The following is a 115,343-nucleotide window of genomic DNA, read 5'->3' as shown; positions in this document are numbered from 1 at the left end:
CAACTCTTATATTGAACAACTTGATGATGATAATGTTGTGTTACATATGCGCTCTTCGGTTAAACATCTCATTAACACATCAGTAAATACAGCGAAATTAGAAAAAGCTTTAAGTGATAAACGTCAACAAAATTTGAAAGTCAAAGTGATTATTGATGATAATCAAGTGATAAAAACGCCTTTAGAAATGCGTGAAGCGTTGTATCAACAAAAATTAGTGCAAGCGAAGCAAACTATCATCGAAGATCCAAAAGTTGCGATGATTTGTCAATGTTTTGAAGCAAAGATTGATGAAGCGAGTATTCGTCCTGTATAATCTAAGGCTAACTGTTATTAACGAGGAATAATTATGTTTTCAGGTGGAAAAGGTGGCTTGGGCAATTTAATGAAACAAGCCCAACAAATGCAAGCTAAAATGCAACAAGCTCAGGAAGAGATTGCCAAACTTGAAGTGACGGGTGAGTCCGGTGCTGGCATTGTTAAAGTGACTGTTAATGGTGCACATAACTGTAAACGTGTTGAAATCGATCCTTCACTTCTTACCGAAGATGATAAAGAGATGTTAGAAGATTTGATTGCGGCGGCCTTTAATGATGCGACCCGTCGCTTAGAAGAAGCGCAAAAAGAGAGAATGGCGCAAGTTACTGGTGGAATGCAATTACCGCCGGGCTTTAAAATGCCTTTTTAATTAATGCATTAACCTATTTATCCAATATTATTTTGCCGACTTATGTCGGCAAAATTGTTTTGGGTTTTCCTGTCTATTTATACAGTTTATCTTTATTAATTTTTTTCTATCAGGTAAACTAATCGATAATCATCAACGGTTAAAATTAAGTGATTAACATTTAAAAATATGCAGTGCAAATGCGTAAAACATTTAGCATATTTAGCAACGAATGTCACATCGCTTATATTATTCAACCCTAAATTATTAAGGATAAATTGTGATAGGTCGTTTACGTGGGATCATAATTGAAAAACAGCCACCCAAAGTGTTAATCGATGTTGGTGGTGTCGGTTACAATGTTTTTATGCCGATGACCTGTTTTTATGAGTTACCAGATAATGGGCAAGAAGTGATTGTTTTAACCCATTTTGTTGTGCGAGAAGATGCGCAATTGTTATATGGATTTAATCATGAACAAGAACGAGAGCTATTTCGTGAACTGATTAAAGTCAATGGTATTGGTCCCAAATTAGCTTTAGCAATTTTATCCGGCATGTCAGCAGCACAATTTATTGCAGCGGTCGAACAAGGTGAAATTAAAACCTTAGTCAAATTACCTGGCGTTGGGACGAAAACAGCAGAACGCTTAATTGTCGAAATGAAAGATCGGGTAAAAAATATTGGCGAAGGGTTATCATCATTAAAAACTGTGATTGAGCAAGGTGATGTTAAAAAATCGGCAAATCAAATTGAAAGCGAGGCTATTTCCGCGCTTATCGCTCTTGGTTATAAGCCGCAAGAAGCAAGCCGTATTATCAGCAAAGTCATCAAACCGGAAATGGATTGTGAAATGCTCATACGTGAAGCTTTAAAATCAGCATTATAGATAGGAAATAATTATGATCGAAGCAGATCGTTTAATTGCTCCACAAGCTCAAAAAGAAGAAGAATCGTTAGATCGTGCTATTCGTCCAAAATATTTAGACGAGTATATCGGGCAACCGCAAGTTCGTGAGCAAATGAAAATCTTTATACAAGCGGCTAAGCAGCGTTGTGATGCGCTTGATCATGTTCTGATCTTCGGCCCGCCGGGGCTGGGCAAAACAACGTTAGCCAATATTGTTGCCAATGAAATGAACGTTAATTTACGTACCACTTCCGGACCTGTATTAGAAAAAGCCGGTGATTTAGCGGCAATGCTGACCAATTTAGAGCCGAATGACGTGCTTTTTATTGATGAAATTCATCGCCTTTCGCCTGTTGTTGAAGAGATTTTATATCCGGCAATGGAAGATTACCAGCTAGATATCATGATAGGTGAGGGGCCGGCGGCTCGTTCGATTAAAATTGATCTGCCACCTTTCACGTTAATTGGTGCCACGACTCGAGCCGGATCGTTAACTTCGCCTTTACGTGATCGTTTTGGCATTGTTCAGCGCCTTGAATTTTATCGTGTTGAAGATTTAGAGTATATCGTTGGTCGCAGTGCTAAATTTTTAGGTATGGACTTATCGAGTGAAGGTGCCCACTTAATTGCTAAACGCTCTCGAGGTACGCCTCGTATTGCCAATCGTTTATTACGCCGTGTTCGTGATTACGCTGATGTTAAATCAAAAGGTATTATCGATGAAAAGATAGCAACCTTAGCATTGGATATGCTTGATGTTGATAATGAAGGATTTGACTATATGGATCGTAAACTTTTACTTGCCATTATTGAAAAATTTATGGGTGGCCCGGTTGGATTGGATAATATTGCTGCGGCAATTGGTGAAGAGCGGGAAACGATCGAAGATGTGCTTGAACCGTTTTTAATTCAACAAGGCTATATTCAAAGAACACCACGAGGGCGAATTGCCACACCACACGCTTATCGACATTTTGGCATTATTTATGAAAGCTAATTGATTATTTTTTAAATTAGGTTAGCAAACCATTATAAAGGCTAGTTAAACCGAAAAAGCGCAATAATTGATTTATTGCGCTTTTTTTGTGAATAATAATTAACCTAGCTCTTTTTCAGTGAAAATGCCACTAAATAAGTCAGTACTTAAATAGCGTTCACCGGAAGAAGGCAAAATCACAACAATGGTTTTATTGGCATTTTCAGGTAACTTCGCTAGTCTATCAGCGGCAAATACGGCTGCACCCGATGAGATGCCGGCTAAAATACCTTCTTTTTCCATTAAGATACGGGCTGTATCAATGGCTTCTTCATTAGATACTTTTTCGACTAAATCAACTAAGCTTAAATCGAGATTCGACGGAATAAATCCGGCACCAATACCTTGGATTTTATGTGGACCCGGTTTTATAGGCTCGCCCGCTAATGCCTGCGAAATAACCGGGGAGTTAGTCGGCTCGACAGCGACGGCTGTAATATTTTTTCCTTGAGTTTTTTTAATAAAACGGCTTACCCCGGTAAATGTACCGCCAGTGCCTACACCGGCAATAAAAATATCTATTTGGCCGTCAGTGTCTAACCAAATTTCAGGTCCGGTGGTTTTTTCGTGGATTTCAGGATTAGCTGGATTGCTAAATTGTTGTAGCATAATATTGCGTTGCGGATTGCTGGCAACGATCTCTTCGGCTTTTTCAATTGCCCCTTTCATGCCTTTCGCAGCTTCGGTTAATACCAGATTAGCACCTAACGCTTTTAACAATTTTCGGCGTTCAATGCTCATACTTTCTGGCATTGTTAAGGTTAATTTATAACCACGAGCAGCGGCTACTGCTGCAAGAGCGATACCGGTATTACCGCTGGTTGGTTCAACTAATTCAACATCGGGGGTTAATAAGCCACGTTTTTCAGCATCCCAAATCATGTTTGATGCAATTCGACATTTAACACTGAAACTCGGGTTACGTGATTCCACTTTGGCTAAAATGTTACCATGACCAAAATGCTTTAATCGCACCAAAGGCGTGTGGCCAATAGTTTGTGAATTATCATCAAATATTTTACTCATATCAGAATCCTTATTAAAAAACATTAAACGGAACAACACCAAAGTATTACCACAAATTATCGTTAGTATTATAAATATAACTCAAAAAGATGATACTAATTAATAATTATAACAATATGCATTTTGGTAATAAGCAGAATATAAACGCTAGCAATTCGATAAATAAATTGATTAGCATAAAGTGGTAATTACTTGGTATTACCCGCGCTTTCCATTTCTAACTCAATCGCCTCAATGGCTTTTTCGCAACGATAAATACGATTATCCAGTGTTGCGATTTTTACATGGTCAATAGGTTCGGCTGATAGTTCCAGTTCATACTTCATCTCTTGTAATCGGCGTAGGTAATCAAGATGCCTTGAGTGTTTTTCATAAAGTGTTTCGTGAAACACCGTATCGCTCTTGTTTTGGCGTAATTGGTGAGTGGCTAACTCTCGGGTTAGCGCTGTCATTTGATTGATCAGCTTGTCAGATAAAAAGGTCATCTGTTCAAGCTTATTGGAATGTACACTATCGCACAATGCCTGATAGGTTAGCTTTATTTTTTCTAAGTAATAATCACAGTTAGTGGCGATTTTAGGCTGATTAAACAGTTGTTCATCAAAATAGTGCTCTTGAAAAGGTTGTTGATCTGATAGTTTGATCTGTTGTTCAAGAGCCGTAATTTGTGCATCTAATTGGGCTAGAAATTTTTGCATTGTTTTTTAATCTTAAATATCAAGCTTATTGTCATCATCTTGACCAAAATAGCTGCCAAAATGGGTTTTTGATAGTTTAATTAGCTTCATGAAAGATTCAAATGTTAATTTTTCACGGTTGTTTTTATTTTCTTCGAGTACTTTTTTTTCAATAAGCTGAGCTTTGATGTGATTATAACAGTCCACCAAATTGAGCGGTAACGGGGATTGCGATCGTTTACCCAACCAACAGATACCTTGAATAGGTAAACTCAGTGCAAAAAGAATAGTTATCACTGTTACGGCTAATTGTACCGGCATAAAATATTGCCAAACAGCAATAAAAACAATGATAGGCGGTAAATATTTTTTTGCGGTTTTTATGTGGTTTATGATTTTTAATTCAGGAAAAGAATAAGAAAGCGCTTTATCCATTGGGCAAAGCGCCATATATCTTTGACCTGCCTTAAAATTTTTAATTAAATTCATCTGTTGGGGATTCCTCGACATTCGTATTTTATTGTCTTAAAATAGTGCCATTCAAATTGGGGACTCTCTTTATTCTATCTCAAAACACAAGATATCAGAAGTCACCTTATAAAATCGCATCGATTGTTAAATCATGTGTTGAGTTACCAATTTTGATTGGTATATATCTTTTTATTCAATATATAGGAATTACTATGTCATCAAGTAATAACGCTCTTGTTCTTAACTGTGGAAGTTCATCATTAAAATTTGCCATTATTAACCCTGAAAATGGTGATGAGTTTTTATCTGGGTTAGCTGAATGTTTTAATCTTCCTGATGCTCGTATTAAGTGGAAACTTGATGGTGTTAAGAACGAAGCTTCTTTAGGTGCAGGTGCTGCACACAGTGAAGCAATTAAGTTTATTGTTAATAGCATCTTCCCACAAAAACCAGAATTATTAGATAGTATTAAATCTATTGGTCACCGAATTGTACATGGTGGTGAAAAATACACTCAATCTGTTGTGATTGACGATTCTGTTTTAAAAGGTATTGAGGAAGCCTCTGCCTTTGCACCACTACATAACCCTGCGCACTTAATTGGTATCCGTGAAGCGTTTGCTGCTTTCCCTCATTTAAAAGATAAAAATGTTGCTGTGTTTGATACTGCATTCCACACAACCATGCCGAAAGAAGCATACTTATATGCGATTCCAAACGAGCTTTACACTAAACACGGTGTACGTCGTTACGGTGCACATGGTACTAGCCACTATTATGTTAGCCGTGAAGCTGCTAGATTATTAAATAAACCTGTTGATGAAACTAATGTGATTACTTGTCACTTAGGTAATGGTGCGTCTATTACTGCGGTTAAAAATGGTAAATGTGTTGAAACGTCTATGGGTCTAACGCCATTAGAGGGATTAGTTATGGGGACTCGTAGTGGTGATATCGATCCCGCTATCATGTTCTTCTTACATGACAATTTAAATATGTCTGTTGCAGATATTAATAATCTTTTAAACAAAAAATCAGGTTTATTAGGTTTAACTGGTGTGAGCAGTGATTGCCGCTACGTGACTGATAACTATGACACAGATGAAAATGCTAAAAATGCTTTAGATGTTTTCGTTCATCGCTTAGTGAAATACATTGGTGGATATGCCATGTTATTAGACGGTCGTTTAGATGCAATTATCTTTACCGGTGGTATCGGTGAGAATGCTGAAGAAGTTCGTCGTATGGCACTTCAAAAATTATCTATTCTTGGATTTGAATTAGATCAAGAGCGCAACTTAGCTGCACGTTTTGGTAAAGGTGGTACAATCACTAAAGATGGTTCAGCAATTGCAATGGTAATTCCAACTAATGAAGAATTAGTCATTGCGCAAGATGCTGCGCGTCTAACTGCTTAAAAGACAAATAAAACCGCCTTCATGGCGGTTTGTTTTTATATTTAATAAAGAATTAAGAGGAAATCGATTATGTCTCGTACTATTATGCTCATTCCGACCGGAACCAACGTTGGGTTGACAGGTGTGAGCCTGGGTGTTATTCGAGCTATGGAGCGTCAAGGAATTAACCTAAATGTATTTAAACCGGTTGCTCAACCACGAGCCGGTGGCGATGCGCCAGATAATACCACCACTTTAGTTAGCCACAATACATCAATTCCGGCATTAAAACCGCTTAAAATGAGCCATGTTGAAAACTTGTTAGGTTTAAATCAACAAGATGTGCTAATGGAAGAAATTGTCGCTTTATATGCTGAAAATACGAAAGGCGCTGATGTCGTTTTAGTTGAAGGTATTGTACCAACCAGCGATTATCCTTTCGCAAATGAACTCAATAATAATATTGCTAAAACCCTTGGTGCTGAAATTATTTTTGTTGTTAATATGGGTAAAGATACGCCTGAACAACTTAAAGAACGCATTGAAATTGCTCGTTCAAATTTTGGTGGCATTAAAAATGAAAAAATTGTGGGTGTTATTGTTAATAAAGTCAATGCACCGGTTGAAGAGCAAAGCCTTGCTCGTCCGGATGTAGCCGAAATCTATCATACCCCTAAATTTGATGATAAAAAAATTACCATTAAAGATTTAAGTGAACACAGCCCACTGCCAGTGTTAGGTTGTATTCCGTGGAATATCGATCTTAGCGCTTGCCGTGCTATTGATATTGCTAACCATTTTGATGCTAAAATCATTAATGAAGGAGGCATTAAAAGCCGCCGTATTAAACATGTTTCATTCTGTTCACGTAGCGTGCCTAACATCATCAGTCATTTACAACCAAATGCGCTGTTAGTTACCTCTGCTGACCGCTCAGATGTATTGGTGACTATTTGTTTAGCCGCAATGAATGGCGTTGCTATTGGTGGTGTATTATTAACGGGTGGCTATGAAATCGATGATACAATCTACAAGCTATGCCAACCAGCATTTGATACAGGATTGCCGGTATTTACTGTCCAAACCAATACTTTCCAAACATCAATCAATTTACAACAATTTAATTTAGAAATTCCGGTTGATGACAAAGAGCGTATGGAAAATACCCAAAACTTTGTTGCTGATCATATTGATACAAATTGGATTAAATCACTTAATGAAGTGGTAAATTCTGCACGTCGTTTATCGCCTCCGGCTTTCCGTTATCAATTAACTGAACTGGCACGTAATGCGAAAAAAGTGGTGGTTTTACCTGAAGGTGATGAGCCACGAACTGTTAAAGCAGCGGCAATTTGTGCAGAGCGTCATATTGCTAAATGTGTATTGCTTGGTAATCCTGATGAAGTTCGTAAGGTCGCCGCTCAACAGGGTGTGACTCTAGGTGAAGGTGTTGAAATTGTTGATCCGGAAACTATTCGTGAAAAATATGTTCCACGTTTAGTTGAACTACGCAAAAACAAAGGTATGACTGAAGTTATCGCACGTGAGCAACTGGCTGATAATGTGGTACTTGGTACTATGATGCTGGAAGCTAACGAAGTTGATGGTTTAGTCTCTGGTGCAGTGCATACTACTGCTAATACCATTCGTCCGCCATTACAATTAATCAAGACAGCGCCGGGTAGTTCATTGGTATCATCTGTGTTCTTTATGTTAATGCCTGATCAAGTCTATATTTATGGTGACTGTGCGATTAATCCTGATCCAAATGCGCAAGAACTTGCTGAAATTGCGATTCAATCAGCCGATACTGCAATTGCCTTTGGCATCGAACCACGTGTTGCGATGATCTCTTATTCTACAGGTAGTTCCGGACAAGGTGCTGATGTTGAAAAAGTGAAAGAAGCGACCAAAATTGCTCAAGAAAAACGTCCTGATTTAATGATCGACGGACCTTTACAATACGATGCAGCGGTAATGCCTGATGTGGCTAAATCTAAAGCGCCTAACTCTCAAGTTGCCGGTAAAGCGACAGTGTTTATTTTCCCTGATCTTAATACTGGTAATACCACTTATAAAGCGGTACAACGTTCTGCCGATCTTGTGTCTATTGGACCAATGTTACAAGGCATGCGTAAACCTGTGAATGATTTATCACGTGGTGCGTTAGTTGATGATATCGTCTATACAATTGCCTTAACTGCAATTCAATCAGCACAAGAACAAAACGTTAATAAATAATTTTAACGGGTCAAATGTTGATAACAATAAGAGGTGAATATTTTCACCTCTTTTTATATCAATCTAATGGAACTTATAACATTTATTTTTGATTCCTACATTTCGTATAAAGATTTTCTTCACCAATTAAATTGGCATTTTATAGCTCACTCATAATTTTAAACAAAGCGAGTTTTCCAGCGAATTGTGCCTAATGTTGCACAAAATGAATTTTTATTCATAAATGAAATATTTGAAAGAAGAGAAGCTGTTATGTTTGATCATAATACTGGCTTTTTAAATACTTTAACTACTTATAGCCAAAGTAATATGGAAAGAACCCACTTAACTTATTGATTATGATCATTATTATTTATTTAATGAAGTTTTGATCATTCTGTAATACAATTGTAAATAAAAGTTAACAATGGTAAAGCTATATGAATAGTGTTGCAAAAGACGTTATTAGAGTTATAGCACCTAGTTTATATCCAGATACCTTAAGTAATGAAGCCGAGGTGTTAGGGGCTATGATTTGGTTATGGAATCAAAATCCTAAATATAAAAATGTCGCTTTAGATTCGGCTTTAAGCGTATTATTACCTATCATCCAATCTAAGAATTATGTTTTAGTTATTAAAAATAATCAGCCATTAGGTTATATTAATTGGGCTTATTTTAATAGCGAAGAAGAACAACAATATCTTAATAAAGAAAAGCCTTACATCGATTTTGTAAAATATCATCATCCGGCGGCGACTAAACGCCTATGGATTTTATCCTTCTTTTGTCCATTTGGACTCAGGGATGTATTGTTAACGAAATCTATCTGTAAAAAAGTGTTGAAAAACAATCTTTGTTTCTTTGGTTATCACAAGTCAAAAGCTCAAACAGCCGTTAAAAAAGTTCAATGTTAGCATTTTACATTTTAGCTGCTGTCGATATCTATTTTTAATCTTGAATTTAAGATCTATCTAAAATAAATCATTGTCATTGTCGATTGTTACTAAGTGGTCGTACTTATTTTTATCATTAATTTGAAGGAAATTGATATGAACCAAATTTATCTAACAAAATTTAATGTTATCACCGGCACTACTGTAGTTTGTTCTGAATTAGCGCGACGTGCTAGTAAAGCGATGATAACTGTATGCGTTTTAGTTAGTTCTGCTTCAGCTTTTGCTCTAGATTGTACGGCGAGTGCCGATGGATCTTATTTAGTAGGGCAAAATAGCCCTAGCTGTAATAACATCAATGCCGCTACAGCCACCCAATCAGGCAATGCAGGTTTTTACATCCTTACCAGAAGTAAATTACATGAACCCCTTTATGTGGGAGATACAACCCTGACCGCCAATGTTTTAGGTGATTATACCGCGCTTGGAAATCAATATACTTATGGCGTATCTGGCGGACGAATTGAGGCCGGTAATTTGAATTTCACTCTCAGCAACAACGGTAATATCTTCGGTCTTGCTACTTATCACAATGTTGATATAACGGCCAAAAATGTCGAGATGAATATAAACGACAATTATACACGAGGCCGTAATTCAAGCGGAGGTGTTGCTGCATATGGTATATTAGTTGGTTCTGCTGCAAATTCCGGTGAAAATGGTAATTATAATGGAAAATACAGTACAATTACCGTTGATAATTTGAAAATCAATCAGACCACTCAAGGCGGTAAAACTCAACCAATTTTAAATAACGGTATTCGTGCTATTCAAGGCGCTTATAATAATTCTGGCGAAGGTTCAGCCGGTCAAGTTATCGTTAATAATAATTTGGATATGACACTAACCGGAAACCGCTCAATCGGTATCTATGTTTCAGGCAATCAAACCAACCATGATGCTGCTGATAGTGTCGGTAGCCAAGGTCAATTGACACCTAAAGTGATCTTAAAAGGCGAAAAAAACACAATCACTATTAATAAAGGTAGCGATAATTCAATGCTTAAATGGGATAGCATTGGTGTTAAATTGGGGAAGACACGTAATACTGGTGAAGGTCCAGGAATTATTGAATCTTATGGAGAATTAACCATAGATACGACTAATGCTACAGAGGGTAGTGGTATAAAAATGGTTCGTAATTCTCAATTTAAAGCCGATTATGATAAAAGTTCAACCATTGTTAAAACCAATGGCTATGCGTTAGAAATTGGTACGCATGATGATGCAACGCCAAGTGGGGTGCTTGAACAAGCGGCATCGCATGGATTAAATGCCAGTTTTAAAGATGCCATATTTACTACTACCGGAACAAGTAACGATCCGGTTATCAGCAACTCTCTTGGACGTAAAGATCTGATTTTTGTCGATCAGGGGCAAATTGATACGCTCTTAACTTTTACTGGTGATAAAACCAATCTGACTGCTAACGATAGTGGCTATATTATTAATGTCAGTGGTAATTATTCTGCACCTAATTATGTATTCTACTCTAATACTTATGATTCTAGTGGGGTTGAACAAGGGCTAGATGCTTATCAAGGATCTTCTGTAACTTTTAACGCTTCAGGAAAAGGGAGTATGACTGGGTTGATCTCTAAAGGTGCGGTGAAAGTTGAAGAGGGGGAAGTCATTAATAATAACCTTACCCAAACACTCAATGTTAATATAGCTGACGGTTTTAGCTGGAATTTGAAAAAGAAGGACAACGAGAACATCGCTAAATTTAATACTGTTATGCTAACAAATGGGGCAACAATTAATGGCGCTTTTGAAGATGTAGGTTCAAATGATTTTATTTTACAAGGTAATGTTATTAGTGATTCCGGTCTGATTGATTTAGATAACACATCACATCATCAATATAATGATGTATTAACTATTGACGGCAACTATAGTGCTTCAAATGATGCTAAATTAAAAGTAAATACACTTTGGAATGAAACCACAACAAGGTCTGCAAATGATTCGCAATCTGATGTTTTAAAAATCACCGGTAGCGCTAGTGGTTTGACAAAAGTTATACCGATAAATTCCCAAGGTGTGGAAAATATTATTGATGGTAATATAAAGGAGGTTGCTGAAGTAATTAGCAGTGCAGCCTTCATTTTTGTTGGAACAGCTGGTAGTGGAAATAACTTTATTGGTGAAGCGCATACAAAAGGCGCCACTGAAGTTCAGTTAGCTAAACGACAAACAGCTAATGGCGATGAATATTTCTGGACAATGCAAGCCGCTACACCGCCAACACCACCAACACCGCCAACACCACCGACACCGCCGACACCGCCGACACCGCCGACACCGCCAACGCCGCCAACGCCGCCAACGCCGCCAACGCCGCCGACACCGCCGACACCGCCGACACCGCCGACACCGCCGACACCGCCGACACCGCCGACACCGCCGACGCCGCCAACACCGCCAACGCCGCCGACACCACCAACGCCGCCGACGCCAGCTAAGCCTATACCTATTTATGCAAGTCCAATAGCAGGTTATGTTGCTATGGCGAGAGTAAATCAGGAACAAGGGCTTTTAAGTATCAGTTCTTTACATGAACGTCGGGGAGAATACACGAATTTTGACTTGTCGAATTGTAACACTTGTGACGGCATCTTAAGCGAAACATGGGGCAGGTTAATCGGTAAACATTTAAAACAAGATGGTAAAAATCGGTTAAATGTCGATTCTGATATTTATGGATTTCAATTTGGGCATGATTTATTAAATAATATCAGTGATGACGGTAGCCATAACTATACTGGTATATATGTAACTTACAGTAAAGGGCATACCGATTTTTCAGATAAATATCGAGCTGAGCATGGTTTAATTGCACACAATAAACGAACCGGTAAAGGGAAATCAGAGTCTGTAAGTTTGGGATTAACCAATACTTATTTCTCAATAAATAATAATTATTTGGATTTGGTCGGTCAGTTTTCATATTTGCGCAATAAATATGAAGCTCGTAATGGTAACAACCCGCATGCTCAAAATGGTTGGGGAGTTGCGCTTTCTGCTGAAACAGGGCATTTATTCAAATTTTCTCAAAACGATAATGATTTAAATTATTGGATCATTGAGCCTCAAGCGCAACTTGTTTATCAACATGTCGATTTAGATAGTTTTACTGATAAATATCGTCGGGTAGATCAAAATAATCAAGATTTACTACGTGGACGAATTGGCGTTCGAATGGGCGATAATAATCAAACCGCAGAACAACAAATTACATCAATATACGCTATTGGTAATATTTGGTACGATTTTGTTAAACCAAGCCATGTCACAATAGGTAAAGATAGTATTAAAGAGAAATATGCTCGTACATGGGGCGAATTGGGCTTAGGTGCTAAAACCCCAATTGCGCAAAACCTCCATGTATATGGTGATGCTCGTTATGAACACGATCTGGGTAACACAAAGCGTCAGGGGTATCGAGGAAATATAGGTATAGAGCATAAATGGTAAATTGGATAATTCAATTTAGATCGAATTGATCGTTGCCAATTTATTCAATCTGATTATTTCAATATACGCAATGGCTTGTTATGCATTGCGTATATTTTTTGATAAAAAGACAAATGAAATTTGAAAATCATCAATGCTTAATAAGATTTACCAATCAGGCTTGTTGGTCGCATAATGCTTAAATTGTATTAGACATAAAGCGCTTTAAAAACTGCAATTGTTACTATTTTAACCTTACCTTTTGAATATTTTTGTCATAAAGAACGACGTTGCGTTTTATATTTAATCTCACCATAAAATGGCAAATATCTGGATAAGCATATAATGATTAATTATGCAGTTTCTTCATCATGATTTTTTAATAATGTTGAAAGCATTTCCATAAATTTTTGTTTCTCATCTTTTAACGCAGCAAAAAATTCATTATCAATTTTTTCAACTAAAGGGACTGTTTCATTAGCCTTATCAAGGCCTTTTTGAGTTAATTGTATCGATTTTGCTCGACTATCTTTGATTGAGCAAGAGCGTTTTATATAATCCTTTTTTTCTAAATTCTCTAATATTTGAGAAATGGTCATCACATCGATATTTGTTTTATTAGACAAAATAACTTGCGTAATTTCATCAGGATATTGAGACAGATAAGCAAGAGTGGCAAGCACAATAAATTGAGGATGCGTAATAAGCTGTTTTTTTAAACATTTTTTTATATTCGTGTGCCAGGACGAATAAGTTTTCATAAAAATAAAACCAATTGATTCAGCGTCATTTTGGAATTGCGTTAAAAACTTATTGTCCTTCGTCATAATTTACCTTTCTACTAAACTGTTTAATTTGTAAGTTTTATCAATAATATCATCTGAAATCTGTTTAATAAAATCATACGAGGCCTTAGTATCCAATTGAGGATCGGGTTTTAGCGAAATTTCAGCTTTAAGTGCATATTGATTTTCAGCTATTTGAATGATCTGATGTGAGAAAAAAAGTAATCCGATATCCGGCATATCAAATTGCTCAGTAAATTCCTGTTCGTTAATCACTTTTGATAAAGTCACTTCCATTTCGGGCATGTTTTGTAATTTAAAAATACCTTTAGCCCCAGTTTTTAGTTCACCGATTATACGAAAGTCTTCAAGGTCGGTTTCCCATAATTTTCTTAAATTAAGTTCGATAAAGTACTGCCAAATTTGTGCTGGATTGGACTGAGTAGGTAAGATGAAAGAGATTGAGATAGCGTTCATTGTTTTGCTCCTTTTTAATAAGTGTTTTTATTATAAGCATACTTATTAATTAAGTAAAGCGATATAGATACCATTAAAAACGTAATCAATCAAACAGTTAAATTTAGTTGTGAATAAAGTTTAAGTGAATCATTACCAATAAAGTCAATCGTATTAACGCTGATATTGAATGATATATTCGATAGGTTTAAAATTTAACAAATTAAATTTTTTACAATTGTTTTTTCATTTAATCAATTCAATTGAATCAGTAAATGATACAATAGCATCCCAATTTTGTAATAGTTCATAGTTTAGGAATAAATTTGATGAAAAATGATATCCACCAGCAACGTATTTTAATCCTTGATTTTGGTTCTCAAGTTACCCAGTTAATTGCTCGTCGTGTCCGCGAAATTGGTGTTTATTGTGAACTTTGGCCATGGGACGTATCGGAAGAAAAAATCAAACAATTTAATCCTAAAGGTATCATTTTATCCGGCAGCCCTGAAAGTACGACAGAACAAAATAGCCCAAGAGCTCCTCAATACGTTTTTAATGCAGGCGTGCCTGTCTTAGGTATCTGCTATGGAATGCAAACAATGGCTGTTCAAATTGGTAATGGCGGACAAGTTACTGGTTCCAATCAGCGTGAATTTGGATACGCCAAAGTCGATATTGTTGGTCGCTCAAAATTAACTGACGGCATCTTCGATAGCAAAAACGAAGCAGGCTTAGAGCAGCTTGATGTCTGGATGAGCCATGGGGATAAAGTAACAGCTTTACCTGAAAGTTTTACCGTTATTGGTCGCACTGAAACATGTCCTTTTGCAATCATGGCAAATGATGAAAAACAATTTTATGGCGTTCAGTTTCATCCTGAAGTTACCCACACGGTTAAAGGTTATGAATTACTTCAACGATTTGTCATTGATATTTGCCATTGTCAAAAACTATGGACACCTTCTTCAATCATCACAGATGCCGTTGCCCGAATAAAAGAAAAGGTCGGAAATGATAAAGTTTTATTAGGTTTATCCGGTGGAGTGGATTCCTCGGTAACTGCACTATTGTTACATCAAGCTATTGGCGATCAGTTAACCTGTGTTTTTGTTGATCATGGACTATTACGCTTGAACGAAGCAAAACAAGTTATGGACATGTTTGGCAATAAATTTGGTTTAAATATTATAGCGGTTAATGCCGAAGATCGTTTTTTAGCCGCCTTAAAAGGCGAAACCGATCCCGAAGCGAAGCGCAAAATTATTGGTCGTGAATTTGTTGCCGTATTTGATGAAGAGGCTGCAAAACTCAAAGATGTTAAATGGTTAGCTCAAGGTACGATCTACCCCGATGTAATCGAATCGGCAGCAGCTGATACCGGCAAAGCGCATGTGATTAAATCGCATCATAATGTTGGTGGTTTACCCGAAGATATGAAAATGGGATTAGTAGAGCCACTTCGTGAACTATTTAAAGACGAAGTACGTAAAGTGGGCTTAGAACTTGGATTACCTTACGATATGTTATACCGCCACCCATTCCCGGGTCCCGGTTTAGGGGTAAGGATTCTTGGCGAAGTGAAAAAAGAGTATTGCGACTTACTGCGCAAAGCTGACGCCATTTTTATTGAAGAACTCTACAATGCCGACCTATACCACAAAGTCAGTCAGGCCTTTACCGTATTTTTACCGGTACGCTCTGTTGGGGTAATGGGTGACGGACGCAAATATGATTGGGTTGTCTCATTGCGTGCGGTAGAAACTATCGACTTTATGACTGCACACTGGGCGCATTTGCCTTACGACTTCTTAGGGCGAGTATCAAATCGTATTATCAACGAAGTCAATGGCATCTCACGAGTTGTCTACGATATCAGCGGCAAACCGCCAGCGACGATTGAGTGGGAGTAATAATACCCATTCCAAGATAGCGATTTAAAATCCGTTAAAGCCAGTGATACAATGGTGTCACTGGCTTTTTTGTTTATTGAAATCTTTAGATTTTCACCTTTTAGTGTTGGGGGTAAATTTAATTAGCTTTTAGGAGGAGAGATACTTGCTGACTGGAACCTAAATGGAGGCATTAAAAACAAAGGATAAAGTTTATAAGGCTTCAGATCGTAAGGGTGTGTATTGTTACAATTACTAAATCTGGTTTAGTCGCATTTAAATTCGATTCTTTGGTGATTATTTAAGCATCTAGAACAGCTCAAGAATCTTGTGTTGACTAATATACTGAACTAAAAAATTTATAACCTGACAAATGATCTTATTGTTTTGTGGGAGTGTGTACGTAACCTGACGTAGGAAAATGGGACTTGTAGCAAATCTATGATTCGTGATGGTATGCGATTAAAGGGGGGAATGTTGAAAAAGTTGATATAATTAATATCGTTAATTAGAACGTATTAAATAATTCGTGATAAAATAGAGCGATGTTTAATCAATCTTAGTGTTCAATACATGGATGAAAATACTATAAGTATTTTAAAACGAGAACTACAAAGCTGCTTTGGAGATAAAACGGTTCTTATTGTTGGTTCAGGATTATCTTGTGCTGAAGGCATACCTGGGATGTCGGATTTAAGTAGTTTTTTGTGTGCTAAAGTCCCTAATTTATTGATAGAGTCTGATGATTTAAAAACGTGGCAAGATATTGCTGTTAAACTAGAAGCCGGGCAAGACTTAGAAAGTGTTTTACTATCATGTCAGATATCAACATCTCTAGAAGACATTATAATTCAATTAACTTCAGAACTCATGCTTACCAATGAACTCCTCGTATTACGTGAATGTATTCTAAACCAGCGAAAATTAAAAATAGAAAAATTATTGCCTTATCTGTCTCTTACCCAACCTAAAGTTATTAATATTATTACTACTAATTATGATCGATTAATTGAATACGCAGGCGAAAGTTTAGGTTATGGTGTTGATACTATGATGGTCGGTAAATTTTTGGGGAAACACAATCCTAAAGAAAGTTTATTTTCTTTATGTATTGGTATTACAGAACGAGCCAAAATCCCTAAACTTGCCTATAAAAATAGAATTAACCTATATAAACCACACGGCAGTCTTGATTGGTATTCAACGCCTAATGGTACTTTATCTAGTCAGCTAAATTTTAATTGTCCTAAAATGATAATTACACCTGGCACTCAAAAATACTTAAAAGGCTATCAGTCACCATTTGATGCACATAGAGATCAGGGAAATCGAAAAATAGACGAAGCTAGCTCTATAATTTTTGTTGGTTATGGTTTTAATGATACGCATTTACAAACTCATATATCAAGTAAGCTACAAGAAGGGACCAAAGGAATTATTCTAACGAGAACTTTATCTGAAAATGCTCAAAACATTATCAAAACATCTCCTCAATTAATTGCGCTCTCTCATTTAGAGAGACAAGGGATATCAGGAACTTTGGTAACAACATGCAATTCATCAGACTTTATATCTGATACACAGTGGTGGGATTTAGAAAAATTTGTTGAAGGAGTATTAGTGAATGAATAAAAATAAAAGAAGCTTAAATTTTTCAGAGCGAGAGCAAATTGGTGTTGTTTCTGCTGTAGACACAGCTAAAGTCTTAATTACTGTTGAAAATAAAGCTTTAATGCCATCTATCTCTGTAGGTCATTTGATAGCAATACAAGGACGAATTATAACAGAATTTCTGATAGGTATTGTTGATAAAGTAACTCGAACTTTAGATGAGAGATTGCTAAGTGATGATATATCTGATGATGGTTCACTTCCTGTACAAGAAACTCAAAAAGATTTAATAAGAGTTATATTAATAGGGACTTATCGAAGTGTGGAAGGTAGTGAATCAAACACATTCAAACGTGGCGCTGATACTTTCCCTCAGGTCGAGAGAGCATGCTACCTATTTGAAAGTAATAATTTACAGTTATTTATGAATTTACTTTCATCTAAAGTTCCAGTAAATGAGAGATTAATATTAGGTAAGTTTATTGCAGATGAGGAAGCGATAGCTATTGCAAATGGTGATAAGTTTTTTCAAAGACATGCAGCTATTCTAGGAAGTACTGGTTCAGGAAAAAGTTGGACAGCGGCTTTAATTCTAGAAAAAGCAGCCAGATTAACATATTCCAATTTGATTGTTTTTGATATGCATGGTGAGTATAAGCCGCTGTGTGAAGGCGATAGTGCCTTTGCTAAACGTTTTAGAATAGCTGGAACGGCCGATTTAGATAGCCCTAGAGATGATTGTATCTTTTTGCCTTATTGGCTGCTTAATAGAGATGAAATGTTAGCAATGATATTGGATAGAAGTGATGATAATGCACCCAATCAAACGACTCGATTCACGGAACATGTAAAAAAATTAAAAAAAGATACTTTACAAAGGCTTAGTAAACAAGATGAGTTAAATACTTTCACTGTTGATTCACCTATTTATTATGATATTAACGAACTAATGAATTTACTTATCAGTGATGATGAAGGAAAAATTCCTGGTGCGAAAATGAATACAGAAAAAAAAGGTCCTTGGAATGGAAAACTAACTCGTTTCGTCGCTAGATTATTAGCAAAAAGAGAGGATCGTCGCTTAGGATTTATGTTTTCTCCTCCAGAAAAGACAAGTAATTTTGATTGGTTAGTAGATTTTGCTAAATCGTTATTTGAAACTGGTCAAGATAAAAAAGGAATTAAGATTATCGACTTTTCTGAAGTTCCCTCTGATGTTTTGCCAATAGTCACTGGAGTATTAGCAAGGTTAATATATAGTATTCAATTTTGGATGGATAATAATTATCGACACCCATTAACATTAGTATGTGATGAAGCACACCTATATTTACCTGTTCGGGATGCAGCAGAAGCAGCTGAAAAAAGAGCTCTAGAATCATTTGAAAGAATAGCTAAAGAAGGTCGTAAATATGGTGTTTCTTTGCTTGTTATTAGTCAACGTCCATCAGATGTTAGCCGAACTATATTAAGTCAATGTAATAACTTTATCATCTTAAGATTGACTAATGATCAAGATCAAAGTGTTGTAAAACGTTTAATTCCTGAATCAATGGGCGGAGTAGCTGATATATTATCTTTACTTGATACTGGAGAAGCTCTACTATTAGGTGATTCCATTTTGTTACCGACAAGAATAAAACTGGATAAACCTTCTATCGAACCAGCAAGTGCAACAAAACAATTCTGGACAGAATGGGCTAATAATGAAAATAATCTTGATTCAATTTCTGATGCTGTTAGCGCCTTAAGGAAACAAAGTCGTTGAGAATAAGGTTATTGTTTTATTAAGCTATTTCAACAATATAAATTTTAAATGAAAAATTAATACATTGATTTATATGGTGAAAATCAATCATTGAACAATTGAAGTGGAAGAAACCGCAATCAACATCATATAATCTCATATCATTCATTCTAATTTTAAGCCTTGTTTTTCAAGGCTTTTTAGTCTCACCTAATATCCTCAAAGTACATTTTTTTTAACGGTAGCTTTGGCGGTATTATGAATTTAATCTGGAACTTTTTACTAAAATTATCGATTCAAATAATATAGGATTTTTTTAATCCACTTGAAATTAACAAAACATCGCTTCAAGCAAAAAATTGCATTAAAGTAATTGAGATTAGCTATTAGTGATTAACGCCTGGAAAACTAGATACATATTGGATAGTAAAATCAGGGAATGAGTCGACGATTTGTATTTTGTAGTCAGGAAAACTATCGACTATTTGCCATTTACCCACGCTATTTGCAAACGCATCGACTTTCTGAACTTTTAAATCAGGAAAAGAATTCACGACTTTAACTTTATAATCAGGGAAGGAATTAACAATCTTAATTCTTCCATAAATTTTAGACACATCAACTTTGGCAAGCGATACAAATGAAAGACAAATCATAAACACAATAAGCATTATTTTTTTCATAGCATCACCTTTAAAAATATTAGATCACTATTTTATCACACATTACCCTAAGGAAGCTTTTTTTAATAATAGTAGACTGGGACAATAAATAGCCTGTTTGCTAAAACGTATCAAATGATATTAACGATGCATTTAAACGCATAGAAGTAAAAAGAATTTACGTAGTTAAAAGCAAAGGTGTGATGCTTTTATTTCATTGAATTAAAATAGAAAAAGAATCAGTATGACAACAGGGGTAAGAATGAATAGGGCGCTAAATGAAGTTGCTCAATGTTTAATTAAAGCTACAGAACACTAGTTTGGTGGTTAAGTAACATTAGGGAGTGTAGTGCCAAAAGTTGTAAGGCTAGCTGATTATATTGGTAATCATACGTTATCGACGGTATTTTGACCGTTTGTGAGACAAGTTTAGTAGAAAGCCAGTTGTCAATTTTTCTTTCATTTTCAAACCTTTTAGCAATGTTTGCATATTGTTTAAAACATAAAAACCTTTAAAAACTTATTATTAATTGATCTACAAAAATGACTGACTTAAGTATATACTTCTTTTTTAAGCAAAGGTTTCTTCGCTATTTAGTGATAGCGGATAAAGCTAATTTAAGTTATTGCCTCATTTAAGAAATTAAGGATCATTGAGTATGATTTTAGGTAACATTCATCATTTGGATTTAGTCCCTTATTTGCCCGCCAAAATAAAGCAATCGATTGAGTATATTAAAGACAATGTTAATCAAAATACACCTGTTGGGCGTTATGATATCGACGGAGATAATCTTTTTTTTATGCTGTCTGATAATACTTTACGCTTAATTAATGAGGCTAATCCTGAATATCATCATAAGTATATCGATGTTCAAATCGTGTTAGAAGGACAAGAGGGCATGGCGATTTGCACTTTGCCACCACATACCAAGATGCTGGAAGATAAATTAGCCGATAATGATATTGCGTTTATTCAAACCCCTAAAGAAGAAACCATGCTGGTTTTGCAACCCAACGATTTTATCGTATTTTTCCCAAACGAAGTGCATAAGCCGCTTTGTGCGATTGACAATAAAATTACGACAGTTCGCAAAATTGTGATAAAAATTGCTTTGGACTATTTATAATTAGAGTAAGGACAATAGGTAACACTATGACGACAAAAATTGCTGTTATTGGCGAATGTATGATTGAATTGTCGATTAAACAAGATTCGACGGCCCGCAGTTTTGGTGGAGACACTTTAAACACTTCAGTTTATTTATCCCGTCTTTTAAAAGATAAAGATTTTTCCATTCATTATGTTACAGGGCTCGGTACTGATCCCTTTAGCCAAGAAATGTTAGAAAGCTGGCAAAAAGAGCATATACAGACTGATTTAGTACAAAAAATGGCAGATAAAATGCCCGGGCTCTACTCTATAGTTACCGACGAGTATGGTGAACGTTCTTTCTATTATTGGCGTAATGATGCCGCTGCGAAGTTTTGGCTAAAAACTTCGCAAAGTGAAGAGATTATTAAAAAAATTGCCCAGTTTGATTATGTGTATTTAAGTGGGATTAGTATTGCAATTTTAGATGCTGAAAGTATTCTTAAATTGTTAGACCTGTTAAAACAGGTGAAAGCAAATGGTGGAAAAGTCATTTTTGATAATAACTTCCGCCCGCGCTTATGGAGCAGTTTAGATTTAGCCCGAAGCGTGTATGCAGATATCTTATCTTATACTGATATCGCATTTTTAACACTGGATGATGAAGATTTGTTATGGGGAGCGCTTCCTTATGAGAAAGTCATCGAAAGAACGCAAAACTTTGGCGTGAGTGAAATTGTCATCAAGCGGGGTAGTGATAGCTGCATTATTCAATCAGCCGAAGGACGTTTTGATGTCCCTGCTAACAAGATTGCCAAAGATAAAGTTATCGATACCACTGCTGCTGGCGATTCATTCAGTGCCGGGTATCTCGGTGCTCGTTTAACAGGAAGAAGTCCGGCACAATCTGCCGTACAAGGACATTTAGTTGCTGGTACGATCATTCAATACCGTGGAGCTATTATTCCTTTAGAGGTGACACCAAAATTAATTGAAGATTAATTAGCTTATAAAAACGGTCATTTATGACCGTTTTTTTATTGAATTTTGTAACAATGAGTACTTGTCTATTAGTGGTAAAACTTCATTATAATTGATATTTTTTGTCAAAATCTTTCAGATTTTATATGCGTTTTAGTATAAAATAGTAAATTGTGCTATATTCATGGGAAATTATCCGTGCATCATTGAAATTGTCCTAACCGACCATATTCAGTTATATAATAGTATATTTACTTCAAAAACACTGGTATAATATACAGTTAATTTTTTATCTAATCTGCTTAAAAAACACACAAAAGAAGAGATATATGTCAATTAAAGATATCGATATTCGTGGTGCGAGAACGCACAATCTAAAAAATATTAATGTTGTAATACCTCGAGATAAGCTTGTTGTCATTACTGGTCTATCCGGATCAGGGAAGTCTTCGCTAGCATTTGATACCCTTTATGCCGAAGGGCAACGACGTTATGTTGAGTCGTTATCGGCTTATGCTCGTCAATTCTTATCTTTAATGGAAAAACCGGATGTGGATCATATCGAAGGTCTGTCACCAGCTATTTCGATTGAACAAAAGTCGACTTCGCACAATCCGCGCTCAACGGTTGGAACAATTACTGAAATCTACGATTATTTACGTCTATTGTTTGCCCGTATTGGTGAGCCACGTTGTCCTAATCATAATTTACCTTTAGCTGCTCAAACTGTTTCGCAAATGGTTGATAGCATTATGGCGTTACCGGCTGAAAATCGCTATATGTTACTGGCACCGGTAGTCACTGAACGTAAAGGTGAGTTTGTTAAACTTTTTGAGCAACTGGCTGCAAGTGGATATATTCGGGTAAGGGTTGATGGTGACGTTTACGATCTTTCTGATCCACCTGAGCTTGAGCTTCAAAAGAAACATACCATTGAAGTAGTGGTTGATCGTTTTCGTATTCGTGATGATCTAAAATTGCGATTGGCCGAATCCATTGAAACCGTTCTGTCAATCACTAACGGGATTGTTAAAGTTGCCAACTTAGATGATCCCAAAGCGCCGGAGCAGTTGTTTTCGGCTAATTTTGCCTGCCCGATATGTGGCTATAGTATATCTGAACTTGAACCAAGACTATTTTCATTTAACAACCCTGCCGGGGCTTGCCCTGAGTGTGATGGTTTAGGTGTGCAACAGTATTTCGATCCAAAACGCATAGTACAAATGCCTGAAGTCTCTTTAGCTGCTGGTGCAATAAAGGGTTGGGATCGTCGCAATTTTTACTATTTTCAGATGCTCAAATCGTTAGCTGAACATTATAAATTCGATATTGATACGCCTTATGAAAAATTACCCGAAAAAGTAAAAGATATCTTATTAAATGGTTCTGGTAATACTGAAATTACTTTCGTTTATACAAATGATCGTGGTGATGTGGTTAAACGTAAACATAGCTTTGAGGGAATTATTAATAATTTAACTCGACGATATAAAGAAACCGATTCACCAACAATTCGTGAAGAGTTGGCTAAATATATAAGTCATCGTCCTTGTCCGTGCTGTGAAGGATCTCGTTTATGTAGAACGGCAAGACATGTCTTTATTAACGATACCAATTTACCAACGATCAGTAATTTAAGCACTCAACAAGCAAAAGCTTTCTTTGATAAGTTATCCCTAACCGGACAACGAGCGCAAATTGCTGAAAAAATTCTAAAAGAGATCAACGACCGTTTACAATTTTTGATTAATGTTGGATTAAATTATTTAACGCTTTCACGATCAGCGGAAACGCTATCGGGAGGGGAGGCACAGCGTATACGACTAGCCAGTCAAATCGGTGCCGGATTAGTTGGGGTGATGTATGTACTTGATGAGCCTTCAATTGGTTTACATCAACGTGATAATACTCGATTGATCGATACCTTAACGCATTTACGTGATTTGGGTAACACCGTTATTGTGGTAGAACATGATGAAGAGGCCATTATGGCTGCTGATTATGTGATTGATATTGGGCCGGGAGCAGGCGTGCATGGTGGTGAAGTGGTTGCTCAAGGAACGCCGAAACAGATCATGGCAAATCCTTCTTCGTTAACCGGAAAATATCTATCCGGTAAAGAAAAAATAGCGATACCGGCCACACGAACGAAAGTTGATAAGAAAAAGATGTTATCGCTAATTGGCGCCACCGGTAATAATTTAAAAGATGTGACTCTTAATATTCCGGTTGGACTATTTACCTGTATTACAGGGGTATCTGGATCAGGAAAATCAACGTTAATTAATGATACTTTATATCCTTTAGCGCAAAATGAGTTGAATGGTGCTGAAAAAAGTGATATTGCGCCTTATAAATCAATTAAAGGACTTAACTTTTTTGATAAAGTCATCGCGATAGATCAAAGTCCTATCGGGCGAACACCACGCTCAAACCCGGCAACCTATACCGGATTTTTCACCTCAATTCGTGAGCTATATGCTGGCGTGCCAGAGTCTCGTGCGCGAGGCTACACTCCGGGTCGATTTAGTTTTAATGTAAAAGGTGGACGCTGTGAAGCTTGTCAAGGTGATGGACTGATCAAAGTCGAGATGCACTTTTTACCAGATATTTATGTCCCATGCGACCAGTGTCATGGGGCACGTTATAATCGTGAAACGTTAGAAATTAAATATAAAGGCAAATCAATCAATGAAATCTTAAATATGACGGTTGAAGAGGGGCGTGAATTTTTTGATGCTGTCCCGATGATTGCTCGTAAATTACAAACATTGATCGATGTCGGGCTTTCTTATATTACAATTGGGCAGTCGGCAACGACCTTATCCGGTGGTGAAGCGCAACGAGTAAAACTTGCAAAAGAGTTATCAAAGCGTGATACTGGTAGCACATTGTATATTTTAGATGAGCCAACAACGGGTTTACACTTTGCTGATGTAAAACAGTTGCTTGCGCAGCTACACTCATTAAGAGACAAAGGCAATACCATTGTTGTTATTGAGCATAATTTAGATGTGGTTAAAACAGCAGATTGGATTGTCGATTTAGGACCGGAAGGGGGGAATGGTGGTGGTGAAATCATTGCCGAAGGAACACCTGAAGATGTAGCTAAATCAAAAATTTCTTACACCGGACAATATTTAAAACCGTTACTTGAAAAAGACAAGGCGAAGTAATATAAGTTAGTACGGAAAATTTAAGTTAACCAAAGGAGAAGCAATTTGGCATTTGAAATTATATTGATGATCATTATTGCTTATCTTTGTGGTTCGCTTTCCGGAGCAATCATTATTTGCCAGCTAATGAAATTACAAGACCCGGTACAACATGGCTCTCACAATCCCGGAGCCACAAATGTACTACGCATTAGCGGCAAATTACCTGCTTTACTGGTATTACTTTTCGATATGTTAAAAGGTGCAATACCGGTCTATATTGCTTATCGACTGGGTATTTCACCTTTCTTTTTAGGCATTATTGGCATATCAGCGTGCCTTGGTCACATCTTTCCCTGCTTTTTTCATTTTCGAGGCGGAAAAGGTGTCGCCACTGCATTAGGTATGATGATGCCAATCGGTCTAGACTTTACTGGCTGTTTTGTCCTAACTTGGTTAACCACGCTACTGCTTACCGGTTACTCTTCGGTGGCGGCTATTGTGGGTTTTTTATTAGCGCCATTTTATGTATGGCTATTTAAACCTGAGTTGACCTTGCCGGTAACCATGCTTTCGTGCCTTATCATTATTCGTCATAATAGTAATATTATGCGTCTATTTAAGGGGGAAGAGCCTAAGAGTTTTATACGAAAACGGCATAAATTATACTGAAACGTATGTATTTTCTGAAAGTTCTTGTCAAAAATTAATCGTAATTCGTTATAATAGTAATATTATGCGTTTATTTAAGGGGGGAAGAGCCTAAGAGTTTTATACGAAAGCGACATAAATTATACTGAAACGTATATATTTTCTGAAAGTTCTTGTCAAAAATTAATCGTATTGACTTAATCGTGTAATTCTTGTTTTATCGATTTTTGAAACAAGGTATTATAAATAACATAATCTTTAATATGTGGTAACAAAATTAATTCATGCAAATAAGCCCATTACTTGAAACTCTTATGGAAGCATTGCGATGTCTTCCCGGTGTTGGTCCCAAATCTGCACAACGTATGGCTTTTCACCTATTACAGCGCAATCGACAAGGTGGCATTAAGCTAGCTCATGTTTTACATGAAGCGATGATCAATATCGATCATTGCAAAGAGTGCCGAACCTTTACTGAACAAGAAATCTGCACTATCTGTGCCAATAGGCATCGTCAACAAAGTGGACAATTATGTGTTGTTGAAACACCCGCTGATATTGTTGCTATCGAACAAACCGGCCAGTATAGTGGTCGTTACTTTGTGTTGCTTGGACATTTGTCACCGCTTGACGGAATAGGGCCGAGTGATATTGGTCTGGATTTATTGAAATCAAGATTGGCAACCGAATCGATTAACGAAGTGATTTTAGCCACCAATCCAACCGTTGAGGGCGATGCAACCGCTAATTATATTGCTCAAATGTGTGCTGAGTTTGATGTTATCGCAACTCGCATAGCGCATGGTGTGCCTGTCGGTGGAGAGCTTGAAATGGTTGACGGCACAACATTGTCGCATTCATTTGTTGGGCGGCAAAAAATAGATTTTTAGAGATTTTAATGTTGGCAACGCTAAAAATTAAGTCTGTTAACTTTTATGTTGCTAGCAAAATTTATGAAAGTAAAAGGAAGAGGATTGGTATGAAATATAAAGCAGTTGCCTTTGATATGGATGGTACTTTACTTAATAGTAATCGTTTAATTTTGCCCGAAACCGTGAATATTCTTGAAAAGATCAGCGCCAAAGGCGTAAAAGTTATTTTGGTATCCGGTCGACATCATTCCGTAATTTACCCTTATTATTATCAACTTAAACTCTCAACTCCCGCTATTTGTTGTAACGGATCTTATTTATACGATTTTGAAAAACAACAAGCATTTGCCGCTAAACCGATGAGCAAACAGCAGGCCAAAACGCTATTAGACTTAGTTAATCAGTTTGGTATTCATACTTTAATTTATACTGATAAAATGATGACTTACGAAGTGTTAGACGACCATTTAGCCGGCTTTTTTAAATGGGTTGATTCACTACCGGAATTTTTACAACCCGAAATTAAAAAAGTGGATAGTTTTGAGAAAGTTATTGAGCAAGCCGGCGCGATCTATAAATTTGCTACCAGTAGCCATAACATTCCGGCTTTACAGCAATTTTCAGATGCAGTTGATGCGTTGGGTGAATTTTCATGTGAATGGTCTTGGTCGAATCGTGCTGATATCGCAATTAAAGGTAATACTAAAGGTAATGGTTTAACCCATTGGGCTGAACATGAAAACATTGACCTAAGTGAAATTGTTGCTTTTGGTGACAGTTATAATGATATTAGTATGTTAACCATTGCCGGTTTGGGTATTGCTATGGGCAATGCTGATGATGAGGTGAAAGCGAAAGCGAGTTATGCTATTGGTGATAATAATAGCACTAGCATTGCCACTGAACTTGAAAAACTTTTTTTATAATGGATTTAAAAAATAGCTGTGTTTGAAATCCTTTATCAAGATAATGAATTAATTGCGATAAACAAGCCATCTGGTTGGCTTGTTCATCGTAGCTGGTTAGATAAAAATGAAACTGTCGTTGTGATGCAAACACTGCGTGATCAGATCGGGCAGCATGTGTATCCGGTGCATCGACTCGATCGCCCAACATCTGGCGTATTATTGTTTGCGCTTTCAAGTGAAATTGCCCGTTTGATGTCACAGCAATTTACCACAAAACAGATTGAAAAAACTTATCATGCTATTGTTCGTGGCTATCTATTTGATGAAGCGATAATTGATTATCCGCTAATTGAACAACTTGATAAAATAGCTGACAAATTTGCCGATAAAAATAAACCAGCGCAAGAGGCAGTCACTTTTTATCGCGGTTTAAGTCATATCGAAGTGCCGATCAAAGTAGGCAAGCATGACACAGCCAGATATAGTTTGGTTGAATTAAAGCCTCAGACAGGACGCAAACATCAACTACGTAGGCATATGAAGCATATTTTTCATCCCATTTTAGGTGACAGCAAACATGGGGATCTTCATCAAAATCGTGCTTTTAGTCAGTATTTTGGTATTAAACGACTAATGTTACATGCCTCTACCTTAAATATTGTTCATCCAACCAGTTTGAAACCAATTAAAATTGAAGCAAAATTAGATCAGCATTGGCTAGAAATCTTATCTCATTTTCAGTCCAATGATTAGGGTTGCTATTTTCAATAATAGTTAACTCATTAAGCGTACATGACCGCCGTATGTAAAAATTTTGTTATTACCATTCACTGTTTCAATTCCAAGCTCTACATGCCCTAAATATAACTGCTTATGATAATTAAATGAATAACAAGGAAAAATATAAAGATAAAAATCAATGTTGCTTTGCAATTTAGCAATTGCATAGTATTATTTTTGTACCTTTCCTCGTTGCGGAGTTTTTTTGAGGAAAGTGTTTAAATAATGTATATATAAATTAATCGAAATGGAAATGAAAATGAAATTAATAATGAAATTTTGTAGTATTTTTCTAATTGCTGTTTTCCTCAGTGCTTGTTCATCAGACGACTCCCCTGAAAAAGTAGCCGAAACCTTCATGAAAGCTGGTTACAATAAAGATATCGATACAGTCATCGATCTTATGTATATTCCAAAAGAAGATGTTCCTGAAGGAATCGACATGAAGGCCATGCTTAAGTCTAAATTGGGTGCAGCACTCGAAGCCTCATTAGAATCAGCAGAACGCAATGGTGGGCTTGATAAAATTGAAACCGCGCCTATTCAATATACCAATGATGACAAAACTAAGGGCACCGTAGATGTTACCGTTGTTTTCAAAGATAAAACTAAGCTTAATAAAAAGTTAATATTAATCAAAGATAATGGCAAATGGTTTATCGAAATGAAATAATATTAGATTAATTAAATTTAATATTGAATTTATTAATGAGTAAAAGGGTAAATTATATTTACCCTCTTTTATGTAACATTTCACCTTTTGAAAATACTATTATGAGATCTTTTCGCTATTTTTTGATTATATGGCTACTGTTTGTCAATGTTTCGGCGGTCAATGCCCAAGAATCTAGAAATGACTCTATTTCTCAAATTAGCAGTACTTTAAAAATTGGGGATTGGATTTTTAGACAAGGGACAGCCATCGATAGTTTATTAGTTAAACAATTAGGTGGTGGTGATTTTTCACATATTGGCATGATAATATCAGTAGCGCCTGAAGTTAAAATTATCCATGCTACAACCGATGATTTTGAAAATCGGCCTAGCCAAGTGTTGATATCAACATTAGATGAATTTATATCGCCAGATCTCGCCCAAACCTATGCTATTGCAAGACCTATTTTTTTGACGGATGAACAAAAGCAACAAGTAGCTGATATATTACAGACAAAATTAGGTGAAAAATTTGTATTAGCATCCCGTGAAAAGCCTCATCTATATTGTACAACGTTGCTTTATGATGCCATTATTCAAGTCATGCCTGATTTTAATGTTGAGTGGCAACACTCTGATTTTGCGCTTTTTTATGGGAATTACCTTTATCCCAACGCATTTGCTAAATATAAAGATTTGATCTGGATCTATAAATATCCGAATTAGTAGAGGTATTAATAATCCTGATTCATCAAGGTAAATTTGATCATTATTTTTGTGATAAAGATTGGTTTTGGATTATCTGAACAAAATGAATTAACTTAGTCTTTACTAAGTGGTAATAAAATTCAATCATACTAATAAACCATTGCTTGAAACGCTTATAGAAGCATTGTGATCGACTCCTTGCATTGCTCTTAAACCTGCACAAGGTAGGGCATTTCACTTGGCACAGTGCAATCAATAAGGTAAAAAAAACAAAGTTGCTTTGCAATTTAGCGATTGCATAGTATTATTTTTATACCTTTCCTCATTTGACCTTTTGCGGTTGTTTTGAGGAATGTGTTTAAATAACGTTTATATAAATTAACTGGAAATGGAAATAAAAATGAAATTAATAATGAAATTTTGCAGTATCTTTCTACTTGCGTTTTTCCTCAATGCTTGTTCATCAGGCGATTCCCCTGAAAAAGTAGCCGAAACCTTCATAACAGCTGGTTACAATAAGGATGTCGATACGGTGGTTGATCTTATTTATCTTCCGAAAGAAGATGCACCTGAAGGAGTCGACGTGAAAGCTATGATTAAGAGTAAATTAGCAAAATCAATGGAAACTTCTTATGAAGAGACTCAAAGTCATGGTGGACTGGATAAAGTGGAATGTGCACCTATCCAATATACCAATGATGACAAAACTAAGGGCATCGTAGATATTACCGTTGTTTTCAAAGATAATACTAAGCTTGATCAAAAGCTAACGTTAATCAAAGATAATGGTAAATGGCTTATCTCAATGAAATAGTAGAGTCGATTGGTTAAGTTTAAAATTGATTCTATCAATGAGTAAAAGGGCAAATTATATTTGCCCTTTTTTATATGACATTTTACCTTTTAAACTGCCAGTATCAGCGCTTTTCACTGCCTATTATTATATGACTACTACTTATCACTGTTTTGGCGGTCAAGTCTCAGAATATCGAAATAACGCTATTTAGCAAATTAATAGTACTTTAAAAATCGAGGATTGGTTTTTTAGATAAAAAAAAGCAATCGCCAGTTTGAATGTTTTAAGACAGAATAAAAATCTAAATCAAATATAACGAAAATTTAAAGCGCAATATCATTGCGCTTTAATATAATGGTAGGTTAATCAGATTCTAAATAGATAGATTGCATTAATCGGAAATCTTCATCAGTAAATCCTAAAGCCTGTTTAATATAATTACTTGGTGTACCGGAAACTTCCTTCATGGTATTGAGGATTTCAACAACAAAACTTTCACGGGTATCGATTAAGCTGAGTAAATAGCCTAATACATCTTCGTTATCCGTAATCTTACGATAAGCGGCCATTTTGATTTTATTGCGCTCTAAGCGATTATCGTGAGTTAGCATGTAATCGGCAATAATATCTTTTTCAGATACACCGAGCATAATCATAATTAATAATACGCCATAACCCGTTCTGTCTTTTCCGCCTCGACAGTGTTGTAAACTCGGGCTATTGTTGGCATCTAATAAGACTTTAAGCATTTGTCGATAAGCATTTTTCGATTTTTCGCTTAAGACAAAATTACGATATTGCTCAAGCACTTGAATGCCATCACCATTAACTAACTCTTTCGGTATATCACGTAGCACACTTTCAATCAAAGCACGATCTTCATCACTAGGATCAGCGGCAAATTGTGCTGCTAACTCTGCGGTTTGGGCTGATGCATCTAAATGAAAAGTTTGCTTTTCGCCGACAAACGTATTGGGACTGGTTTTGATTTCATTAGTACTGCGGTAATCGATAATTGTTTTTATTCCTAACGCTTTGATATACTCTTGTGCATCCGGTTTTAAACCATACAGATGATTAGAACGATACAACTGTCCCCATTTGACCCGTTTACCTTCATGTCCCAGATAGCCGCCGAAATCACGAAAATTATTTAATCCAGTGATCGGTAAAGTACGTTCGGCAAATAAAAAATTGGGTTGTCCTTCAATCTCTAAAATAAGATAAATTCGTTGTTTACCATTTAAAGGATCATCAAAAATAAAAGGGCTTTGAATTTGCTTACCTATAAGTGTTTTGTCATTGGTATTGGCATTAGCATAGCTTGTCCAGTATAAGCTAGCTGCTTTGCCTTCAATGTTATCAAAAGTGACCTCTAATTGGCCGGCTTTATTACGCATTACTGAAGCTGTTTGAATTGTCGTTGTCATGTTTCATTCCTACTTTAAAATACCTAACATTGAAAAGATCACACCGATTACCATTACCGCCAGTATTAACGCAACGGTATATTTACCTTGAAACTTCTTAACCAAAAAGAATGTGCCTAGAGCAAAAATTAAGGTCAGAAAATTTGGCATGACTTTATCAAACATCTCTTGAACTTGAATCGATTGATCGCCAACATTTATCTGTAGCGGGGTGGCCACTTTTACCGTAGTGGCAATGAGTGATCCAAGTACCATTACCCCAACAACATTAGCCAGATTACTAATTCTTTGAATGATGTTGGAATTTTTTGACTGTTCAATCAGATCGACACCTTTGTTATAGCCATAATGAATAAAAAAGTATTTAGATAGCACATTAACCAGATTGTAGATCAAAAACATTAAAATCGGACCTATGATATTTCCTTGTAGCGCAAAGGCAGCGCCAATACTGCCGCAGATCGGCATCCAGGTAAATTTGAGCAAGCTATCGCCAAGTCCGGCAAATGGTCCCATTAATCCCGCTTTTACTGAGACTACGGCTTCTTTTTCAGCTTCGGTCGTTTTCTCTTCCATGGCGGCAGTGACGCCTAAAATCAGTGCACCTGCATTTACTTGCGTATTAAAAAATTCTAAATGGCGTTGCATGGCAGTAACACGGGTTTGCTTGTCTGCATCTTTATAAAGACGATCTAAGACAGGCGTCATACAATGCGCAAAGCCAATCATCTGCATTTTTTCATAGTTGTAAGAAAAAGACATAGTTTGTAAATTCCAAAAGATGCGATTAAGATCTTTTTTGGTGATTTTGTTTTGATTGGTCATAGATCATATTCCTCTTCGGTATTATTTGATTTTTGATTATTATCTGATTGTTCTTGATGATTTTTACTACCACTTGATGCCATGTCATAAAGCACGGCAAACGCCAAAGCGATAAAGGTAATTGGAATAATTGGCAGTTTTAGATAAGTGGTTAGCATAAAACCGAGCAGGAAGAAAAACCACATACGTCCTTTTAATAACATTAACAGTAAAATACAAATACCTACCGCAGGAATTAATTTCGAGGCTACCCCCATGCCATCAATGATGCTTTGTGGGATAGCATCAAGAATGGTTTTAACCAGATCGCTACCGAAATAGATAGCAATAAAACAAGGTACTGCTCGAATTAAAAACCAAAGAGGTGTTGAAAAGAAGTGAACTCGCGCTAATCCTTTATAGTCACCGTTTAAAATAGAGCGTTCAGCCCAAGGATTAAGAAAGCAAGCGAAAGAACGCCATATAATTAACAATTGTTGACATAATAAAGATACAGGAACACCAAGCGCAATACCGGTTGCAATGCCTCCACCGGTGGTGATACCGAGTGACACGCCAATGATCGCACCAGCAACAATATCGGGTGCTGAGTAGGCGCCTACGTTTCCGATACCCATCCACATCAATTCCAACGTTGCACTAATTGCCAAGCCTTGAACCATATCACCCATTATGATGCCTGCTATGGTACCGGTTAACAATGGCCTACGTAACATTTGTGGTCCGACGTCATCCATCGAACAGATTCCCGCCCAAATGGCGACAAGAATAGCCTGTGTTAACATAAGTTAACCTCCAAATTTTTAGATAAAACTTTAAATAATTAGATTAGTTAAGTAGGGTTTTCAGATCGACAACTGGATCTTTGGGTACCATCTGAACTTCAACTTCGACATTATTGGCTATAATATTTTTAAATGCTTGTTCTTCCTCAGCTGTCACCGATACCGCCCTTGATAATTGATGTCGACCATCTTGCATTCGCATCCCACCGACATTGAGCTTGTCAATTTTCAGACCACCTTCGATCAATTTGTTGACATCAATACTATTTGTAAAAAGTAACATCGTACGTTTTTTAATTTCGGTTTTTTTCAATATGTCGATAAATTGTGAAACGCCAAAGACCAATACTTTTAAATCTGGTGGGGCAGACATGGTAAGTACCGATTGCTGAACTTTATCAGCGGCAACTTTATCATTAATAATCAATACTTGTTCAATATCAAAATTTTTTACCCAAGTTGTGATAACTTGTCCATGAATCAAACGATCATCAATTCTTGCTACATTAATTGGCATGGTGTTCTCCTTACAAATCTATAGATGTTTCACGCTGAGAATCTAGTACTTGTCGTACGTCAATACAGCTTTGTGGAAAGACTTCTTCAATGGCTGATTTAACATCATTAAGCGTACCTTCTCGATTATTTAAAACTTCAAGCAAAACCGGAATATTAAAACCACAAAATAACAGGACATCATCATGATTTAACAACAGTTCGCCAGCCAAATTACACGGCGTTCCCCCTAAGATGTCGACCAAGATAATTACACCTTTACCGCTATTAAGCTGCTGATAACTGTCATGCATTTGTTGCCTTAAATTGTCAACATTACTATCGATCAAAACCGATATAACGTCGATATTTTGCTGTTCCCCCATTAGCATCTGCGCACATTCAAGCGCTCCTTGAGCAAATGGTCCATGGCTAGCTAAAATAATGGGAATTTGTGTTTGCATTTTTATTTCCTTTTTTTAACTACATTTGAAATCTTTGTAACAATATTACTTTAAATATAATTTTATTTAGTAATAAAATTACATCTAAGCAAAATATAAGTCATCTCTTTTTTTGAGATTTTTAGAAATTTGTGAAGTTGATCATGTTTATTGAAATTTTTTAATCGATTTTATCAGCGCTAAAAATTAGCTAATTTGATGAGCATGCAGGAGATGAGTTAATGTGATTTCTATAGCAAAGACAGAAGGGCACTTATCACGTTTAAATTTAGCGATGAGGATATTTACGCTCTTCACGATTTTGGGTTTGTAACAACAAGCGTTCATCATATTTTCGGATAAATAGATTGGTAACCAGCATATTGATGACTGAAAGTTGAGAAATTTTTGAACGAATCGGAATTAAACGGGAAGCATGTTCCGTTGATGTAGTATGTAAAATCACTTCCGCTAATAAAGAGACCTGACTTTGTCCCATTTTGGTAATTGCAATCGAAGGAACACTATTTTTTCTGGCCAATTTCAATAAATCGATACATTCCGGTGTTTCGCCCGAATGTGAAATAATGATAACCAGATCATTTTTGTCTAATGTATTCGCGATACTTTTTTGAATATGCGAATCGAAATGACAGCTAACATCTTTTTTAATTTTAATTAATTGATATTCCAGTTCTTTTCCAACCAATCCACTGCTACTGGTGCCATAAATAATAATCTTATTACTTTTAATAATAAGATCGATTGCTTTATTTAGCGATTCGATATTCACCATAGAGTAGGTTTCATCAATTGAGGATTTTTCCATAGCTTGTACTTTGCTATTAACGTCTTGTAAGGAGTCATTAAGATTGATGTCGTCTTGAAGTATTTCAGCATTGATTTTTCGAGGAATTGAAGAGATCAGATCAACTTTAAAATCACTAAATCCGTTATAACCCAATTTATTGCAAAGGCGTAGAATTGTTGTGGTGCTGACATGATTTAATTTGGCTAATGACTGTATGCTCATATTTTTAAGCGCTTGTGTATTCGCTTGAATATATTGAGCGACGGCAAGCTCTTTTTCTGAAAGATCTTTTTTCACCTCTCTAAGTTTTAAATCAATCATGGCTTACCTCAAATTTAAATATGGCTATGTGGAGTATACAAAATTAGCGAGTAAATTGTAAAAAATTATAAGATAAAAAAGTTGTCTATAATATCTAAATTTAAATTAAGTCCCTTTTGCTCAATATGGCAATGCTTAAAGTTAACAGTCGTGTTGGGGTAAAATAACACTTAAAACAATCAGGGCAAATTATTTATTTAGATGAATTTAAATGATATGCATGCCATGCGATGTGTGTTTTTATACTAAAACGTATATGAAATCTGAAATTTCTTGACAAAAAAGCCTAGATTGTAAAATTTATTGCGAAAAACGATGACTGCTGTAATTATAAGCTATTTAAACTTGACGTCTAAACAAGGCGATGCTAATATTTGCCACCTATTCAGATAGACCTTAACGGCGCGTTGGCAGAGTGGCCATGCTGCGGATTGCAAATCCGTCTACCTCGGTTCGACTCCGGGACGCGCCTCCATTAAAATATCAAATAAATCAATAAATTAAAAAAGTAACCGACCAGAAAATTAAAACACTTGGAAAATACTTAGAATATGAAGTTAGAAAAAATCTTCTTTTTGGGGTGAGTTTAGCGTCGGTGTAACTTCAACGATTTGTTTTCTCAAGTGCTCCCGTCCAACATCAGAAGTTAAAGATTGATGTCATCTATATTTCCAGTTCCCATTTTCTGTTTTTCCAATATTCTCTTTTACTTTTTCAATTACACCTCTAGCCATTTGGTCATATATGTATTTAATGGTCAATTTGCCGATAAATGAAGGTTTATTTTTAATATATTTAGGTATAAATGGTAAATCCCACAATCTAAAAATTTCTTTATAGAAATCATCCCTAAATGTCAGTTGCCATTTCAATATTTCTTCTGAGACATAAGCAGTTAGAATTTTTTGTAATTCAAATCTTTCTCTTTCATATTGATAGCCGGTAGCCTCGTCTATTAAGGCTACAATCCCAACTCTAGCAAAACCCCTAATCAATATTTCACATTGATCAGCAATGATTTTCTGTCTCGTGGATAAATTGATATTATTTCTAGCCTCGAGAAATGCCTCACAAATATCAGCGAGTATTGTTGCCTCATAACCATTAATTTTTTGATTCCCTTTATAACACTCAATTGGGTTGTAGTGGTCAAGGCTTTTGTCCTTATAAATAAAGGTTTCGAGCGTTTTTTGATTCAAATATCTGGCCAACCTTGTCCCTGATTTTGTTTCATGCTCTTCTTGCAACTTCAATGCATTTTGCATCGCGTTACCAGATAAAACCTAGTTCCATCCGTTAAAACATAACATGGTATTATTGTTTCACCCAAAACAATTTCACCTTCATGGATTATATTTCTTTTTTCCTTTAAACTATTCCTTCTGCTCTTTTTATTTAAAAAAACCGCCGAAGCGGTTGTTACGGATAATCTTTGCCGCCATTTGGTGGTTTACATCTCATTAATCTACCTAATGTCATTTTCCACCCTTTTAATACGCCATATTTTTCAATTGCTAATAAGGCATATTCTGAGCAAGACGGTTCGAATCTACATGCTGAGCGAATGCGATTGGGGGCTATCGCTCTATATAGATATATTAATTTAAAACTAAGCCACTTCACGTCTAAAGATAATCACATAATAAATAGAATATTCTTCTTTCTTTCCTAAAAGAGCAGCAAGACACCCTGGAGATGTTCTTACTCCAACGCTCTCAACGCTTACAAATTCCCAATTATCGTTGGCTTTGTTATTTATTATTTCACGCAAATAAGCTCCAGCTTCATTGCCTTTATCCTTTTTTCCTACATTAATATTTGGTGGGATTTGAACTGTTTCATAAATATAACTCACTGTTTTCTCCTTAAATTATTATTTAATATATATCTAATCATGATTATAGTTTTGTTAAACAAAAACAATCGAAGTGGTTAGCCGTGTTTTCTCAATAATATTGATTGACTTAGCATTACTTTACCATTTATATAAAGTTGGTCAATTCATCTTCGCTTATATCCCATTCTTTGTATTTTTTATTATTTGTAATCGTTTAACATACAAAATTTTACAAAATGTAAATACATATATTCCATCTTCGTTAAATTCTTTTTTTGGAACATCTATATAGATCGAGTCGCCACTTAAAACGTGCCTTGCATTGAATCGCCCGATATAATTATAACTTTTAAATTTTCAGTATTCACTCCATTAAATAGGTCTTTTGCTTGCTCTGAATCATATTCTATTAATTTAATCACTTCCTTTACATCCGAATTTAGGTAGGCCGCTCCTACGCTAGCTTTAATATCTAAACCCTCAATTTGAAAATTATTTTTATTGAGTTTGTTTTGCATATTATTTATGATGCTGAGCCATCAGCATTTATGATTAATTCACTGATTCCAACTGCATTAAGCATTGAGGCGATAATATCAGTGTCCAGCTTTCTTCCTCCGGATCCGGATAGCCAATGCGCAATACTTCCTTAAGATACACTCAATTTTTCGGCAAGGCTTTCTTGTGTTTCGCCAATATCTTGCATTCTTTTTTTAATTATATTTTTACAAGTATTCATAAGCTCCTCCAGCTTTAATTATTATGGAATGTATTAAATTAACAACCAACAAAATGTAATTATCACTGAAATAATAAATTACATAATGTAATACTTATGCTCATAACAATAATTAAGGTATCTGTTATGGACAAAACTTGAAATATTAAGATTAAACATATCTTATTCAAAAGATATTTATGAAGTTTTAATTTTATTTTATTTCGGTGAAAAACAAATTATCACAGACTATGTTGTAACTGATAGAAGCATGCGCAAGGAAATGGCGCGGTTTGCACAATGTGCTCACGGAGCGCCAATAAAAAGAGTATCAAGAGGGATTAGAGTTGATAATATTTATATTGTAAAACCTTTATCTCTAACAGCGATTGCAAAAAAGTTAGAAATAACTTGGGATTTTGCAAATCAGTGCATAAAAAGCGGTGAAGACTTTTTAAGAGGCTATTTTGCGTCACTAAAAATAAATTCTGGGACTGAGCTAGAAATAGTTAAAGATAGAATTATTTTATAGCGGAAAATGAGAAAATAATAGTTGACGCGGTCGCATTTACGACCTATGGTGTATACCTAGATTAGGACTGGTTCGAATCAATCTCTGGAAAGATGACTACATTAAACAAAATTATTTAGTCGAAGATTACAGAGGGATGGATGCCGATTCTCTAAGTAATGAAATGGAGAGAGTTTATGACTAATACCGAGTTAAAGGCGCTTCGGCGTCTTTTTTTCCTAGATGTATCAGAAGCAGCTCGATTTATTGGTGACTGCCATGTGCGAACTTGGCAAAGATGGGAGCAGGGAACAATAAAAATCCCGGAAGATGTAATTGAAATGATAAATCTTCTTAAAGAAGATCGTCAAGAGATATTGGCTATGATGCAAAACAAAGGAACATATGAAAGCGCAAAAAATAATAATTTACTCTATTCTCGATTAATTGAATCTGTTCAAGCTGAACTTTTAGCTAAAAACAGGAAACCTTTTGATAAAAATTAGGTTCTACCAAAAGAATACAATCAGTCAGGAGACGCCGTATTAAATATTAACACCTAAAATCCCCCACTTTTTGATAACAATAATAAAAAATTATCAAAAGAATAAAAAACACTTAATTTCTGCTGAATGAAGTGGTATAAAGTTTTCAGAATGGTATTTTAGTATGTGAAGCTCGCTAGCGCGGGCTTTACTTTTTTCTTTGCTTTAAATGGATTTATGAAAAAGTTTCTTGTTGCTCTGCTATTTATCCCTCTATTTTCTCACTCTGCGTAAAATGTCAATACAGCAAAAACAAAACTAATTCAGTTATATAAATCAAACCCAGAACAACCAACTTTTTTTGCGGCTGTGAGCTTTCATGGACAGGCAAGAAAGGTATCGTCGATTTCACTAAATGCGAATATGAGCCAAGGAAGAATTTCAATAGAGCATCTCGTATCGAGGGGAAGTACATAATACCGGCCGAAAATTCTGGTTGGCATCTACGATGCTGGCAAAACGACTGTAAAAAAGATGTGACCTTCAATGAAATGGAAGGCGACTTGCACAACTTACAACCGTCAATCGGTAAAGTGAATGGCGTCCGTTCTAATTTCAGATATTCACAGTTTACTAGTGAGTTCACGCAGTGCGGACAATGCAAAAGCGCCGTAGATTTTCAAACCCGAAAATTTCAGCCTCATGACGAAATTTGTGGTGTTATAGCTCGCACATATTTCTACATGTCAGATAAAATACAATATCAATTTCTTTGTTTCAGAACACAAACTGATGACCGCATGGAATAAAAAGTATCCGCCGAGTAATTGGGAATGTGAGCGCAACAAACTGATAGAAAAAATTCAGGATAATAATAAATTCGTTACTATGCAGTCTGAAAAATAGATTAAGCTAATTTAGTTTATTGCGCTTTGTTTACTAAAAGGTAAACAAATTGTTGTATTGATGCTTTAAGTTGAATATAATTTTGTTAGGTTAATAACTTGAGTTATTAATCATATTCTGAGGTGAAATTATATGATTACTGATAGATTTAATTATTCTAAAGCGTTAGAAGTATTGTTGTATGTGTCTTCTAAGGTTGAGTATATGTATCATACAGGTAAAATTATTTATTTTGCGAACAGATATCATCTCGAAAAGTATGGTCGCTTTGTTATTGATGATCGTGTTATTGCCATGAAAAACGGTCCAGTTTTATCTAATATATATGACATGATTAAGAGTGCTAGAGGTGATAACCGTAATTATCCTGAAGTTAAGAAACATCTGACTTATTTTTCAAATAAAAAGAGCTTGCATAAGCTAGTCCCAAAAAGAGCAGCTAATATGGACTACCTCAGTGAGAGTGATATTGAGTGCTTAAATGAGGCAATAGAAAAAATCAAAGGGATGAGCTTTAATGAATTAGAAAGCTTTAGTCATGATGATTTATATTATACTGCTGATCAAAATAATGAGATTTCAATTGATGAGATAATTAATCATTCTACTCATTCTGATACATTACGAGAGTATTTGGCTGGATAAGAATGGTTTTATTAGGTAGCAATTTCCCCAAAGAGTTTAGGAAAAAACAATTTAAAGCAGGAGCTGTGATTTTTACTCATTGCCATTTTACCACGCCACCTAAAAACAAATATCATGTTATCTGTTGCTGTGAACCTCTTTTAGTTTTATTGATTAATTCAAATATCCCTGATTTCATACGTTCGAAAGAAGAGTTAAATAAATGCCAAGTAGAATTAGATAAGAAAAGTCATCCATTTTTAAATTGGGATTCATATTTAAATTGTATAGATGCGCATAATGCATATGACATATCTTTTTTTAATTGTGAATTTGATAACAACTTTGATCAGTTTTATAGAGGTGATTTGTCAATAAATTGTATCAGAGATGTTCTGCGAGCGGTAAATGATTCTCCAGTTATGATCCCATTATATAAAAAATTAATCACAAGAGAATTAAATAAATTATTAATTGACAATTAACTGTAAATAATAAAAACAAACCGCTTAAAAATGGCGCTTGTTCAAGAGTTTGAAAATCAGAAGTTGTTGACTGAAGAAAATGCTATTGCATTACGTGAAGCAGCTAATCATCAGTTCGAGCAAAATCGTATTGACGCCCAATGGGAAATATAACGCAATCAAAGTGACGCTAACGAGTTTCTTGCTTTTTCACTCGAAGGACAGGCAAGCAGTGTAACAAGTACGATATCTGGTCTTATGTCTGGCACGATGAACGCTACACAGGCAATGCAAAAATTTGCTAACGTGGTTTTAAACGAAGCTATCGGGTCACTTGTTCAAATGGGTATGCAATACGTTAAAAACGCTATTGTAGCTAAAACAACATCAGCAGCAACTACAGCTACACAAACAGCAGAGGCAATTGCATTAGTAGCAGCGTACAAATCTGCAGTCATGCTTGCGTCAATTGCATCATATGGCTCGGCAGCAACGACAGGCGCAACAGTATACGGTACAGCATTAGGTATAATGTCTGTGCAATGTCCATTGCTGGAGCGCGTAAAAACGGCGGTCCAGTAGATGTAAATTCAATGTACCGAGTCGGTGAAGGTGGCAAACAGTATTTAATACCAGGCGAAAACGGACGAGTATTAAGCAATCGACAAATCACTTCCAATCAAGGTCAAAACATACAATGGAATTTTATTGTAGAAAACTATGCAAGTGGTGTTGAAGTTAGTAAGCCATCAATTGATTATGAAAATTAAATTATCAGAACCGCAGTAACACAAGCAAAACGAGAGATCGTTAATGATATTAAAGAGCATACAGGCGAAGTTTGGCAAGCCATATCGAGCACAACAAATGTCCAATCTAAATTATAATTGATATTAAATAATAAATTTCATACCATTACCTAAAATTTAAGGAGATGATATGAAAAAAATTTCATTGCTTGGATTAATCGGGTTTGTTTTAACTGGCTGTGGAGATGATAAGGTTACTAAAGAGTATCTTGTTGGTAAATGGAAGTGTGATCTTACAAGTTATAGGATAAAATTTCAGAATGAAAAATTTGTCGACTATGTAAAAGACGGCCTTAATGTTTCACTTACTGAAGAATATAAAATTGAAAATGAGAAATTATATATATTTGATGAGGAAAATAATAACTGGATAGAAAGTGATGTAATTGATGAATATTCAGGGAAACTTAAATCACATGAACAAGAAGATGTTAATCACAGCTTTACACACACAATCAAAAAAGAATCACAAAATAAATTTACTAAAACAGAAGAACATATAGCAACCCATAAAGATAATGAATTGAACCAAGATAATAAAAAAAATTACAAGATAAATGCAGTAGCAACTTGCAATAGAATAGAATAATTGACTGCCCAAAAAAAGTTTACCGCCGAGTAGGTGGGTTAGAAAAGTTATTAGAAATAATTAGTTAATTACAATTTATATCAACCCGCTTCGGCGGGTTTTTTATTATCTAAAAAACAGGAGTGATAATGAATGATTATCCATTAGAGCAAAAAACAGTGCAGCTAAGCACTTATTCAAGACAACAAAAGGCTCAGTTTTCAACAATAGAAGCACGAAGCGGTAAACTCTATTTTAAACGTCTAGCGCAAGAACAGACTATTTTAAGAGATAATAGTTTTGTTTTATTAGATTATGGAGCACAAATTTTTTTAAACTGGTTTAATAACGTTTTAAAAAAGGTTTTTTACCATTTGATATAAAATTAGCGACCGAGTGGGATACATCACAAACAATGAATTGTCGTTTTTTACGCGATTCACTATTGAACACAACAAGAAATAATCATCTTCAATGGAGCTACAGCGCAAAGATATTAATTAATAATTACGCACCACCAGATTATATACCTCTCGATATTATCAATCATGAAGCTTATTACTCAAATAAAGCACGTAGTCAGTTTGATCAGATTATTAATGTCAATATGAAAAATATAGGTTAGACATGACTATATCACAAGAACAACGTGAATTTTTCACACAGAAGAACCCCGCTGAAGAATACGACACTATAACTTTTCATCACCCGGAGTTTAAAGCACCATTGAGATTGATCTTGAATCAATTTAAGCCTTTAACGTTTGCCGGTAATGAATTTATACTTGTCGCAGCAAAAATCAATTTGCCAGATCAGGGTTCTGAGTTAACTCCAAAATTAAATTTACAGTTTTCACGCATTCATATTGGTGATGAAATCAAAAAAATTGTGAATTCGATATCCCCCTTTGGCTGGCAAGAGCCTATATCTATGATTTATGAACAATATAAAGAGCTATCAATGAATAAACCAATACAACGCTACTCACTTTATATATCAGAAGAGGACATAAGATTTAACCGCACTACCGTTGAAATTAAAGCAACGGATGATAATCCAATGGTTCTGGCAAAACCTAGGCATACAGAGAGCAACCCAATTTATACGCTTGAAGAATACAGAGGACTGGGTTAAGCATAAAAAAATGACAGTTAATGAATTTTTTAACAAGGTGATTGATATAAAATGGGTAGATAGAGCATGTACTTTCTATCGAATTAAAAACAATAATCGGTTATCAATCAAAGAAAACGACAATTCAAAATGAAGCCATCCCAGAATCACTTAGAAACTGGAAACCATGCGAAAAGAGTAACAATGCAGTGTTTCTTGCTTATGTTGGTGATCTTCCGTCTCATGTGGGTGTTGTGATAGATACCCATATGTTGCACGCTAAAGGAAATGAAATTCAAGGCGGACAAGTTCAATATAACAAGCTGGAAGCAATAGAAAAAGCCTATACAAAAGTGGAGTACTACCAATATGCTGATATATCATAAAGACCCTAACGGACTGACCGAAAAAAAATATATCAACTCGACACCTCTCTTTCACTTCTCCAAAATATTCGTAATAAATTTCCAAAAGGCTTTGTTAACAACATTACAGATGTCTATTTAAACAATGAAAAAAAAACCGCTTGATTATGATTCATCCAGAAAAGCGAGTATTTTTGATAAAGTTGTCATTGTTAATCGTCAGCAAGCGTCGGTCGTTGTTAGCATAATTGTTGCTGTAGTCGCCGCTGTTGTTGCATATGTATTAACACCAACACCAAAAACCCCAAATGCTATTGGGGAGCAGAAAGACAGTATTAATTTTTAACACAATTAATACAGAGAATTAATTTAGAATATATCGTTAGAATAAATTTCCTAGATGTCATTGATCAACAAATTCAGGCGTGGTACAAATATTAATCTATTATTCTAATGCTAACTTAAACTAATTATATAACCCGCATATGAGCTATTTTAACTATCATGCAAAAGCAAAAAAATTAATCAATGAAGGCTTTTTGGTGCGCTATGAATTTGTTGATAATTGGAATGGTATTAAACCAGCTTTAGTGTTGTATTTCGAAAATGCTAAACCTATGCCAATTCGAGAATACCGTTGGAATGAATATCTACCATTAATTTATAAGGATGATTCGTTTTAGCGTTTAATATTCAAACGTGTTTTAATTGATTATTGCTTTTTTGCTTAATCTATCATTTGTCATCAATAAATAATGTTTTTAGTTTTATTAATTATTTAAAAAATAAAAAAATCTTTCGTTTTTCCTAATCGACTGGGTAATAGTACGATGTTGCGTATTATTACCCATGAAGACTAATCGCTTTAGTTTTATGTTTGGCTAATTTTGATTAAACGAGCAATATTTTCACTTGTTTGCTCAATATTTTTAAAGCCGTTTAATAAGAGTTCTTCAATTGGTGATGCGGAAGGAATAATACCGAAAATTGCATCAATTCCATTTGGATAGAGCTCTTCAATATTTTTCCCGATAGTCCCCGCTAGTGCAATTACCGGCACATTTTGCGCTTTAGCAACTTGCGCAACACCATAAGGTGTTTTACCAAATTTAGTTTGATAATCAATGCCGCCTTCTCCTGTAAAACAAAAATCAGCACCTTTTAATTTTTGGCGTAGTTCACTGTAATGGATAACAATGTCGATTCCTTTTTGCATTTTACTGTTTGTAAATGCCATTAAACCTGCACCAAGCCCGCCGGCAGCACCTGCACCGGGAATCGTTGCTACATCTTTACCTAGCTGTGATTTAATGATTGAAGCATAATGTTGTAAATTATGATCTAATTGTTTAACCATTTCAGCCGTCGCCCCTTTTTGTGGACCAAATACGCAAGATGCGCCTTTTTCGCCACATAATGGGTTGCTTACATCACTGGCAACAATGATTTCGATATTGCGTAAAAGTGGGTTAACTTCCATTATGTCTATTTTGGCTAATTTACCCAATGCACCACCACCTTTAGGCAGTTCTTTACCTTCATTATCATAAAATTTTATACCCAATGCTTGAGCCATTCCTGCTCCACCGTCATTAGTCGCACTTCCACCGATACCCAGTATAATTTTTTTAACGCCATGTTTTAGGCATTCAATGATTAATTCTCCGGTGCCGAAGGTTGTAGTAATGAGTGGATTGCGCTTAGTTTTTGGCACAAGATGAATCCCACTAGCGCTAGCCATTTCAATGACGGCGGTAGTTTTATCTCCTACAATTCCATAATGAGCTGTGATTTTATCACCTAGGGGACTGGTGACTTGGCAAGCGTGTAATGTTCCATTTGTGGCATCAACTAAAGATTGAGTAGTTCCTTCACCACCATCAGCCATGGGAACATGGATAAATTTTGCATCAGGGAACACTTTTTTTAATCCGGACTCCATTGCCTGGCAAACCGCTTTAGCGGTCAAACACTCTTTAAAAGAATCGGGTGCAAGTACAAAAGTTTTGTGTTTCATAATATTATTCCTGATATTAATAAATAAATGCATAGAAAATTGTTGCAACTAATGTCATTGTGCCACCAACAAGCGCCTCATAGGGAATCAGCTTCATTCGTTGTTTTATTGACATGTTCATGCTATTGGCTGTGACATGGAAATAGTTGCCCTGTGGTAAGGAGTCAATAACTGTAGCGCCTGTGTGCATCATCACGGCAGCACTAATTGTTGGAACGCCCATATCCATAATGGTTGTGCCAAAAGCGCCGGTTGCAATAATGACGCCTGTTGATGTCGAAGCTGTTGCGGCTGCCATTAAAATTCCCGAAATGGGGGATAAATAGTAACCTGAAATACCCATTGATTCGATCATTGCTATAACTTGACTGGCTAAATTTGATGATGCGATTAATCCAGCGATTGCACCTGCACCAATTAAAATTAGTACGGTTGGTGTCATTTTTTCAATTCCAGATTTGGTAAATAAAATAATTTTGCTCTGTTGTCCCATTGCTAGCATGCCAATCATTCCAGCGAGTGGCAATATAAATAATGCGTCTATTTTTAAATTGGCAAGAAATTGAATATGTAAAATATTACCGATAGGGTTAAGCATTAATAATAAAATTGCCGTGGCCGGTGCCACAATCGCTTTCGCTAATGATGGGGTGTCTAATTTATCTTGCTCTTGATTTTTTAATGCCATGACTTCTTGATTTGTAATTGTGTCACTTTTATTTTTAATTAAAGAAGCGATCAGTACTGTTGCTAATAGTCCAAATAGTGCCGGTAAAAAGCCTGCAATCATAACATCGCTTAAGCTTAAATTAAATCCATTAGCAACAGCAATGGTATTGGGATTGGGTGAAATAATGTTTCCTGCTTTTCCGCCACCGGATAAGGCTAATAACAGCGCTAAACGAGATATCTTCATTTTATTGCCAACAGATAGCGCAATTGGTGCAACAATTAAAACGGCAACCGGTATAAACACCCCTGAAGCTGTAATAATGCCAGTGGCTAAGGCTAAAGCTAGCAGAGCTTTTTTTTCACCTAATTTTTTTACAACAGCTTGTGCTATTGTTTCAGCAGCACCGGATTCCATCATCACACCAGCAAGGATGCCGGCAGCTAGTACCCGTATCACTGTGCCCATGATGCTTTGTGTTCCGTTAGTTAAAATTGCAATAGTTTGAATTAAATTCGCCCCGCCAATAAATGCTCCAATGATAGCGCCAAAGAATAATGAGTAGACCGGATTTATGCCCCTTAAAATTAACAATATAGCCAGGAATAATCCAATCAGCGCACCATACCAGTTAATCAGTTCTGACATTTGTTTTCTCCTCAACAATATAATTACAATAAATTTTGTGTATAAAATAATTAATGCTTGGATTTGTTATTAACTTTATGCGTTTAGTTAAAATACATAAAAAATTTTTGATACAACTGAATATTGTGAATTGATGTGAGTATTGTCATACTTTAATGTAAAAATCATTTTCTTTACATCGAACATTTGTGATGTTTTTGGCATTTTTAAATATATTTGCCAAGCACAATGCTAAAGCGTAAAATGCCCAACTTATTTTGCTTAACCTATTACTAATAAGTAATACTGACTTGAAATCAGAGGCATTTTTTAATGACAAACTTGTATACAAAACCAGAGTTACTTTCTCCTGCTGGTTCTCTTAAAAATATGCGTTATGCTTTTGCATATGGCGCTGATGCTGTTTATGCAGGGCAACCACGTTATAGTCTACGTGTTCGCAATAACGAATTTAATCATGAAAATCTCGCTATCGGGATTAATGAGGCGCATGCTCAAGGTAAAAAGTTTTATGTTGTAGTAAACATTGCACCGCATAATTCAAAGCTTAAAACGTTTATCCGTGATTTAGAACCGATTGTCAATATGAAACCGGACGCTTTTATTATGTCAGATCCTGGTTTAATTATGCTAGTTCGGGAACATTTTCCTGAAATGGAAATTCATTTATCGGTACAATCCAATGCAGTAAATTGGGCGACAGTTAAATTTTGGCACAAAATGGGTTTAACCCGAGTGGTGTTATCCCGTGAGTTATCGCTTGATGAGATTGCTGAGATACGAGAAAAAGTTCCGGAAATGGAATTAGAAGTGTTTATTCATGGTGCGCTTTGCATGGCTTATTCTGGCCGTTGTTTATTATCGGGTTATATTAACAAACGTGATTCAAACCAAGGTACATGTACTAACGCTTGTCGGTGGGAGTATAAAGTTGCTGAAGGTAAAGAAGATGAAGTAGGGCAGATTGTCCATAAATGTGAACCTATACCGGTACAACAAGTTGAACCCACTTTAGGCATTGGTCCAACAACTGATAAAGTATTTATGCTCGAAGAATCCGGTCGACCGGGTGAATATATGCAAGCTTTTGAAGATGAGCATGGTACTTATATCATGAATTCTAAAGATTTAAGAGCTGTTGAATTAGTGGAAGATTTAACAAAAATCGGTGTTCATTCTTTGAAAATTGAAGGTAGGACTAAATCTTACTATTATTGTGCCAGAACAGCACAAGTTTATCGACAAGCAATTGATGCGGCAAGCGAAGGCAAACCTTTTGATCCGCATTTATTGGCTGAACTTGATTCATTGGCTCATCGAGGATATACCGAAGGCTTTTTGCGTCGTCATAAGCATGAAGATATGCAAAATTATGTGCATAGCCATTCGGTTTCAGAACGACAACAGTTTGTTGGTGAGTTTAGCGGTGAGCGTTTAAATGGGTTAGCTGAAATTATTGTTAAAAATAAGTTTTCAGTGGGTGATAGTGTTGAAATGATGACGCCAAAAGGCAATATAACCTTTGTTATTGAACGAATGGAGAACAAAAAAGGTCAACCGGTGCCTGCCGGATTAGGTGACGGTCATATTGTTTACATCCCAATTCCTGAAGATATCGATTTAAATTATGCATTGTTGATGCGTAATTTTGACTAGATCAAGCCAAATAGCTGTTCGGCTTTGCCGAACAGTGTGCTAGATTCATTCTCGTATTAAATCATCACCAAAACCTATCCATTTATAGGTTGTTAATGCTTCAAGTCCCATTGGACCTCTGGCATGCAATTTTTGAGTACTGACCGCAACTTCGGCTCCTAACCCAAATTGTCCACCGTCAGTAAAACGTGTAGAGGCATTGACATAGACGGCAGCAGCATCAACTTGGTTAACAAATTGCTCAACTTTGGCTAAGTTACGGGTCAAAATAGATTCTGAATGGCCACTCCCATATTCTCTGATATGTTTTATTGCACAGTCAATTGAGTTTACCAACACCACATTGAGATCTTTTGAGAGCCATTCTTGGCGTAATTGTTCGTCACTGACCAGTTCGACTGTCGCTTCACCCGATTTTAATTGTTCATAAGCTTTTTTATCAGCATGTAAATTTACCTGATTATCAGCCATTGTTTGACTTAATTTAACTAAAAATTCCGGCGCAATGTTTTGATGAACTAACAGTGTTTCAACGGTATTACAAGTACTTGGCCGCTGAGTTTTAGCATTGACAATTATCGGTAGGGCTTTTTCTATATCGGCACTTTCATCAACAAAAATATGGCAGACACCAATCCCACCGGTGATCACCGGAATTGTAGATTGCTCTCGACATAATTGATGTAATGCTGCTCCACCTCTTGGAATAATCATATCGACATATTTATCTAGTTTGAGTAACTCAGAGATATATTTACGATCAGGATTATCGATTGATTGAATGGCAGATTCAGGTAAGCCTGCTTGATTTAATGCTTGTTGAATAATCGATATGATAGCCGCATTAGTATTAACCGTTTCTTTTCCACCACGAAGTATCGCTGCATTACCTGTTTTTAAACAAAGAGCAGCAATATCTATAGTAACATTAGGACGAGCTTCATAAATTACACCAATCACCCCTAGCGGCACTCTTTGGCGTTGTAACTTTAAACCACTTTCTAATATTGAGCCATCAATAATTTGCCCAATAGGATCGGTTAAGGCGACAACTTTGCGAACATCATTGGCAATAGAGGATAGTCGCTCTGGAGTTAATAATAAACGATCAAGTATTGCCTCACTTAATCCTTGATTTTTTGCTATAGCAATATCTTTTTGATTAGCCTCTAAAATACTTTGGGAGCTTTGCTCCAATAAATCAGCAATACTAATTAAAGCCTGATTTTTGATTTTAGTTGGGCATTGTGCTAATTGATATGAGGCTTGTTTTGCTAACTTTCCAATTTGGTTTATCATTGCTTAACCTTAATAGATTTTACTCTCAACTGTGTTTGACAGAATACAGATTCTCTAAAAAATAATTTATCTAATGATATTATACAGATTATCCCACTCTAATCCTTATTAATAAAACGTATATAATAATTAATAGATTTAAAGAGGTAAGCACTGTCACTTTAAACAAATTTTGCTAATAGGAATCAATTTATTCCAACAATAATGTATTTTTCAGGCGATTGTCAATTATGAAGCTTAAAGGCAAGCTGAGATAAGAAGGTATTTGATGTAAAAAAAGCCAATATAGCAAGTAAAAAAATCTATATGTTATAAAGGCTGTGATATATATGTTAACGAAGTACTCAAATTTGATCATCTATCGCTAATTTACACAATAGTTCTCAATACTCATTAGGTAACTTTTTAATTATGTTTTATTGATAAGCTGCAACCATTAGTTAAATATTTAAATTTATGATCTATATCATTCAATAATAATTAATTTCAATTACAGCATTGGCAATATATTATAAATTCATAAAATAAACTTTTAAATTAATATAAAAGGTATGGCAAAGATCCTTTTTTGCATAAAATTATAATTTTATAGTTTATTTTTCTTTATCTTTCAAGATGATATGTAAAGTGCTTAAAAGCTTCTCTTTTTCCGCGACTTCCATAACTGATAAAGGTATCTTTACAGTGTATTGCTTGTTACTAATTTTATTTATGTAATTGATTATCACTTTATTATTTTTATAACTAACTGATGTGATTTCCTTAAAAAGTATACTTATACTACTTCTTATTGGAGCAGCAGGTCGATAAGTAATAAAATCTTCCCCAATTGAAATATAAACCAATTTGTATTGCCAAAAAGCACGAATAACTAGGATTATGGGCAATCCTAAACTTATTTTTAGCTCATCAGGTAAAGACAAAGCAACAAACAAAGTAACAATACTTAATATAATTAACAGTATGACGTGTCGTCTGGCATGAAAACATTTTCTATTTTGAGAGTCCATTCATGTCCTTAAAATTAATATCCAGTTTTCTATAAATTACGTTTTTCTTCTCATATTTTTTCATCAGCTTTGTTAATTATTTTTCTTCCACCAAAAACCCCTATTAAACCTAAAGGGATAAAGGGTATACTGCCAATAATAATAAAAATACTTGCTATTTTTTGATGATATCTTGCAAATAAAATACCTAATGTACTAATTAACGCAGATATTATTACATACGGTAATATTATTCGATAACTTGAGTTGTATAGTGAATTCGAGTAAATAATTAATACACCAAACCAGTTGGCTATTACACCACCTATAGCCAGTTCCATTTTAACCTCCTTATTATTTGATAATCATATCATTCCAATGTATTGCTACAGAGCCATATTCATAGCTAATAATTTGACTAATTTCTTGCGAGTGATGTCCTGCTATTTGTTTAGAACATCACTATTATAAAAGCTTACACCTCGTTAGATTTGTTTTCCTGATCTGAACTTATAGTTAGGTTATTTGGTAAAGACAAAGAAACGAACAAAGGAATTATACTTAATAGAATAAACGGTATGACATGTCGTCAAGCATGAAAACATTTTATGTTTTGGAGTCCATTCATAACCTTAAAATTAATATCCTATTTATCTAAAAATCACGTCTTTCTTCTAATGATTTTTCATTAGCTTTGTTAATTATTTTTCTTCCACCAAAAATCCCTATTAAACCTAAAGGGACAAAGAGTATACTGCCAATAATAATTAAAATACCTGCTAATTTTTGATTGTTTCCTGCAAATAAAATACCTAGAGTACTTATTAATGCAGATATTATTGTGTACGGTAATAATATTTGATAACCTAATTCATTTAGTGAATTCAAGTAAGCAATTAATACACCAAACCAGTTGGCTATTACACCACCTATAGCTAGTCCCATTTTAACCTCCTTATTATTTGATAATCATATCATTCCGATGTACGGCTACAGAGCCATATTCATAGCCAATAATTTGACTAATTTCTTGTGAGTGATGTCCTGCTATTTGTTTTAGCGCATCACTATTATAACGGCTTACACCTCGTGCGATTTGTTTTCCTGATTTATCACAGATGTTTATTACTTCTCCCCGCGAAAAATCTTTTTCAACCGCTATAATTCCTTTTGGTAAGAGCGAACTACCATTATTTAAAATAGCATTTATAGCACCGTCATCAAGCAACACCTTCCCTACATTAGGTGCACCATATAGCCAATGTTTTCGATGCTCTAATGGGGTTTTCTGTGGTAAAAAACGCGTGCCCACCGATTGATTATTGACTGCATCAATAATCACATTTTCTTTATTCCCAGCTGCAATAATTACTTCTATTCCTGCACTACCTGCTACTTCAGCTGCTTGAATTTTTGTGCTCATACCGCCGGTTCCCAGCCCTGAAACACTATCACCAGCTATGTTTCGTAAACTCTCATCAATATGAGAAACTTCTTTAATTAATTGAGCATTGCTATTTGATCTTGGATCGGCAGTATATAATCCTTCAATATCTGTCAGTAATATGAGTTTATCGGCTTCAGCTAAAATTGCCGCTAGTGCTGATAGGTTATCATTATCACCCACTTTAATTTCGGCTGTAGCTACAGCGTCATTTTCATTGATAACAGGTACAATATGATTATCTAGCATCGCTTTTAGTACATCTTGTGCATTTAAAAAGCGTTCACGATCCTCTAAGTCAGCTCGTGTCAGTAACATTTGTCCAATAAAAATTTTATATATTGAAAACAACTGTTCCCAAAGCTGGATAAGTTTACTTTGACCAACAGAAGCAAGTAATTGTTTTGATGCTACAGTATTTGGAAGGCTAGGGAAGTTTAGATACTCTCGACCAGCAGCAATTGCTCCCGATGTAACTATAATAATTTTGTGACCAATTTGATGTAAATAAGAGCATTGCCGAATCAGTTCAACTATTCGAGCACGATCTAGCTGTTTAGTTCCACCAGTTAAAACACTGGTACCTAACTTAATAACGACAGTTTGCTTTTTTTTATTAGTCATAGCAATAATCTTATTTAAATCATCTATTACAAAATAGATTCCATCCATTTGACTGATTGAGTTAAAGCGTTTTGTAAGCCTTTTTGTAACGGTGTTTTAGGAATAGTCACAATTTTGCTTTGCTTTGAAGATTGGATTAATTTTGCTTCAGTTAAATTACTCAACTTGTCCTCTTCAAAGATGACATTCATGATTGGCACAGGACAAGAATGAGTTAATAATCCCTGATTTTTTAAAGAAAAGTAATTTAATTCAGCTGCTAACTGCTGATTTGATACTGATGTTAAACCTAAACGACAAGCTAACATATCTTTGTAACAATTTGGTAGATTTTGTTGTAAGGCTTTATCAACAAATATTTGATGCACAAAAGGTGTGAAGTTGAAAAGTCCCTTTATTTTATTTGGCATCAAATAAGCAAGACGTGTTGCAATGTGTGAACCAAAACGGAATCCTGCAACAATTACACGATTGCTATCGACCCAAGGTACTGTCGCTAGTTGTTCAATTATTGCTTGATGAATTTGGCTACTATTTTGAGTTAATACAAAATTTCGACTAAAGCCTACAGTTGGCAAATCTACTGTTAGCATTGCAAAACCTTGTGGAGCTAAGTATTCACTAAAGTAGCGATAATAGTCGATTTGTAAATTACCTAATGCATTACAGACTAACACGACAGGGCATACGCCATCACAGTTTTCGGGTAAATGTAAAAATGTTTTAACACTGCGATTTTCAACTTTAAATTCAATCTGTTTTGTTGTGTAAGGCGAAAACTCAAGTGCTTTTAGATAAGATTGATATGCACAAGTTTGGGCATACATGGCCAGTTCGTCATTTTTAAAATGCGGATAGCTCGCAATACTTGAATATTCACTGGCTATTAAAAAATAATCATGTAATTTTTTTCTATCTTCATCAGTCAGCGTTGCCAGATCGAAACCATCTGCTTTAGCTTGCCATTCGGCTGCTTGGTTTAAAAATTCATAAATCCAATTACCGGGTTGATACCCAATGACTGAATCAAGCCATTTATCATTGGTGTGACGTTTGGTTGAAGCAGCGATCTTTGATAACACGGCTTCAATTTCTAATTTGGGTAAACCACGCCAGAACCATAAAATAGGGTTGATGATTCGGTACCATCTGGAATCAACATCCCCATCAAGCGGACTTATGCTACTACCGTTACTACTATCTAACCGATTGATCAGTGATGATGTTTCAGGATAATCATACTGTGGTTTAAATATTTTTTCAGATAAGTTTTCGGTAGTAGCCATAATAATGATTGATTCCTTGTTGACTATTTATGATCGCTAATTGGTTTTACAAACATAACACCTGTGTCCCAAGGTTGTTCAATCCATGTATCTTGATCAATATCAACAATATAATCATCGACTAATGGTTTGCCGGCTGGTTTGGCAAAAATTGTAACAAAACGTGCTTTAGGGTACATATCACGAATTGTATGTGCGGTGCTACCTGTGTCGACTAAATCATCAACAACAATAAAGCCTTCACCGTCGCCATTAGCTTGTTTAAGAATTAATTTTTCACGTTGATGATCATGGTCATAACTTGAAATACACACAGTATCAACATAACGGATACTTAATTCACGAGCTAAAATTGCTGCTGGAACTAAACCACCGCGGCTAACGGCAATAATGCCTTTCCATTGATTAGCGGGTAATAGACGTTTAGAGAGTTGGCGCCCGTAGGCTTGTAGCATTTCCCAAGTGACAGTGAATTTTTCTTTTTCAGCAATAAGCTCTGCTTTGTGCTGTTTTTTTGCTTGAATTTCGTCTTCTGTTAATGTTTGTTCTATTGACATGAGTAACCTGCAATTTTAATCGAATTTACGATTTTAATAAATTAATATTAATGGACTAGAAATAGATGTAAAATTGCACCTTATTATAGAGTGATTAGACAAAAAAAACCACTCATTAATTTATTAGCTATCTAATATTGAGGATAAAATATGCTTTCACACTTAAATCCAAAATTTGTTTGGCAGATCTTTAACGATATTTGTAAAATTCCACACCCTTCTCATTATGAGCAAATGATAACTAAATATATTGTTGATTTTGCCATTTCTCATCATATTGAACATAAGATCGATAAAGCAGGTAATATTTTATTAACTAAATCTGCCACCAAAGGTATGGAAAATTGTCCTTCAATTGCCTTACAAGCTCATATGGATATGGTACCGCAAAAAAATGAAGGAACTAACCATGACTTTTTTACCGATCCTATTAATGCTTACGTTGACGGTGAATGGGTTAAAGCAAAAGGTACAACGTTAGGCGCAGATAATGGTGTCGGCCTAGCCTCTGCATTGGCTGTATTAATCGATCCTGCTGTTGAACATGGGCCAATTGAAGTGTTAGTCACCACATCAGAAGAGACAGGTATGCATGGTGCATTTGGTTTGCAACCTAATTGGTTAAAAAGTCAGTTTTTAATTAATACTGATTCTGAAGATGAAGGCGAAATATTTACCGGTTGTGCTGGTGGTGTTGATTTTACGACCACTCTTGCTGTGACTTATGCCGTAATGCCGGAAAAACATGATTGTTACATGCGCATTTCTCTTAAAGGCCTTAAAGGTGGTCACTCAGGCTGTGATATTCATCTAGGACGCGGAAATGCGATTAAATTAATGGCAAGATTTTTAGCTGAATATGCTCAAGATATTTCGTTTAGGTTAGCTGATATTCAAGGTGGCTCATTACGCAATGCGATTCCAAGAGAAGCATTTGTCGAAATCACACTAAGTAAAGAAGATTTACCTAAACTTAAGTCAATCATTGAACAGTATCAGCAAGTGTTACAAAATGAGTTTGGGCAGGTAGAACCATCATTATCAATTACGTTATCTGATGTTGAATCGGACAAAATTAAACGTGTTTTAACTACTGAACATCAAAATAAAATCATTAATTGGTTGAATGCAGCGCCTAATGGCGTGATTCGCATGAGTAATCAAATTCATGGTGTTGTTGAAACTTCATTGAATTTAGGTATTTTAAATATTTTTGATAATCAACTTAATGTTCATTTCTTGATTCGATCTCAGGTTGATAGTAGTAAAGATGCCGTTGTTTCTACATTGGTTTCGCTTAGTCAATTGGTCAATGCTAATTATGAAATTAGTGGTGGTTATTCCGGTTGGGAACCAAATTTGAATTCGAGCCTTTTACAATTAGCTAAAGATAAATATCAAGAAATTTTCTCTCAAAAAGCGAAAATAATGGTTATTCATGCAGGTTTAGAGTGTGGTTTATTTAAAAAATCTTATCCGGATATGGATATGATTTCGATTGGACCAACAATTGTATCGCCTCATTCTCCTGATGAGAAAGTGAATATTCAAAGTGTTTATCGTTATTGGGAGCTACTTATTGCGATATTAAAATCAGCCAGTCTTTTGAAAAAATAACCTTGTACTTCCAACCTGCTGAATTTTCAGCAGGTTGATATCTTTTTAAACTCATAAAAAGATTCCCATAATTAATATCAACGTTATCTGAGTTGCTCATAATAATGTTGCTTATGATAAAAACCGTTTATCATCCATAACACACCAAAGTGAAAAAAAATTCATTAAAAGTGAATAAAAATTCAATTTGTGCTTGTATTTATTTTCTAAATGACCTACTATATCTTAATAATTATTAAAGAAAGATAAGGAATAGTATGTTAAAAGCAATAATTGTTGGAGCGAGTGGTTATGCAGGTGCTAAATTAGCTTATTATTTAAATAAGCACCCAAATGTTGAACTGGTCGCATTGACGGTATCAGAAAATAGTCAAGATGGCGGTAAGCTACTTTCTAATTATGACTTATACCCACAATTAAAAGGTGTCGTTGATTTACCTTTAATTGCCACTAAAGACTACACTTCGCTCATTAAAGATATCGATATTGTTTTTTTAGCAACTGAACATTCAGTTAGTCATGATATCGCGCCTTTTTTCTTATCGCAGGGTTGCACTGTTTTTGACTTGTCGGGCGCTTTTCGGGTCAATTCTTCCTCTTTTTATACTGAATTTTATGGCTTTACACATAAGCATCAAGAGTGGTTAGAAAAAGCAGTATATGGATTAGCGGAGTGGAATTTCGAAGCAATTAAACAAGCGCAATTGATAGCCGTTCCGGGCTGTTATCCTACCGCCTCACAATTACCTTTAAAGCCTTTACTTGAAGAAGATTTACTCGATAAAACGCAATGGCCAATCATTAATGCCATAAGTGGGGTAAGTGGTGCCGGGCGCAAACCTTCACATAATAATTTGTTTTGCGAAGTGAGTTTGCATGCTTATGGATTATTTACTCATCGTCATCAACCTGAAATTGCTACCCATTTAGGGCAAGACGTTATCTTTACCCCGCATCTTGGTAGTTTTAAACAAGGTATCCATGCAACAATCAATTGTAAAGTAAAAGAAGGGGTGACATCTGACGATGTTCTTGGGGCATTAAATAAATATTATGATAATAAACCCCTTATTCGGGTTTATCAAAAAGATTGGCCAGCTTTAAAAGCCGTTGTCGATTTGCCATATTGCGATATTGGATTTGTTTTAAAAGGGCGCCATTTAATTTTAATTTCTGTTGAGGATAATTTGTTAAAAGGGGCTGCTGCACAGGCAGTGCAATGTATGAATATTCGATTCGGGTTTGATGAAACAACATCGCTGTTATAAAGGTAGCTGATAGTAAATGTTAAATTCAAACAAAATGTGATTAACGATAACCCAAACTATTAGGAAATTGAAATGAAACCATTAATTATCAAACTTGGTGGCGTGTTGCTCGATAATCAAGATGCTTTAAGTAAGTTATTTGTTGTTATTGGTGAATATAAAAAGAGTTTTGCACGCCCACTGATTATTGTTCATGGTGGTGGGAGTCTGGTTGATTCTTTAATGGATCGTTTATCAATGCCAGTTGTTCGGCGAAATGGGTTGCGAGTGACCCCAGCAGATCAAATCGATGTGATAGTTGGTAGCCTTGCAGGAAGTGCCAATACAAAGCTTCTTTCAGAAGCTAAAAAACAACAAATTCCAAGTGTTGGGCTCTGTTTAGCTGACGGTAATAGCGTGAAAGTTAAACAGATTTCAGAAGAGTTAGGTTATGTGGGTCAAGCTGATGCCGGGGATGCGACTTTAGTCAATCTGCTTATTGATCATAGCTATTTACCAATTATGAGTTCTATCGGCATTACCGAAGAAGGAAAAATGATGAATGTTAATGCCGACCATGCAGCTGTTGCTTTAGCAAAAACATTAGATGCAGATTTGATTCTTCTGTCAGATGTTGTGGGTGTATTAGATCAGAATAAAAAACTTATTGAATCATTAACCCAGTCACAAGCGGATCAGTTAATCGCTAGCGGCGTGATTACAGACGGCATGATAGTTAAGGTAAATTCTGCATTTGAAGCCGCTAAATCATTAGGAAGATCAATTGATATAGCAAGTTGGAAAGAAGCTGATAAGCTTGAAGAATTATTTAATGGTAAATCAGGAATAACCGGTACAAGAATTATTGCTTAAATATAAATCAACCAGTATATTAAACTGATAATTTATATTTATAAATTGACACAAAAAATCTTTAACGCATTTAACTATCGAAAGTTAATTAAGAAAGGGTATATCATGAAAAAAAGTGGAACTAAAAAGGTTGTATTAGCCTATTCAGGTGGTTTGGATACATCAGCAATCATTCCTTGGTTGAAAGAAAATTACGGTGGTTGTGAAGTGTATGCTTTAGTGGCAAATGTTGGGCAAGATCCCAAAGAGCTCAAAGATGTAGAAAAGAAAGCCAAAGCATCGGGCGCGGTTGCTTGTAAAGTTGTTGATCTACGAGAAGAGTTTGTTAAAGATTATGTTTACCCTGTATTAAAAACCGGCGCTTTATACGAAGGAACTTATTATCTCGGAACATCAATGGCTCGCCCAATTATTGCTAAGGCTCAAGTTGAATATGCTTTAGAGGTTGGGGCTGACACACTTTGCCATGGCGCAACCGGAAAAGGTAATGATCAAGTTCGTTTTGAAACAACTTATACGGCACTTGCTCCACAACTTAAAGTTATTGCTCCTTGGCGTGAATGGGATTTGCGTTCGCGAGAGGCTTTAATTGATTATCTAAAAGTCCGTAAAATTCCAACTACTGCAACCGTTGAAAAAATCTATAGTCGTGATGAAAATGCATGGCATATCTCAACTGAAGGTGGAGTGCTTGAAAGTACATGGAATCAAGCTAATGCTGATTGCTGGGCGTGGACTGTATCGCCGGAAGATGCACCAAATAAACCGGAGTTTGTCACTATTGGAATCGAAAAAGGGGAAGTTGTTTCAGTTAATGGTAAAAAACTTTCGCCATATAACTGTGTTGCAACACTCAACAAAATTGGTGCAAAACATGGTGTAGGTCGGGTTGATATCATTGAAAATCGTTTAGTCGGTATTAAATCTCGTGGTTGTTATGAAACTCCGGGTGGTACTATTATGATGACCGCATTACGTGGTTTAGAGCAGTTAATTTTAGATCGTGACAGCTTTAAATGGCGTGAACAATTAGGTATTGAAATGGCTTATGTGGTTTATGATGGTCGTTGGTTTGCGCCATATCGCCGTTCAATTCAAGCTGCAGCCGACGTTCTTGCAGAAGATATGACCGGTGAAGTCGTCATCAAACTTTATAAAGGTAATGCAACTGCTGTTCAGAAAAAATCGCCAAATAGTTTATATAATGAAGAATTTGCGACTTTTGGTGAAGATGAGGTTTATGATCATAGTCACGCAGGTGGTTTTATTCGTCTATTCTCTTTATCATCACGAATTCGTGCCTTAAATGAAGAAAAGAAAAAACAACCGGCAAAAAAAGCGGTAAGCAAAAGCGTGAAAACCGATTCTAAAACGAAGACAACGACAAAAACGGCTGCTAAATCTAAGTCTGTAAGTAAAACTAAAAAGTAATATTAGAACTTTTTAGTATGCAACTTTAAATGATATATACAGGAATAGTCCTGTATATATTTCTTTTAACGTATCGAAACAATTTAGCATCAAAATCAAAATGAATAAAAGTCGATAATTACAATCGTTTTGCATTATTTTAAAGATTATATTTGAGGTATTTATGGCATTATGGGGTGGGCGTTTTAGCCAAGCAGCAGATCAAAGATTTAAACATTTTAATGATTCGTTGCGCTTTGACTATCGTCTTGCAGAGCAAGATATTATAGGATCCATAGCTTGGTCTAAAGCATTGGTTACCGTTAACGTTCTATCTTATGATGAACAAAAGAAATTGGAAAAAGCTTTAAACGAATTACGCATATCGGTTAATCAAGACCCTGAACAGATTTTACGAAGTGATGCTGAAGATATTCATAGTTGGGTCGAACAACAATTAATTGAGAAAGTCGGTGATTTAGGTAAAAAATTACATACTGGTCGTAGCCGAAATGATCAATCAACAACTGATCTAAAACTATGGTGTAAAAAAGAGATTTATCATTTGATTGAATCTGTAGATCATTTAAGAAAGTCTTTAGTCATTACAGCTGAACAACATCAGCAAGCTATTATGCCGGGTTACACTCATTTACAACGAGCTCAGCCCATTACTTTTGCACATTGGTGTTTAGCTTACTATGAAATGCTGACTCGTGATAAAGATCGTCTGCAAGATACACTTAAACGCTTAGATATAAGCCCGTTAGGTTCAGGTGCTTTAGCCGGAACAGCATATCCTATGGATCGTGAAGAGCTAGCGCAATGGTTAGGGTTTGCTAAAGCAACGAATAATAGTTTGGACTCGGTTTCAGATCGTGACCATGTGCTTGAATTATTAAACACGGCTTCAATTAGCATGATCCACTTATCTCGTTTTGCCGAAGATTTAATTATTTTCAATAGTGGCGAAGCCAATTTTGTTGAACTATCAGATCGCGTTACATCCGGCTCTTCATTAATGCCACAAAAAAAGAATCCCGATGCATTAGAATTAATTCGTGGAAAAGTAGGTCGAGTAGTTGGTGCGTTAACCGGTTTAATGGTCACTTTAAAGGGATTGCCACTTGCTTATAATAAAGATATGCAAGAAGACAAAGAACACCTCTTTGATGCAATTGATACCTGGCATGAATGCTTAGATATGGCTTGTTTAGTTCTTGAAGATATCAAAATAAACTATGAAGTTTGTTTAGAAGCTGCAAAACAGGGCTACTCGAATGCAACTGAATTAGCTGATTATCTTGTGGCTAAAGGGATTCCATTTAGAGAAGCACACCACATTGTTGGCGAGGCTGTTGTTGGTGCAATAGCTAAGCAAAAAGCATTGGAGGAACTCTCTTTAGACGAACTTAAATCATTCAGTCATGTTATTGAAGATGATGTTTATACTATATTATCGTTGGATTCTTGCTTAGCAAAACGGTGTGCTAAAGGCGGTGTTTCACCACAACAAGTAAGAATCGCTATTGCAGCAGCCAAACAACAACTCTCCTTATAGTTTAAATTTTATTTCTTGTTTGCCGGTTTATGCCGGCTTTTTTATGCCAAAACGTATAGTAAATCTGAAAGATCTTGTCAAAAATTTGATTGTATATACTTTAAGACAGTGTAAAAATATAACTTTATTTTTATAAATGGATTAAAGTGAATTGCTATGAATAAAAGTTACAACTTTAGTGCCGGTCCTGCTAAATTACCTGCTGATGTTTTAAAACAGGTACAAGCTGAGTTATTAGATTGGCAAAATACTGGCGCATCTGTTATGGAGTTAAGTCACCGTGGTAAGGATTTTGATGCATGTGCAATTGAAGCTACTAATAATTTACGAGACATACTAAATGTCCCCGATAATTATAAAATTTTATTTTGCCAGGGTGGAGCAAGAGCACAATTTGCCGCTGTGCCACTAAATATTTTAGGCGATAAAACGCAGGCTGATTATATCAATAGTGGCTATTGGAGCCAATGTGCTGCTAAAGAAGCAGGAAAGTATTGTAACGTTATCGAGCAAAACATCGTTGTTAAGACCGATGGAGTTACTTCGCTAAAACCTATGTCGGCATGGCAACTAAATGATAATGCCGCTTATATACACTATTGTCCAAATGAAACTATTGATGGGGTTGAAATATTCGAACAGCCTAATTTTGGCGATAAAATTGTTGTAGCTGATTTATCATCGTGCATTTTATCTCAACCAATTGACGTCAGCCGTTATGGAATTATCTATGCTGGCGCTCAGAAAAATATTGGTCCTTCAGGTATTACTATTGTCATAGTTCGGGAAGATTTGCTAGGGCACGCAAAAAAGGTGTTACCGTCGGTATTAGATTATAAAACTCTTTTCGATAACGATTCGATGTTTAATACACCGCCAACTTTTGCATGGTACTTATCTGGTTTGGTATTTAAGTGGATTAAAAATTTGGGCGGATTAAATGCGATGCAACAACGAAATCAAGCTAAAGCTCAATTGCTTTACCAGTTTATCGATCAGTCTGATTTTTATCGTAATTGCGTGGCTACCCCTAATCGATCAATCATGAATGTAACCTTCTTATCCCCAAATGAGGAACTCGATAAAAGGTTTGTTAGCGAAGCAACACAAGCAAATATCATTGAAATCAAAGGTCACCGAATTGCTGGCGGAATGAGGGCTTCGATTTACAATGCGATGGATATTGAAGGAGTCAAGTATTTAATTGATTTCATGAAAGCTTTTGAAAAACAAAATGGCTAATTATATTGGTAAAGTTCAATAAAAAAGGGATAGCATAATATCCCTTTTTTCATTTTACGATTGTTTATTTACAACTAAACACTTCACCAGTCATCACTGCATCTGTTGGCGCTATATCTGAAACATATTGTAATGATGCATCTTGAGCGTTATAAATCACATTACCACCCATTGACGCAGCTTTATTCATAAGATCGGTTGCTGCATCACGAATAAGCTCACTATGTGTTTTTAAACCTGAAAAAAGTGTATTACGGCGGCCTTCAGCTTTACCCAAAAATTGGCAGCTAGCCGCAGGTTTAGTATCAATAAATTGAACGTGTTGGCCTGCTGATGTGAGTTGATAATTAGAATTGCTACAGGCGTTTAAAAATAAAGCACTTGAAAAAGCCGCACCGATAAATAGTAATTTTTTTATAGACATAATATTTCCTCAACCAGTAAAACGATAAATAATGATAAGCGTTGTTATTGTATCAGTTTAATAAAATAAAAAGTATCAGTTATTGTTAATGATTAGAATGCATTAAATTACAGTTTAATAATTAACCAAATCAACCCATTTAGTTAATTAATTGTAGCAAATTAAAATTTTCTCCATTATAATCGCAACCCTACCAAGTCAGTAGATCCTCAAAAAGGCCCCTTAGCTCAGTTGGTCAGAGCAGTCGACTCATAATCGATTGGTCACTGGTTCAAGTCCAGTAGGGGCCACCAACTCCAAAAATATATAGTCAACAAACTGTTAATGAGTAAACTTACCGAGCAGGTGAAAGACATCAAAGGTTTATTCAAAGTTTCTCCAGCAATTCAAAATCCCACGTTATCAAGATTTACCAGCTAGTAGATTGAGGAAACCTTTAAGTGGCTTGGCGGGTTACACCCAGAATTGGCTTATCAGATGAAGATTTATATGATTTAGCAAGTTATATAAAACTGCTGAAACAATGCGATATCAAATAGAATCGATAGAGCCTGTATTACGTGTGATTAATTCAAGTTTTAGCGGAACTTTTTACTCTATAGCTCGTGAATATAAGCGAACTTTAAATGATACTAGAAGAATAATCGAACGAAAAACAGAGCATATACAACCTAAAGGAATAGCCGATAATTGGAATAGAGTTTTACCGATCATTAGGTTAAAAATGTCTAAATTAGCATAATCAATTATTATAAAAATAAAACAACCTAAGGGTAGTTCTTATTGCTTTAACTCGTTAAATAACATACCATTAATGAAAAATTAAGGAGATGGTATGCAGAAAAAATTATTTATAATTCTGTTTTGTTTTCTAAGCATTGGTTGCAATAAAAAAGAAACTAAAATTGAACTACCAAACCAACTGAAATGGGGAATGAGTGTTGATGATGTAAAGCATATGGGGGTTGATATTTCTTACGGAGATGAAAGTGAGGATCATAATTTTCAGTATTATTCAATTAAATCCGATTCTTTTCCTGAGCTGGATTTTAAAACGGTTGTATTTAAAAATAATGGTGGATTAGTTAGTTATACTCATAATAATAATTACTATTCCTCACCGAGACTTGATAGTGATACTAACTATGATTCAACAGGTGAAAAAGCTATATCGTTATATAACTCGTATATTAGTCAATTTGATAAATTATATTATTCGAGTTCAGCTCACAAAAACGTTGAACCTTATAATAATTTTTGGATTAACCCCATTTGTGAAGAAGAGGAACTCTGTATAATTTCAGAAAAAACGTACAAAGATAATATCGATACTGAATTAAAAATCGCCATATCCGTAATCAAAGCGGAAAACAGCATAAATAACATAGGTATTGTTCGGATTTCTTTTATAAAAAATGATAACTTTAATTAAATATTAAACTCTTTTGTTAAAAGCCGTTCCGGCGGGCTTTTTTCATGTCTAGAGAAATCAAAATTATGGAAACATTTCACTGGAGACCGTGCGGTTTAGAAAACAAAGCACTTGAAAGTTTAAATTGATATATATGACTATAATGCGGTTTCAAACGCATAAAATATAAGCTCACTTAATAGATGGGCTTTGTATTATTCATATGTGAGTAATTTTATGAGAACAAGAGCATGTAGACGACATCAAGTTAAGTAACAGTTTCAAATGAGTGGCAACAAAATATAAGCTTTTACACCTAAACTTTAAAAAATTCACGAGCAGTTATAAAAAATAACTGCATATTTAATCAACAGTCGTCTTGTGTGGCTTTTTATTTTTAAAGGTAGCATATGACAAAGGGCGAAAAGAAAAAATAGGTCGCCCAAGTGAGCTACCGATTGTTTGACTAAGGTTAAGGAGTATTTACTTGGAGGCAATAAAAAATTTGGTGATGTAGTTCTAAGCTTTAGAGTTTTAGCTTGTTTTCTTGGTAAGTATAAGTCTTCAATGTACAGCAATACTGAGTAAAGTAAGGAATTTTCCGACACGTTTGAAGCAATTAAAACGTTAATAATTTATTGGTCACTGGTTCAAGTCCAGTAGGAACCATCAACTCAAAAAGTATGTAGTTAACAAATTATTTATAATCATATTTTATAATAATCTAATCCGATAAATTCAAAGTAATTTTATTCTTTTAATTTTATATAGTTACTGAAAATAGATTAATAAACTTTGTCATCTTTGTTAATCTTACAATTAAGGAGAGATATAAAAAGCATGGGTTAAATTGCCTTTTAATCAAGAAAAGTGAATTTATAAAACCGGTTAATTCGCGAAAAAAATAACTATTTAATACCAAAAAAATTTGCAACAATCGTAAATTCTTACTAATGCAATACAGTGAATATAATGGAGTATGCTTATATTTTTGTTAAAAGAGTAGGGTATATTAATTTAATTAAAAATTAATTTTATGTTTTCCAACCCCAAATAATAACTAGGGTCCCGAGTAGGATAATCATGGCACCAATTAAATCAAATGTTGATAATTTGACATGATCAACTAACTTAAGCCAGATAATAGATGTTACCACATAAATACCACCATATGTTGCATAAATTCGACCACTAGCTTCAGGGTGTAAAGTAAGTAGCCAAGCAAATAACATAAGACTTAATGCAGCCGGTATTAGAAACCAGGCAGAAACCACTTTTTTAGCCCAAATATAAACAAAATAACAGCCTGAAATTTCAGCTAAAGCGGTAAATATAAATAATATGATAATTTTTATCATAATTAAACTACTATTATCATTATTAATAAAATTGAGTTTAGTATAAACAAATTTAGATTGGTTTGAACATTATTTCTGTTTTATTTTATAAACTTTCAAAGTTTAAATTGGAAGTTAGTTATTAACTAATGTTAATATCAAATTAATAAATTAAAGGGAAGATTGATTTATGGCTGTAAAAAAAAATTGTGAATTAGGAATGATTCATTTTCTATTCAAAGATCGTAACTTATTTTATGCACACGGTTTTTTTTATGTACTTATGTTCATAATCTTTAGGATTTCCATGGAGTTCGGTAGAGGCGGTTTTCATAGTTATTCTGAAAATTTTGATCCTTTTATTATTATTTTTTTAGTTGCTACTCTAACCGTTCAAGTGATTTTATTTCTGTCGATGCTAATAAAACTCTTCACCAAACCAAATACTCAAAAACTAACTTCTTTTCTTGGATTATATATTGGTATTTTTGTATGTTTTATTTGGTTTGCTATATTGGTGGCTTATTTTGAGAATAATGACAATAGTTGGGGATTTAATGGGCTTGCTTTTATGTTATTATCAATTTTGCCAAGCGTTTCAAGCATTTGTGGCTATATTTTGTTAATTCTTATTAAAGCGATTAGAAGTGGTATTTGTTTGTTAATCAATAAGCAAAATAGCGAAGATATAAAATAGATATTAATGCTATAGATAGAAAATAGCTTGAATTAGATATATAGTTTCCAGTAAATTTTTTAATGTTTCGAGTGGTGTGTATGTTTGTACATGGTAACTTGCCTAAGTATGTCGCAGGTCAGGAAAATGAAATATATTAATTCCAGCTCTTTTTTATAAATTAGATTGACAAGAAAACCTATATTCAAGTTTTTTCACAGAAATATGTATAAGATAGTTTTGATGGATAAATAATATATGCTATTATGATTACACGCAGGAAGTGTATTTTGTAGGCGCATCATGGGACGATACCGTACTAATCCGATGAAATCTTTAGTGTTCAAGTTCATTAAAGAAGAGGATTTCCAAAATAAATTAAATATTATTTCAGAATTTAATTTTGTTCACTTTGAAAAATGGTTCCAAATCGAATTGGCATGTTATTTTAAGAAGAAAAAATTTTTCAACTATTGTCCTTTTACATGGACAGCAGAATATTCTCATACTAATAAAAAAGGAAAAATTATTCCTGATTTTACTATTTTTTATAACACAAGTGGTAATGAGTTTTATACTGAAATAAAGCAATATGATAGTTTTATAACATGCTTTAATAAAATGGTTGATGACTTTTATAAAGTAAAAAATGCCGTTGATAAAAAAAATAGTGAGAATATTAATTGTATTGGTGTTTTTAAAACAGAATATTTTAGCGAAGATAAGTTATCAAATTTAAAAGATGGTTTTAAAAAAGATAAACACCTCATTACCAAAATAGAAGAAATCAAAATTAAAGAAATACCTAATACAAAGTATTCTTTAATGTATTTTTAGATTCTAATATGAAAATCTGATTTAGATGTAAGTCAAAAAAGAATTACATCATCTATAAAATTTTTGGACTGAATTTGTGTATGTTAGATAATTGGTTTTGGCTATTGTGATTATTATTGGCTAGACATTACTAACAGAACCTCAAGTTAGTAATAAGGCACCAGTAGGATTAATAATAATTTCTGTAGTTTAGTGATCTTGCCGATACTTTATATACTTAAGAGCCGTCAAACGATGAGGTCTCGGCATTCTACCTAAAAGAAGTTGATTACGCAGATGAATATCTAGAATATCGCAATTTAATTCATATATTTTAAATTAATAAAGGCAATATTTACTCAATGGCGTGCAGGCATTGGTGTTGCCACAGGGCTTGATCACAATTGCCTCATGTGGTTAATAAAAATTAATTATATCTGTAAAATGGACGCATTTTTTGATCTACAAATCATGGAAGAATAGTCAGTGAAATTAATAAATAAAAGTAAATAACCACTTTCGAGTGGTTTTTTATTGCCCCAAACCTTTAAATAACATACCATTATCAAAAACTATGGAGAATGGTATGAAAAAGATTTTACTAGCTGGCTTAATTGGTTTCGCTTTAGTCGGATGTGTGAGCGATGTTAAATATAATTATGTGCCAGAAATTACTCAAAAAAGCTATCCTGATCTTAATGTAGTTACAACCACGTATGTAGGTGATGACATGGTTCGTCAAGGCAACGTTAAAACAATGGATGTGATATCTTTTCCAGTAACAACTCAAGTTAATAAATTTTGGTACTCTTATATCATTGATGCAGGCGATTATCCAAAGTTAGGTGAAGATAAAAAATATTTATTTTTTGCGATAAGAAGTGTAAACGGTAATTCTATTGTGAAAAGTTTCAATGTTGCTGTGGCTCCGGTAGGTATAAGAGTTAGTAAAGATTCATCTAAGAATCAAGTCTGTATATCTTTTCCAACAGGGACTGATTTTTGTGAGAATAATAAACAGTTTACTTATAAAAAGGTTAATGTGACGAGTCAGGATGGATTCCAGCAAACATTGATTTATAACGGTAAGGTTGGTAATAAAATTAACATAGGGTATCGAGAATTTAATAACGATATTGCTCGTCCTGCATTTTCCAATAATGTTGAATATGATTTATCAGAGTCAAAAATTATAAGATACAAAGGTGCAGAGTTAGAAATAATAAAAGCAACTAATCAATTTATTCAATATAAAGTATTTAGAAATTTCAATCATAAATAAAAAAAGCCCTTTCGGGCTTTAATTTTATCTATCATTTATATGATCAATTCTAGATAAGTACTTTTAAGAAAAGAGCAGTATACATTGTCTTAAGCATATAACAGAAGTCACAATAGAGTAATTTTATAGGGCTTCTTCACATATACAATCCAAACCAATAGCAAATAATTCGCATAGCGTATTGCCTGTGAATAGAGACATTAGTTCAAAATGCAACAACTCGATGAAGTAAGTTGTGTCCTATTTGAATTAAATTTTCGTAGATCAATTAATCCAATTAAAAGGTAAATTTCATCATATTTTTTAAAAATGAATATGTGTACTGTTAGCTGTATTTATTATCATGTAAGGGTTATTTATTGTTTATATTATAATTAATTGATTAAATTATTCGGGATAAACAATATGACAGATGCTTTTAAAAAAACATGTACCAATTGTAATAGTGATTTAGATGTTAATGGTGTTTGTAGTGATTGTGGGTATGATTCATCAATAGAACAAGGAGCGGTTGAATATTTGCCTCAATTTGCTATTACAGCAGATCTGAAGCGAGAAAATGCTAATTTTAGCTTTATACTTGGTAAATTATGGAAATTAACAGATAACGATATTTTGGAATTCATCGCTAAAGTAGATGAAAAATTCAAAAGACATAAAAAAAATCATAGTTACATCTATAAAAGTATAACTAATACTAGTGTAGCTGTTAATTTATCTAAATATTCAAAAAAAGAATTAGAATTTGAATCACTAGTTTCAACCATAATGGAAAAACTTTGTTCCGAGGCTAATGCTGATAGGCGAAGCAAAAAGGGAGGTTCCATAATATTTATTCATTACAATATTGAAAGTGAAGAAGATTCTTTAGGTAGATTGTTTATTTTGATGGTTGATAATAATAATGGGTTTAATTTTGATGATGATTTAATCCCAAAAATGTTTTCAACTATTAACTTGGATTCGTTGAGACAGGCTGCAATGATTGATTTAACTTTATTTGATGCTACTTATCCTGATAATAAAGGAGAGCCTTACCTTCAGTTTATCACAGGTAAATCAACGAGTAACTTCTTTAAGAGAGCTTTAGGGTGTAACGAAACACTTGATAGTACTCTAAGTATTGACGAGGTTAAATGCGCTGTTATAGATTTTTTGAAACATTTTAATGTTAAAAAGAGAGATAAAGATAATGTTCAAGAAGCAATATCAAAATTATTGGAAAATACATTAAAAAGAAAAGCTGATAGGAAATTATCGATAGAAAATTTTCAAAATATTATAGATAGCACATTAGATGATGAAACAATTAAAGGAAAATTTAATGATTTTGTTGCATCTAGGGATTATAAGATTAATGAATTTTTTGAACCTACTCCATCATCTAAGAAAATTTTTGAAACGATAACATTGGAAGATGCAGAAAAAGATTATTGTTGTCACATTTCTTATAGTGCTTTAGGTATAAATAATAAAGAAAACAAAAAAATCACTTATAACCAAACGGATGGCACTCTAACAATTAAGTTAAATGAAAATGATATTAAAAATCTTAATGATTACTTTGGTGTAAGTAAAAATGAATAAAGATATATTAACTCAAGATGAAATAAAGAAACTAAAGTATCTTTTTGCGCAATTGTCATCTTGTGGAATTAAGATCGAGGGCGGATGGGCTGAGATTTCTTTGGGGCAAAATGTCAATGGTGAAAATTTAAAAGAACTTTTAAGGGATTTTGGGGTTAAAAGTGAAGAATTAGATTATTCCTCATTTCATAATCTAGTTAGCTTTCCAATAAAAAAAGGCGATTTAGCTGAAAATACTGTGATTTTTCCTACGTTAGACAGCTTTTGGGTAAAAGCATCTTCACTGGATCATGAATTGCCTTATTACATTATTCTTGATGGCGGAGAGCGAGTAAATAAAGGCATGATATCATTCTTAATGCCTGAACCTATTATTAAAAAAATCAACTTATTTTTAAAATGGAGTAGGCTAATAAATAATATATCAAGATATTCTTTTTATGATAAGTGTATTTATTATGTTCCAGATAAAAATAACATAAAAGAAGTTGAGATTATTATTCCATCTAACAATCTATCTATAATAGATGAAATAGTAGAAATAAATAAAATTAATTTTGACTTTGTAAGTGAACTTTTAAATATTATTGAAGTAGATGATGTCATGACATCGGAAAGGCAATCTATATTGAGAGTTGCTATTTCAGATTTTGTTGATAATAAATGTGTATTAACTGAAATAATCGAACAAGACAAACAAATTTATAAGCGTTATAAAGATTTAGTTGATTTATATACGAAAAAATTTTCTATAGATAAAGTGTTATCTGAAATAGAAAGCAAATATATCGAATATACTTCAAAAATAAATGATATTATTTCCTCAACTCAAAATAAGGCTTATGCAATACCTGGTGCTCTTATTGCTGCCTCGGCATTAATTAAAGCAGGTAATCTTCTTATAGGATCGTTAGTAATCATTGGATTATTTATGATTTTCATAATTACATTTGTCTCAAATCAATCATATAAAGATTCATTAGATGAGTTAAATACAAGTTTAGAAAAATCATTTAAGCGTTTTCAAATTTTAGAGAAGAGAACACAAATTTATAAAGAAGCTGGTGATACTAGTACAAAATTATCTGATAAAATAACCAAAGTTAAACGTCGATTGATATTAGTAAATGCCATGAATTTTATAATGCTAATAGTTGGAGGGATTGTTCTTTATTTTAATAATCAAGATGAACTTTATAAAATTTTTTTTGAAAAATAGAGTTTGTCATAATGCAAGTAAATATCCTATTCATAGGGCTGCGTACTAAGTTGAATTACCTGTCGATAAGCAAGTGAATTATCAAACTCTTTATAAGGTAATTTAATATAGTTTATTTTGAGATATATTGAATTAAAAATCATATAAATGCAAAAATAAAACAAATCCTGATAGATTAATGTTTTATATGCACTGGCTCTAATATTAATAACTCATCTATCATTTTTAGGCACACAAATTTGTAAACATCCAGGGTGGTTAGAAAAAGTAACCGATTACAGTATTAACTATTTATGCAAAGGTAAATGCTATGAATACTTTAACACCAAAACAAGGATCAATTGTGACTATTTCCGCTTCTATGTCTAAGGGCGATATGATTGGATTAAAACAAGCTTTAATTGATGGTTTAAACCAAGGGTTAACCATTAATGAAATTAAAGAAATTTTAGTTCAGCTTTATGCCTACGTTGGTTTTCCTAGGAGTTTAAATGGGCTGAGTGTTTTCAAAGATCTGCTTGAAGAACGTCAAAGAGAAGGCATTACTGACACAGTTGGTTCTACGTCAGCGCCATTACCCACTAATATAAGCGCTTTAGAGTTGGGGACTAAAATTCAAACAAAAGTTGTTGGCAAACCCGTTACAGGCGGCATTATGGATTTTTCACCTGTTATCGATCAATTTTTAAAAGCCCATCTTTTTGGCGATATTTTTGGTCGAGATATTTTAAGTTATGAAGATAGAGAGATTGCGACATTAGCTGCGCTATCAACATTGGCTGGTGCCGATAGTCAGATTAAATCTCATATACAAATTGCGCAAAATGTCGGGGTATCTTTTACTAAATTAGATGCCATTGCTAATATTTTAAAATCAAAAATTGGTGAAATGGAATTTGAACGGTTTAACCGTGTAGTAAAAGGCCAATAAAAAAATTATAATTAAATGGATATATCAATATTAAATATGCCCATTTTCCACAGAATAAGTTCTTTTACACGAATAACCTTAAATCATTTCCTGACGAGGATAGTTATTATGAAAATAATCAGTCAATCTGAATTTGAAAAAAATAATATATATGGCAAGGGCGAACCTAATGTAAATTATGCTAAATATTTTATTGGTCATTCATATCTTTATTAGAAGAAGATTACATTAGAAGAAGATTACCAAAAATTAAACGAATTTTCTAAACCCCAAAAATGTAAAGGATTACTTTAGCCTACGATCGAAAATATTTTAATTTTCGTAGTTAGAATAATTAAATCTAATCTGTCAAATTAATACTTCCCTTATCTAGATTTATCTGTTTGATATGCCTTACAAAGTCGTAAAATTCTTAACAACTCTTTACATAAAATTCAGATACAAACTACCTTATCTAATTTATTATTGTGAAACCGATTTCAGGTTTGCTCATATCCTATTCTTATGTCAAACAAATCGTTTTAGTACTACCTCGAGATGGATCTTGTTAATTCAAAAAAAAACATAAAGAGAATCAAAAGGAGTAGTAATTCATGATAGCATTAAGTTGTACACAGTCTTCAGATATTTCAAGCATTAATCAAAAATATTCACCTCATGTTAGACATATCAGAAAGCGAAAATATACCACCGTTCTTTTTTATTTATCAAGTTATTTAACCTTAAGCATCGTTGCTAATTCTGTTTCCGCACTATCAAACCAAACAGCAAAATTTATTAATGGTACTGCACCTTACTTAACTTTTGATAATGGTCAAACAAAAAGTACAGATACTAAAGCATTATCTTGGATAAGTTATATGGAAAATGGTCAAGAGGTTAAATATAATCAGCCACCCAAGGATACTAATAATGATCCCTTATCTATTTCCATTCCAAATAGTATTGCTACCTTTGCTGATATACAAACAATCGTTCCGGTTAGCTCTTCTATGGATAGTGATAAAGTACAATCAATCGATTTCAGTACGATATTGCAAGCACCTTATAATTATGGTCGCGATGATGATGGTGATTTGGTAAATGCAGGGACGGGTAAAATTTCTATGAGAATTACAAATTCTCTAGGTCAAAATGTTGCGCGGACTGATGCTGTCGACAAATGTTTAGCGCCATATTATATCAATTTACATATCGAAAACAGTAGCATTAAGACTCAATATGGTGTTCCAGATTCAACAACATTTAGTGATCTTGATGATAATTATTTCCTTAATGTTGGTTCAAGTTCATTTTATACTTGTTTTGTTCAACCGAAAACATTAACACAAAATAACGGTGTTTCTGGTCAGTGGGATTCAGATAAAAATGTTTTTTTAGTTCAAGATGTTAATAATCCTGAAACTAATTTTCCTGCAACAGGCGCCAATGATCTTAATTTCAAATTGATTGTTGCCGGGCTTAAAGATTACCGTCAACTTAGTTATAGCAAAGTGCCTAACAATTCTAATGTTGATTTAGAATTCAGTGAATCTAAAGGGGTGGCCGTAGTGAAGTTAAAAGGACCAAACTCTAATTCTCCTTCATCTAAAATGAGTTTTGTGCCAACACAATTTACGATTTATGCTGACCAAGCAAAAACTATTCCAATTTATCGTTTTAAATTGCGCCACTGGTTTATTCCTCAAGCGGATAGTAATGGTATCGATATGGTAGAAAACAATTATAATAACGCTGAAAATTATTGTGCAAGCTTGCCAAATTATAGATTGCCGACTGTGTCAGATCTGACTAACGGTAATATTCCTGGTTGGTGGGAAGGCGGCTATCCTGGAAATGGTCAACAGAAAATTAGACAAATAAATGGTGGATTGATTTCAGAGTGGGGATCATTAAAAAATAGAGGTTATGGCGATGCTTGGACTCCATTTGCTTTTTGGACCAGTTCACCATCCCCAAGTCCAATTCCAAATCAACATTTTATTGTGGATGTAACAGGTGATTCAATAAGTGGTACAAAAACTCAATTTACTCAGGCGATTTGTGTTTCACCTTAAATAAAATTTAAAAAATATTTCCAGAAGTATCATTTTTAATAGCAGTCAAAAAGGGGGAGAATAATACCCCCTTTTTAATTTTGTTGTATTATTAGATAATTAACTATCAACGCTATCATTTAAAAGTAATTAGAGAATGTTTTAAATCAATTCAATCATTCCTATTTATCACCGAAAGCTATTTGCTTTGCTGTTGACACAAATTGTACATTATCTTTTTTCAGCCTCTGGCTTCAAGATAGATTTTAGGAAAAGTTAGTTTATTTATTTAATAAAATATAAAATCTCAATTATCGAAGAATAATCTACTCAATTAATATTTAAAACGATTTTTTGCGTTATTTTTAGCAAACTAAAAGGTCTTATTAACACAAACTTGTTGATGATAAGATCTTAAAATTTAGTAACCTATCGAAATTTCGGAATTATAAAATTATCCAATTTATTTTAAATAATATCCAAAATCGTTTTGTTGATAAAAATTTTCTACTTCCTCTATTTTTATACTGAAACGTGGGTATTTTCTGAAAGATTTTGACAAGATTTCCTATATTATTATCAAAAGATTGCTGGTGAAATAGTGCTTAAATTGTATTTTTGTTTCAAATAATGATGTTAAATTCATTTAATAAAAAACGGTAAAATCGGGTATGATTAAAAAACATACTTGCTTTTTTTTTAATCAGAGCTTATAAATATCACTGATAAGTATTAGCTTATCTTAAATATAACTATACTGGAGGAGCTTATAATGGTACAAAAATTTGCTGCATACGGTAGTGATGTTTCAGCCGGCACTTATAAATGTGCTGACTGTGGATATATTTATTCCAACCAAAGTAAGAAATCGTTACCCCCTTGTCCGGATCATAATAAAAAACCACATAGTAAAAATGGTTGGTATATAGTTAGTGGGCAAGGTGATTCAGTTAAAGATCCTCATCCATCTAAAAAATAGTTTGTATATTTTTAAATCAAAAGGTAACCGGTTGTGTTACCTTTTATTTTCTGATCAATTTGATAAAAAATCTAACAACAATTTAGATCAATACGTAGCCTTTAGATTTTTTGATCCAGATGACTAAGAACAGCGTCCTTCCTAAACTGAATAAAATATATGAAAACCATAATCCATTATTTCCCCAAATTGGCACGCATATATATTGGGCAATCAACCAAAGTAATAGTGCAAGAATCATTGAATCTCGAATTGATGATGTATAGCTGATTCCGGAAAAAACGCCATAGTAAATCAAACCACCTGCAACTGCTATTGGAAATATCATCAACCATAATTGATATTGCTGACATAACCCAATTATTTCTGTTTGATTCGTCAATAATTTTATAATTGCGGTATCGAAAGCTAACCAAATGGCAATTAAAATTATCGGACAGATAATGCATGCCTGCAATGACCATCTAAGGGTTTGATTATATAACGTAATATTTTTCGTCCCTTTAGCTTTGCCACTAAATACGCTCGAAGCATTAGCAAACCCGTCAAAGAGATATGCCATTAAATAGTGAATTTGGAACAATACAGCATTGGCGGCAAGCACTTGAGTGCTGAAGCTAGAGCCAATTGATATAAAATGGTTAGTGACAATTAAAAGACAAATAGTACGGATCATCAAGTTAGTATTAACTAAAATTACCCCTTTTAATGACTGCCAAGATAATATTGCTTTTAAATCGGTTTTTTGTTGTGTTTTTGGTAGATAACGATAGATATACCAAAATCCTAATAAACTACAGCTGATCTGTGCGCTTAAGGTCGCAGAAGCTACCCCTTCAATGTTTGAATGAAATCCCCAAACTAAGATTATAGCTAAAATAATGTTAAGTACATTAATCAGTACTTGTAAAAACAAAACCGCTTTTATTTTTGCCATTCCCATTAGCCAACCGACTAATACATAGTTGATAAGCACAAAAGGGGCGCCCCAAATCAAAATTGAATAGTAGGTCTTTGCGAAATGAGTGACTTCCTTATTCGGTTTAATCACTTGCATTGCCGCATCAAAAATAGGTTGCTGTAGAATAATAAATAAGATACCTAAAACTATAGCAATAAATAGCGGACGAATAAGCGAAGAACGCAATAATATAGGATCATTTAAAGCTTGTGCAGCAAAACCAGTTGTACTGACTCGCAAAAAGCCAAATAACCAATAAATGGTATTAAAAATGACTGCGCCAACAGCGATACCGGCTATAAATGCAGGATTAGGTAAGTGCCCGACTAATGCTGTATCAACTACTCCAAGTAGTGGAGTTGTAATGGTTGAAATTATAAAAGGGATCACCAAAGCTAAATAGTCTTTAAAATAAAACTGTTTGTTGTTGTCTAATTCGGTTGTCATAAATTTAAAAACCTAATACAGATTCAAGAAGTTGCTTAGAATAAGCATTTTTAACATTGCCTAATTGTTCGATATTATCAACATGTTCAACAATTTGTCCCCGATAAAAAAACATGGCTCGATCACAAAGATAAGTGATTGTCGTTAAGTCATGTGTAATAAAGATACTGGTTAAATTTAATTGTTTTTGTAATTCGGACAATAACGATAAAATTTGTGCTTGCACTGAGATATCTAATGAGCTGACCGCTTCGTCGAATAAAATGAATTGAGGCTGACAAGCAATTGCTCGGGCAATACAGATACGTTGTAATTGGCCACCACTCATTTCATGAGGAAATCGGTTAGCAAAAGTATAATTTAAACCAACTTGCTCTAACAGTTCATCAATTCGTTTTTTACGTTGTTTATTAGGTATTTTTTCATAAATATCAATTGGTTCTGCAATAATATTCTCAACGGTAAAATAAGGGTTAACCGAAGCATTATAATCTTGAAATACTGCGCTAAGATTACGTCGCATCACTGACTTTTTCCAGGCTCTTTTTGAAATGTCTTGCCCATTGAAATAGATTTTACCACTGTCGGGTTTTTCCAGTCCAAGGATCAATTTCCCGAGTGTACTTTTACCGCTACCGCTTTCACCGATAATGCCCAGACACTCACCGTGTTTTAACGATAATGAAACATTATTGATCACTCTAGTTTTTTTTCGACTAAATAATCCTTGATCGGGTTGGACAAATGATTTGTTTAAATTTTCAACTTGTAGTAAAACGGTCATTTAAATGCTCTCCAAGCTAACATTAAGAGGTTTAGGCTTAACTGCAGCGTTGAATTTTGTTACTAATTGTTTTCGAGCATTGATTAAGTACTGGGTATATTGATTTTTAGCATGATAAAAAATCTCATCTCGCGTTCCCTGTTCAACAATAGCGCCGTCTTTCATTACAATGATTTGATCTGCTATATGATGAATCACACCTAAATCATGTGAAATAAAGATCATGGCTGTTTTTGATTGTTGCTTAATTTGTTCAAACATCTTAAGGATATGATATTGGCTAATCGAGTCTAAAGCCGTTGTCGGCTCATCGGCAATAATAAGCTCGGGTTCTAGCATTAGAGCAATTCCGATCATAATTCTTTGCAGCATGCCACCACTTAATTGATGTGGATACTTGTTGTAAATTATTTTAGGATTATCTAAACCGATGGTTTCAATCATGCATAGGGTTTTATTAATTGCTTCACTTTTAGTCATTTTACGGTGAGCAAGTAGCGTTTCAACAACTTGCTTGCCAATACAATAAAGTGGATCAAAAGCATTCATCGGGTGCTGTAGGATAACTGAAATAGTGTTGCCACGAATATTACGTAATACTTCTTTACGTTGTTTCAATAGATCAGCACTTGATGAAAAATGTCTGTTTTTTTGTTTTGGAGAAAATAAAACTTCGCCCTTAACTCGAAAATAGGGTTCTAACAAGCCCATAATTGCTTTACATGTTAAGCTTTTACCGCTTCCACTTTCACCCACAATACCCATGCATTGATAATAATCTATACTAAAAGATAGATTATCTAATAGTGTTTTGCCATTACTAAGTGTTACGTTAAGATCCTTGATCTCAAGTAATTTATGACTCATTTGATTTGTCCTTTGGATCGAGAATATCTCTCAAACAGTCGCCTAACATATTAAAGGCTGCCACCACTATTAAAATAGCTATTCCGGGAAAAACCATTTGCATTGGGTGTTGGATCATCACATTTTTTGCCTCGCTCAACATAAGCCCCCATTCAGCCGTAGGGGCTTGAACACCCAATCCGATGAACGATAACGCCGAAATATTTAAAATAACCCAACCAGTATCTAAAGTTGCTAATACCACCAATTCAGACATAATATTTGGCAATAAATGACGGCGTATGATGAAGGTATTGGATGCGCCAATCGCTCGTGAAAAAAGAATATAATTTTTTCGACTGTGTTTGATTACCGAACTTCGTATCATGCGGCTATACCAAGCCCATTTAACGACAATATTAGCAATAATAACATTTTCAATTCCAACACCTAGCACCCCAACTATGGCCAGAATCATCACTTGACTAGGAAAAGACAGCATAACATCACAAAGGCGCATAATGCATTCATCAAGCTTACCACGTTGATAACCTGAAATCAGACCAATAACGGTACCAATGACAATGGTGATTATCATCGTAAGCAGTGATAAAAATAGGGTAGAGCGGATACCATAAAGTAAACGAGAAAAAATGTCTCGCCCTAAATGGTCACAGCCCAGCCAATGTTCGCCAGACATGCTAGCATATTTACGCACTATACGAACTTTATTCGGATCAAATGGGGCAATATAGGGTGCTAAAATCCCAAGAATAATGATTAAAGTAATCAGAACGATACAACACAAAGCCGTTTTGTTTTTGATAAGTTGCTTTAGCACAATCATCTGATACCACCACTATCTCGTAAACGAGGATCGAGCAATTGATGAATGACATCAACAATGAAATTACACACCACAAATAAAATCGCCATAATTAAAATATAAGCTTGGATAACCGGATAATCTCGATTCATAATGGCTGCAATACACAAACGTCCAAGCCCTGGCCATGAAAAAATATATTCCACAACAAAAGATCCCGCTATTAATTGGGGAATTGTCATACCTAATGCCGTTATGGTGGTATGTAATGAATTAACTAAGACATGTTTTAAAATAATTGAGCGTTCTTTCAAGCCTCGGCTACGTGCATAAAATACGCTGTAGTTATGCATATTTTCGAGCATGTTATTACGAATAAATCGGACGTAGGTTGAGATATAAACGAAAGATAATGTTAAAGTTGGCAAAATTAAATTTTGCCATGTGCCATAGCCGTTAGTGGGTAAAAGATCTAAATAATTGGCAAACAACCAGATAAAAAGCAGACCAAGCCAATAACTTGGCATAGCGGTACCTAAAAATATGATTATCCGTACAATATGATCGAATACCGAATTGGCGAAAATAGCACATAATACGCCTAAAATAACACTTACAATCAATGTAAAGATAAAAGACGAAATGGCTAAAACAACTGTTGGAACTAGGCTACGTAACATTTCATCCCAAACTAATCTGTCACGATGTATAAACGAACGCCCAAAATCAAGGTGAAAGACGTTATATAGCCAGGTAAAGTAACGATTCCAAAAAGGTTTATTTAATCCGAGTTCCTCTCGCATACTTTCAATAGCATCCGGTGTTGGCATAATTTCATTAAGACGCAAAGCAACTTCAGCAGGATCGGAAGGCGCTAAATTGATAAGTAAAAAAGCGATAAATGAGATACCAAATAAAATTGGTATCATCATTATTAAACGTTTTAAGATATAACTTAACATGCTAATTGATCAATAAAACCAGTAGATTAATAGTGCATTTTTTCAAATGGTATATCAAACTGAGAAGGTGCAAATTCGATCCCTTTTAATGATTTTACTGCGATAGCACGATTTCGTTCATATGTTAGTGGGATATAAACCGCTTCATCATGCAGGGTTTGCAGTACATAACGATACAAGTTTTGACGTTCTTGCTCATCAGTCGAAATTAGCGCTTTACTAATACTGGCATCGATCTGAGGTTTTTCTTTTAATCCTTGTTGTGCCATATAGTCGCCGTAAACCGGAAGTTTCATGCCAGATAGGAATGATTGAGGGTCATAAGGCATTCCCCATGAGATATCAAACACCATATCAAAATCGCCGGCTTTTTGACGATCACGATAGCCTTGTTCTTCCTCGCCATGAATATTGAGCTTCAATCCAACTTGCTCAAATTCGTCTTGCATGTATTGTGCAATGGTTTTTTGTGACGCAGTATTACTATCATAGTAAAGGGTAATTTCAAAAGGTTTGCCATCTTTTTGACGGTAATTTTCACCGTTTGCCTTAACCCAACCAGCCTGATCAAGTAATTGTTCAGCTAATTTAGGATTATACTCATACGGTTTCAGTCCTAGATTGGCATAAGGTATATTTGTTGCCATTAAGGTATCAGCTGGCGCCTCACTGTTGTTAAATATACCTTCTGATATATCTTTTTTACTGATGATATGCTCAATAGCTTGTCTTACATGGATATCACTTAAAGCCGGTCTTGTGGTATTCATTAAAACAATACGGCTTGAAACAGGCTTAGACATTAATGTCTGAAACTTATCCATTTTGGAAAACCGCTCATAAGAATCAGCATCAACCATGTTTTTACCATAAATGAGATCAATTTCACCTTTTTCCAGTGCCATTAAGCGACTCTGATTATCAGCAATAACTTTCATGGTGACTTTTTTGATTTGCGGTTTATTGCCCCAATAAGTCGGATTAGCCGTAAATATGGCATACTGATCTTTTTTATGATCAGTTAATACATAAGGACCAGTTCCGATATAAGCGTTAACTCCATCCTTGGTTTCACCGTTTTTCATTGAATTTGGGGAAATAAAACGCATAGGGCGTGTCACTGCAATTTCAATCAAAAATGGATAATAAGGTTCGGATAGATTCACCTGCAACGTATAATCATCTATTGCTTTTATATCGGTAATTAAACGCACCATTTCAAGCCATGTATGACGAACTTTATTCGATAGTACAGCATCCCAATTAAGTTTTGCGCTATGTGCATCGAATTTTGCACCATCACTAAAGGTGACATCTTGTCTCAATTTAAAAGTATAGGTTTTACCTTGATTGGTAATTGTCCAACTCTCAGCTAACCAAGGCGAGAATGTACCATCTTCATTGTAGTGTACTAAAGATTCATAAAGCATGTTTTGTGCCCACATTTCACCGGAATAGAGATGAGGGTTTAAATCACGAATATCACGAAAGTTTGCAAAAGTGATATCATCTTTAGCAAAGCAGTTAATACTAACGGTCGTTAAAATTAACGCTATTAGTATTTTTTTTGTACGGCTGAAATCAAAAAGCATACATAGTCCATTAATCAATTACAATTGGGTGCGAGATAGTAGCATAAATGGAAATGATAATAAATATCATTTAGCTGGTTTTTTATAAAAAACATTTTAAAAATCAGGGTGTTCATTTTTTATAAATTGCTATTTATTGAGTTAAAGCGAAGTAATCGTTACAAAAAATAGTCTTATCTTTTCGACTGTTATTGTCTGATACACAATGTTTTCAATCAGTATCGGTAAATAATCAAACAATTATAGTCGAATTGTTTTATAATAATTTTCGACAATTCAATTTTCGTTTATTTAGGAATCATTTCATGTCATTTGACTCTCTTGGCTTAAATGTCGAGATTTTAAAAGCAGTAAAAGAACAAAACTATACCCATCCCACTCCAATCCAACAAAAAGCCATTCCAGTTATCTTATCAGGTAATGATCTTATGGCTAGTGCACAAACAGGAACAGGTAAGACAGCAGGCTTTGCATTACCCATTTTACAAAAGTTAGTTGAGCAACAAAATAATGCACCACAAAGAACGACCGGTAGAAAAGGTAAACGCCCGTTGTATGCCTTGATCTTAGCGCCAACAAGGGAACTTGCTGCGCAAATTGGCGAAAATATTCGTGATTATAGCCGCTATTTAGCGGTGCGTTCGTTGGTGGTATTTGGTGGGGTAAGTATTAATCCACAAATGATGAAACTTCGAGGCGGAGTTGATATTTTAATTGCCACTCCTGGACGGTTGCTTGATTTGGTTCAACAAAATGCGGTTGACCTTTCAACTGTTAAAATGTTAGTACTGGATGAAGCTGATCGTATGCTTGATATGGGCTTTATTCATGATATTCGACGAGTGATTGCAAAATTACCCAAAAAGCGCCAAAACTTACTGTTTTCAGCGACATTTTCAGATGAAATTAAATCATTAGCAAATACAATTTTACATTCGCCCGAATCGATCGCTGTAGCAAAAACTAATAGTGCATCTGAGCAAATTACTCAATATATTCATCGGGTTGATAAACGGCGTAAACGTGAACTTCTTTCTTATTTGATTGGCAAAAACCAATGGCAGCAGGTGTTAATTTTTACGCGTACTAAATATGGAGCTAATCATCTTGCCGAACAGTTAACTAAAGATGGTATTAAAGCTTCTGCGATTCATGGTAATAAAAGTCAAGGGGCTAGAACCAAAGCCTTAGCGGACTTTAAATCGGGACAAATACGAGCACTCGTTGCTACCGATATAGCTGCGAGAGGGTTGGATATTGAACTATTGCCTCATGTAGTCAATTATGAATTGCCACAAGTAGCAGAAGATTATGTACATCGTATTGGTAGAACAGGGCGGGCATTAAATCAGGGTCAGGCAATATCATTAGTTTGTATTGATGAGCTTCCTCAATTAAAATCAATTGAGAAATTGATTAAAAAAACAATCCCGGAAATTTTTACTCAAGGATTTGAAGTTGATCCTCGAATTAAAGCCGAACCAGTAAAAAAAGCGACAGCCAAACAGGTTCCGGCAAAAAGAAGACGTGTTAGTCAAACACGAACTTCTAAAAATAACCAGAATAGTATGAAGCAATCTAGTCATCATACATATTCTAAAACTAACTAAATTATCTAAAGTAGAAGGATATCATTATGGCTAAGGTTAATCGCAGTCGTCGTTTAAGAAAAAAATTACATATTGAAGAGTTTAAAGAGCTAGGTTTTACTGTCAGTTGGACATTTGACGAAGGCACTAGCGAAGAAACTATTGATAACGTTGTCGATCAATTTATCATTGAAGCGATACAAGCAAACGGTTTGGCTTACGAAGGTAGTGGATATTTAAATTGGAAAGGTATCATTTGTACTCAAAAATTGGGTAATTGTACCGAAGAAAATCGTGACGTTGTCACTAAATGGCTTGAAAGCCATGGGCTTAAAAATGTTAAAACCAGTCCATTAATAGATATTTGGTGGGATGAGTTAGAGTTTTAATTTATCTAAACATAATTAACCTAAAAAAATAGCCACAGATGTGGCTATTTTATTAATCAGACGATATCTTTATTCGATCCCTTGGCTGCGCAAGTAATCTTCATAATTACCGGTATAATCAATCACTTTTTCCGGCGTTATTTCAACAATACGAGTTGCTAATGAGCTAACAAATTCACGGTCGTGCGACACAAAAAATAAAGTTCCTTGATATAGCTCTAATGCCATATTTAATGATTCGATCGATTCCATATCCAAATGATTTGTTGGTTCGTCCATGACAATGATATTTGGACGTTGCATCATCAATTTACCAAATAGCATACGGCCTTTTTCACCACCGGAAAGCACTTTAACTTGTTTTTTAATATCGTCTTGAGAAAACAGTAGTCGGCCCAAAATACTGCGAACGGCTTGCTCATCATCGTTGGGTTGTTTCCACTGACTCATCCAGTCAAATACAGTTAAATCTTCTTCAAACTCATATTCATGATCTTGGGCATAATAGCCAATATTGGCATTTTCCGACCACTTTATATCGCCTTGTTCAGGGATAATCTCCCCCATTAATGTTTTTAATAATGTTGATTTACCTATCCCGTTAGTACCCAAAATTGCGACTTTTTCACCCACTTCAACCATGAGATTTAAGTTTTTAAATAACGGGCCATTATCAAAACCTTTGGTAAGGTTTTCCACTACCAAAAGCATTACGGAAAAGTTTTTTATCCTGTTCAAAACGAATAAATGGGTTTTGCCGACTCGATGCTTTGACTTCTTCGAGTTTGATTTTTTCAATCTGTCTTGCTCGAGATGTTGCTTGCTTCGATTTTGAAGCGTTGGCACTAAAACGACTAACAAATGATTGTAATTCACTAATTTGCGCTTTTTTCTTAGCGTTGTCAGCTAATAGTCTTTCTCGAGCTTGGGTTGACGCTGTCATGTAATCGTCATAATTGCCCGGATAAATACGAAGTTCACCGTAGTCCATGTCCGCCATATGAGTACAAACCATATTTAGAAAATGGCGATCATGCGAAATAATGATCATGGTACTTTCACGTTCATTTAATGTCTCTTCTAACCAACGAATAGTATCAATATCTAAGTTATTGGTTGGTTCATCAAGAAGTAAAATATCCGGATTTGAAAAAAGTGCTTGAGCTAAAAGCACACGTAATTTCCAGCCGGGTGCAATTTCGCTCATAAGTCCATAATGTTGTTCAACCGGAATACCCACCCCAAGTAAAAGTTCTCCAGCTCGAGCCTCAGCACTATAACCATCCATTTCTGCATACTGTGTTTCCAAATCGGCAACTTTAAACCCATCCTCTTCACTCATTTCAGGTAATGAATAGATACGGTCACGCTCCTGCTTAATGTGCCATAGTTGAGTATGTCCCATGATAACCGTATCGAGCACTGTAAACTCTTCAAAGGCGAACTGATCTTGGCGTAATTTACCTAATCTTTCATGAGGATCTAAAGCAACATTCCCGGATGTTGGAACTAAATCGCCGCCAATAATTTTCATAAAAGTCGATTTGCCGCTTCCATTTGCTCCAATCAGCCCGTAACGGTTGCCGTTACCAAACTTAACTGAAATATTTTCAAATAGCGGTTTACTACCAAATTGCATGGTGATGTTGTTTGTACTTAACACAAATATTTACTCTCTTTAACATGCGCTTGTTCGTAAAAGTTATCAAAAACTTTTAGCAAAGTCGCAAAAATATAATTTGCCGCACATTATGCCATACTTGAACTTTTTTGAGGATGATTGTTTTAAAAATTGCAATTTGTTTAGCAAAGTTTAGGTAATATGACTTATTCGTCGGATTTATAATCCAATATATCAGAAATTATTGTTCTTTATAAAAGCAATCAGTAAATATTTTCATTATTATTTTATCTGTTGTACACAATTCAAATCCCATAATGTTTACAAGTGTAAGATGAATTGATACGATGCAGCCCATTTATCATTCTTTATTGTTATCAATTATGTCTTATCTTATTTTCGTGACCATTGTTTGGTCATTTTCATTCAGTTTAATTGCGATTTATATAAGTGGGCAGGTGGATACTTGGTTTGCTGTTGTGATTCGAGTGTTATTGGCTTTTCTAACCTTTATTCCTTTTTTACGCTTTGGCAACATTTGCCTTAAACAAATGCTGTTATTAATGGGAGTAGGGGCGTGTCAATTAGGGATTATGTACTTTTTTTATTATAACTCTTTTCAATACATATCCGTGCCGGAAGTTTTATTATTTACAATTTTTACGCCAATTTACGTGACTGTCATTTATGATTTATTGCAAGGACATCGTCTCAGAGTAAATTATCTACTTACCGCTGTTTTAGCAGTCATTGGTGCAGCCATTATTCGCTATGATCATATTAGCCAGGATTTTATTATTGGATTTTTACTTGTTCAAGGTGCAAATATTGTCTTTGCTTTGGGGCAGGCTGGTTATAAACGCATTATGGAACTCTACCCTTTACCGCAACATCAAGCATTTGCTTGGGTTTACCTTGGTGCGGTAATTGTCGCAAGTTTAGGGTGGTGGTTATTTGGTGATTCATCCAAATTACCCACAACCAATATACAATGGATAGTCATTGTCTGGCTAGGCGTAATTGCATCAGGGTTGTGCTATTTTTTATGGAATTATGGGGCGACAAAAGTTGATTCCGGTACGTTGGCTATTATGAATAATGTCGTTATCCCGTCAGGCATTTTAGTTAATGTTATTGTTAGTCATCAATCTATTGATTGGGTGCGGTTTTTAATTGGTAGTGCAGTCATCGTTTTAGCATTAAAATTACACTACAAAGTGAAAAGTAATGCTAGCAAGGGTTAATTAAGTAAAAGGTAGTTGCATCATAATCGATAAAATCAACGGTGTTGTGATAGAAGACAATGCCGTTGAAATTAGCAAACTCGACGCAATAGGTCCTTGAAGTACTTCAAATTGTCGAGCCATCATATAACAATTTATAGCTATCGATACTGAGCTTAATAAAACAACGACTTGCAGCTCTAGTGTTGGCAATCCGATTATTTTAGCTAAAATATAAGTAACAATCGGTAATATGGCTAATTTTAATATACAAATAGAGCCGGTAAGCATTAATTCATCCCGAATTTTATATTCTGCCAGTCCCATTCCTAATACAATCAATGACAATGGCGCAGTCATATCACTAACCATTTTGGCCGATTTATCAATAAATTGAGGTAATGGTATGCCGGTAAAGTTGACTACAATTCCTACAAAAATACCTAAAATAATTGGGTTTTTTGAGACATTTTTAAACGCTTTAACAAAACCTTTAGTTGAAAGTTTCCCCATTTGAACAAACTCAATGCAAACTGTGGCAAGTGTCCAAAGTATCAGTGCATTGAAAATAACAATTATGGCAACAATTGGAATGGCGTTATCGCCTAACAACATTTTAATTATCGGTATACCGACAAAGACGGTGTTTGTGTAAATACCGCCCATTGCAAACATAGTGCTTTGAGTTCCATTTAATTTAAAGCATTTCGAAGCAATGATGCAGCCCAATGCAAAAACAATAAAGGAACTTCCAAAAAAGACCAACAACAATTTAATATCGATTTGCGAATGCTCAGAAAAATGGCTCATAATTTGAAAGAGCATAATTGGAAAAGCAATATAAAAAGTAAATTTAGTTAAACTATCGGTTACTGTTTTTTGCCAACGCCCAATTTTAATCGCTAAGTATCCTAATAAGATGAGGACAAATAGGGGCAAAGTCGCTAAAAACTGTTGCCCTAATGTTGTGAGAAATTCCATCTATCTTTGTCTATCGCGTTATGCATGGTTTCGAATAAAGAACCATTCTAATTCAGTTGAACGTTTTGAATCAAACTGATAACCTTCTAAATTAAAACTTTTAATATCATTACTTTGATTAATATTATTTTTGATAATAAATCGGCTCATTAACCCACGGGCTTTTTTGGCATAAAAACTGATAACTTTAAATTCGTCTTTGCTTTTATCTAAAAATACAGGCTGGATGATGCTTGCTTTGAGTTGTTTTGCTTCTATTGCCTTAAAGTACTCGTTAGACGCTAAATTGATCAAAGTTGGAGTGGCTGATTGAGCAAGTTCCTTGTTGAGATAATCGGTTAACTTATCACCCCAGAACTGATAAAGATTAGAATTATGACCATTTTTTAATCTTATGCCCATTTCCAATCGATAAGGTTGGATCAGATCAAAAGGTCTTAATACACCATAAAGCCCTGATAATATTCTTAAATGGGATTGAGCAAAACTCAAATCTTTATCCGTAAAATCTTCGACATGAAGACCTTCGTAAACATCGCCTTTGAATGCTAATATCGCTTGTCTGGCATTATCAGGGGTGAAATTAGCATGCCAATCTTGAAATCGTTGATAATTCACTTCAGCCAACTTAGGACTGATGGACATTAATTTAGCTAATTCATTAGCTGAAAGTTTTTTACACACTTCAACCAACTGTTGAGTTTCTGGCATAAATTGTGGTTTAGAATAATCAGAAGTGATTAATGGACTTTGATAGTCAAGCGTTTTTGCAGGTGAGATGATTGTTAACATAAAGCTATTGCCCTATTGTAATTTGGATGAATTGGGGTTATTTTACACTTAATCTAATCAAATAAGGAGTCTTAATATGAATTCTACCAAAAAAGAAATACATGATATTCGTTCTTGGGCAAGTATTCGCGAAACTTCTATTGAAATTGCAGAAGCTATTTTTGAGTTAGCAAACTATGATGAAAAATTGGCTGAACAGATTTGGTCGGAAGGCAGTGATGAGGTTTTACCGCTAGCATTTTCGAAAACCAAAGCAGATAAACTATTTTGGGGCGAACAAACTATTGAACGCAAAAATATCTAAAACATTATGAAATTAACTTTTTTGGGAACCAGTGCAGGGTCGCCGACACAAGAACGTAATGTCAGTAGTATTGTGTTAGATCTGCGGGAAGAGAGAGGAAAATTATGGCTTTTTGATTGCGGTGAAGGAACACAAATGCAAATGTTAAAAGCTAAATTAAGCCTTTCAAAACTTGAAGTTATTTTTCTTACTCATCTACATGGCGATCACCTGTTTGGTTTACCCGGGGTACTTACCAGCCGTTCTTTAATGCAACACCAATCTGCTTTAACGTTAGTTGGACCTAAAGGAATTAAGCAATTTATTCAAACAGTTATTGACTTGAGTTATTCATGGCTATCTTATCCGCTTAATATTATTGAATTAGAGCATGATTGTCTGGTTTTCGATGATAATAAGTTTTGTGTCGAAGCAAAATTATTGCAGCATCGAGTACCAAGTTTTGGTTATCGAATTATCGAAAAAGATTTGTCGACCAGATTAAACATCGATAAATTAAGAGCAGATAATATTGATATTGGTCCACTTTATTCACTTTTGAAAGCGGGGCAGAGTGTAACGCTTAATGACGGTCGAGTGATTAATGGTTTTGACTATCTGGATGAAGTGAGGAGCGGGAAAAAGATTGCTATTTTAGGCGATACTATCCCTTGTGATGCCTCGATTGAATTAGCAAAAGAAGTAGATCTATTAGTTCATGAGGCAACGCAAGAACATGCACTTGAAGAAAAAGCACTTGAGCGAGGGCATTCTACCACTATTCATGCAGCAACGATTGCTAAGCAAGCCAATGCTAAACGACTGATTATGACACATATTAGCCCTAGATATAGTTTGGAGAAAAATGAAAAATTAGTGAACGAAGCAAAAAGCATATTTAATAACAGTGAAATAGCTATAGATTTTGCTTCATTCAATATTTAATTTCTTTTACTTAGATCCGGCTAATTAAAGGCAAAAATCTTTGATCAAGTTTTCAATTGTTAATTTAGTTGGTTTCAAAAAGTCCATTGAAATAAATTCATCTGGTTGGTGTGCTTGTTCGATTGACCCCGGACCGAGCACAATGGTTGGTGAAATTTGATTTAAGTAAGGTGCTTCGGTACTGTAATTGACAGTTTGTGCACTGTGACCAACCAGTTTTTCAATATGCTGTAAAGCCGGATGATCCTTTTTACATTCATACCCGGGAATTGGTGAAACTTCGTACTCAATAGCAACCCGATTTGGGTATTGTTCCATAACTGGTTTCAGCGCTTCACAAAGTGCGTTATATAACGAATCAACATCATTATTTGGTAAAACACGAATATCAATAATAAGTTCACAGCATCCGCATATACGGTTAGCCGCATCTCCTCCATGAATAACACCCAAATTAAGCGTTGGATAGGGCACGCTAAACCCGTCATTATGATATTGCTCTTTGAATTTTTGTTTAAGGATTAATAAACGTTCAATGACTAAATGCATTACCTCAATAGCATTAATTCCTTTATCGGGATCACTTGAATGTCCCGATTTACCAATCACTTTTATCGAGTTAGAGATAAATCCTTTATGTGCTCGTATCGGAATTAATGAAGTCGGTTCGCCGATTATGGTACAGTCGGGTTGAAGTTGGGTATTTCTGGCGAAAAATGATGCACCGGCCATGGATGTTTCTTCATCGGCAGTAGCAAGAACATATATTGGTTTAGTTAATTTTTTTAGATCAATATCGCGCAGCGCATCTAAGATAAAAGCAAAAAAGCCTTTCATATCGGCTGTACCTAAACCATACAATTTATTGTCTTCTTCAGTTAATTTAAAAGGATCTTTAGTCCATTGACCGTCATCAAACGGAACAGTATCACTATGTCCACTTAATAATAATCCACCTTGTGTTTTATTATTGCTGTTGGAGTAGGTTGCTAACATATTGAATTTTTGGCGCGTATTAGGAACGGGCTGAATTTCAATTGTAAAGCCTAACTCTTCAAACCATGTTGTTAATTTGTCGATTAAAGGTTTATTGGAATAATCTAATTTTTCATTAGAAACATTGCTAATTGTTGGTGTTGAGATTAATTCGTTATAAAGCGTTAAAAAAGAGGGTAAAGCCATGAAATTCACCTTTAAATAAAAATATACAATAGATCCATTTAGAATTTTCTAAGCATAGCATTTACTTCATTATTTGCCTATAACTAACCGATAGAGTTTAATCGCTTAGCTAAAATTAGCTTTTATTGCGCTTATTTCATGTCTTGATTTAATTTATAATAAACATTTGCTATTATTTAACAAATTATGGACAAATAGCATATAACGATTAATTCTTTCGTTAAGCTTGATATTAAAAATTAATCAGTTTAAAACAAGGTATTGGTTATGAAAAAAATAAGCAAAAAATGGATTATTATTGTACTTGTTATTATTGCTATTAGTTTTATTTTATGGCAACAATTTAAACCTGAAGGTTATGGCGCCGATTTTACCAATGGAAATGGGCGTATTGAAGCAACTGAAATTAATATTTCAACTAAATTAGCCGGAAGAATTGAAAAAATTAATGTCGATGAAGGCGATTTTGTTAAAGCAGGCCAACCGCTTGTTGTGATGCAAACTGATACTTTGCAAGCACAATTGAATGAGGCTCAAGCGCAGCTTTTGCAAGCAGTCAGCAATGAAACTAGTGCGAAAGCTCAAGTCGCCATTAAAATCAGTGATAAAGCAGTCGCATCAGCAGTAGTTAATCAATATGCCAGTGATTTAGATATCGCCGAAAAACATCTTCAACGAACAAAAACCCTTTCCCAAAAAGGGGCATTATCCATACAGCAATTAGATGATGATACGGCGAAAGTAAACAGTGCCAAAGCTACCCTAGATTCGGCAAAATCCAAAGTAGTTGCTGCCGATGCAGCAATTGACGTTGCTAAAGCTGAATTACAAAGCGCTCAATCTGCTATCCAAGTTGCTCAAGCGAGTATAAGACAAATTCAAGCAGACATTGATGATAGTACTTTAACTGCGCCTGTTGATGGACGTATCCAATACCGTATCGCTCAATTAGGGGAAGTTTTACCTTCTGGAGGTAAAGTCTTAAATTTAGTCAATTTATCTGATGTTTATTTAACCTTCTTTTTACCTGAAACGATAGCCGGGAAAGTAGCCATTGGTGATGAGGTAAGACTGGTACTTGATGCGCTACCTGAAAAACCAATCTCAGCCAAAATCTCTTTTGTTTCTAGCGTCGCTCAATTTACTCCGAAAACAGTGGAAACCAAAGATGAGCGTCAAAAATTGATGTTTAGAGTAAAAGCCCAATTAAGTCCGGAATTATTGAGATGTTATATCACTCATGTTAAAACAGGATTACCTGGCGTTGCTTGGGTTCGACTTGATCCTAAAACTGAATGGCCAGCCGGCTTATCTGATATTGCTAAATGTCCAACAAAATAATTGGAGATAGCTTATGTCAGAATCAGACAAACAGGATTTAGTGAACTCCACAGAAACTAGCTCCGATGATGATGCTGTCGTCAAAATCAGCGATGTTAGTTTGCATTATAAGAAAAACTGTGCGTTATCCAATATTAATTTAGCTATTCCACCTCGATGCATGGTTGGATTAATTGGTCCTGATGGTGTTGGTAAATCTAGCTTACTTTCACTCATTGCAGGTGCTCACGTTATTCAAGAAGGGTTAGTCTATGTTTTAGAAGGTGATATGCGTGACAAAGACCATCGTAAATCGGTTTGTACTCGTATCGCCTACATGCCACAAGGGCTTGGAAAAAATCTTTACCCCACCTTATCTGTTGAAGAAAATCTTCAATTTTTTGCCCGTTTATTTGGTAATGATGCAGCAGAGCGACGCCGTCGTATTGATGAGTTAACACGAAGTACCGGATTATATCCTTTTTTATCGAGACCTGCTGGCCGTTTATCTGGCGGTATGAAGCAAAAAGTCAGTTTATGCTCTGCTTTAATTCACGATCCGGATTTGTTAATTTTAGATGAGCCAACCACCGGTGTTGATCCACTTTCAAGAGCGCAATTTTGGCAATTAATCAATAAAATTCGCAAACAAAGACCGCAGATGAGTGTCATTGTTGCAACGGCTTATATGGATGAAGCACAAAACTTTGATTGGCTGGTTGCTATGTATGGGGGAAAAATCTTAGAAACCGGCACGCCTAAATCATTATTAGCTAAAACCGGTAAAGATAATTTAGATGATGCGTTTATTCAGCTAATGCCTGAAAGTGCCAGACAAGGTTATCAAGCGGTTGAAATTCCACCATTAGATCTAAATAAAGATTTACAAATAGCTATTGAAGCTAAAGGATTGACTAAACAATTTGGCGATTTTATAGCTGTAGATCACGTTAATTTTTCTATTAAGCAAGGTGAGATATTTGGTTTTTTAGGCTCAAATGGTTGTGGAAAATCAACGACAATGAAAATGCTGACCGGGTTATTGCCCATTTCATCGGGTGAAGCTTGGTTATTTGGTAAACCTGTAGATGCCAGTGATATTAATGTCAGACGACATCTTGGCTATATGTCGCAAGCTTTTTCTTTATACAGCGAATTAACTGTCGAGCAAAACCTTGTTTTACATGCTCGCTTGTACGGTATCAATGAAAGTAAAATTCCTGCACGCGTACAAGAACTACTTAAACGTTTTGGTTTAGTGCAAGAAGCGCAATATCTACCCGATAGTTTGCCTTTAGGTGTCAAGCAGCGATTATCTTTAGCCGTTGCGGTAGTGCATAATCCAGAAATTCTTATTCTTGACGAGCCCACTTCCGGTGTTGACCCTATAGCACGTGATGACTTTTGGCGTTTGATCATTGAACTTTCTCGCAAAGATAAAGTTACCGTTTTTATAACCACACACTTTATGAATGAAGCAGCAAGATGTGATCGCATCTCATTAATGCATGCAGGTAAAGTGCTGGCCAGTGATACGCCAGATAATATTATTGCTGCTAAAGGGGCAAAAACGCTAGAAGAAGCTTTTATAAACTACTTAATCGATGCAGGCGCAGACGATAATCATACTGAAGAAAATTCAACCACAGCCGAGAAATCTTCGCCAGAAAATCAAATACAAAAAACGCAAAACCCGCATTTTAGTGGCTTTAGTTTAACACGGATGATTGGGTGTTTATGGCGAGAAACGCTTGAATTATCGCGCGATCCCTTGCGAGCTCTATTGGCTTTGTTAGGTTCGGCTATCTTAATGTTAGTCATGGGGTACGGTATTACAATGGATGTTGAAGATCTACGTTTTGCTGTTCTTGATCGTGATCAAACAGTGGTTAGCCAAAATTACACGCTTAACTTATCGGGTTCTAAGCGATATTTTATTGAAAGGCCGCCGCTGACTAATTATGACGACATGGATGCACGATTACGTAGTAATGATATTGCGCTGGCGATCGAAATTCCCCCTAATTTTGGGCGAGATATACAACGTGGTGATCCGGTTGATATTGCTGTATGGATTGACGGCGCTATGCCACTACGAGCTGAAACGATTAAAGGTTATGTTCAAGGCATGCATCTTGCGTGGTTAAGCCAAAAAGTGAAAGAAACCACCGGAAGTGATTCAATTAGTTTGGCCAATATTGAAACTCGATATCGTTATAATCCTGATATCAAAAGTTTGCAATCAATGGTGCCAGCCGTTATTCCTATATTACTTCTTATGATCCCTTCAATGCTTGCAGCATTATCTGTTGTTCGTGAAAAAGAGATGGGATCTATTATTAATCTCTACGTGACGCCAGTGACAAGAGCAGAGTTTTTATTAGGTAAACAGGTACCATACATTATCATTTCGATGTTGAGTTTTCTGTTACTACTTTTTATGGCTATCACTATTTTTGGTGTGCCGATAAAAGGAAGTCTCTTTACTTTATGCCTTGCGGCTTTTGCATATTGTATCATTTCAACAGGACTAGGCTTACTTGCTTCAACCGTCACTCGTAGCCAAATCGCCGTTATCTTTTTGACCTGTGTGGGCACAATGTTACCAGCAATTCAATTTTCAGGATTACTTAACCCGGTTGCTTCTTTAGAAGGAAGTGGTCGTTATATTGGTGAAGTTTATCCAACCACGCATATGTTAATTATTGCCAGAGGCGTATTTAACAAAGCACTAGGGCTTATTGATTTGCACCATTCTATTTTGGCTTTAATCATCACAATTCCAATTGTGCTTGGTGCCAGTATTTTGCTTCTTAAAAAACAGGATGGATAGATATTATGCAAAGTTTAATTAATATTTATCGTTTAGGTATTAAAGAGCTTTGGGGACTACTACGTGATCCTATCATGCTGTTGCTCATTGCTTATTGTTTTACCTTTGATATCTATATTGCCGCCACCGCAACATCAGATTCATTACATCACGCCTCAATAGCTGTTGTCGATGAAGATGATTCGCCACTATCAAGACAAATTACTGCCGCTTTTTATCCACCGATGTTTAACAAACCTGTTAAGTTATATTCCATGGATGAAGTGGATCGTGGAATGGATACTGATAGTTACACTTTTGCGTTAAATATTCCACCTAATTTCCAACGTGATGTGCTAAATAATCAAAGCCCTGAAATTCAACTCAATATTGATGCAACGAGAATGGGGCAGGCTTTTGTTGGAAATGGTTATATTACTCAAATTATTACTGGTGAAGTTACACAATACGTTAATCGTTATAGTCAAGCAACTAATTTACCTGTTAATATTCAAGTTCATACAGCTTTTAACCCCAATTTAAGCCGATCTTGGTTCGGTTCTGTTATGGAAATTATCAATATTGTCACAACATTATCGATTATTCTTACCGGAGCGGCTTTAATGCGAGAGCGAGAGCATGGCACAATTGATCATCTTCTTTCCATGCCAGTGACGCCATTTGAAATCATGATCTCTAAAGTTTGGTCAATGGGGTTAGTCGTCTTGATATCAACATGGGTAGCTTTGCTGTTAGTTGTGCACAGTTGGCTTAATGTACCAATTGCTGGCTCGATTACGTTGTTTCTTGTCGGGGCGGCACTGCATTTATTTGTGACAACGTCACTTGGAATATTTATGGCAACGGTTGCTAAATCAACAGCTCAATTTGCGATGTTACTTATTTTGATATTGCTGCCACTGCAAATGTTATCTGGCGGTAGTACACCAAGAGAAAGTATGCCTGAGATCGTTCAAAATATTATGATGTTTGCCCCTACCACTCATTTTGTCGAATTAGGGCAGGCAATATTGTATCGAGGAGCTGGTCTAAATGTCGTTTGGACTTCTTTTGCATGGTTATTGGCAATTGGGACAGTTTTCTTTTTATTTGCTTTAAAACGTTTTCGTAACTCCATTGTTAATATGGGATCCTAAAAGCGTTGATATAAATGTAAACCAACAATCCGGTATTGTTGTTATTATTGCGCCATTATGAAATGCTGATTTACCTTTATGATTTGAAAATGCCTATAGTGAACTAGAAACATCAGCCCAAATTATTTGGCGCATTGCCATAATCGAGTTATTTGTAGAATATGTTAAGATTGTTTAGGAAAATATTATCTCACTAATGGTAATTCGTTCCAACGAGTAGTATAACGTTTACTTAATAGCTCTCGTTTGATTTGCCATGGTGCTGCTTTTCTGGTTCCACCTAATGAAATGGTATTTTTCCCCATTTTTTGATTTATCAGATCAATTGTTTTCATTAACTGATCATTCTTATGTTGTAAAGTTATTGATTGTTCAGTAATAAATAAATCAGACTGACAATAGTTATCTTTCGCCTTTAGATCAAGTAACATCACGCCAGATTTCATAAACATAAATCCCTTTTTATAAATTGTTTGTAACCCTTTTTGTGCTGCACGAATAATTAATCTTGAATCGTCAGTTGGCGAACTAAGCGGTACAACTATCGATGGATTATATTGAGCTAAATCCTGACGAAAGTGGTTTGTTTTTAAAAAAACAAGTACAGCATTTGCGACTGATTTTTGTTGCCTTAGTTTTTCTGCCCCTCGGCTTGCATGAATACGAATAGCTTCCTGTAAATCAAATAATTCGCCAGTTAATTGACCAAAACTACGAGATGTCATAATGTTTTTTTTCGGGGTAGAAAGATCATCCAATTCTATACAGCTTATTCCATTTAGTTCAAGTATTGTGCGTTCAAGTACGACTGAAAATTGTTGCTTAATTTGTTTTAAGTTAGCACGACGAAGATCTAACGCAGTAGTAATACCTAGGTTTTGCAATTTTTGAGCAATACGCCTACCAACTCCCCAAATTTCATCAATAGGAAATGTTTTTAATATATTATCCAGTAAGTTGGGATCATCAGGAAGACAATAAACGCCTTGATGAATGGGTTGTTTTTTAGCAATATGATTTGCTAACTTTGCTAAAGTATGGGTATGACCAATACCGATACTCACCGGAATGCCTGTATCACGCTTTACAACTGCTCTTAAGTTTTTGCAATGTGTTGTGACATTTGTAAATCCGGTTAATTGAATAAACGCTTCATCAATAGAGTAGGGTTCAATATCAGCAGTATAATGACGAACTGTATCAAATACACGCTCACTCATATCACCATAAAGTTCATAATTAGAACTCAATAATTTAATTTTTCTTCTAATTTTGGGTTCAATTTTGTAAGCTGGCATTCCCATTGGCACTAAAGGTTTGAGCTCATTAGAACGAGCGATAACACATCCATCATTATTGGATAAGATACCAATGGGTTTTCCTTCTAATTTTGGGTTAAAAACACGTTCACACGAAGCATAAAAATTATTACAGTCAATTAATCCTATCATCAATGGCCTCGTTTTCGTAACGAATGAATGGTATGTATTACCACTCCCCAAATGTGGACATCTTTACCAGTTAGCGAAATAGGGGGATACTGTTTATTGCCGGATAATAAGTAGTATTGTTCTTCAATTATACCTAAACATTTACAGGTTAATTCACCATCAACAGCAGCAACAACTATATCGTCTATTTTGGGTTCTAAAGATCTGTCGACAACTAATAGATCTCCACTGTAAATACCATAATCAATCATTGAGTCACCTACAGCTTTAATATAATAAGTCGCACTAGGATGTTTGACTAAATGCTGCGTCAAATCAAGCTTGGTTTCCAAATAGTCATCGGCCGGTGAAGGAAATCCTGCTCTAACCGGTGTATCAACTAAAGGTAAATAGTTTTTGATTGAATTATCTACAATCCCTAATACTACACAATATTTATTCAAGAAAATTCTCCTAAAAACAACACGAAATTCATCAAATATTTTTATATCTGCTGATGTCATGTATAAATATACAGTATTTGTTGCCTGATTCAATAAAAAGAATGTAAAAAAAAAGAAATCCAAAATAATTACTGTTTAGTAAGTTTTTTTCCTTATTAATAAATTTTGTTATATGCTGTAGATCATAAAAAAGTATATTGCTTAAAATCTAAACGCCAAATAACTTAGATAAGCTTTATTACTTAAAAATTTTCTGTTGTATAGCTAAACTTTTATTATGATGATAAACAAAAAGGATAAATAGGGATTGTTATTTAGAAATGATGATTTTTAGTGCCTATTTGATTTGAAAAAAGTTAAAATATATCCCAAATAAAAAATAAATTAATTGAGAAATATATCGGTTTACGGTCTAACGTAAAAAGTAATGCACTGCTGTCTATTCGTTTTTTAGGTTCTATACTTTTTTAATTCATTAACAAAAGGAATAATACCATGAAAAGATTTTTGAGATTAGCATTATTGTTTTCTTGGATTTTTACCATTTCTTATGCTTATAGTGCTCAATTACCACCTGTTGCTAATATTACAAAAGGGTTAGCTGATAGTGCTAAAAATTCACTATTAGGTCCTAAGGAAAAATTCCCGGTTAAAGTCGAAGGCGGCTATGAAGTGGCGAATATTTTTTCTTATCTCAATTATGTTATTTTTGAATATAATATGCCAACAGATAGTCAAAGTATGTCTATTAGCGATTTTTCAGAAAATATTCGACAAGGTCTTAGTGACCAATTTTGTGATAAGCCAGATGTGATTGACGCATTAAGATTATATGATATTCGTTTTTTATTTCGCTTCAAATTTACCGATAATCGCAATATACCTTCCACGTTATCAATTGATGAAATTTGTGACAATAAATAGATTGGAGCAGATTAAAAATCCAAAAAATAGATATCGCCCTCATGTTAAACAGAGGGCTTTTTTATGTTCAGCGTATTTTTAAATTTATCGAAGATATAAATTAATTTCAAATTTTGCTATTTATTTATACCCAAAAAACCTATACTTCCTAACCCTCATATGATAATGATTATCATTATTATTTATGTGGGTAATATTAATTTAGTTGTGTTTATTTAATAACTATGCTTTTTAAAAGGAACTAAGTATGGGATATAAGAAAATAAGTATACTGTTACTCTGTATGAGTTTTTCTCTTCAAGCAGAATCTTCAACTGGTGAGAATATTTCATCAGAAAACAAAGATGAACAAGAATTACAGACAAAAAGGAATAAAAGTAACGTAAATAGTGAAGATATCGATGATGTTATTACCGTTATAGCAAGATCAAACTCACAAGATCAATTGAAAAAAATTAATAGCGTTATTGCGGGGCGATCAACACTTACATCAGGTTTGATAGATCAAAAACAAGCAGATAATGTAGCTGAATTACTCAATACATTACCAGGCGTGAGCGCCGCCGGTTCGGTTAGACCCGGTGGACAGACGTTAAATATTTGGGGATTTGGTAAAGTAGAAGATGTAAAAATTATTGTTGATGGCGCACAAAAAGGTTTCCAAAAATACCAACAAGGCTCGGTTTTTGTTGAACCTGAATTACTTAAACGGATTGAAGTGAATAAAGGCCCGCATGATGTCAAATTTGGTAATGGTGGATTTGGTGGGGTAGTAACTATGGAAACTAAAGATGCGATTGATTTACTCGATCCTGATAAATATGTTGGTGCCTTAGTTAAATATAGTTTCCATTCAAATAATCATCAAAATATGGTAACAACTGCTGTTTACGGTAGAACAAAAGATGATATGTTTGATGGACTGTTTTACTACACTAACCGCGATAGTGGCAATTTTAAAAGACCGGATGGTTCTCGATTTGTATTCTCAGAAGATGATATGGACACCTATATGGGGAAATTAAATTTTAGACCTAATGAAGAGCATACGTTCACGATATCCGGTATCCGCTCAAAACGAGATTCATGGCAGCCATGGGCAGCAAAATATGTCGAAAAGATGACGCCGCCAACGCCTGCTCAAATTAAAAAATATGGATATAAAGCAGCTTGGCTAAGAAAATTAGTCAAACGTGATCAAACAGATGAATCAGCGCAATTTAAATGGAACTATCAACCAACTTATAATCCGTTAGTCGATTTTACCTTACGTGCCACATATTCAAAAACAAAGCAACATGACACGAGGCCGGCCAAATATAATCCGGTTTCTTCTTTAGGTACCATGGGCAATGAGAGTTGGGTCAGTTACACTGATAAAACCGTTGAGCTTGAAAATAACAGTATTTTTACTACAGGGCCAATTGATAATGTTCTAAAAATTGGTGCGCAAGTGCATTTGCATGATCGTGATACGTTGATGTATTACAAAAATTATGAGAAAAAACCAAATTATAATCATGGTTATTTCCAACCTGCTTATATGCCTTCCGGAAAACAACAAAATTATAGTTTTTATCTACAAGATGAATTATCGATTAGCAATTTTGTCTTAACGCCAAGCCTTCGATACGATTATGTTCGTAATCACGGTAAGAAAAATTATGCATCAGCTTATAATGATCCGGATCCTCGTTATGGACATAATTATTCGCCTGTTACCTATGCCGGTTGGACACCTAGACTGGGTTCATATTGGCAAGCGACAGAAAATATCGGATTTTTCGGTGATATCAGCTATGCATGGCAAGCACCGACTATTGATGAAACTTATGAGGTTCAATTCACACCTAAAAATGGTGGTAGTGGTAAAATCTCTGCAACCAGTCGCAATTTAAAAAAAGAGCGTGATTTGTCGATTCGAGTGGGAAATATCCTCGATTTCAATAATCTAATGTTAGACGATGATAAATTACAAGTTCGAAGCACATTATTTAGACAGCGTGTTACTAACGAAATTTTTGTTACTCGTGGTTTTAATGGCTCTATTTGTGGACCCGGTAAATCGTGTCCGGTTGGCCAATCTAATTATCGAAATCTGCCCGGTAAGTTAGTGGTAAACGGATTTGAACTAGAAACTTTTTATGATAGTAAATATTGGTTTGCCAGTGCAACTTATTCCATTCAAAAAGGAGAGCGAGACACCGCGCCACAAGCTCCATGGATGCATAACAAAACTTATGTTGCGACAATTTCACCTCGTACAGCAACTTTAACTACCGGTTTTAAAATTCCTCAATGGAATTTAAGAGCAGGTTGGAATGCTCAATTTGTCAGAAAACAAGATCGAACAGGGTCAGAAGATAGAAATCATGATGGACTTGCTGATCTTGACGCGTATGGTTTAGGTCGTTCATCAGGTTATTCATTACATAATTTATTTGCAACCTGGCAGCCAACATTTTTACCAAAAGCTGAAGTTAAACTGGCCGTTGATAATATCTTTAACAAAGATTATCGACTATATTTAGGTGAAAATACTTATGGTTTAGCACGCAACTTTAAAGCAAGTTTTTCATATAAATTTTAATACTTATCTAACATTAAACTGTTAATTGGTAAGTTTAAAATAATTGAAAAAGTATTGCAGGATACTTGTTGAAAAAACGAAGTGTTGATGCCTTATTTATATTAAATAAGGCATCATTTAAAATTACTGCGGAGTTAAAGACATAATAACTGTTTCAAAAGGATCGAGTGTAATCATTGCTGATTTTTCAATTGATGTCGGCTTTTGAGCATAAGATTGACTATGATAATCAATGCTAATTTTGAAGGTCTGACCGGCATTTTCAGGTAACTCTAAATCATTTTGTAAATCAAGGTAATAAACTTGTTGTTTATCTGAAGGATTGCGTAATGTGATAATGGATTTATCCGGTGTCCAACCAGCCCAGCCATATACGCCTAGTTTTGTAGGATCTTTTCCAATCCAATGAGTGTCAAATAAAACCTTTTGATTATCTCTCGACCATTGTGCGGCAGCGGCAAGCGTATCCCAATCTTGAGCACTTAATAGTTCCGGTGTGATATACAACTCTTGTAATTGTGTTCCGGTACCAAAATAACTCCAAACTTGATCGGCGAAATCAGTAGCACTTTCCTGTTGTAAATGTTTAGCCTGTTTAGCATAAACAATACCGTGTAACATTAATGAATTTAAAGGAAATAATGGACCTTTCAATACTATTGAGCGGTAAGTTTCTGCATCACGATAAGTTAACCACTGTTGTACTTTACTACCCGGACCATAATAGTTTACATCATCGCCACCACGCCAAATTGAATCGGCATAAAATAGCCAAGAAGGTGTCGCTTGAGTACCAGTCGTTAGATTAATATATAAATTATGATTAGCTTCACGCATATCTTTAATTAAATGAATCGCAGCATCGAAATCACTGGTAAATTGACTGCCTTTAATTACTTTATCGGCATTACCAGTACCATCAAGTTTGAACATGGTAATATTTTGATTATTGATTAATTCTAAAATACGTTTATGGAAATTCGCATAATACTTTGGACCAGATAGTGCTAATTTACCGTCCATTGTCTCATAACCAAAAGTTGCAGCATTAGCGACTCGAGTATCACGTGGTTTATTATATCCGCCCCATGGTGATAACCAAATGCCAAGTGAGGCGAGATATTTTTCTGATGCTACCTTTAACTTTTTAAACTCATCAGGAAAATTATCACCAAAGCCCCAGTTACTCTTCAAGTTATCCCATCCATCATCAAACAGATAACCATCTAGTTTAACATGACGTTTTTCCACTAATTCTTGACCATATTGATCAATGCGTAATAGGGCTTCTTTTTCAGTATAAGGGTTGAAAAATCCAATATCTAGCCACGAATTATAGTGTAGATAAGGTTGGTAAGGGCGCTCTCTAACATTATCAATAAATTGATTTATATTACGTCTTAACTGACCATTTTCATAAGTACCAATATAAGTTTTATAACTTAGAGTATGGTTGGCTTGTAGCGGGATTGCTTGAGGAATTTTTTGCGAAACACCACCTTCGTAAGCCACAGTATTGGTTAATGGATTTTCAGGAATGATAAAAAAGGTGTCGCTAATTATTGGAGAGCTAACCACAGAACCATAAACAAAAGGGGCTTGAGAATGAAATGGCATCAATGAAATAGATGTCATTGAAAGCGCATCTTTTTTTGGGGTAATTTGTAATTCGTAGCTGGCAAAATGCTTGTCGTCTTGTAAATTAAGAACCGTTTCAATGGTCATATTATGGCCATTATAGTTTAAATAAATACTATTATCTTTTTGCTGTAGACTGTCTAAACTAAAATCTTTATCCGTTAATTTCTGACCGGAATCTAATGTGATTTCAAATAATGTTTTGACATCAATTAAATCGTTGTTTTTGGGGTTAATAATTTTAAAAACAGTAATACTTTTTTTATCATCACTATTGCTAATCTTGATTTGAGTATTTTGACCAGATAATTGATAATCATCTGCGAAAGCAGAACTTATGGGCAAACATAATGAGGAAAGTAATCCCAGTTTGATCCATTTTTTTAAAGATTTTTTCATTTCAATCTCCTTAATATTAAACAAAGTTTGGTGACTTCAACTACCAAAGTTATCTGTAGTATAGGCACAGGTGCATTATGAAATTGTGATCTTTATTACAAATTATTAGGATTTTAAAAAATGGAAAAAATACTTTTGTTTAACAACAAATGAAAAATAACTATTCAGACTTTAAAAAAACAAAAAATGATTTTTATTAGAGCTAACCTATGAATTAGAGAAGATTTGGTTTATAAAAACTGAAAGAAAATGACATCAACTTACCAAATCCTGCTTTTAATATCTAGCGTGATGAAGATCACAGTTCGAAAAAATTTTGATTTTTTTTGCCCGGAATTTAATTTTATAGGTTTATTTTTTTTAGAATTGACTATAAATGCATATTTTATTGATAAAGAAAAAAGGCGATGAGCAGAGGGAAATATTTTCTCTATATCGATATTTATTTTATTAACATATCAACAAACTCACATAATATTAAATCTCTCTGTAACAGAGATTTGCCTTTTCAAACAGTTATAAACATTTAGGTTATTTGATATTCTAAATTCATAATAATAATGCGTTGACTCAATCACTGATAAATTCCCCCTTATTTGCTTCGCTAAATTAATTATTTGAAGTCGCGCATAGTTTATGCGCATTTTTATTGTCAGCAATATAGTTAAAGACTAATATGAAATCATCTTGAAAAGGTTTTTCATAAATTAGTAGGAGGATAGGGAATGATGAAATATAGTCTTTTATTTATTTCGTTATTAAGTCAAATCAGTAATATAGCTTTAGCTGTGTCACCCGATTCAATCGTTGAGCGTTGTAATGCGTTGACGGAAATGAAATTTGACAATGCTAAAGTCATAAAAAGCGAGCTTATTGAAGAGCGATTTACGCCTTTAACAAAATTAGCTGATACGCTGAGGGGCGCAGAAAATAACGTGATAACGGGGCTTCCACAGTTTTGTCGAGTGGAATTAGCCATTCAGCCGGAAATTAATATAGAAGTTTGGTTACCGACACAGTGGAATCATCGGTTACAAGCTATTGGAGGAGGCGGTTATGCAGGTTTTATTCCTTTTGATGAGTTAGCTGTAGCTGTTAAGGACGGTTATGCAACTGTTGCAACAGACACCGGACATCAAGGTAATCTTTTAGAGGGAAATTTTGTATTCAAAAATAACCAGCTACAAGCAGATGCTATTGCCGATTTCGCTTATCGTAGTGTGCATGAAATGACAATTAAAGCCAAGCAGGTTATTGAAAACTATTATGGTCAAATGCCAAGTTTTTCTTATTGGAATGGTTGTTCAACTGGCGGTCGTCAAGGGTTAATGGAAGCACAAAAATTTCCAGCTGATTACAATGGATTATATATTACCGCACCGGCCATACAATGGGATAAATTTCTTCCTTCAGAATTATGGCCACAAATTGTCATGCAAGAAGAGCTAGGGCAGCCAATTGATTTAGCGAAATTAGATAAAGTACGCCAAGCAATTATAAATTTAGCCGATGAACAAGATGGGATTAAAGACGGCATTATCGACGATCCAGCTTCGCTTGAAATAACTGATGAATTTTTAAAACAGCAGGGATTAAATAATAATGAAATTGTCGCATTAAGAAAAATTTGGCAAGGCCCAACGACTAAAACAGGACAATTTTTATGGTATGGCATAGAGCCGACTGTACAAATGGATGCTTTAGCCGGAAGTACACCTTTTCCTATTCCGGTTGATTATTTGAAATACTGGATCAACCAAAATCCTACTGTTGATTGGAAACAATTAGGTTATAAAGGATTTGAAAACTATTTTAATGACTCAGTCGATCTATATAGGCCCATTATCGGTACTGATAATGCTGATTTAAGCCAATTTAAGCATTTAGGCGGAAAAATGATTATTTGGCACGGTTGGGATGATAAGTTGATACCACCGAAAGGAACAATTCATTATTACAATCGGGTATTAAAAATAATGGGCGGACAGAATGATACAGACGAATTTTTGAAACTTTACATGGCACCAGGTGTTGATCATTGTAAAGGTGGGGAGGGTGCAGATAAGATTAATGGTTTTCAATCACTGGTAAATTGGGTCGAAAACAAACAGCCGCCAACAACACTTACAGCCCAGAAAATAGAAAAAGATCAAATTACTTTACAACGACCATTATGCCCATATCCGCAAAAAACAGTTTATAAAGGAAAAGGAGATACCAATAATCCGACTAATTTTGAGTGTCAGTAAATACCCTAATTAGATACAATACTTAAGGTTTATTTAATATTAATCTAACAGTTGGCGATATATCAGCTTTCTGTTAGATTAGATTTTATCCTATAAAAACTCCTGCAATCATCATCACACACGGATATAAAAATATTATGAGTCAAATCATGGTTGATTCTGATTAATGAAAAATTTTCATTAGTCCATATTGTTTTACCTACATTATCATTATTGTTTGTTGGTTTATGTTCTTCCTTAATTTCACAGTATCGGTTTACTTGATTAATGGGTAAGATACTTATAACATACAATAGCTAAGTTAATTGGGTTAACGGAGAACTAACTATGATCTATCAGGACAAAAAGCAATTATTAGATGAAATCAATAAAACGGCTGAGTTATTTATTGAAGAGTTTAAAACGGTCCCTGAAGATAAAAAAGATAATTTAGTGGATGGTGTTGATAAAACACCGGCTCAAATGATTGCTTATCAACTAGGTTGGTTAGCGTTAGTAAAGTCATGGGATGATACCGAACTCTCGGGAGAGATTCCCATTTTACCTGCCAAAGGTTACAAATGGAATCAATTAGGTAAGCTTTATCAGTCATTCTATCAAGCATATAAAGAATTATCTTTAAAAGAGCTTATACAGCACTTTGAACAAGCGGTCGATATTTGGACTGGCTGGATTGGTTCATTGTCGGAGGAGACACTATTTATAAAAGATAGCAGGAATTGGACTAAGCCTTATCCTGAAAGCTGGACTGTTGCAAGATTTATTCACATCAACTCGGTTGCTCCCTTCAAAAGTTTTCGGACTAAAATCAGAAAATGGAAAAAATTAACGCAATAAATGTGTATCTGATAAAAAATACCTACATATAGTAGGTAAATTAAAAGTCATAGCCATTTTTGGTATTTGGGTAATAGAAAGGTGAAAAGTTACCCTTTAGGCCCTTTAGGCTTATATAAAATCTTTACATATTAGCTCATCGCCGAGTATTAATAGTAAGACAATAGGGCAAGTGGTATTGCGTTGGTTAGCACAAAGAGGCATTGCAAGCTTGGCTAAATCTGTGCGTAAAGAGCGTATAATTGAAAATCAAGATATCTGGGATTTTGAGCTTTCGGATAATGATATGCAACAAATAGCAGCGCTTGATACAAATACAAGTCAATTTTTTGATCATCGAGATCCGCAAAAAGTAAAATGGTTAACATGCCGGAGATTAGATGTTTAAATTTTTAGTTATTGAGGCTAATTTGACATAAATGGATTGACAGTTTCTTCGTAAGATTTGACTAATTTTTCCGCTCGTTCAATGAGTTTTTGACGTATATGCTCAGGCTCTAAACAAATACATTTATGACCTAAGCTTAGTAAAATGCCATAACTGTAGTCATCATCAATAAAGTTAAAATCTACAAGATACTGTTGTCCATTTAGTTTCTGAATATCTTTTTCATCACAAAAATCTAAAATACGTTCCAAAAGCGATTCATCTATTAGCAATTTTATTTTAAAAATCTTTTTTTTCATATCCGCTTGGAATAAAGAGAATGCTTCAGGCGTTGTCTGCTTAATAAATTTAGTGTTTGTTTTTCTAATGTTTGACATTTTTGACAATTTAAATACACGAAAGTCATTTTTAGTTAGACAAAAAGCTTGTAAATACCATTCTTTTTCCTTAAAAATAAGTTTATATGGCTCAATTAAACGTGAGGCTTGTTTATTCCTAACACTTAAATAATCAAACGATAAAAGCATTTGCTCTTTCAGTGCCAGTCTTATAATAGATATTTTGTTATCAATATTTTGTTTGGAAAACCAAGGCGATAAATCAACAATAAGTTGATTTAAGTTATTTGTCACTTCATCAAGTTCTTGTTCTGATAAAAAACTCTTTATTTTCTCGAGTGTTCTTAAATTTTCACTTTCTTTTAAAACCGGTGAGGATAATAAGTTGAGACCTTTTAATAAAACAATGACATCTTCTTTAGTGAATAGACCTTTACTAATTTTATAATTTTTTAAAATACTTATTCCACCGGCACTTCCTTGATAGGTAATAATGGGTATACCGGCTCCCTCAATAACTTGTATATCTCGGTAAATAGTACGCAATGATACATTTAATTTTTCTGCTAATTCTTTACCAGTTATTTTTTCTCTTTGAAGCAATACCATGATGATAGTAATTATACGATTAATTTTCATGCTTTATGTTTGCAAAATAATTTAGATTGAATTTTAAATATGACATGCGGTTGTCAGCAATGCTACATCAAAATAGAGATAACTAAAATTCTTTAAACTAATTTTTATCACCAAAAGGAAAGAAAAATGTTTAAACCCAATAGCGTTATTGTTTATGTCAAAGATGTCGATGCTAGCACAGAGTTTTACACAAAAATACTAGGGCGCCCACCTGTTAAAACTTATCCTGGTTTTGCTGTATTTTTATTAAATGATAATTTTATTTTGGGCCTTCAAGAGGCTGATAAAATAACGCCAAAGGCACCTAATCATTATGGGGGTTTTGAGTTGTCTTTTAGTGATGTAACAAAAAATGATGTAGATGCGATTTATTCTGCATGGAAAAAACTAAACGTTAAAATTGAACTTGAACCCCAAATGCTCGATTTCGGATACACATTTGTAGGAAATGATCCTGATGGTCATCGACTCCGTGTTTGTGCTACCGACACTTCAAAATTTGAATAAAAAATTATCTTAAGAAATTAAAACAATTGGTGCTTTAAAAAATTTATTTAAGTCATCTTAAAATGAAGCTACAATTCTAAAAAACTGATTGGCTCCACCACCAAACCTAATGGCGAGACAAGCAGCAAAAGATTAAATTGATCCTTCAAAGTTGTGGTAATGTCAGTTTTTTAGAATGGATTATGGCGCCTGATAAAAAAGACGATGCTATCAGGAGCAAGAAAATTTAACATGGTGATTATATGAGAACATTTTTATTCTTCATAAAAGATGAAAAATTAGTGATTCTTGATAAAGATGAAATAGATACAAATAAATTAGACAATAATATTTATAAAAAATTAGATATTGAGATTCAAGCTGAAAACGAAAAGGATGCCATTAAAAAACTGAAGAAAGAAAATACAGATAAATATAATGAATTAAAAGAATTTATTAGTGATGTTACATTTTCTTCGATTATTTCCACTTTTTTACGGTAATGTTCATCGTGCGTAAGCGCATCATTCAGCAGGTAAAACTCGATCTATTGGCGTAAGTAATTTTTAACCTGATCGATTAGCTAATTTAACTACAATCATTCCTGCTGTTAATCAGATTGGATTTAACCCATTCTAATAACAGCAAGAAGCTGTGCCATATATGCAAAGATTTACTTCTCAATATCTACTTTATAGAGTTTCTTTTCTTCATGGAGGCGAGCAAGATAGATTGCAAAGATTCAATATCTATTTTGCTTCCATTTGTAAATAATTCTTATATTAAAAAATATTGCCTACCACCATTGTTTTTTTATCATTGATTATCATTTCTAATGCAAATATTATTCAGTTGTTGTAAAAAAACGACTTTCAAAGCTACCCTTGAGAAGTTTAATTTCATTGTCAATATTATTACTTTTACCTTGATAAACGATAGACGTTTCATGTCTTACATATTTACCTTTTCTTTGAGCGCCAAGCCAGTTAAATGAACCTACACACAACAGATCATTGTCTTTAATCAACAATTTACTATGTACATTGTTAACATATTTAGCTTCGATACCTTTATTTTTAAACTCTGTCATAATGTTAGACAGTTCTTTTTTTAGTTCTTCTCGTTTTTCATTATTACAGTAAGAGAAATTTAGTTGTTTATCTGTATAGACAGAAACTTTGACGCCTTTTTTTACAGCTATTTCCATGATATTTAATATATTGGTGCTTTTAATAGCCGCTAATCTAACCCATGGTGAGACAATAAGTATCTCTTTTTCAGCATTTTTAATAGAATTTTGGAGAAATGCATCATGTTCTTTTGCACCATTAAGAACCAGATAATCCACATTGCTTGAATTAGTTAAATCTTCCCTAGCGATATAGTTAAAAGACAATTCATTATCTTCATTGGCGAACAAGTATTTGGCCAGAATACCTCTCGGTGTTTTTGAAATGGGGTCGAATATATCCATATCACCAAAAACTAAAAAGCTATCCTTTGCTCGTGAAATCGCCACATTCAACATGCTAGGTTTATCATCAATGAAATCGCCATTGGCATGTTTTGAATAAACAGGTGAAAAGATAATGAGCTTTCTTTCAGCTCCTTGTAGGGAATGAATTGTACCGACAGTTAATGAATCTTCTTCATCATCAATGTTTATACCGCATTTTGATTCCCTAATTACTCTTTTTATTTCTGCTACTTGAGCACCAAAAGGGGTAACAATACCAACAATTTTATTTATTGGCTCCTTGTATTGGTTTTCTAATATCTCTTTATTCTCTGTAAGCCATTTGGCAATGACTGTCGCTTCAAGCTTATTGATACGGCTTCCGGAACTGATCTTTTGGCAGATACCATCAATATGTAAGTAACCTAACGCAGGAAACGCTGTCTTTTCAGATGCGCTTCCCCGCATTGGTTTAAGTTTGCCTTTATAGACTAATTCATTGCAAAAAACAATGATTTCATCGTAACAGCGGCGATGCTCATACAAAAACATTCCCGGCTCCATATCTTGATCATAGTGATATTTTGAAGCTTGTTGAGCAATTCTCATCACACTACCGGAGGAGGCCGTTTTTCCTAAATGTTTCAGAAATTCATATTCTTTTTCAATATCTGCACTACAAATAATTTTAGCGTTTTGCATATTACCGATATCGACTTTAGGTGGGATTGACCAAATAGGTTCAGTTTGGAATGTGTCGCCAATAACCAATGCTTTTTTACTTAAGGAAAATGATGCTCCGGCCACTTCAGGTAAAACTTGTCCTGCTTCGTCCACGATTAATAAATCAGCAAAATTATATAGATAATTCTTTTTATACTCTGCTCCAATGTAGGTAAATTTAGCTGGTAACATAAAAAAGGTGGAGACAATACAAGGGGTGATCTTCATTCGCAAATGCCAACGTTTCTTAGTAGGTTTATAGCCAGTTTTTCTTTTCCACTCTTCTAAGTATGGAAGCAGTTCTTCCATATCCATTAACCAACGACCTTCCCAATAATGAGTTGTCAGTAAGAATACTTTAAAACGAATTTGAAGATCTGTAATACTGTCAACTTGGGTTAATGTTATTTCTTGGTTTTTATCAGTTATACCTAAAGGCTGTAATGCAACATTCCAATCATACAGAGACTTTTCCAACTTCAAGCAAAAATCATCTATCTCTTTTATAACTTTTTTATTTTTTTGTATTATCAGCTCCTGTGAGTCAATTTTACCTTCAACAAACAGGGAAATACTGCTTATCGTTTGCCATTGCCGTTGTGCTTGTTCGGCAGGCCATATCTTTTTAAGAAAAAGCTTGGCTTTTAATAAACGTTTTTGAGCTACTGGTGGTATCCATGAAAATAGTGAATACCATATGCTTTCATTAGCAAGATATTTCTGCCAAGATGTTTCTACATTTTGCCAGTTACTTTTTGTTTCTTGTTCAGTTTGCAACAGTTGTTCATATTTAGCTTTAGTTTGTGTTATAGGCTCACCATAAAGCTGTTGTATTGTTTGGCGTATGTTTGATAAGTTTAGCCATGAATTTTCAATTTGTTCTAATTTAGCAACTTCTATTTTTAAAATTTGGTGGAGTTTATTAATGATATCTTTGACAGAACAATCTTTTGCATTCAACTCAGGAAAAGTATTTAGAGCGCAATTGATATAGTGCTGTTTTGCCTTATCATAGTATTGATGAGTTTCAATATGATTGAAGAAAGATTCGGTCTGATATATATTTTCAACTTTATCAGCTTTACTTAGAGAAGGGTAATAGGCGCCAAAGCTATCAATGTCGGGTAACCATCTTCCTGCAAAAAATCCTTTCCCTACAGAAAAGTCTTTTCCAAAAGCATCGATGACGTTGGTAACAGCTTGATTATTGGTGGAAGCAGCTACGATGACCGGAGGTTCACTTTCATCTAATGCATGTTTTGCCCATAGTGAAGCCACTACAGAAAGTAGCATTGTTGTTTTTCCTGTTCCTGGTGGACCATTCACAGCTAAAATTTCACCATTTTCTGTATTTAATAAATGATTCAGTGCATCTCGTTGTGCATCAGCTAAAGGAAATTTATCGCCTGAATGAGCCAAACGTTTTGAAAAAAGACTATTGCTAGCTAAACAAGGTTGTTTTATGGTTGCCTGTTTTGAGGCTAATTTGCTAAAAAGAGGGATGTCATCAGTAGATTGACGTAATTGATCATATAATGAAACTATATGCATTGCTGCATTTTTGACAATATCTTTCTTGATAATGTAACCATCATTCAACAACTCAAAAGTATTATCGCTTTCAAGCCAATTTTGAGCAATGGCTTTTAGTAGTGAATCACAATGTTTTAAATAGGTATTCCAAGCAACAGCATATTTCTCATCGGTTAGTTCACAATTACCTTGCTCATCTTCTTGATAGCCAATACCAGACACAATATTGGATGTTAAATAACTATCAAGACTATCTACTGAACCTATTGAAAAGGATCCTTTTACCAGCGGCTCTAAAATGTCGCGGGATATGATAGTATGATTCCTAAGGGGATATAGTCGGCCATTTCTCGCCAACAATGCATTGGTCGCTATTGGTACAACATATTCGGGGATATCTTTTTTGGCATAAGCATGTTCAGTTCTATTTCGATAAATTCGGGGTCTTAATACAATCTCAATAGTTCTGCAATCCTTTGACTCATCTTGAAAAAGTTTTTTAGTTAACTCATCGCTAATCTGACCTTTTTCCCATACAATTGAATCACATGTGATAAACTGCTCAATGTCCTTGCTATCTAAGCCACCTTTGGCAAAAACAGCATCGACTAAAGAATTTCGCCAATAACCAGCAAAAAATTGAGCATTTTTCTCCATAAATTATCCTTTTTTATCTAGCATCCATTTAAAAAACATCTACGATAGTACGTGAATTTTATTATTCATTAAATTAATAATTCTTCTATTGCTTTATTAAATTTATACATTAATTTTTTTAAATAGTTGAAATAACTCTTATAAATATAGCCGTTTCTCAGAATAATAGGTTGAGAATCGACTTTTTAAATCTAAAACTTTATATATTTTGCAAAAGCGCTTAATTATTACTGCTTTCGATTATCTGTTTTAGAGTGGTTTTATTTGTTGTTTTTAGACGTTTTATAGAAGACTTCAATCTAATTTTTCAGTATTTTTTGAAAATTATCCATATAAAAATGATTGTTCTATCTTCTATTATGACTTACATCATATTCACTATCAAATCTAATGTAAAGAATGCAAAAACGGTATTTTTAGTTTGATGTTATTTATGATGACCCATTAGGAGAGATATTACTACAATTTTGGCACCACTAGGTGTAACATGTGATTTGTTGTACGATTTACCTAAATCTCATCCGGCATCAGAATAGATAAAAGCGTTAAACAACGGTATCATAATTTGTTATTTGTAAGATAGCGCTTTTAATCATTTTACCGAAATGGATGAAAACATTGCAAATAAAATCCCATTTTTTAGAGAAAACTTAATTATTAATAATATGAAAAATTTAATTTTAATTTCTTGTATATGTATGTTTTTTATTGGGTGTAGTAAAAACAAGACTGCACATGAATTTACTATTAATGGTGGAATGATAACTTTAGATACTAAAAAGAACAATGAAAATATATTCAATATCGAGTTTGGAGATGATATTGTACTAAGTTGGGATAGTCTTGAAGATAATTTTATTATTGATCAATATTATATGGATCTTAAAAAAGATAAAAAAAAGATAAAAGTCCTTCTAGACAATATTACAAACAATCAATTGGTTAATGTAGAAACAAAATTAAAATCAACAAAACTTAAGAAGGGTGATTTAGCGTTTATATATTTAATAAAACTTGATAAAATATATTATTTCGAATGCTTACAAATTCAGTTTGATGTTTTTTCTAAAAATTCTTCATATCCAGATTCTCTTGTAGATTATTTAGAAAATAATCGTAAAGAAGCTCAGAAAAAAATGAGTATATGTTTGCATAAAAAAGGCTATATCTAGATAAATTTACTTTTTTCCTTCCTTCGTGCCAATCTTACACAGGTATGACCTGCGTAGGATTCGATAACGAAGCATAGTGAGGCGTTAGTTATACGGAATTGTGCTATATGTTGTCCCAGTTTTTAGCTTATCCTGCCTGTCTGACTTGTTAAGTTTTGAGGATCAATTCCTTGTAAAAGTTTCTGCCGTATGTCAAAAACTTTAATATATACCTTTTTTGAAATTATTTTAGAATATTCAATAAAACAAATCATTTGTTGTTTTTTAGCCAATAATAACGTAAATGCCAACGACTTCAATTAGTATCGACTAATAACTAAAGACCGTTACCATCTTTAAATGTTTAAAGTTTGTTTTTTAGATTCCGTTTTCCAAATCATCAAACCGCATGAAAGGGGCGTATTAACAACTATTGTGTTGAAAATTATCATTTATCATTAAAGAGTTCAGACTGCATCAGCCATGAACTTGATGATACGATTCAATAATAAAATGATTATTACCTTAAAATAAACAACATAAACAACCCAGCAATAGATAGAGAATTATTACTGGGTAATAAAGGAACAGAACAGATACTCATACAAGTAACAATTCATTTTATCTTAAATGTATCGATATTAATAAAAACCTATACGGACAGATAAAACGTAAACCGCTCGATTTCTTAATGAATAAAAGATGTATAGAGAAGTTTTTAAACGCGATATTGGAGCGGGAAACGAGGTTCGAACTCGCGACCTCAACCTTGGCAAGGTTGCGCTCTACCAACTGAGCTATTCCCGCATAAGAG

108 protein-coding genes, 3 tRNA genes and 5 pseudogenes (1 of these 116 running past the window's edge) are annotated in these 115,343 nt (G+C 34.6%); 72 read left to right on the top strand and 44 right to left on the bottom strand.

Features of this window, described 5'->3' with window-relative positions; genetic code table 11:
- The 4 genes from dnaX to ruvB all read left to right on the top strand — a co-directional run.
- A protein-coding gene (gene dnaX / locus J3U42_RS07395; RefSeq protein WP_267336111.1) for a DNA polymerase III subunit gamma/tau crosses the window boundary here: on the top strand, positions 1 to 316 show its end. It extends 1,775 nt beyond the left edge of the window; only the last 316 of its 2,091 coding nucleotides appear in the window; the start codon falls outside the window, past its left edge; its stop codon occupies positions 314 to 316.
- Between the two features lie 33 nt (positions 317 to 349).
- Positions 350 to 688, top strand: coding sequence for a YbaB/EbfC family nucleoid-associated protein (locus tag J3U42_RS07390; RefSeq protein WP_220217463.1), 339 nt, complete (start codon positions 350 to 352; stop codon positions 686 to 688).
- Positions 689 to 947: 259 nt separating this feature from the next.
- Positions 948 to 1,556 (top strand): Holliday junction branch migration protein RuvA, encoded by a 609-nt coding sequence (gene ruvA, locus J3U42_RS07385; RefSeq protein WP_220217462.1) that lies wholly within the window; start codon positions 948 to 950, stop codon positions 1,554 to 1,556.
- A 13-nt stretch (positions 1,557 to 1,569) separates the two neighbouring features.
- Positions 1,570 to 2,574: a Holliday junction branch migration DNA helicase RuvB gene (gene ruvB / locus J3U42_RS07380; RefSeq protein ID WP_220217461.1), complete on the top strand. Its 1,005-nt coding sequence runs from the start codon at positions 1,570 to 1,572 to the stop codon at positions 2,572 to 2,574.
- A 99-nt stretch (positions 2,575 to 2,673) separates the two neighbouring features.
- Here the strand turns inward: ruvB and cysK are convergent, their stop codons facing one another.
- From cysK to yfbV, 3 genes are all read right to left on the bottom strand, one after another.
- A complete protein-coding gene (gene cysK, locus J3U42_RS07375; protein ID WP_220217460.1) occupies positions 2,674 to 3,639 on the bottom strand; it encodes a cysteine synthase A in 966 nt (321 codons plus the stop codon).
- Positions 3,640 to 3,827: 188 nt separating this feature from the next.
- Positions 3,828 to 4,337 carry a primosomal replication protein PriC gene (gene priC / locus J3U42_RS07370; RefSeq protein WP_267336110.1) on the bottom strand — a complete coding sequence of 170 codons (510 nt, stop codon included), beginning with the start codon at positions 4,335 to 4,337 and terminating at the stop codon, positions 3,828 to 3,830.
- A 12-nt stretch (positions 4,338 to 4,349) separates the two neighbouring features.
- Positions 4,350 to 4,805 (bottom strand): terminus macrodomain insulation protein YfbV, encoded by a 456-nt coding sequence (yfbV, locus tag J3U42_RS07365; protein WP_267336109.1) that lies wholly within the window; start codon positions 4,803 to 4,805, stop codon positions 4,350 to 4,352.
- A 194-nt stretch (positions 4,806 to 4,999) separates the two neighbouring features.
- Between yfbV and J3U42_RS07360 the strand changes: the two genes are divergently transcribed.
- The 4 genes from J3U42_RS07360 (at position 5,000) to J3U42_RS07345 (ending at position 12,837) form a co-directional block, all read left to right on the top strand.
- On the top strand, positions 5,000 to 6,205 hold the full coding sequence (locus J3U42_RS07360) for an acetate kinase (RefSeq protein WP_220217457.1): 1,206 nt from the start codon (positions 5,000 to 5,002) through the stop codon (positions 6,203 to 6,205).
- 69 nt (positions 6,206 to 6,274) lie between these two features.
- Complete coding sequence (pta, locus tag J3U42_RS07355; protein WP_220217456.1) at positions 6,275 to 8,425, top strand: phosphate acetyltransferase; 2,151 nt, start codon at positions 6,275 to 6,277, stop codon at positions 8,423 to 8,425.
- A gap of 419 nt (positions 8,426 to 8,844) precedes the next feature.
- Positions 8,845 to 9,321 carry a toxin-activating lysine-acyltransferase gene (locus J3U42_RS07350; RefSeq protein ID WP_267336108.1) on the top strand — a complete coding sequence of 159 codons (477 nt, stop codon included), beginning with the start codon at positions 8,845 to 8,847 and terminating at the stop codon, positions 9,319 to 9,321.
- Between the two features lie 135 nt (positions 9,322 to 9,456).
- Positions 9,457 to 12,837, top strand: a complete 3,381-nt coding sequence (locus J3U42_RS07345) for an autotransporter outer membrane beta-barrel domain-containing protein (protein ID WP_267336107.1) — start codon at positions 9,457 to 9,459, stop codon at positions 12,835 to 12,837.
- 332 nt (positions 12,838 to 13,169) lie between these two features.
- Here the strand turns inward: J3U42_RS07345 and J3U42_RS07340 are convergent, their stop codons facing one another.
- Together J3U42_RS07340 and J3U42_RS07335 are read right to left on the bottom strand one after the other, a co-directional pair.
- Complete coding sequence (locus J3U42_RS07340) at positions 13,170 to 13,643, bottom strand: MarR family winged helix-turn-helix transcriptional regulator (RefSeq protein ID WP_267336106.1); 474 nt, start codon at positions 13,641 to 13,643, stop codon at positions 13,170 to 13,172.
- Positions 13,644 to 13,646: 3 nt separating this feature from the next.
- Positions 13,647 to 14,078, bottom strand: coding sequence for a hypothetical protein (locus J3U42_RS07335; RefSeq protein WP_267329215.1), 432 nt, complete (start codon positions 14,076 to 14,078; stop codon positions 13,647 to 13,649).
- Between the two features lie 308 nt (positions 14,079 to 14,386).
- Between J3U42_RS07335 and guaA the strand changes: the two genes are divergently transcribed.
- From guaA to J3U42_RS07320, 3 genes are all read left to right on the top strand, one after another.
- The gene (guaA, locus tag J3U42_RS07330) at positions 14,387 to 15,970 is read left to right on the top strand and encodes a glutamine-hydrolyzing GMP synthase (protein WP_267329214.1); all 1,584 of its coding nucleotides are present in this window, start codon (positions 14,387 to 14,389) and stop codon (positions 15,968 to 15,970) included.
- Positions 15,971 to 16,522: 552 nt separating this feature from the next.
- Entirely contained in the window at positions 16,523 to 17,581 is a 1,059-nt protein-coding gene (locus tag J3U42_RS07325) for an SIR2 family protein (protein WP_267336105.1), read from the top strand.
- Positions 17,574 to 19,328: an ATP-binding protein gene (locus J3U42_RS07320; RefSeq protein WP_267336104.1), complete on the top strand. Its 1,755-nt coding sequence runs from the start codon at positions 17,574 to 17,576 to the stop codon at positions 19,326 to 19,328. Before J3U42_RS07325 ends, J3U42_RS07320 begins: the two co-directional genes overlap by 8 nt.
- Positions 19,329 to 19,693: 365 nt before the next feature.
- On the opposite strand, the gene J3U42_RS07315 is transcribed toward J3U42_RS07320, so the two are convergent.
- Positions 19,694 to 19,990, bottom strand: a complete 297-nt coding sequence (locus J3U42_RS07315) for a hypothetical protein (RefSeq protein WP_267336103.1) — start codon at positions 19,988 to 19,990, stop codon at positions 19,694 to 19,696.
- A gap of 638 nt (positions 19,991 to 20,628) precedes the next feature.
- On the opposite strand from J3U42_RS07315, the gene J3U42_RS07310 reads away from it, so the two are divergent.
- The 10 genes from J3U42_RS07310 (at position 20,629) to J3U42_RS07265 (ending at position 30,585) form a co-directional block, all read left to right on the top strand.
- The gene (locus J3U42_RS07310; RefSeq protein ID WP_267329212.1) at positions 20,629 to 21,099 is read left to right on the top strand and encodes a YhcH/YjgK/YiaL family protein; all 471 of its coding nucleotides are present in this window, start codon (positions 20,629 to 20,631) and stop codon (positions 21,097 to 21,099) included.
- 26 nt (positions 21,100 to 21,125) lie between these two features.
- Positions 21,126 to 22,064, top strand: a complete 939-nt coding sequence (locus tag J3U42_RS07305; protein WP_267336102.1) for a sugar kinase — start codon at positions 21,126 to 21,128, stop codon at positions 22,062 to 22,064.
- 314 nt (positions 22,065 to 22,378) lie between these two features.
- Positions 22,379 to 25,219, top strand: a complete 2,841-nt coding sequence (uvrA, locus tag J3U42_RS07300; RefSeq protein ID WP_366939814.1) for an excinuclease ABC subunit UvrA — start codon at positions 22,379 to 22,381, stop codon at positions 25,217 to 25,219.
- Between the two features lie 45 nt (positions 25,220 to 25,264).
- Complete coding sequence (gene plsY, locus J3U42_RS07295) at positions 25,265 to 25,870, top strand: glycerol-3-phosphate 1-O-acyltransferase PlsY (protein ID WP_267336101.1); 606 nt, start codon at positions 25,265 to 25,267, stop codon at positions 25,868 to 25,870.
- A gap of 263 nt (positions 25,871 to 26,133) precedes the next feature.
- Entirely contained in the window at positions 26,134 to 26,739 is a 606-nt protein-coding gene (gene recR, locus J3U42_RS07290; RefSeq protein WP_255556099.1) for a recombination mediator RecR, read from the top strand.
- 89 nt (positions 26,740 to 26,828) lie between these two features.
- Positions 26,829 to 27,647, top strand: coding sequence for a pyridoxal phosphatase (locus J3U42_RS07285; protein WP_267329208.1), 819 nt, complete (start codon positions 26,829 to 26,831; stop codon positions 27,645 to 27,647).
- Positions 27,648 to 27,665: 18 nt separating this feature from the next.
- Positions 27,666 to 28,382: a tRNA pseudouridine(65) synthase TruC gene (truC, locus tag J3U42_RS07280; RefSeq protein ID WP_267336100.1), complete on the top strand. Its 717-nt coding sequence runs from the start codon at positions 27,666 to 27,668 to the stop codon at positions 28,380 to 28,382.
- A 298-nt stretch (positions 28,383 to 28,680) separates the two neighbouring features.
- Positions 28,681 to 29,082: a DUF4878 domain-containing protein gene (locus J3U42_RS07275; RefSeq protein ID WP_267336099.1), complete on the top strand. Its 402-nt coding sequence runs from the start codon at positions 28,681 to 28,683 to the stop codon at positions 29,080 to 29,082.
- 101 nt (positions 29,083 to 29,183) lie between these two features.
- Positions 29,184 to 29,789, top strand: a complete 606-nt coding sequence (locus J3U42_RS07270; RefSeq protein ID WP_267336098.1) for a hypothetical protein — start codon at positions 29,184 to 29,186, stop codon at positions 29,787 to 29,789.
- Between the two features lie 394 nt (positions 29,790 to 30,183).
- The gene (locus J3U42_RS07265; protein WP_267329204.1) at positions 30,184 to 30,585 is read left to right on the top strand and encodes a DUF4878 domain-containing protein; all 402 of its coding nucleotides are present in this window, start codon (positions 30,184 to 30,186) and stop codon (positions 30,583 to 30,585) included.
- Positions 30,586 to 30,929: 344 nt separating this feature from the next.
- Here the strand turns inward: J3U42_RS07265 and J3U42_RS07260 are convergent, their stop codons facing one another.
- From J3U42_RS07260 to J3U42_RS07235, 6 genes are all read right to left on the bottom strand, one after another.
- Entirely contained in the window at positions 30,930 to 31,997 is a 1,068-nt protein-coding gene (locus J3U42_RS07260; RefSeq protein ID WP_220217438.1) for a tyrosine-protein phosphatase, read from the bottom strand.
- A 9-nt stretch (positions 31,998 to 32,006) separates the two neighbouring features.
- Positions 32,007 to 32,822, bottom strand: coding sequence for a PTS system mannose/fructose/sorbose family transporter subunit IID (locus J3U42_RS07255; protein WP_267329203.1), 816 nt, complete (start codon positions 32,820 to 32,822; stop codon positions 32,007 to 32,009).
- A complete protein-coding gene (locus tag J3U42_RS07250) occupies positions 32,819 to 33,607 on the bottom strand; it encodes a PTS mannose/fructose/sorbose/N-acetylgalactosamine transporter subunit IIC (RefSeq protein ID WP_267336097.1) in 789 nt (262 codons plus the stop codon). The genes J3U42_RS07255 and J3U42_RS07250 overlap by 4 nt, the downstream gene beginning before the upstream one ends.
- Before the next feature lie 43 nt (positions 33,608 to 33,650).
- Complete coding sequence (locus J3U42_RS07245) at positions 33,651 to 34,124, bottom strand: PTS system mannose/fructose/N-acetylgalactosamine-transporter subunit IIB (protein WP_220217435.1); 474 nt, start codon at positions 34,122 to 34,124, stop codon at positions 33,651 to 33,653.
- 10 nt (positions 34,125 to 34,134) lie between these two features.
- Positions 34,135 to 34,566: a PTS sugar transporter subunit IIA gene (locus tag J3U42_RS07240; protein WP_267336096.1), complete on the bottom strand. Its 432-nt coding sequence runs from the start codon at positions 34,564 to 34,566 to the stop codon at positions 34,135 to 34,137.
- A gap of 268 nt (positions 34,567 to 34,834) precedes the next feature.
- Positions 34,835 to 35,677, bottom strand: a complete 843-nt coding sequence (locus J3U42_RS07235; RefSeq protein WP_220217433.1) for a MurR/RpiR family transcriptional regulator — start codon at positions 35,675 to 35,677, stop codon at positions 34,835 to 34,837.
- A gap of 401 nt (positions 35,678 to 36,078) precedes the next feature.
- Here J3U42_RS07235 and J3U42_RS07230 point away from each other — a divergent pair.
- Positions 36,079 to 36,152: transfer RNA gene (locus J3U42_RS07230), tRNA-Cys, on the top strand.
- Between the two features lie 184 nt (positions 36,153 to 36,336).
- On the opposite strand, the gene J3U42_RS07225 is transcribed toward J3U42_RS07230, so the two are convergent.
- The 4 genes from J3U42_RS07225 to J3U42_RS07215 all read right to left on the bottom strand — a co-directional run bounded on the left by J3U42_RS07225 (position 36,337) and on the right by J3U42_RS07215 (position 38,032).
- Positions 36,337 to 36,942, bottom strand: coding sequence for a P63C domain-containing protein (locus J3U42_RS07225; protein ID WP_267336095.1), 606 nt, complete (start codon positions 36,940 to 36,942; stop codon positions 36,337 to 36,339).
- 154 nt (positions 36,943 to 37,096) lie between these two features.
- Complete coding sequence (yidD, locus tag J3U42_RS12350; protein WP_220217428.1) at positions 37,097 to 37,300, bottom strand: membrane protein insertion efficiency factor YidD; 204 nt, start codon at positions 37,298 to 37,300, stop codon at positions 37,097 to 37,099.
- Complete coding sequence (locus J3U42_RS07220; RefSeq protein WP_220217427.1) at positions 37,287 to 37,532, bottom strand: DUF4177 domain-containing protein; 246 nt, start codon at positions 37,530 to 37,532, stop codon at positions 37,287 to 37,289. The genes yidD and J3U42_RS07220 overlap by 14 nt, the downstream gene beginning before the upstream one ends.
- 287 nt (positions 37,533 to 37,819) lie before the next feature.
- Positions 37,820 to 38,032 carry a hypothetical protein gene (locus J3U42_RS07215; protein ID WP_267336094.1) on the bottom strand — a complete coding sequence of 71 codons (213 nt, stop codon included), beginning with the start codon at positions 38,030 to 38,032 and terminating at the stop codon, positions 37,820 to 37,822.
- A 471-nt stretch (positions 38,033 to 38,503) separates the two neighbouring features.
- On the opposite strand from J3U42_RS07215, the gene J3U42_RS07210 reads away from it, so the two are divergent.
- The 16 genes from J3U42_RS07210 (at position 38,504) to J3U42_RS07145 (ending at position 44,760) form a co-directional block, all read left to right on the top strand.
- Complete coding sequence (locus J3U42_RS07210) at positions 38,504 to 38,764, top strand: hypothetical protein (RefSeq protein WP_267336093.1); 261 nt, start codon at positions 38,504 to 38,506, stop codon at positions 38,762 to 38,764.
- A 176-nt stretch (positions 38,765 to 38,940) separates the two neighbouring features.
- Entirely contained in the window at positions 38,941 to 39,249 is a 309-nt protein-coding gene (locus J3U42_RS07205) for a DUF1870 family protein (RefSeq protein WP_267336092.1), read from the top strand.
- Between the two features lie 314 nt (positions 39,250 to 39,563).
- A complete protein-coding gene (locus J3U42_RS12425) occupies positions 39,564 to 40,037 on the top strand; it encodes an endonuclease (RefSeq protein ID WP_416380450.1) in 474 nt (157 codons plus the stop codon).
- On the top strand, positions 39,964 to 40,134 hold the full coding sequence (locus tag J3U42_RS12420; protein ID WP_416380449.1) for an endonuclease: 171 nt from the start codon (positions 39,964 to 39,966) through the stop codon (positions 40,132 to 40,134). The genes J3U42_RS12425 and J3U42_RS12420 overlap by 74 nt, the downstream gene beginning before the upstream one ends.
- Positions 40,135 to 40,266: 132 nt before the next feature.
- On the top strand, positions 40,267 to 40,779 hold the full coding sequence (locus J3U42_RS07200) for a Panacea domain-containing protein (protein WP_267336091.1): 513 nt from the start codon (positions 40,267 to 40,269) through the stop codon (positions 40,777 to 40,779).
- Between the two features lie 2 nt (positions 40,780 to 40,781).
- Entirely contained in the window at positions 40,782 to 41,243 is a 462-nt protein-coding gene (locus J3U42_RS07195) for a hypothetical protein (RefSeq protein WP_267336090.1), read from the top strand.
- A 30-nt stretch (positions 41,244 to 41,273) separates the two neighbouring features.
- Positions 41,274 to 41,396 carry a hypothetical protein gene (locus tag J3U42_RS07190; protein ID WP_267336089.1) on the top strand — a complete coding sequence of 41 codons (123 nt, stop codon included), beginning with the start codon at positions 41,274 to 41,276 and terminating at the stop codon, positions 41,394 to 41,396.
- A 96-nt stretch (positions 41,397 to 41,492) separates the two neighbouring features.
- Positions 41,493 to 41,804: a hypothetical protein gene (locus tag J3U42_RS07185; RefSeq protein WP_267336088.1), complete on the top strand. Its 312-nt coding sequence runs from the start codon at positions 41,493 to 41,495 to the stop codon at positions 41,802 to 41,804.
- Between the two features lie 11 nt (positions 41,805 to 41,815).
- On the top strand, positions 41,816 to 41,992 hold the full coding sequence (locus tag J3U42_RS07180) for a hypothetical protein (protein ID WP_267336087.1): 177 nt from the start codon (positions 41,816 to 41,818) through the stop codon (positions 41,990 to 41,992).
- Between the two features lie 169 nt (positions 41,993 to 42,161).
- A complete protein-coding gene (locus tag J3U42_RS07175) occupies positions 42,162 to 42,620 on the top strand; it encodes a hypothetical protein (RefSeq protein WP_267329197.1) in 459 nt (152 codons plus the stop codon).
- Between the two features lie 128 nt (positions 42,621 to 42,748).
- On the top strand, positions 42,749 to 42,982 hold the full coding sequence (locus J3U42_RS07170; protein WP_267336086.1) for a hypothetical protein: 234 nt from the start codon (positions 42,749 to 42,751) through the stop codon (positions 42,980 to 42,982).
- A gap of 32 nt (positions 42,983 to 43,014) precedes the next feature.
- Positions 43,015 to 43,224 carry a hypothetical protein gene (locus J3U42_RS07165; RefSeq protein ID WP_267336085.1) on the top strand — a complete coding sequence of 70 codons (210 nt, stop codon included), beginning with the start codon at positions 43,015 to 43,017 and terminating at the stop codon, positions 43,222 to 43,224.
- A gap of 2 nt (positions 43,225 to 43,226) precedes the next feature.
- Positions 43,227 to 43,733 carry a hypothetical protein gene (locus J3U42_RS07160; RefSeq protein ID WP_267336084.1) on the top strand — a complete coding sequence of 169 codons (507 nt, stop codon included), beginning with the start codon at positions 43,227 to 43,229 and terminating at the stop codon, positions 43,731 to 43,733.
- Positions 43,734 to 43,921: 188 nt separating this feature from the next.
- Positions 43,922 to 44,098: a hypothetical protein gene (locus J3U42_RS07155; protein WP_267336083.1), complete on the top strand. Its 177-nt coding sequence runs from the start codon at positions 43,922 to 43,924 to the stop codon at positions 44,096 to 44,098.
- A 124-nt stretch (positions 44,099 to 44,222) separates the two neighbouring features.
- Positions 44,223 to 44,423 carry a hypothetical protein gene (locus tag J3U42_RS07150; RefSeq protein ID WP_267336082.1) on the top strand — a complete coding sequence of 67 codons (201 nt, stop codon included), beginning with the start codon at positions 44,223 to 44,225 and terminating at the stop codon, positions 44,421 to 44,423.
- Positions 44,424 to 44,562: 139 nt separating this feature from the next.
- On the top strand, positions 44,563 to 44,760 hold the full coding sequence (locus tag J3U42_RS07145; protein WP_267336081.1) for a hypothetical protein: 198 nt from the start codon (positions 44,563 to 44,565) through the stop codon (positions 44,758 to 44,760).
- Between the two features lie 188 nt (positions 44,761 to 44,948).
- Here J3U42_RS07145 and J3U42_RS07140 read toward each other — a convergent pair whose 3' ends face one another.
- Positions 44,949 to 46,094 carry a glycerate kinase gene (locus J3U42_RS07140; protein ID WP_267336080.1) on the bottom strand — a complete coding sequence of 382 codons (1,146 nt, stop codon included), beginning with the start codon at positions 46,092 to 46,094 and terminating at the stop codon, positions 44,949 to 44,951.
- A 16-nt stretch (positions 46,095 to 46,110) separates the two neighbouring features.
- Entirely contained in the window at positions 46,111 to 47,412 is a 1,302-nt protein-coding gene (locus tag J3U42_RS07135; protein WP_267336079.1) for a GntP family permease, read from the bottom strand.
- 312 nt (positions 47,413 to 47,724) lie between these two features.
- Between J3U42_RS07135 and yegQ the strand changes: the two genes are divergently transcribed.
- Positions 47,725 to 49,068: a tRNA 5-hydroxyuridine modification protein YegQ gene (gene yegQ / locus J3U42_RS07130; RefSeq protein WP_220217416.1), complete on the top strand. Its 1,344-nt coding sequence runs from the start codon at positions 47,725 to 47,727 to the stop codon at positions 49,066 to 49,068.
- A 45-nt stretch (positions 49,069 to 49,113) separates the two neighbouring features.
- Here yegQ and proA read toward each other — a convergent pair whose 3' ends face one another.
- The 8 genes and pseudogenes from proA to gpt form a co-directional block, all read right to left on the bottom strand.
- Entirely contained in the window at positions 49,114 to 50,367 is a 1,254-nt protein-coding gene (gene proA, locus J3U42_RS07125) for a glutamate-5-semialdehyde dehydrogenase (RefSeq protein WP_267336078.1), read from the bottom strand.
- A gap of 593 nt (positions 50,368 to 50,960) precedes the next feature.
- Positions 50,961 to 51,377 carry a hypothetical protein gene (locus tag J3U42_RS07120; protein ID WP_267336077.1) on the bottom strand — a complete coding sequence of 139 codons (417 nt, stop codon included), beginning with the start codon at positions 51,375 to 51,377 and terminating at the stop codon, positions 50,961 to 50,963.
- Between the two features lie 50 nt (positions 51,378 to 51,427).
- Complete coding sequence (locus tag J3U42_RS07115; RefSeq protein WP_267336076.1) at positions 51,428 to 51,697, bottom strand: hypothetical protein; 270 nt, start codon at positions 51,695 to 51,697, stop codon at positions 51,428 to 51,430.
- A gap of 13 nt (positions 51,698 to 51,710) precedes the next feature.
- Positions 51,711 to 51,838 (bottom strand): annotated as a pseudogene (locus J3U42_RS12415) (glutamate 5-kinase); the annotation flags it as partial.
- A 172-nt stretch (positions 51,839 to 52,010) separates the two neighbouring features.
- Positions 52,011 to 52,301, bottom strand: coding sequence for a hypothetical protein (locus J3U42_RS07110; RefSeq protein WP_267336075.1), 291 nt, complete (start codon positions 52,299 to 52,301; stop codon positions 52,011 to 52,013).
- A 13-nt stretch (positions 52,302 to 52,314) separates the two neighbouring features.
- Positions 52,315 to 53,424, bottom strand: coding sequence for a glutamate 5-kinase (proB, locus tag J3U42_RS07105; protein WP_267336074.1), 1,110 nt, complete (start codon positions 53,422 to 53,424; stop codon positions 52,315 to 52,317).
- A 26-nt stretch (positions 53,425 to 53,450) separates the two neighbouring features.
- Entirely contained in the window at positions 53,451 to 54,710 is a 1,260-nt protein-coding gene (frsA, locus tag J3U42_RS07100) for an esterase FrsA (protein WP_267336073.1), read from the bottom strand.
- 23 nt (positions 54,711 to 54,733) lie between these two features.
- Entirely contained in the window at positions 54,734 to 55,267 is a 534-nt protein-coding gene (gene gpt, locus J3U42_RS07095; protein WP_220217409.1) for a xanthine phosphoribosyltransferase, read from the bottom strand.
- Positions 55,268 to 55,417: 150 nt separating this feature from the next.
- On the opposite strand from gpt, the gene J3U42_RS07090 reads away from it, so the two are divergent.
- From J3U42_RS07090 to serC, 6 genes and pseudogenes are all read left to right on the top strand, one after another.
- Positions 55,418 to 56,884 carry an aminoacyl-histidine dipeptidase gene (locus J3U42_RS07090; RefSeq protein WP_267336072.1) on the top strand — a complete coding sequence of 489 codons (1,467 nt, stop codon included), beginning with the start codon at positions 55,418 to 55,420 and terminating at the stop codon, positions 56,882 to 56,884.
- A 257-nt stretch (positions 56,885 to 57,141) separates the two neighbouring features.
- Entirely contained in the window at positions 57,142 to 58,152 is a 1,011-nt protein-coding gene (gene argC, locus J3U42_RS07085; RefSeq protein WP_267336071.1) for an N-acetyl-gamma-glutamyl-phosphate reductase, read from the top strand.
- Positions 58,153 to 58,224: 72 nt separating this feature from the next.
- Complete coding sequence (argB, locus tag J3U42_RS07080; RefSeq protein ID WP_267336070.1) at positions 58,225 to 59,004, top strand: acetylglutamate kinase; 780 nt, start codon at positions 58,225 to 58,227, stop codon at positions 59,002 to 59,004.
- Between the two features lie 105 nt (positions 59,005 to 59,109).
- Positions 59,110 to 60,327: pseudogene (locus tag J3U42_RS07075) on the top strand (argininosuccinate synthase); the annotation flags it as partial.
- 271 nt (positions 60,328 to 60,598) lie between these two features.
- Entirely contained in the window at positions 60,599 to 61,975 is a 1,377-nt protein-coding gene (gene argH, locus J3U42_RS07070) for an argininosuccinate lyase (protein ID WP_267336068.1), read from the top strand.
- A 156-nt stretch (positions 61,976 to 62,131) separates the two neighbouring features.
- Positions 62,132 to 63,217: a 3-phosphoserine/phosphohydroxythreonine transaminase gene (serC, locus tag J3U42_RS07065; RefSeq protein ID WP_267336067.1), complete on the top strand. Its 1,086-nt coding sequence runs from the start codon at positions 62,132 to 62,134 to the stop codon at positions 63,215 to 63,217.
- 64 nt (positions 63,218 to 63,281) lie between these two features.
- Here serC and J3U42_RS07060 read toward each other — a convergent pair whose 3' ends face one another.
- Positions 63,282 to 63,641 carry a DUF4156 domain-containing protein gene (locus J3U42_RS07060; RefSeq protein WP_267329506.1) on the bottom strand — a complete coding sequence of 120 codons (360 nt, stop codon included), beginning with the start codon at positions 63,639 to 63,641 and terminating at the stop codon, positions 63,282 to 63,284.
- A gap of 216 nt (positions 63,642 to 63,857) precedes the next feature.
- Between J3U42_RS07060 and J3U42_RS07055 the strand changes: the two genes are divergently transcribed.
- From J3U42_RS07055 to J3U42_RS07050, 3 genes and pseudogenes are all read left to right on the top strand, one after another.
- Positions 63,858 to 63,934: transfer RNA gene (locus tag J3U42_RS07055), tRNA-Ile, on the top strand.
- 227 nt (positions 63,935 to 64,161) lie between these two features.
- A pseudogene (locus J3U42_RS12410) lies at positions 64,162 to 64,383 on the top strand (P22AR C-terminal domain-containing protein); the annotation flags it as partial.
- Between the two features lie 93 nt (positions 64,384 to 64,476).
- Positions 64,477 to 65,073 (top strand): hypothetical protein, encoded by a 597-nt coding sequence (locus tag J3U42_RS07050; protein WP_267336066.1) that lies wholly within the window; start codon positions 64,477 to 64,479, stop codon positions 65,071 to 65,073.
- Positions 65,074 to 66,086: 1,013 nt separating this feature from the next.
- On the opposite strand, the gene J3U42_RS07045 is transcribed toward J3U42_RS07050, so the two are convergent.
- On the bottom strand, positions 66,087 to 66,410 hold the full coding sequence (locus J3U42_RS07045; protein WP_220217399.1) for a YnfA family protein: 324 nt from the start codon (positions 66,408 to 66,410) through the stop codon (positions 66,087 to 66,089).
- 169 nt (positions 66,411 to 66,579) lie between these two features.
- Between J3U42_RS07045 and J3U42_RS07040 the strand changes: the two genes are divergently transcribed.
- The 8 genes from J3U42_RS07040 to J3U42_RS07005 all read left to right on the top strand — a co-directional run bounded on the left by J3U42_RS07040 (position 66,580) and on the right by J3U42_RS07005 (position 75,915).
- A complete protein-coding gene (locus J3U42_RS07040; RefSeq protein WP_267336065.1) occupies positions 66,580 to 67,086 on the top strand; it encodes a hypothetical protein in 507 nt (168 codons plus the stop codon).
- A gap of 282 nt (positions 67,087 to 67,368) precedes the next feature.
- Positions 67,369 to 67,902, top strand: a complete 534-nt coding sequence (locus tag J3U42_RS07035) for a hypothetical protein (RefSeq protein WP_220217397.1) — start codon at positions 67,369 to 67,371, stop codon at positions 67,900 to 67,902.
- Between the two features lie 565 nt (positions 67,903 to 68,467).
- Positions 68,468 to 69,163: a hypothetical protein gene (locus tag J3U42_RS07030; protein WP_267329513.1), complete on the top strand. Its 696-nt coding sequence runs from the start codon at positions 68,468 to 68,470 to the stop codon at positions 69,161 to 69,163.
- Positions 69,164 to 69,568: 405 nt separating this feature from the next.
- Positions 69,569 to 70,750 (top strand): nucleoid-associated protein, encoded by a 1,182-nt coding sequence (locus J3U42_RS07025; RefSeq protein ID WP_267336064.1) that lies wholly within the window; start codon positions 69,569 to 69,571, stop codon positions 70,748 to 70,750.
- The gene (locus J3U42_RS07020; protein ID WP_267336063.1) at positions 70,743 to 71,969 is read left to right on the top strand and encodes a hypothetical protein; all 1,227 of its coding nucleotides are present in this window, start codon (positions 70,743 to 70,745) and stop codon (positions 71,967 to 71,969) included. Before J3U42_RS07025 ends, J3U42_RS07020 begins: the two co-directional genes overlap by 8 nt.
- Positions 71,970 to 72,279: 310 nt before the next feature.
- Positions 72,280 to 72,900 (top strand): carboxymuconolactone decarboxylase family protein, encoded by a 621-nt coding sequence (locus tag J3U42_RS07015; RefSeq protein ID WP_267336062.1) that lies wholly within the window; start codon positions 72,280 to 72,282, stop codon positions 72,898 to 72,900.
- 593 nt (positions 72,901 to 73,493) lie between these two features.
- The gene (locus J3U42_RS07010; RefSeq protein ID WP_267336061.1) at positions 73,494 to 74,957 is read left to right on the top strand and encodes a hypothetical protein; all 1,464 of its coding nucleotides are present in this window, start codon (positions 73,494 to 73,496) and stop codon (positions 74,955 to 74,957) included.
- Positions 74,958 to 75,708: 751 nt separating this feature from the next.
- Positions 75,709 to 75,915 carry a hypothetical protein gene (locus J3U42_RS07005; protein ID WP_220217391.1) on the top strand — a complete coding sequence of 69 codons (207 nt, stop codon included), beginning with the start codon at positions 75,709 to 75,711 and terminating at the stop codon, positions 75,913 to 75,915.
- A gap of 82 nt (positions 75,916 to 75,997) precedes the next feature.
- Here J3U42_RS07005 and J3U42_RS07000 read toward each other — a convergent pair whose 3' ends face one another.
- The 6 genes from J3U42_RS07000 to nikA are packed head-to-tail and all read right to left on the bottom strand — an operon-like array spanning position 75,998 to position 82,333.
- A complete protein-coding gene (locus tag J3U42_RS07000; protein WP_220217390.1) occupies positions 75,998 to 77,323 on the bottom strand; it encodes an MATE family efflux transporter in 1,326 nt (441 codons plus the stop codon).
- Positions 77,324 to 77,327: 4 nt separating this feature from the next.
- A complete protein-coding gene (locus J3U42_RS06995; RefSeq protein WP_267336060.1) occupies positions 77,328 to 78,107 on the bottom strand; it encodes an ABC transporter ATP-binding protein in 780 nt (259 codons plus the stop codon).
- Positions 78,108 to 78,974, bottom strand: a complete 867-nt coding sequence (locus J3U42_RS06990; RefSeq protein WP_267336059.1) for an ABC transporter ATP-binding protein — start codon at positions 78,972 to 78,974, stop codon at positions 78,108 to 78,110. It lies immediately after the preceding gene.
- Positions 78,964 to 79,794: a nickel/cobalt ABC transporter permease gene (gene opp1C, locus J3U42_RS06985; protein WP_366939815.1), complete on the bottom strand. Its 831-nt coding sequence runs from the start codon at positions 79,792 to 79,794 to the stop codon at positions 78,964 to 78,966. Before opp1C ends, J3U42_RS06990 begins: the two co-directional genes overlap by 11 nt.
- Positions 79,795 to 79,796: 2 nt before the next feature.
- Positions 79,797 to 80,741 carry a nickel/cobalt ABC transporter permease gene (gene opp1B / locus J3U42_RS06980; RefSeq protein WP_267336057.1) on the bottom strand — a complete coding sequence of 315 codons (945 nt, stop codon included), beginning with the start codon at positions 80,739 to 80,741 and terminating at the stop codon, positions 79,797 to 79,799.
- A gap of 26 nt (positions 80,742 to 80,767) precedes the next feature.
- Positions 80,768 to 82,333 (bottom strand): nickel ABC transporter substrate-binding protein, encoded by a 1,566-nt coding sequence (nikA, locus tag J3U42_RS06975; protein ID WP_267336056.1) that lies wholly within the window; start codon positions 82,331 to 82,333, stop codon positions 80,768 to 80,770.
- A gap of 305 nt (positions 82,334 to 82,638) precedes the next feature.
- On the opposite strand from nikA, the gene rhlE reads away from it, so the two are divergent.
- Both rhlE and J3U42_RS06965 read left to right on the top strand, forming a co-directional pair.
- Positions 82,639 to 83,943, top strand: a complete 1,305-nt coding sequence (rhlE, locus tag J3U42_RS06970; protein WP_220217384.1) for an ATP-dependent RNA helicase RhlE — start codon at positions 82,639 to 82,641, stop codon at positions 83,941 to 83,943.
- A 26-nt stretch (positions 83,944 to 83,969) separates the two neighbouring features.
- Positions 83,970 to 84,311 (top strand): YggL family protein, encoded by a 342-nt coding sequence (locus J3U42_RS06965; RefSeq protein ID WP_220217383.1) that lies wholly within the window; start codon positions 83,970 to 83,972, stop codon positions 84,309 to 84,311.
- A 69-nt stretch (positions 84,312 to 84,380) separates the two neighbouring features.
- On the opposite strand, the pseudogene J3U42_RS06960 reads toward J3U42_RS06965, so the two are convergent.
- Positions 84,381 to 85,950, bottom strand: a pseudogene (locus J3U42_RS06960) (ABC-F family ATPase).
- A gap of 365 nt (positions 85,951 to 86,315) precedes the next feature.
- Between J3U42_RS06960 and J3U42_RS06955 the strand changes: the two are divergent.
- The gene (locus tag J3U42_RS06955) at positions 86,316 to 87,176 is read left to right on the top strand and encodes a DMT family transporter (protein WP_220217381.1); all 861 of its coding nucleotides are present in this window, start codon (positions 86,316 to 86,318) and stop codon (positions 87,174 to 87,176) included.
- Here the strand turns inward: J3U42_RS06955 and J3U42_RS06950 are convergent, their stop codons facing one another.
- Together J3U42_RS06950 and yaaA are read right to left on the bottom strand one after the other, a co-directional pair.
- The gene (locus J3U42_RS06950; RefSeq protein WP_267336055.1) at positions 87,177 to 88,136 is read right to left on the bottom strand and encodes an AEC family transporter; all 960 of its coding nucleotides are present in this window, start codon (positions 88,134 to 88,136) and stop codon (positions 87,177 to 87,179) included.
- An 18-nt stretch (positions 88,137 to 88,154) separates the two neighbouring features.
- Positions 88,155 to 88,928, bottom strand: a complete 774-nt coding sequence (gene yaaA / locus J3U42_RS06945) for a peroxide stress protein YaaA (RefSeq protein WP_267336054.1) — start codon at positions 88,926 to 88,928, stop codon at positions 88,155 to 88,157.
- A gap of 76 nt (positions 88,929 to 89,004) precedes the next feature.
- Here yaaA and J3U42_RS06940 point away from each other — a divergent pair, with 76 nt between their 5' ends.
- Both J3U42_RS06940 and rnz read left to right on the top strand, forming a co-directional pair.
- Complete coding sequence (locus J3U42_RS06940; RefSeq protein WP_220217378.1) at positions 89,005 to 89,232, top strand: YccJ family protein; 228 nt, start codon at positions 89,005 to 89,007, stop codon at positions 89,230 to 89,232.
- Between the two features lie 6 nt (positions 89,233 to 89,238).
- Positions 89,239 to 90,156, top strand: coding sequence for a ribonuclease Z (gene rnz, locus J3U42_RS06935; protein WP_267336053.1), 918 nt, complete (start codon positions 89,239 to 89,241; stop codon positions 90,154 to 90,156).
- Between the two features lie 24 nt (positions 90,157 to 90,180).
- Here the strand turns inward: rnz and argE are convergent, their stop codons facing one another.
- On the bottom strand, positions 90,181 to 91,338 hold the full coding sequence (argE, locus tag J3U42_RS06930; RefSeq protein WP_267336052.1) for an acetylornithine deacetylase: 1,158 nt from the start codon (positions 91,336 to 91,338) through the stop codon (positions 90,181 to 90,183).
- Between the two features lie 267 nt (positions 91,339 to 91,605).
- Here argE and J3U42_RS06925 point away from each other — a divergent pair, with 267 nt between their 5' ends.
- The 3 genes from J3U42_RS06925 to J3U42_RS06915 are packed head-to-tail and all read left to right on the top strand — an operon-like array spanning position 91,606 to position 96,627.
- The gene (locus J3U42_RS06925) at positions 91,606 to 92,679 is read left to right on the top strand and encodes an HlyD family secretion protein (RefSeq protein WP_220217375.1); all 1,074 of its coding nucleotides are present in this window, start codon (positions 91,606 to 91,608) and stop codon (positions 92,677 to 92,679) included.
- A gap of 13 nt (positions 92,680 to 92,692) precedes the next feature.
- Positions 92,693 to 95,491 carry a ribosome-associated ATPase/putative transporter RbbA gene (gene rbbA, locus J3U42_RS06920; protein ID WP_267336051.1) on the top strand — a complete coding sequence of 933 codons (2,799 nt, stop codon included), beginning with the start codon at positions 92,693 to 92,695 and terminating at the stop codon, positions 95,489 to 95,491.
- 5 nt (positions 95,492 to 95,496) lie between these two features.
- Positions 95,497 to 96,627 (top strand): ABC transporter permease, encoded by a 1,131-nt coding sequence (locus tag J3U42_RS06915; protein WP_220217373.1) that lies wholly within the window; start codon positions 95,497 to 95,499, stop codon positions 96,625 to 96,627.
- Between the two features lie 185 nt (positions 96,628 to 96,812).
- Here J3U42_RS06915 and J3U42_RS06910 read toward each other — a convergent pair whose 3' ends face one another.
- Positions 96,813 to 98,078 (bottom strand): Y-family DNA polymerase, encoded by a 1,266-nt coding sequence (locus J3U42_RS06910; RefSeq protein ID WP_267329532.1) that lies wholly within the window; start codon positions 98,076 to 98,078, stop codon positions 96,813 to 96,815.
- Positions 98,078 to 98,521: a LexA family protein gene (locus J3U42_RS06905; protein ID WP_267329533.1), complete on the bottom strand. Its 444-nt coding sequence runs from the start codon at positions 98,519 to 98,521 to the stop codon at positions 98,078 to 98,080. The genes J3U42_RS06910 and J3U42_RS06905 overlap by 1 nt, the downstream gene beginning before the upstream one ends.
- 495 nt (positions 98,522 to 99,016) lie before the next feature.
- Between J3U42_RS06905 and J3U42_RS06900 the strand changes: the two genes are divergently transcribed.
- A complete protein-coding gene (locus J3U42_RS06900; protein WP_220217370.1) occupies positions 99,017 to 99,445 on the top strand; it encodes a hypothetical protein in 429 nt (142 codons plus the stop codon).
- Positions 99,446 to 99,692: 247 nt separating this feature from the next.
- A complete protein-coding gene (locus tag J3U42_RS06895) occupies positions 99,693 to 102,035 on the top strand; it encodes a TonB-dependent hemoglobin/transferrin/lactoferrin family receptor (RefSeq protein WP_267336050.1) in 2,343 nt (780 codons plus the stop codon).
- A 123-nt stretch (positions 102,036 to 102,158) separates the two neighbouring features.
- Here J3U42_RS06895 and J3U42_RS06890 read toward each other — a convergent pair whose 3' ends face one another.
- Positions 102,159 to 104,072 (bottom strand): enterotoxin, encoded by a 1,914-nt coding sequence (locus tag J3U42_RS06890; protein WP_324169864.1) that lies wholly within the window; start codon positions 104,070 to 104,072, stop codon positions 102,159 to 102,161.
- A 725-nt stretch (positions 104,073 to 104,797) separates the two neighbouring features.
- On the opposite strand from J3U42_RS06890, the gene J3U42_RS06885 reads away from it, so the two are divergent.
- From J3U42_RS06885 to J3U42_RS06875, 3 genes and pseudogenes are all read left to right on the top strand, one after another.
- Positions 104,798 to 106,321, top strand: coding sequence for a tannase/feruloyl esterase family alpha/beta hydrolase (locus tag J3U42_RS06885; protein WP_267336049.1), 1,524 nt, complete (start codon positions 104,798 to 104,800; stop codon positions 106,319 to 106,321).
- Positions 106,322 to 106,648: 327 nt separating this feature from the next.
- On the top strand, positions 106,649 to 107,158 hold the full coding sequence (locus tag J3U42_RS06880; protein ID WP_267329543.1) for a ClbS/DfsB family four-helix bundle protein: 510 nt from the start codon (positions 106,649 to 106,651) through the stop codon (positions 107,156 to 107,158).
- A 157-nt stretch (positions 107,159 to 107,315) separates the two neighbouring features.
- Positions 107,316 to 107,546: pseudogene (locus tag J3U42_RS06875) on the top strand (aldo/keto reductase); the annotation flags it as partial.
- Between the two features lie 17 nt (positions 107,547 to 107,563).
- Here J3U42_RS06875 and J3U42_RS06870 read toward each other — a convergent pair.
- Positions 107,564 to 108,523, bottom strand: coding sequence for a helix-turn-helix transcriptional regulator (locus J3U42_RS06870; RefSeq protein WP_267336047.1), 960 nt, complete (start codon positions 108,521 to 108,523; stop codon positions 107,564 to 107,566).
- A 126-nt stretch (positions 108,524 to 108,649) separates the two neighbouring features.
- Here J3U42_RS06870 and J3U42_RS06865 point away from each other — a divergent pair, with 126 nt between their 5' ends.
- The gene (locus tag J3U42_RS06865) at positions 108,650 to 109,030 is read left to right on the top strand and encodes a VOC family protein (protein WP_267336046.1); all 381 of its coding nucleotides are present in this window, start codon (positions 108,650 to 108,652) and stop codon (positions 109,028 to 109,030) included.
- 242 nt (positions 109,031 to 109,272) lie between these two features.
- Positions 109,273 to 109,512, top strand: a complete 240-nt coding sequence (locus J3U42_RS06860; RefSeq protein WP_267336045.1) for a hypothetical protein — start codon at positions 109,273 to 109,275, stop codon at positions 109,510 to 109,512.
- Between the two features lie 341 nt (positions 109,513 to 109,853).
- Here the strand turns inward: J3U42_RS06860 and J3U42_RS06855 are convergent, their stop codons facing one another.
- Positions 109,854 to 113,378 (bottom strand): AAA domain-containing protein, encoded by a 3,525-nt coding sequence (locus tag J3U42_RS06855; RefSeq protein WP_267336044.1) that lies wholly within the window; start codon positions 113,376 to 113,378, stop codon positions 109,854 to 109,856.
- 605 nt (positions 113,379 to 113,983) lie between these two features.
- Here J3U42_RS06855 and J3U42_RS06850 point away from each other — a divergent pair.
- Entirely contained in the window at positions 113,984 to 114,550 is a 567-nt protein-coding gene (locus J3U42_RS06850) for a hypothetical protein (protein WP_267336043.1), read from the top strand.
- A 710-nt stretch (positions 114,551 to 115,260) separates the two neighbouring features.
- On the opposite strand, the gene J3U42_RS06845 is transcribed toward J3U42_RS06850, so the two are convergent.
- Positions 115,261 to 115,336: transfer RNA gene (locus J3U42_RS06845), tRNA-Gly, on the bottom strand.
- Positions 115,337 to 115,343 lie beyond the last annotated feature (7 nt).

The organism is Gilliamella sp. B2923 (genome assembly GCF_026536565.1).
Classification (GTDB): domain Bacteria; phylum Pseudomonadota; class Gammaproteobacteria; order Enterobacterales; family Orbaceae; genus Gilliamella.
The sequence above is the reverse complement of the archived record's forward strand: the minus strand, read 5'-3'. Positions and strand labels throughout refer to the sequence as shown.

Excerpts from the sequence above, each read along its gene's own strand:
- argH (WP_267336068.1), top strand. The coding sequence starts at position 60,599 with ATGGCATTATGGGGTGGGCGTTTTAGCCAAGCAGCAGATCAAAGATTT.
- J3U42_RS07120 (WP_267336077.1), bottom strand. The coding sequence starts at position 51,377 with ATGGACTCTCAAAATAGAAAATGTTTTCATGCCAGACGACACGTCATA.
- J3U42_RS06955 (WP_220217381.1), top strand. The coding sequence starts at position 86,316 with ATGTCTTATCTTATTTTCGTGACCATTGTTTGGTCATTTTCATTCAGT.
- ruvB (WP_220217461.1), top strand. The coding sequence starts at position 1,570 with ATGATCGAAGCAGATCGTTTAATTGCTCCACAAGCTCAAAAAGAAGAA.
- J3U42_RS07010 (WP_267336061.1), top strand. The coding sequence starts at position 73,494 with ATGATAGCATTAAGTTGTACACAGTCTTCAGATATTTCAAGCATTAAT.
- J3U42_RS07255 (WP_267329203.1), bottom strand. The coding sequence starts at position 32,822 with ATGACCAATCAAAACAAAATCACCAAAAAAGATCTTAATCGCATCTTT.
- yfbV (WP_267336109.1), bottom strand. The coding sequence starts at position 4,805 with ATGAATTTAATTAAAAATTTTAAGGCAGGTCAAAGATATATGGCGCTT.
- J3U42_RS06860 (WP_267336045.1), top strand. The coding sequence starts at position 109,273 with ATGAGAACATTTTTATTCTTCATAAAAGATGAAAAATTAGTGATTCTT.
- argC (WP_267336071.1), top strand. The coding sequence starts at position 57,142 with ATGTTAAAAGCAATAATTGTTGGAGCGAGTGGTTATGCAGGTGCTAAA.
- J3U42_RS07190 (WP_267336089.1), top strand. The coding sequence starts at position 41,274 with ATGGCGCTTGTTCAAGAGTTTGAAAATCAGAAGTTGTTGACTGAAGAA.
- J3U42_RS07110 (WP_267336075.1), bottom strand. The coding sequence starts at position 52,301 with ATGGGACTAGCTATAGGTGGTGTAATAGCCAACTGGTTTGGTGTATTA.
- J3U42_RS07030 (WP_267329513.1), top strand. The coding sequence starts at position 68,468 with ATGAAAAAGATTTTACTAGCTGGCTTAATTGGTTTCGCTTTAGTCGGA.
- J3U42_RS07235 (WP_220217433.1), bottom strand. The coding sequence starts at position 35,677 with ATGATTGATTTAAAACTTAGAGAGGTGAAAAAAGATCTTTCAGAAAAA.
- J3U42_RS06885 (WP_267336049.1), top strand. The coding sequence starts at position 104,798 with ATGATGAAATATAGTCTTTTATTTATTTCGTTATTAAGTCAAATCAGT.
- J3U42_RS07320 (WP_267336104.1), top strand. The coding sequence starts at position 17,574 with ATGAATAAAAATAAAAGAAGCTTAAATTTTTCAGAGCGAGAGCAAATT.
- J3U42_RS07185 (WP_267336088.1), top strand. The coding sequence starts at position 41,493 with ATGAACGCTACACAGGCAATGCAAAAATTTGCTAACGTGGTTTTAAAC.
- J3U42_RS07335 (WP_267329215.1), bottom strand. The coding sequence starts at position 14,078 with ATGAACGCTATCTCAATCTCTTTCATCTTACCTACTCAGTCCAATCCA.
- J3U42_RS06900 (WP_220217370.1), top strand. The coding sequence starts at position 99,017 with ATGAAAAGATTTTTGAGATTAGCATTATTGTTTTCTTGGATTTTTACC.
- J3U42_RS07150 (WP_267336082.1), top strand. The coding sequence starts at position 44,223 with ATGAAAAAAAAACCGCTTGATTATGATTCATCCAGAAAAGCGAGTATT.
- J3U42_RS07285 (WP_267329208.1), top strand. The coding sequence starts at position 26,829 with ATGAAATATAAAGCAGTTGCCTTTGATATGGATGGTACTTTACTTAAT.
- J3U42_RS06865 (WP_267336046.1), top strand. The coding sequence starts at position 108,650 with ATGTTTAAACCCAATAGCGTTATTGTTTATGTCAAAGATGTCGATGCT.
- J3U42_RS07215 (WP_267336094.1), bottom strand. The coding sequence starts at position 38,032 with ATGCAAAACAAACTCAATAAAAATAATTTTCAAATTGAGGGTTTAGAT.
- J3U42_RS07360 (WP_220217457.1), top strand. The coding sequence starts at position 5,000 with ATGTCATCAAGTAATAACGCTCTTGTTCTTAACTGTGGAAGTTCATCA.
- priC (WP_267336110.1), bottom strand. The coding sequence starts at position 4,337 with ATGCAAAAATTTCTAGCCCAATTAGATGCACAAATTACGGCTCTTGAA.
- rnz (WP_267336053.1), top strand. The coding sequence starts at position 89,239 with ATGAAATTAACTTTTTTGGGAACCAGTGCAGGGTCGCCGACACAAGAA.
- J3U42_RS07250 (WP_267336097.1), bottom strand. The coding sequence starts at position 33,607 with ATGTTAACACAGGCTATTCTTGTCGCCATTTGGGCGGGAATCTGTTCG.
- proA (WP_267336078.1), bottom strand. The coding sequence starts at position 50,367 with ATGATAAACCAAATTGGAAAGTTAGCAAAACAAGCCTCATATCAATTA.
- J3U42_RS07265 (WP_267329204.1), top strand. The coding sequence starts at position 30,184 with ATGAAATTTTGCAGTATCTTTCTACTTGCGTTTTTCCTCAATGCTTGT.
- J3U42_RS07015 (WP_267336062.1), top strand. The coding sequence starts at position 72,280 with ATGAATACTTTAACACCAAAACAAGGATCAATTGTGACTATTTCCGCT.
- J3U42_RS07170 (WP_267336086.1), top strand. The coding sequence starts at position 42,749 with ATGAATGATTATCCATTAGAGCAAAAAACAGTGCAGCTAAGCACTTAT.
- J3U42_RS07050 (WP_267336066.1), top strand. The coding sequence starts at position 64,477 with ATGCAGAAAAAATTATTTATAATTCTGTTTTGTTTTCTAAGCATTGGT.
- J3U42_RS07040 (WP_267336065.1), top strand. The coding sequence starts at position 66,580 with ATGGCTGTAAAAAAAAATTGTGAATTAGGAATGATTCATTTTCTATTC.
- proB (WP_267336074.1), bottom strand. The coding sequence starts at position 53,424 with ATGACTAATAAAAAAAAGCAAACTGTCGTTATTAAGTTAGGTACCAGT.
- J3U42_RS07090 (WP_267336072.1), top strand. The coding sequence starts at position 55,418 with ATGCTTTCACACTTAAATCCAAAATTTGTTTGGCAGATCTTTAACGAT.
- J3U42_RS07225 (WP_267336095.1), bottom strand. The coding sequence starts at position 36,942 with ATGCAAAATGCATTGAAGTTGCAAGAAGAGCATGAAACAAAATCAGGG.
- J3U42_RS07025 (WP_267336064.1), top strand. The coding sequence starts at position 69,569 with ATGACAGATGCTTTTAAAAAAACATGTACCAATTGTAATAGTGATTTA.
- J3U42_RS06990 (WP_267336059.1), bottom strand. The coding sequence starts at position 78,974 with ATGAGTCATAAATTACTTGAGATCAAGGATCTTAACGTAACACTTAGT.
- J3U42_RS07165 (WP_267336085.1), top strand. The coding sequence starts at position 43,015 with ATGAATTGTCGTTTTTTACGCGATTCACTATTGAACACAACAAGAAAT.
- J3U42_RS06940 (WP_220217378.1), top strand. The coding sequence starts at position 89,005 with ATGAATTCTACCAAAAAAGAAATACATGATATTCGTTCTTGGGCAAGT.
- J3U42_RS06910 (WP_267329532.1), bottom strand. The coding sequence starts at position 98,078 with ATGATAGGATTAATTGACTGTAATAATTTTTATGCTTCGTGTGAACGT.
- J3U42_RS07035 (WP_220217397.1), top strand. The coding sequence starts at position 67,369 with ATGGGACGATACCGTACTAATCCGATGAAATCTTTAGTGTTCAAGTTC.
- J3U42_RS07135 (WP_267336079.1), bottom strand. The coding sequence starts at position 47,412 with ATGTCAGAACTGATTAACTGGTATGGTGCGCTGATTGGATTATTCCTG.
- J3U42_RS07005 (WP_220217391.1), top strand. The coding sequence starts at position 75,709 with ATGGTACAAAAATTTGCTGCATACGGTAGTGATGTTTCAGCCGGCACT.
- J3U42_RS07000 (WP_220217390.1), bottom strand. The coding sequence starts at position 77,323 with ATGACAACCGAATTAGACAACAACAAACAGTTTTATTTTAAAGACTAT.
- J3U42_RS07390 (WP_220217463.1), top strand. The coding sequence starts at position 350 with ATGTTTTCAGGTGGAAAAGGTGGCTTGGGCAATTTAATGAAACAAGCC.
- J3U42_RS06855 (WP_267336044.1), bottom strand. The coding sequence starts at position 113,378 with ATGGAGAAAAATGCTCAATTTTTTGCTGGTTATTGGCGAAATTCTTTA.
- J3U42_RS06950 (WP_267336055.1), bottom strand. The coding sequence starts at position 88,136 with ATGGAATTTCTCACAACATTAGGGCAACAGTTTTTAGCGACTTTGCCC.
- J3U42_RS07200 (WP_267336091.1), top strand. The coding sequence starts at position 40,267 with ATGATTACTGATAGATTTAATTATTCTAAAGCGTTAGAAGTATTGTTG.
- gpt (WP_220217409.1), bottom strand. The coding sequence starts at position 55,267 with ATGTCAATAGAACAAACATTAACAGAAGACGAAATTCAAGCAAAAAAA.
- J3U42_RS06850 (WP_267336043.1), top strand. The coding sequence starts at position 113,984 with ATGGATGAAAACATTGCAAATAAAATCCCATTTTTTAGAGAAAACTTA.
- J3U42_RS07245 (WP_220217435.1), bottom strand. The coding sequence starts at position 34,124 with ATGCCAATTAATGTAGCAAGAATTGATGATCGTTTGATTCATGGACAA.
- J3U42_RS07240 (WP_267336096.1), bottom strand. The coding sequence starts at position 34,566 with ATGCAAACACAAATTCCCATTATTTTAGCTAGCCATGGACCATTTGCT.
- J3U42_RS06995 (WP_267336060.1), bottom strand. The coding sequence starts at position 78,107 with ATGACCGTTTTACTACAAGTTGAAAATTTAAACAAATCATTTGTCCAA.
- pta (WP_220217456.1), top strand. The coding sequence starts at position 6,275 with ATGTCTCGTACTATTATGCTCATTCCGACCGGAACCAACGTTGGGTTG.
- J3U42_RS07180 (WP_267336087.1), top strand. The coding sequence starts at position 41,816 with ATGTACCGAGTCGGTGAAGGTGGCAAACAGTATTTAATACCAGGCGAA.
- argE (WP_267336052.1), bottom strand. The coding sequence starts at position 91,338 with ATGGCTTTACCCTCTTTTTTAACGCTTTATAACGAATTAATCTCAACA.
- J3U42_RS06925 (WP_220217375.1), top strand. The coding sequence starts at position 91,606 with ATGAAAAAAATAAGCAAAAAATGGATTATTATTGTACTTGTTATTATT.
- opp1B (WP_267336057.1), bottom strand. The coding sequence starts at position 80,741 with ATGTTAAGTTATATCTTAAAACGTTTAATAATGATGATACCAATTTTA.
- argB (WP_267336070.1), top strand. The coding sequence starts at position 58,225 with ATGAAACCATTAATTATCAAACTTGGTGGCGTGTTGCTCGATAATCAA.
- J3U42_RS07260 (WP_220217438.1), bottom strand. The coding sequence starts at position 31,997 with ATGACAACGACAATTCAAACAGCTTCAGTAATGCGTAATAAAGCCGGC.
- serC (WP_267336067.1), top strand. The coding sequence starts at position 62,132 with ATGAATAAAAGTTACAACTTTAGTGCCGGTCCTGCTAAATTACCTGCT.
- frsA (WP_267336073.1), bottom strand. The coding sequence starts at position 54,710 with ATGGCTACTACCGAAAACTTATCTGAAAAAATATTTAAACCACAGTAT.
- J3U42_RS06890 (WP_324169864.1), bottom strand. The coding sequence starts at position 104,072 with ATGAAAAAATCTTTAAAAAAATGGATCAAACTGGGATTACTTTCCTCA.
- J3U42_RS07140 (WP_267336080.1), bottom strand. The coding sequence starts at position 46,094 with ATGAAACACAAAACTTTTGTACTTGCACCCGATTCTTTTAAAGAGTGT.
- J3U42_RS07175 (WP_267329197.1), top strand. The coding sequence starts at position 42,162 with ATGAAAAAAATTTCATTGCTTGGATTAATCGGGTTTGTTTTAACTGGC.
- rbbA (WP_267336051.1), top strand. The coding sequence starts at position 92,693 with ATGTCAGAATCAGACAAACAGGATTTAGTGAACTCCACAGAAACTAGC.
- J3U42_RS07060 (WP_267329506.1), bottom strand. The coding sequence starts at position 63,641 with ATGTCTATAAAAAAATTACTATTTATCGGTGCGGCTTTTTCAAGTGCT.
- J3U42_RS06915 (WP_220217373.1), top strand. The coding sequence starts at position 95,497 with ATGCAAAGTTTAATTAATATTTATCGTTTAGGTATTAAAGAGCTTTGG.
- rhlE (WP_220217384.1), top strand. The coding sequence starts at position 82,639 with ATGTCATTTGACTCTCTTGGCTTAAATGTCGAGATTTTAAAAGCAGTA.
- J3U42_RS07305 (WP_267336102.1), top strand. The coding sequence starts at position 21,126 with ATGACGACAAAAATTGCTGTTATTGGCGAATGTATGATTGAATTGTCG.
- J3U42_RS06870 (WP_267336047.1), bottom strand. The coding sequence starts at position 108,523 with ATGAAAATTAATCGTATAATTACTATCATCATGGTATTGCTTCAAAGA.
- cysK (WP_220217460.1), bottom strand. The coding sequence starts at position 3,639 with ATGAGTAAAATATTTGATGATAATTCACAAACTATTGGCCACACGCCT.
- J3U42_RS07160 (WP_267336084.1), top strand. The coding sequence starts at position 43,227 with ATGACTATATCACAAGAACAACGTGAATTTTTCACACAGAAGAACCCC.
- J3U42_RS07270 (WP_267336098.1), top strand. The coding sequence starts at position 29,184 with ATGAGATCTTTTCGCTATTTTTTGATTATATGGCTACTGTTTGTCAAT.
- yegQ (WP_220217416.1), top strand. The coding sequence starts at position 47,725 with ATGACAAACTTGTATACAAAACCAGAGTTACTTTCTCCTGCTGGTTCT.
- J3U42_RS07310 (WP_267329212.1), top strand. The coding sequence starts at position 20,629 with ATGATTTTAGGTAACATTCATCATTTGGATTTAGTCCCTTATTTGCCC.
- J3U42_RS07210 (WP_267336093.1), top strand. The coding sequence starts at position 38,504 with ATGCGCAAGGAAATGGCGCGGTTTGCACAATGTGCTCACGGAGCGCCA.
- J3U42_RS07115 (WP_267336076.1), bottom strand. The coding sequence starts at position 51,697 with ATGGAACTGGCTATAGGTGGTGTAATAGCCAACTGGTTTGGTGTATTA.
- J3U42_RS07205 (WP_267336092.1), top strand. The coding sequence starts at position 38,941 with ATGACTAATACCGAGTTAAAGGCGCTTCGGCGTCTTTTTTTCCTAGAT.
- J3U42_RS06880 (WP_267329543.1), top strand. The coding sequence starts at position 106,649 with ATGATCTATCAGGACAAAAAGCAATTATTAGATGAAATCAATAAAACG.
- J3U42_RS07315 (WP_267336103.1), bottom strand. The coding sequence starts at position 19,990 with ATGAAAAAAATAATGCTTATTGTGTTTATGATTTGTCTTTCATTTGTA.
- J3U42_RS07145 (WP_267336081.1), top strand. The coding sequence starts at position 44,563 with ATGAGCTATTTTAACTATCATGCAAAAGCAAAAAAATTAATCAATGAA.
- guaA (WP_267329214.1), top strand. The coding sequence starts at position 14,387 with ATGAAAAATGATATCCACCAGCAACGTATTTTAATCCTTGATTTTGGT.
- J3U42_RS07325 (WP_267336105.1), top strand. The coding sequence starts at position 16,523 with ATGGATGAAAATACTATAAGTATTTTAAAACGAGAACTACAAAGCTGC.
- J3U42_RS07020 (WP_267336063.1), top strand. The coding sequence starts at position 70,743 with ATGAATAAAGATATATTAACTCAAGATGAAATAAAGAAACTAAAGTAT.
- J3U42_RS07345 (WP_267336107.1), top strand. The coding sequence starts at position 9,457 with ATGAACCAAATTTATCTAACAAAATTTAATGTTATCACCGGCACTACT.
- J3U42_RS07195 (WP_267336090.1), top strand. The coding sequence starts at position 40,782 with ATGGTTTTATTAGGTAGCAATTTCCCCAAAGAGTTTAGGAAAAAACAA.
- nikA (WP_267336056.1), bottom strand. The coding sequence starts at position 82,333 with ATGCTTTTTGATTTCAGCCGTACAAAAAAAATACTAATAGCGTTAATT.
- yaaA (WP_267336054.1), bottom strand. The coding sequence starts at position 88,928 with ATGTTAACAATCATCTCACCTGCAAAAACGCTTGACTATCAAAGTCCA.
- J3U42_RS07045 (WP_220217399.1), bottom strand. The coding sequence starts at position 66,410 with ATGATAAAAATTATCATATTATTTATATTTACCGCTTTAGCTGAAATT.
- J3U42_RS06895 (WP_267336050.1), top strand. The coding sequence starts at position 99,693 with ATGGGATATAAGAAAATAAGTATACTGTTACTCTGTATGAGTTTTTCT.
- recR (WP_255556099.1), top strand. The coding sequence starts at position 26,134 with ATGCAAATAAGCCCATTACTTGAAACTCTTATGGAAGCATTGCGATGT.
- J3U42_RS07275 (WP_267336099.1), top strand. The coding sequence starts at position 28,681 with ATGAAATTTTGTAGTATTTTTCTAATTGCTGTTTTCCTCAGTGCTTGT.
- J3U42_RS07350 (WP_267336108.1), top strand. The coding sequence starts at position 8,845 with ATGAATAGTGTTGCAAAAGACGTTATTAGAGTTATAGCACCTAGTTTA.
- J3U42_RS06965 (WP_220217383.1), top strand. The coding sequence starts at position 83,970 with ATGGCTAAGGTTAATCGCAGTCGTCGTTTAAGAAAAAAATTACATATT.
- J3U42_RS07340 (WP_267336106.1), bottom strand. The coding sequence starts at position 13,643 with ATGACGAAGGACAATAAGTTTTTAACGCAATTCCAAAATGACGCTGAA.